The organism is Methylobacterium segetis (genome assembly GCF_004348265.1).
In the GTDB taxonomy this organism is placed as follows: domain Bacteria; phylum Pseudomonadota; class Alphaproteobacteria; order Rhizobiales; family Beijerinckiaceae; genus Methylobacterium; species Methylobacterium segetis.
The window spans coordinates 55744-137193 of the sequence record NZ_SMNT01000001.1; the positions used below are offsets into that span (position 1 = coordinate 55744).

Annotated in this window: 61 protein-coding genes and 3 pseudogenes (1 of these 64 only partly in view); 34 read left to right on the forward strand and 30 right to left on the reverse strand. The window is 68.7% G+C overall.

The features are described from left to right. Both copM and E1J50_RS00275 read left to right on the forward strand, forming a co-directional pair. A protein-coding gene (gene copM, locus E1J50_RS00270; protein ID WP_132249195.1) for a CopM family metallochaperone crosses the window boundary here: on the forward strand, positions 1 to 181 show its 3' end. Its footprint begins 218 nt before the window's first position; the window shows 181 of its 399 coding nt (coding positions 219-399); the start codon falls outside the window, past its left edge; the stop codon is at positions 179 to 181. A 49-nt stretch (positions 182 to 230) separates the two neighbouring features. Then, the gene (locus tag E1J50_RS00275; protein ID WP_132249309.1) at positions 231 to 1670 is read left to right on the forward strand and encodes a YncE family protein; all 1440 of its coding nucleotides are present in this window, start codon (positions 231 to 233) and stop codon (positions 1668 to 1670) included. Positions 1671 to 1836: 166 nt separating this feature from the next. Here the strand turns inward: E1J50_RS00275 and sorB are convergent, their stop codons facing one another. From sorB to E1J50_RS00295, 4 genes are all read right to left on the reverse strand, one after another. After that, positions 1837 to 2157, reverse strand: a complete 321-nt coding sequence (gene sorB, locus E1J50_RS00280; RefSeq protein ID WP_132249197.1) for a SorB family sulfite dehydrogenase c-type cytochrome subunit — start codon at positions 2155 to 2157, stop codon at positions 1837 to 1839. A gap of 13 nt (positions 2158 to 2170) precedes the next feature. Continuing rightward, positions 2171 to 3382 (reverse strand): SorA family sulfite dehydrogenase catalytic subunit, encoded by a 1212-nt coding sequence (gene sorA / locus E1J50_RS00285; RefSeq protein ID WP_132249199.1) that lies wholly within the window; start codon positions 3380 to 3382, stop codon positions 2171 to 2173. 122 nt (positions 3383 to 3504) lie between these two features. Beyond that, on the reverse strand, positions 3505 to 4221 hold the full coding sequence (locus E1J50_RS00290) for an anti-sigma factor family protein (RefSeq protein WP_132249201.1): 717 nt from the start codon (positions 4219 to 4221) through the stop codon (positions 3505 to 3507). Further along, on the reverse strand, positions 4221 to 4709 hold the full coding sequence (locus tag E1J50_RS00295) for an RNA polymerase sigma factor (protein ID WP_132249203.1): 489 nt from the start codon (positions 4707 to 4709) through the stop codon (positions 4221 to 4223). The genes E1J50_RS00290 and E1J50_RS00295 overlap by 1 nt, the downstream gene beginning before the upstream one ends. 381 nt (positions 4710 to 5090) lie before the next feature. Between E1J50_RS00295 and E1J50_RS00300 the strand changes: the two genes are divergently transcribed. The 5 genes and pseudogenes from E1J50_RS00300 to E1J50_RS28280 form a co-directional block, all read left to right on the forward strand. Then, complete coding sequence (locus E1J50_RS00300) at positions 5091 to 5273, forward strand: hypothetical protein (RefSeq protein WP_132249205.1); 183 nt, start codon at positions 5091 to 5093, stop codon at positions 5271 to 5273. Between the two features lie 74 nt (positions 5274 to 5347). Beyond that, positions 5348 to 5929: a hypothetical protein gene (locus tag E1J50_RS27050; RefSeq protein ID WP_165937737.1), complete on the forward strand. Its 582-nt coding sequence runs from the start codon at positions 5348 to 5350 to the stop codon at positions 5927 to 5929. A 128-nt stretch (positions 5930 to 6057) separates the two neighbouring features. Further along, positions 6058 to 7062, forward strand: coding sequence for an ADP-ribosylglycohydrolase family protein (locus E1J50_RS00305; protein WP_245516376.1), 1005 nt, complete (start codon positions 6058 to 6060; stop codon positions 7060 to 7062). Between the two features lie 308 nt (positions 7063 to 7370). Next, complete coding sequence (locus E1J50_RS00310; RefSeq protein WP_132249207.1) at positions 7371 to 8246, forward strand: ArdC family protein; 876 nt, start codon at positions 7371 to 7373, stop codon at positions 8244 to 8246. Further along, a pseudogene (locus E1J50_RS28280) lies at positions 8243 to 8461 on the forward strand (OB-fold nucleic acid binding domain-containing protein); the annotation flags it as partial. The gene E1J50_RS00310 and the pseudogene E1J50_RS28280, both read left to right, overlap by 4 nt. A gap of 33 nt (positions 8462 to 8494) precedes the next feature. Here the strand turns inward: E1J50_RS28280 and E1J50_RS00320 are convergent. The 3 genes from E1J50_RS00320 to E1J50_RS00330 form a co-directional block, all read right to left on the reverse strand. Further along, on the reverse strand, positions 8495 to 9787 hold the full coding sequence (locus tag E1J50_RS00320; protein WP_132249209.1) for an McrC family protein: 1293 nt from the start codon (positions 9785 to 9787) through the stop codon (positions 8495 to 8497). Then, positions 9784 to 12324: an AAA family ATPase gene (locus E1J50_RS00325; protein ID WP_245516366.1), complete on the reverse strand. Its 2541-nt coding sequence runs from the start codon at positions 12322 to 12324 to the stop codon at positions 9784 to 9786. Before E1J50_RS00325 ends, E1J50_RS00320 begins: the two co-directional genes overlap by 4 nt. A 161-nt stretch (positions 12325 to 12485) precedes the next feature. Further along, positions 12486 to 13130, reverse strand: a complete 645-nt coding sequence (locus E1J50_RS00330; protein ID WP_132249211.1) for a hypothetical protein — start codon at positions 13128 to 13130, stop codon at positions 12486 to 12488. A 146-nt stretch (positions 13131 to 13276) separates the two neighbouring features. Between E1J50_RS00330 and E1J50_RS27910 the strand changes: the two are divergent. From E1J50_RS27910 to E1J50_RS27735, 5 genes and pseudogenes are all read left to right on the forward strand, one after another. Further along, positions 13277 to 15532, forward strand: a pseudogene (locus E1J50_RS27910) (ADP-ribosylglycohydrolase family protein). Further along, positions 15529 to 16839 (forward strand): hypothetical protein, encoded by a 1311-nt coding sequence (locus E1J50_RS00340; protein ID WP_132249213.1) that lies wholly within the window; start codon positions 15529 to 15531, stop codon positions 16837 to 16839. The pseudogene E1J50_RS27910 and the gene E1J50_RS00340 overlap by 4 nt, the downstream one beginning before the upstream one ends. Positions 16840 to 17776: 937 nt before the next feature. Beyond that, the gene (locus E1J50_RS00345) at positions 17777 to 19075 is read left to right on the forward strand and encodes a hypothetical protein (RefSeq protein ID WP_132249215.1); all 1299 of its coding nucleotides are present in this window, start codon (positions 17777 to 17779) and stop codon (positions 19073 to 19075) included. Between the two features lie 4 nt (positions 19076 to 19079). Then, positions 19080 to 21050, forward strand: a complete 1971-nt coding sequence (locus E1J50_RS00350; RefSeq protein WP_132249217.1) for a phospholipase D-like domain-containing protein — start codon at positions 19080 to 19082, stop codon at positions 21048 to 21050. A 1-nt stretch (position 21051) separates the two neighbouring features. Next, positions 21052 to 23751: a helicase-related protein gene (locus E1J50_RS27735; protein ID WP_132249219.1), complete on the forward strand. Its 2700-nt coding sequence runs from the start codon at positions 21052 to 21054 to the stop codon at positions 23749 to 23751. Positions 23752 to 23818: 67 nt separating this feature from the next. Here the strand turns inward: E1J50_RS27735 and E1J50_RS00360 are convergent, their stop codons facing one another. After that, positions 23819 to 24178 (reverse strand): hypothetical protein, encoded by a 360-nt coding sequence (locus tag E1J50_RS00360; RefSeq protein WP_132249221.1) that lies wholly within the window; start codon positions 24176 to 24178, stop codon positions 23819 to 23821. Positions 24179 to 24273: 95 nt separating this feature from the next. On the opposite strand from E1J50_RS00360, the gene E1J50_RS00365 reads away from it, so the two are divergent. Next, complete coding sequence (locus E1J50_RS00365) at positions 24274 to 24588, forward strand: HNH endonuclease family protein (RefSeq protein WP_132249223.1); 315 nt, start codon at positions 24274 to 24276, stop codon at positions 24586 to 24588. A gap of 84 nt (positions 24589 to 24672) precedes the next feature. Here the strand turns inward: E1J50_RS00365 and E1J50_RS00370 are convergent, their stop codons facing one another. Further along, complete coding sequence (locus E1J50_RS00370; RefSeq protein WP_132249225.1) at positions 24673 to 25167, reverse strand: hypothetical protein; 495 nt, start codon at positions 25165 to 25167, stop codon at positions 24673 to 24675. 463 nt (positions 25168 to 25630) lie between these two features. Here E1J50_RS00370 and E1J50_RS00375 point away from each other — a divergent pair, with 463 nt between their 5' ends. The 3 genes from E1J50_RS00375 (at position 25631) to E1J50_RS00385 (ending at position 39419) form a co-directional block, all read left to right on the forward strand. After that, positions 25631 to 29095, forward strand: a complete 3465-nt coding sequence (locus tag E1J50_RS00375) for a TM0106 family RecB-like putative nuclease (protein WP_132249227.1) — start codon at positions 25631 to 25633, stop codon at positions 29093 to 29095. Positions 29096 to 29175: 80 nt separating this feature from the next. Beyond that, a complete protein-coding gene (locus E1J50_RS00380; protein ID WP_132249229.1) occupies positions 29176 to 36756 on the forward strand; it encodes a sacsin N-terminal ATP-binding-like domain-containing protein in 7581 nt (2526 codons plus the stop codon). Further along, the gene (locus E1J50_RS00385; protein ID WP_245516367.1) at positions 36753 to 39419 is read left to right on the forward strand and encodes a DEAD/DEAH box helicase; all 2667 of its coding nucleotides are present in this window, start codon (positions 36753 to 36755) and stop codon (positions 39417 to 39419) included. The genes E1J50_RS00380 and E1J50_RS00385 overlap by 4 nt, the downstream gene beginning before the upstream one ends. 149 nt (positions 39420 to 39568) lie before the next feature. Here the strand turns inward: E1J50_RS00385 and E1J50_RS00390 are convergent, their stop codons facing one another. The 8 genes and pseudogenes from E1J50_RS00390 to E1J50_RS00420 form a co-directional block, all read right to left on the reverse strand. After that, on the reverse strand, positions 39569 to 40291 hold the full coding sequence (locus tag E1J50_RS00390) for a M48 family metallopeptidase (RefSeq protein ID WP_132249231.1): 723 nt from the start codon (positions 40289 to 40291) through the stop codon (positions 39569 to 39571). Then, positions 40291 to 43374: a type I restriction endonuclease subunit R gene (locus E1J50_RS00395; protein WP_132249233.1), complete on the reverse strand. Its 3084-nt coding sequence runs from the start codon at positions 43372 to 43374 to the stop codon at positions 40291 to 40293. The genes E1J50_RS00390 and E1J50_RS00395 overlap by 1 nt, the downstream gene beginning before the upstream one ends. After that, positions 43367 to 44665 carry a restriction endonuclease subunit S gene (locus E1J50_RS00400; RefSeq protein ID WP_132249235.1) on the reverse strand — a complete coding sequence of 433 codons (1299 nt, stop codon included), beginning with the start codon at positions 44663 to 44665 and terminating at the stop codon, positions 43367 to 43369. The genes E1J50_RS00395 and E1J50_RS00400 overlap by 8 nt, the downstream gene beginning before the upstream one ends. Then, positions 44656 to 47133 carry a type I restriction-modification system subunit M gene (locus E1J50_RS00405; RefSeq protein ID WP_132249237.1) on the reverse strand — a complete coding sequence of 826 codons (2478 nt, stop codon included), beginning with the start codon at positions 47131 to 47133 and terminating at the stop codon, positions 44656 to 44658. The genes E1J50_RS00400 and E1J50_RS00405 overlap by 10 nt, the downstream gene beginning before the upstream one ends. 937 nt (positions 47134 to 48070) lie before the next feature. Beyond that, a pseudogene (locus tag E1J50_RS27915) lies at positions 48071 to 48340 on the reverse strand (integrase core domain-containing protein); the annotation flags it as partial. 128 nt (positions 48341 to 48468) lie between these two features. Beyond that, a complete protein-coding gene (locus E1J50_RS00410) occupies positions 48469 to 48708 on the reverse strand; it encodes an Lrp/AsnC ligand binding domain-containing protein (RefSeq protein ID WP_132249239.1) in 240 nt (79 codons plus the stop codon). Positions 48709 to 48841: 133 nt separating this feature from the next. Next, positions 48842 to 49825, reverse strand: coding sequence for a SphA family protein (locus tag E1J50_RS00415; RefSeq protein WP_132249241.1), 984 nt, complete (start codon positions 49823 to 49825; stop codon positions 48842 to 48844). Positions 49826 to 49902: 77 nt separating this feature from the next. Continuing rightward, positions 49903 to 50367 (reverse strand): cupin domain-containing protein, encoded by a 465-nt coding sequence (locus tag E1J50_RS00420; RefSeq protein ID WP_132249243.1) that lies wholly within the window; start codon positions 50365 to 50367, stop codon positions 49903 to 49905. A gap of 216 nt (positions 50368 to 50583) precedes the next feature. Between E1J50_RS00420 and E1J50_RS00425 the strand changes: the two genes are divergently transcribed. Beyond that, the gene (locus E1J50_RS00425; RefSeq protein WP_165937741.1) at positions 50584 to 51618 is read left to right on the forward strand and encodes an AraC family transcriptional regulator; all 1035 of its coding nucleotides are present in this window, start codon (positions 50584 to 50586) and stop codon (positions 51616 to 51618) included. Positions 51619 to 51640: 22 nt separating this feature from the next. Here the strand turns inward: E1J50_RS00425 and E1J50_RS00430 are convergent, their stop codons facing one another. The 5 genes from E1J50_RS00430 to E1J50_RS00450 form a co-directional block, all read right to left on the reverse strand. Further along, positions 51641 to 53176: a flavin-containing monooxygenase gene (locus E1J50_RS00430; RefSeq protein ID WP_132249247.1), complete on the reverse strand. Its 1536-nt coding sequence runs from the start codon at positions 53174 to 53176 to the stop codon at positions 51641 to 51643. A 364-nt stretch (positions 53177 to 53540) separates the two neighbouring features. Beyond that, positions 53541 to 54383, reverse strand: a complete 843-nt coding sequence (locus E1J50_RS00435; protein WP_132249249.1) for an alpha/beta hydrolase — start codon at positions 54381 to 54383, stop codon at positions 53541 to 53543. A 4-nt stretch (positions 54384 to 54387) separates the two neighbouring features. Then, on the reverse strand, positions 54388 to 54801 hold the full coding sequence (locus E1J50_RS00440; RefSeq protein ID WP_132249317.1) for a RidA family protein: 414 nt from the start codon (positions 54799 to 54801) through the stop codon (positions 54388 to 54390). A 5-nt stretch (positions 54802 to 54806) separates the two neighbouring features. Further along, a complete protein-coding gene (locus E1J50_RS00445) occupies positions 54807 to 55298 on the reverse strand; it encodes an acyl-CoA thioesterase (RefSeq protein WP_132249251.1) in 492 nt (163 codons plus the stop codon). Then, the gene (locus tag E1J50_RS00450; RefSeq protein ID WP_132249253.1) at positions 55295 to 56992 is read right to left on the reverse strand and encodes a benzoate-CoA ligase family protein; all 1698 of its coding nucleotides are present in this window, start codon (positions 56990 to 56992) and stop codon (positions 55295 to 55297) included. The genes E1J50_RS00445 and E1J50_RS00450 overlap by 4 nt, the downstream gene beginning before the upstream one ends. A gap of 134 nt (positions 56993 to 57126) precedes the next feature. On the opposite strand from E1J50_RS00450, the gene E1J50_RS00455 reads away from it, so the two are divergent. After that, positions 57127 to 59517 (forward strand): bifunctional salicylyl-CoA 5-hydroxylase/oxidoreductase, encoded by a 2391-nt coding sequence (locus E1J50_RS00455; RefSeq protein ID WP_132249319.1) that lies wholly within the window; start codon positions 57127 to 57129, stop codon positions 59515 to 59517. Between the two features lie 86 nt (positions 59518 to 59603). Continuing rightward, a complete protein-coding gene (locus tag E1J50_RS00460; protein ID WP_245516370.1) occupies positions 59604 to 60119 on the forward strand; it encodes a MarR family winged helix-turn-helix transcriptional regulator in 516 nt (171 codons plus the stop codon). 31 nt (positions 60120 to 60150) lie between these two features. Here E1J50_RS00460 and E1J50_RS00465 read toward each other — a convergent pair whose 3' ends face one another. Beyond that, positions 60151 to 60549, reverse strand: a complete 399-nt coding sequence (locus E1J50_RS00465; protein WP_245516371.1) for an acyl-CoA thioesterase — start codon at positions 60547 to 60549, stop codon at positions 60151 to 60153. Positions 60550 to 60725: 176 nt separating this feature from the next. Between E1J50_RS00465 and attM the strand changes: the two genes are divergently transcribed. The 5 genes from attM to E1J50_RS00490 are packed head-to-tail and all read left to right on the forward strand — an operon-like array spanning position 60726 to position 64379. Next, positions 60726 to 61511: an AttM family quorum-quenching N-acyl homoserine lactonase gene (attM, locus tag E1J50_RS00470; protein ID WP_132249255.1), complete on the forward strand. Its 786-nt coding sequence runs from the start codon at positions 60726 to 60728 to the stop codon at positions 61509 to 61511. 21 nt (positions 61512 to 61532) lie between these two features. Beyond that, positions 61533 to 62378 carry a fumarylacetoacetate hydrolase family protein gene (locus E1J50_RS00475; RefSeq protein ID WP_132249257.1) on the forward strand — a complete coding sequence of 282 codons (846 nt, stop codon included), beginning with the start codon at positions 61533 to 61535 and terminating at the stop codon, positions 62376 to 62378. A 1-nt stretch (position 62379) separates the two neighbouring features. After that, entirely contained in the window at positions 62380 to 63165 is a 786-nt protein-coding gene (locus E1J50_RS00480; RefSeq protein WP_132249259.1) for an SDR family NAD(P)-dependent oxidoreductase, read from the forward strand. A 20-nt stretch (positions 63166 to 63185) separates the two neighbouring features. After that, the gene (locus E1J50_RS00485; RefSeq protein ID WP_132249261.1) at positions 63186 to 63614 is read left to right on the forward strand and encodes a cupin domain-containing protein; all 429 of its coding nucleotides are present in this window, start codon (positions 63186 to 63188) and stop codon (positions 63612 to 63614) included. Positions 63615 to 63617: 3 nt separating this feature from the next. Continuing rightward, on the forward strand, positions 63618 to 64379 hold the full coding sequence (locus E1J50_RS00490) for an SDR family NAD(P)-dependent oxidoreductase (protein WP_132249263.1): 762 nt from the start codon (positions 63618 to 63620) through the stop codon (positions 64377 to 64379). Positions 64380 to 64498: 119 nt separating this feature from the next. On the opposite strand, the gene E1J50_RS00495 is transcribed toward E1J50_RS00490, so the two are convergent. After that, positions 64499 to 64720, reverse strand: coding sequence for a hypothetical protein (locus E1J50_RS00495; protein ID WP_132249265.1), 222 nt, complete (start codon positions 64718 to 64720; stop codon positions 64499 to 64501). 440 nt (positions 64721 to 65160) lie between these two features. On the opposite strand from E1J50_RS00495, the gene E1J50_RS00500 reads away from it, so the two are divergent. The 3 genes from E1J50_RS00500 to E1J50_RS00510 all read left to right on the forward strand — a co-directional run bounded on the left by E1J50_RS00500 (position 65161) and on the right by E1J50_RS00510 (position 66627). Beyond that, a complete protein-coding gene (locus E1J50_RS00500; protein ID WP_132249267.1) occupies positions 65161 to 65583 on the forward strand; it encodes a hypothetical protein in 423 nt (140 codons plus the stop codon). Positions 65584 to 65707: 124 nt separating this feature from the next. Continuing rightward, positions 65708 to 66139, forward strand: a complete 432-nt coding sequence (locus tag E1J50_RS00505; RefSeq protein WP_245516372.1) for a phospholipase A2 family protein — start codon at positions 65708 to 65710, stop codon at positions 66137 to 66139. Positions 66140 to 66285: 146 nt separating this feature from the next. Then, on the forward strand, positions 66286 to 66627 hold the full coding sequence (locus E1J50_RS00510; protein ID WP_132249269.1) for a hypothetical protein: 342 nt from the start codon (positions 66286 to 66288) through the stop codon (positions 66625 to 66627). 39 nt (positions 66628 to 66666) lie between these two features. On the opposite strand, the gene E1J50_RS00515 is transcribed toward E1J50_RS00510, so the two are convergent. The 3 genes from E1J50_RS00515 to E1J50_RS00525 all read right to left on the reverse strand — a co-directional run bounded on the left by E1J50_RS00515 (position 66667) and on the right by E1J50_RS00525 (position 68189). Further along, the gene (locus E1J50_RS00515) at positions 66667 to 67203 is read right to left on the reverse strand and encodes a GNAT family N-acetyltransferase (RefSeq protein WP_132249271.1); all 537 of its coding nucleotides are present in this window, start codon (positions 67201 to 67203) and stop codon (positions 66667 to 66669) included. Between the two features lie 79 nt (positions 67204 to 67282). Continuing rightward, the gene (locus E1J50_RS00520) at positions 67283 to 67648 is read right to left on the reverse strand and encodes a PRC-barrel domain containing protein (protein ID WP_245516373.1); all 366 of its coding nucleotides are present in this window, start codon (positions 67646 to 67648) and stop codon (positions 67283 to 67285) included. Positions 67649 to 67808: 160 nt separating this feature from the next. After that, positions 67809 to 68189, reverse strand: a complete 381-nt coding sequence (locus tag E1J50_RS00525) for a hypothetical protein (RefSeq protein ID WP_132249273.1) — start codon at positions 68187 to 68189, stop codon at positions 67809 to 67811. Here E1J50_RS00525 and E1J50_RS00530 point away from each other — a divergent pair. The 6 genes from E1J50_RS00530 to atpC are packed head-to-tail and all read left to right on the forward strand — an operon-like array spanning position 68170 to position 74477. Next, positions 68170 to 69144 (forward strand): phosphate acetyltransferase, encoded by a 975-nt coding sequence (locus E1J50_RS00530; protein ID WP_132249275.1) that lies wholly within the window; start codon positions 68170 to 68172, stop codon positions 69142 to 69144. The genes E1J50_RS00525 and E1J50_RS00530 overlap by 20 nt on opposite strands. A 3-nt stretch (positions 69145 to 69147) precedes the next feature. Further along, positions 69148 to 70353 (forward strand): acetate/propionate family kinase, encoded by a 1206-nt coding sequence (locus E1J50_RS00535; protein WP_132249277.1) that lies wholly within the window; start codon positions 69148 to 69150, stop codon positions 70351 to 70353. A 16-nt stretch (positions 70354 to 70369) separates the two neighbouring features. Beyond that, positions 70370 to 70870 carry a hypothetical protein gene (locus tag E1J50_RS00540; protein ID WP_132249279.1) on the forward strand — a complete coding sequence of 167 codons (501 nt, stop codon included), beginning with the start codon at positions 70370 to 70372 and terminating at the stop codon, positions 70868 to 70870. A 25-nt stretch (positions 70871 to 70895) separates the two neighbouring features. Next, complete coding sequence (locus E1J50_RS00545; protein WP_132249281.1) at positions 70896 to 73253, forward strand: DUF3141 domain-containing protein; 2358 nt, start codon at positions 70896 to 70898, stop codon at positions 73251 to 73253. Continuing rightward, positions 73250 to 74032, forward strand: coding sequence for an enoyl-ACP reductase FabI (gene fabI, locus E1J50_RS00550; RefSeq protein ID WP_132249283.1), 783 nt, complete (start codon positions 73250 to 73252; stop codon positions 74030 to 74032). Before E1J50_RS00545 ends, fabI begins: the two co-directional genes overlap by 4 nt. A gap of 37 nt (positions 74033 to 74069) precedes the next feature. Then, positions 74070 to 74477, forward strand: a complete 408-nt coding sequence (gene atpC / locus E1J50_RS00555; RefSeq protein ID WP_132249285.1) for an ATP synthase F1 subunit epsilon — start codon at positions 74070 to 74072, stop codon at positions 74475 to 74477. Between the two features lie 29 nt (positions 74478 to 74506). Here atpC and ppk2 read toward each other — a convergent pair whose 3' ends face one another. The 3 genes from ppk2 to E1J50_RS00570 are packed head-to-tail and all read right to left on the reverse strand — an operon-like array spanning position 74507 to position 79693. Further along, positions 74507 to 75328, reverse strand: coding sequence for a polyphosphate kinase 2 (ppk2, locus tag E1J50_RS00560; RefSeq protein ID WP_425374897.1), 822 nt, complete (start codon positions 75326 to 75328; stop codon positions 74507 to 74509). A 56-nt stretch (positions 75329 to 75384) separates the two neighbouring features. Further along, entirely contained in the window at positions 75385 to 78570 is a 3186-nt protein-coding gene (locus E1J50_RS00565; protein ID WP_132249289.1) for an efflux RND transporter permease subunit, read from the reverse strand. Between the two features lie 4 nt (positions 78571 to 78574). Next, positions 78575 to 79693 carry an efflux RND transporter periplasmic adaptor subunit gene (locus tag E1J50_RS00570; RefSeq protein ID WP_132249291.1) on the reverse strand — a complete coding sequence of 373 codons (1119 nt, stop codon included), beginning with the start codon at positions 79691 to 79693 and terminating at the stop codon, positions 78575 to 78577. A 632-nt stretch (positions 79694 to 80325) separates the two neighbouring features. On the opposite strand from E1J50_RS00570, the gene E1J50_RS00575 reads away from it, so the two are divergent. Further along, a partial coding sequence (locus E1J50_RS00575; protein WP_207919122.1) for a VCBS domain-containing protein occupies positions 80326 to 81450 on the forward strand: 1125 nt, incomplete at its 3' end.

The following is an 81450-nucleotide window of genomic DNA, read 5'->3' on the forward strand; positions in this document are numbered from 1 at the left end:
GGGCGCGATCGAGATGGCGAAGGCCGAACTGGCCTACGGTCGCGACCCGGTCCTGCGCCGGCTCGCGCAGGGCATCATTGTCGAGCAGACGCAGGAGATCGAGGTCATGCGCCGCGCCCTCGCCGAGCGACCGGTCGCGCAGACCCCACCGACACAGCCGCCGGCCCGCCACCATCACTGAGCGGATCGCCGCCCACCGTTCCGACCATCAGCGCGAAGAGACCTTCATGATGCGACACCTCATTCCGGCGACCCTGCTGCTCGCCCTCCTCGGCGGGACCGCGCTTGCGGGCCAGGCGCCGGGGCCCGCCTCGGCGCCGGACGTGCCGGTCGGCCCCCGCGACCGGTTCTACACCTCGGACCAATTCTCCAACACGGTCTCGGTGATCGACCCGGCCGCCAACACGCTCCTCGGCGTGATCCGTCTCGGCGACACGACGCCCGCGAACCTGAGCCCGCTCTATCGCGGCCAGCTCCTGGTCCACGGCATGGGCTTCTCGCCCGACCGCAAGACCCTGCTCGCCGTCTCGATCGGCTCGAACTCGGTCAGCTTCATCGACACCGCCACCAACACGGTGCGCCGCACAACCTATGTCGGCCGCTCGCCGCACGAGGCGTTCTTCACGCCGGATGGGCGCGAGGTCTGGGTCAGCGTGCGCGGCGAGGACTACGTCGCGATCCTCGACGCGGGGACCGGCAAGGAGACGGGCCGGATCACGGTGCCGAACGGGCCCGGCATGACGATCTTCTCGCCCGACGGGCGTTACGGCTACGTCTGCTCCAGCTTCAGCCCCGAGACGGTAGCCATCGACGTGAGGAGCCGCGAGATCGTCGGGCGGATCAAGCAGGAGAGCCCGTTCTGCCCCGACATCGCGGCGACGCCCGACGGAACGCAAGTGTGGTTCACCCTCAAGGACGTCGGCCGCGTCCAGGTGTTCGAGGCCACGCCGCCGTTCAAGGCGCTCAAGACCATCGAGACGGGACCGATCACCAACCACGTCAACATCGCGCGTACGAAGGCCGGGCAGTTCGCCTACGTGACGGTCGGCGGCCTGAACCAGGTGAAGGTGTTCCGCACCGACGACTTCTCACAGGTTGCGACCGTTCCCACCGGCGTGCTCCCCCACGGCCTCTGGCCCTCGGGCGACGGTTCGCGGATCTATGTCGGCCTGGAGAATGCCGATGCGGTCGCGGTGATCGACACCGGCAGCAACGCGGTGATCGCCACGATCCCGATCGGCCAGGGGCCGCAGGGCGTGGCCTACGTCCCTGAGGCGGTGCCGGAGGGGGCCGGCGCGCCGAACCTTCAGCCGCTGGGCGCGGCGGGCCAGTCGAGCACGCTGACGCTGGCCGGGCCGGACGGCAAGGCGGCCACACAGGTCACGCTGTTCGACCAGGGCGTGCTGCAGACCCTGCAGGCGGCGGTGACGGGCCTCACGCCGAAGAAGCCCTACGTGCTGGCCCTGTCGGCCGATCCGAAGGGCGCCGGGCCGCTGGAGCCGCTCGCCGCCTTCATGACGAACCCGGCGGGCGCGGCCATCGTCAACGCCGTCGGCCCGATCCGGCAGGTGACGCAGAACGCGAACGAGACCGCGCGACGCAGCCTCGTCATCGTCGAGGGCAAGCCCGGCGAGACCGGCGCGCCGGTCCAGACGCAGGCGCCGCGCTGACGAGAGGAGGGGGCGGCCGTCGGACCGCACCCCTGTTGCAAGCCGCGCCTCATACCAATCGGTGATGACAATGGCTCGTCGCCGATTACCCGCGCGACTGCGCGGCGGCGGTCGTCCGCCGGTCGCACGGAACAAGACCATCGGTTCTGTTCCGTGCCGCTTGGTATCAGTAGGTGTCGGCGAGGTAGGCGGAGATGGCCTTGGCCTGCGCCTCGTCGATCGGCGCGTGGTAGACCTTGACCATCTTGGTCACCTCGGACTCCCAGAACGCCGCGCCTTTGCCGGGCGGCTGCATCGCGATGTAGTCCACCGAATGGCAGACGAGGCAGTTCGCTTGGGCCGCCTCGAAGCCCTCCGCGTGCGTGCCGGCCTTCGGCGCCCGCAGCTCCGCGGTCGGCTCTGGCACCGCGTAGGATTTCGGGGCGGCAAGCGCCGCGCCGGTCGCGAGGGCGAGGGCCGCCGCCAGGGCGAGAGTGATGCGGGTCATCGTAATCACTTCCTCAGGCCGCGCGCACGCGGGTGGTCTCGACCACGTTGCGCAGGTACCCGGCCGGGTTCCAGCGCGGCTCAATCGGCTGGCTCGCCCCGTCGTTGGCGATTGCCCGCACCCGGATCGCGTGTGCCCCCGGCGACAGCTCCGCGTCGAGGGTCCAGGGCCGGAAGGCGTAGGAGCCGAGATCCTGCCCGAGCCGTGCCTCCGTCCAGGTCTTGCCGTCGTCGGTCGAGACCGCCACCGACCTGATCCCGGAGCCGCCGTCGAAGGCGATGCCGCGCAAGGGGGTGCGCCCGGCCTTCACCTCCGCCCCGTCGGTCAGGTTGGTCAGGAAGGAGCGCACCGTGAAGCGGTTGATCGGCACGGTTTTGTCCGCGGTCTTGCCGGGCTCGGTGCAGGCGCAGTCGTTGTCGGGGATGCGGTAGGCCTTCTGCATCCAGAAGCCTTCGAAGGGTTTGTCGAGCACGCTGATGCTCTCCAGGTGTTTGACCCAGTAGGTGCCGTAGAAGCCCGGCACGACGAGGCGGACCGGATAGCCGTTGAGCCAAGGCAGATCCTGCCCGTTCATGCCCCAGGCGAGCATCACCTGTCCGTCGCGGGCGTGGTCGAGCTTGAGCGACTTCGCGAAGTCCGGCGTCTCCGGGATCACCGGGCCGTCGAGCCCGGTGAAGGCGACCTCCACGGCGCCCGCCTTCACCCCGGCCTTGTCGAGCACGGCCTTCAGTGGCACGCCGGTCCAGCGGGCGCAGCCCATGGCACCGTTGGCGAGCTGCCCGCCGGCCATGCGCGGCTCGAAGAAGCCGCGAGAATTGCCCGAGCACTGGTTGACCGCGACGATCTCGGTCGTCGGCATCGCCTTCAGGTCGGCGAGCGAGAGCGAGACCTCCCGCTCGACATGGCCCTTGATCGCGACCCGGTAGGTCTCGGGATCGATCTCGGTCGGGATGTCGGCGAGGTGGTAGCGGACGAAGAACGCGTCGTTAGGCGTGATGGCGCCCTCGTCGAACACCGAGAACGGGGTCTCCAGTTGCGGCGGCCGCGCGGTCATCTGGAGCAGCGGGCGTTTGCCCGGATAGGCCACCAGGGGCCGTTCGCCGTTGCCGAAGGGCAGCGTGGCGGTGTCGCCCGCGAGCGCCCGCAAGGACGCGAAGCTGCCGCCGCCGAGGCTCGCCAGGGCGGTGAGGCCCGCCCGCCTGATGAGATCGCGTCTGTCGAGCATCCGATTCCTCCCCGATCCGCGCGTGGCTCATGCCAAGGAGCCCGCGACGTGCCGGAGGAGAAGACGCACGTCGCCCCCGGTCTATTCGCGGCGGGTCGAAATAAATCTGCGGCCCGCGCCGGTCAGCCGGTGCAGGGGCGTTCCGAGAGTCCGGTGGCCCGGTCCAGGGCGAGCCGCAATCGGTCCGTCTCGTTCGGTTCGGTGAGCAGCGCGGCCGCCTCGGCCAGCAGCGCGAACCGCTCGGCCGGCACCGTCTCGGACAGGAGGACGAAGCGGCGGCGCCCGCTGTCCCAGCGTGCCACACGCAGGCCGCCGCTCCCTTGCGCGATCTCAAGGCCGGCCTGCGCACGCGACGGTCCGCTCCAGACGGCCAGCCGGCAGCCGTGACGCCCCTCGTAACCGGCGAGGCGACCGACCGAACTGTTACCCTCGGACACATAGACCAAGCGGAAGCCGGCCGCCCCAAGATCGAGGGGGAAGCCATTCAGGCCGCCCGCGAGCCGCACGTCGTTCGAGGGCGAGCCCGCCGAACTCCAGGCCGTGAAGGCCGCGCGCGCGGGGTCGGTTGGCGCGCGAGACGACAGGGCCAGCCAGCCGGTGCCGACGAGGACGACCAGGGCCGCGGCACACGCCCATCCGAGGGAGGCGCGGGCGATCGGTGCGCGCCGGGGCGGCACGGCCGCAGCCTTCACCTCCCGTTTCACCCCCTGTTTTAGCCGAGTCAGGGTCGCGACCCGCGCGGCCAGGACCGGATCGCGGGCCAGCGTCTCCGCGACCGTGCGCCGGTCCTGCGCATCGAGTTCCCCATCGACGTAGGCATTGAGGGTCTCCCAGAGCATCACGGCCCCTCGCTCCCATCGGACGGCCCGGCGATCCGTTGCAGCATGATCCGCCTCGCCCTGTGCAGACGGCTCATGACCGTGCCGACGGGAATGCCGAGCCGTTCGGCGGTCTCCCGGTAGCTCAGGCCTTCGACGTCCACGCAGCTCACGACCTTTCGGCAGGGTGCATCGAGGGCGGCGAAAGCCTGGCGCACGGCGATGGCCTCGATCAGGCGATCGTCGAACCCTTCGTCGGGCCAATCCACGAGATCGTCCTCGCGGCGGGTCCGGTTCCGGCGGAGCCGGTCGATCCAGGCGTGGCGCACGATCCGGAACAGGTAGGCGCGGGCCGCCCGCGGTTCGCTCGGCGTCGTCCCCGTCGAGAGCGCCTTGAGGGCGCTCTGCTGCATCAGGTCGCGCGCGGCGTCGGGCTCCCGCGTCAGCGTCAGCGCGTAGCGGAACAGGCGCGGCCACGCTTCGACGAGGTGCTGACCGATGGACCGCATCCTGATGTGTCATCCTCCTCGCACTCCATAGCACATCGATGCATGTCCACACAGAGTCGCAACGGTCGTCGATGGTTGTGGATGTCGGGAGGCCTTACACCTCTGCAGCGCTACTCGGAGCGTTGCTGTTGCTGAACAATCGATAGCAAGCTCGTATGTCTGCTTTCAGGCATTGTGAGGATGCGGTTTTAAGACCGGGGTGGGCGCGAAGCTGAATGTCCGGTTCCGGGTATCGAGTTGATGTCCGCTCATGGCGCATTGCAGTAGAGTCGTTCCCGAAAACAGCCAGCAATTCCGGCCTGGACGATCACCCCTTCCGTCGGCCTGAGCGACGGCGAGTTCCTCACGTCCTACACGATCACCGCCACGCGCTCCGACGGCATGCGGCTACGCGCGACCGCGATCATCGACAAGGGCGGCCCGCCCGGGCGGTTCGTGGCGCTCACCATCACCGCGCTGCCGGCGGCCGACGCGAGCCCCAACGACGACGGGACGGCCAGCACGGGGGTGGACGAGACGGATGCGAGCGGGAACGCTCCGACCGCGCCCCCTGCGACACCTTGAAGCCGCAAGTTCTCGGGGCCTCCTTTGAATCTCCCGGACCGGCGCGGCAGGTGCGCCAACCCCCGGAGAGCCCGATGCGCCCCACCGAGCCCGAAACACCATCCGAGATCCCGCCGCCCGGCCTCATCACGCGGCTTAAGGCCCGCTACAGGGCCAACGCCGCCGCGCCCGACGGTGCACGCACCCGGCGGTCCGCCGCGATCGGCAGTCTCGCCGCTCTCATCCTGCTCGGGGGCTACCGCCTGTGGCACCGCGCCGACGGCGGTCCCGCGTCGGCCCCCTCCGCCGCCGAACCGGGCGTCGTGCTGGGCCAACTGCCCGCCTGCGACTCCGCCCTAGCCCAGCGGCTTCTCCGGCAGGCGATCGAGGATCAGGCCACCGCGCTGACCGGGCCGATCCGCGTCCAGGCCATCACCGAGATGACCGACCACACCGAGACCGTCCGCCGGAGCATCGACGAACTGCGCCCGGCTCAAGGCACGCCCCCGGAGCAGTTTGCAGCCACCGTGCGGGGGATGCGCGAGAACGCCGAGGCTACGCGCTCCTGCTCGGCGCGGCTCTACACCTCCCGCGGCGTGCGCCTGTACGGCTACGGCCTGAGCTATACCTCGCCGGCGCGGGACCAGATCTATCTCGAGGCCGTCGCCGCGCAGTAGACGTCTCCGATCTTTCATCGACCGCGGCCATCACGCCGCCTGTCCCCCATCCGGATTTCAGGAGTACGGCCCTGCCACACCCCACCACGCCTTCTTCCGCGACGCTCCCCCCGCCCCTTTCGGACCCCATCCGCGACCGCGCTCGCGGGGCGCTCCTCGGCCTCGCTGTCGGTGACGCGCTGGGCACCACGCTCGAGTTCACGCGCCGCGACACCCAGCCCCGCCACACCGAGATGACCGGCGGCGGCCCGTTCGATCTCGCCCCGGGGCAATGGACGGACGACACGAGCATGGCGCTGGCACTGGCCGAGAGCCTCATCGCTCACCCTGCCTTCGACCCGCGCGACCTGCTGGACCGCTTCGTCGGCTGGTATCGACGCGGGGCGTACTCGTGCACGGGGGCCTGTTTCGATATCGGCATCACCACGCGCCAGGCGCTGGCGCGCTACGAGCGCACGCACGATCCATTCGCCGGCTCGACCGCCCCGGACACGGCGGGCAACGGCTCGCTGATGCGGCTCGCTCCCGTGGCGCTCGTCACCCTCGACGACCCGGGTGAGGCCGAGCGGATTGCGGAGGCGCAGAGCCGCACGACGCATGGCGCACCGCAGGCGGTCGAGGCCTGTGACTACTTCGTGCAGCTGCTGCGCGGAGCGATCCAAGGCGAAGCAGACGTGCTGCGCCCGCGGCCCTGGATCGGCGTCGACACGGAGGGCCTGCGCCCGCGGCTTTGGTCGAGCGGGGCGGACGACGACCTGACGCCGATGGCGCGCGATGGCGATGCGGCGATCGACGCGCTCGCCCGGGGTGAATGGCGGGGCAAGGCGCGCGATGAGATCCGCTCGTCGGGCTACGTGGTGCACACGCTCGAGGCGGCTTTGTGGGCGGTGGGCACGACGGACACGTTCGAGGACGCTCTCGTGCTGGCGGTCAACCTCGCTGACGACGCGGACACGGTCGGTGCCGTCACCGGTCAGCTCGCCGGGGCGCTGTATGGGGCTTCCGCTATTCCCGAGCGCTGGCTGGCACCGTTGGCTTGGCGCGACCGGTTCATCGCGACCGCCGACCAGCTATCTGGGCCGGCCGCGGATTGCGGCCTGCCAGCAGTCGCGCCATCCGATGCCGCGCGGTGATGAGCCCGACAGTTGGAGGCACGATCGCGTCGCGGCCGCCGACAGCCGTCGTGGCACATATCCGGGCGGTGACCGCATCACGTCCGGGCGATGTTCCTTTGTCGGAAACCGAACCTTCGGCTTTCGGCCAAACCCGGTCGTTCGACGTCCTGCGCTGAAGCACCGGTAAGTGGACATGCCGGTCCGATCACCCGCCCTCGTCTATCACTCCAGGTATGTGCGTCCCGAGAGCAACAACCCTGACCCGTCCGTGAACCTCCCTCGTCCGCCGCCGTGCCCCCGCATCGGCGCGCCGCCAACGAGGACCCATGGCCGATCCCCACGCACGCGTAACCGCCGCCATTCTGCGCCAGCTCGAGAGCGCTGACCCCACCACCTGGGTCTGCCCCTGGCACCGCGCCGCGGGCGGCCTACCCCGCAACGCCGTCACCCGGCGAGCCTACCGTGGAATCAACACGCTGGCTCTGTGGTGTGCCGGCCAGGAGCGTGGCTACGCCGACCCGCGCTGGGCGACCTATCGGCAGTGGTCAGAGCAGGGTGCGCAGGTCCGACGCGGCGAGCAGGGCACGGCGGTGCTGTTCTACCGCGACCTGCCCCCCGAGGCCGCGGGAGAGACGAGCACAGAAGAGGCGGACGCGCCCCGCTTCGTTGCGCGCGCCTCCACCGTGTTCAACGCCGCCCAAGTCGACAGTACCCACGAGTCGCCCACGCTCCCCGTCATACCGATCGACCCCATCCCGGCCTTCGATCGGTTCGTCGCCGCCACCGGCGCGGTGATCCGCACGGGTGTCTCTGCCTGCTACCTCCCCGCCCGCGACGAGATCCGCCTGCCGGAGCGCGCGGCCTTCCGCTCGGCCGCGGGCTACTGCGGCACGCTCGCCCACGAACTCGTGCACTGGACCGGGGCGCCCCACCGCCTCGACCGCCGGCTCACCACCCGCTTCGCCACCCGCGCCTACGCCGCCGAGGAGCTGGTGGCCGAACTCGGCGCCGCCTTCGTCCTCGCCGGGCTCGGCCTCGCCCCCGAGCCACACCCGAACCACGCCGCCTACATGGCCGGCTGGCTGCCGCTCGTGCGCGACGAGCCCCGCGCGCTGGCTACCGCCGCCTCGCTCGCCTCGCGGGCCGCGCAGTACCTCGAGGCGTTCGCCCAGCCCGTGGGCGATGCCATGATCGCGGCATGAAGTGCGACGACCCAGACGTGTTCTGCTGCGCGATCCTGAACGCGCAGCCGAGGGGCTTCTACGCCCCGGCGCAGCTGGTGCGCGACGGGCGCGAGCACGGAGTGATCGAGCACCCGTTCTGCGTGAACGCCTCCCAGTGGGATTGCACGCTGGAGCCGGCAGGGGGGCGGTGGCTGGCCGTGCACCTGGGCCTGCGCACGGTGCGGGGCCTGTCGATGGGGACGCCTGTGCCAGTCGCTCTCGGTCCTTCAGCTTGCGATCGCTTGGTCAAGGGGACCGATGATGGTGCATAACTGGTCGCGCACGGTCGCCGGCGCGGTGAGATCGAGGGTCACGACCTGCAGGCAACTTCCATCCAAGTTCGCGATGGCGTGGGCGGTCAGGCTCCCGGCCGGCTGGGGCAGGCCCGCGTGGTGGGGGTAGACCAGCATGAGCTCACGGCAGCCGTAGACCTGCGCATAGGCCATCATTTGGTAGACATCTGCCTGCCCGACACCGCGACGCGGGTCCTCGGTCGAGCTGGTCAGGCGCTTCCACTTCGTGTCGAGAATCATCACGGCACGCCCGGCCCGAGTGACGACGATATCTGGACGTGTGGCGAACAGCGGGCGTCCGAGCGTGAGGTCGTGGAGGGCATGATCGGGCGGCCCCTGCAGAGTGACGCTTGCCCCCGACCCGGCGAGCGCGCGGCGCAGGGAATGTCCAACGAACGCCTCGAACAGTAGGTTCATCTCGAACAGCAGCGCGAAACCGCGCCCATCGCCGGCAGACGTCGTCTGGAAGCGGTCCCCGAGCAAAAGGCGCGCGAAGCCGAGTACTTCGCGCCAACCGGCGTTGGTGCGGTCGAGGGCAACTGCGTGCCAGGGCAGGGCTGCACGCGACGGGAGCGAGACGTCGTCATAGATGAGGAGGAGCTCGTTCAGGCGCCGCCGCGTCTCCGGGGCACGGGCTACCCTTTTAAGGCGCACGAGGGCGGCCTTGAGGATGCGATTGAGGGCGATATCGGCGTCCAGCTCCTCGTAGCGGCAGGCGAGCCGTTGCGGGCTGGCAGCGAGCACTGTGCACTGGCGGACGACGTCGAGGCGTCCGCGCAGCGCCGGCAGATCGTCCTCCCGGCTTACGTAGGCCCGCGGCAGGCCCCGCCGCAGGACAGCGGCGAGCTTGTCGCAGAACAGCCGGATCAGAATCTCGAGGAAGTCGCGCGACTGCCAGCCCAGATCGGTCAGCGGTCCGGCGTCGATTTTGAGGTCATGCACGGCCGCGAGCATGTGCACAAGGCGCGTGCGTGCGCTCGCCGCGTCGCCATCAATCTTGGGCAGGATCTCGAGAGTGACGTCCTCAGCAACCAGCACACCGACGACCTGCTGGGCGCGCAGCCGTCGCCCCCCGTCCACGAGCACGCGTTCCCCGTCCGCCCCGCCGAGCGTCGAGCGCCGGGCCGCGGCGAGCAACCCGTCGGCCTGCGCCCGGGTGACCCCGAGCTCCCCCGCCGCACTCGAGACGGCCAGGTAATCCCACTCGCGCAGCGCCTGGCGGATCATGCCTGCAGCTGTGTGTAGGCGTGCGCGCCGAACGTGTCGTGCACAGCGTAGCGCCAGCGCTCCGGCCCGGCATCTTCAAGACCGGGCGGTGGTTCGAGCCGGACGCGAGCGAGGAAGGCACCCGCGTCGGTGGTCTCGCCCAGGACGAGGCGGATGCGGTCCCAGTCCTCGAAGAAGTACTCGGCCAGTAGTGGGATCACGCGGTCGCGCATCACCGCGTCGATATCGGCGCGCGTCCGGCAGCCCATGAAGAACGCGTGCCCGATGCAGTGCTCGCGATCCACGAGATACTCGATGCGTGCGTTGAGGGTGCGCAGGACCGCGGCGAGATCGACGCCTTCGAGGTTCGTGGGCAGGCATTCGGGTCGAGGAACGAGCTCCCGGAAGGCAAAGCGACGACGCAGGGCGGTGTCGAGTAGGGCTATCGAGCGGTCGGCCGTGTTCATGGTCCCGACGATATGAAGGTTCGCCGGGACGCCGAACGACTTCTTCGAATATGGCAGAACCAGGCGAATCTCGTTCGCCATTCCGATCCGCTTGTCCGGCTCAAGCAGTGTGATCAGCTCGCCGAAGACCTTGGAGATGTTGGCCCGGTTGATCTCGTCGACGATCAGCACGTAGGCCCGCGAAGAGGGACCGGTGCTGGCAGTCTCGGGTCCGCAGACGATCGCCTCCAGGGCATCCCAGTCCACGAGCGACTGATCCAGCTTGTAAAGGGAGTGCCGTCTAAAGACATTAGGGTAGAAGAGCTCGCGCTCGACCCCCTGATCGCTTCGCCACAGCCATGTCACCCGACGGCGATGCGGATGAAATGAGGCGTCCTGGTCGTAAAAATACTCGCCGCTGATCCTCCCGAACGCCCGGACCCGATCACGCCCATCGGACAGGACGACGTAGTCGCCGGTCTGCATGTCGGCGCGCAGCGAGAACGTAATGACAATATTACCGTCGTGACCGCTTGCCTTGGAGTCCTTTCGTGACCGCCATTCGGAGAGGATGTCGTTGTAGCTTTCGAAGCGCTGATCCGACCAGTCGATATCCCCACCCCAGCCGACATGGATCAGCTCGTTCTCCAGACCGTATCGGATTCGGTCCTCCTCGACCCCCCGACGCCCGAGGGCCACCTTGAATACGCGGGCCGATCGGTCGAGGCGTGCGGCGGTGCCGCTGTCGCGTCGGTCGAGGCGCGCGCGCTCGCTGAAGCGCTTGAACACGCCGTCGTGGGGCTTCAACTGAAAGCCGCCCTTTGGATCTGGTTCATCGAACCCATCAACCGCGTCCTCGCCCCTGTCCGGCCGCAGCCCTTCGATAAACTCCTCGTAGGACATAGACTGGTGGAAGGTGATGAACTCGATCCGTCCCTCTGCCACCAGACGCTGATACTCGGCCATCAAGGCGACACGCCGGTCCTGGCCCTCCAGCTGCGCGAAACGCTCCGCGTCTAGGCAGAGCCGGACGGCCTCGAACGCGGTCCGGTATGTCTTTCCGGTGCCGGGCGGTCCGTAGAGGATCAGGTTCGTCGCCGGATGCCCCTCTCCAACTGCCGTCTCTGCCACCGGACCGGCGACCTCCTCGACCTTGAGCCTGAACGTAAAGGTCGTCGTGCTGCTGGGGTTCGGCTCGGTGGCTGTCGGCGCCGGCACCCGGGCGAGTTGCCGAAACTTCTCGCCCCCGAGCGCCTGACACACGTTTGGAAACGCATCCTTGAGCCCCATGGCTGCGGCAAGGTCCCCGGCCCGGATCGCGACCTCGGCGGCCCCCTGCTCGCGGGCCGGTTCGACGAAGTAGTTGAGCGCGCAGAGCCGGATGCGATCGGCATCACGCAGGAGATGCAGGGCAAATTCCGGCGGTGGGACAGGTACATCCCGGTCAGTCACAATGATGAAACCGGCGTTGTGAAGCAGCGCGGCCGCATGGGCTCCTTCGCCCCAGCCATCGCTCAACCCTGCGGTCCCCAGGGCCTCGGACGCAACAGCCCGGGCCGGAAACACGCGGTTGGGGCGTATGCGCGTGGAGCGCACCCAAGAGGCGGGCGGACTGTCCGCTACTTTATCCGGCTGGCCGCCTTCACCTCTGGCGTCGAGCGCATCCATTGCGGCCTCCACCCTCCTACGGTCGATCGTCTCCACTTGCCCGCGCTGCCCCCTCGTGATCACGCCGATGAGCCGGCGAAGTCCGCGATTGTCGTCTATCTTAACGCGCAGGCAGGCCGCCTGCGGAAAGGACCAGGGTCTGTTCAGGCCGGAATGCCGTCCCCCATCCTGCAACCCAGGCACGAACGCCTTACGTTCGCACTCCAAGCCTACCTGCTCCACGGCATCCTGCCATTTGTCGGCGACGAAGATGTTCCGGGCTGCACCTGTCAGCTCCCAGACGACGACCTGCTGACCTTCAGACAGAAACGCGACCATGTACTTGGTGGCATTCCCATTCGGAACGAGGCCGCTGGTCCGGAGGACGTCCAGCAGTTCCCTGCGGCGCGCGTTAGGCCTCTCCAGATCGTTTTCAGCAATGCGAGCTTCGATGTCTGCCCACATTCTTCAAGATTCCGCACGGATCAGAGATGACCGCTCGGCCGCGGGCGGCCTCAAGTCAGCAGCAAAAAGGGCAGCTCCCTCAGGCATCGTCCCCCTATTGCACCTGCAGCATGGAATGCAGGTCACGTCGTTGCCCGCACAGGGCAGATCACTGCTTACACTCAACCTGCCTCCTCCAGACGACCGGCGAGCTTGCGAACGTTTTCGGCGGTCCAGCGCCCGCCGCGCACCGTCCCCACCCTGTCTGCGTTCAGGCGGTCTGCGATAGCCTGCCAGCGGCCCGCCCCCTCGGGCACCGCGGCGAGCGCGCCCCGCAGGCCTGCATAGGCGGAAAGCCGCAACTCGGCCATCGCCGCAGTCTCCCGCTCACGCCAGCCTCCGAAATGCGCGGCCGGATCGAGAGGCACACCGTCCAGTGTGATCGGGTCGGGCGAGAGCGGGACGCGCTCGATGTCGAGCCGACGCAGATGTGCGATCAGGTGGAGGTTGTCGCGCCACGCATGTTCCTCGAAGGCCAAGTGGATGAGCGCGGCGCGGCGTCCACTCGCGATCGCCCCGACGCGGTCGAGCGCCTCGCGCACGGCCTCCGGCGCCCGGTCTGGCCGCACGTCCATGAAGGCGATCTCGCCGAGCAGCCGCCCCTCCAGGCGCCCCTCGACGTCGCGGACGTAGCGGTGCGTCAGCGCCCGCCGATAGCGGATCGTGGTGCTCACCTGCGCTGCCTCCGCCGCATCCTTGGGCAGGTGGCGAAAGCCGATCCGGGGGACCGGCAGCGTCCAGTAGAACCCGATGTACAGCCCCGCCATGCCCCCTCCCAGCGCCTGTTCTGCCAACGTCTCGTCGGTCCGCGCGCCGCCCGGCCTTTGTCGCAGTTCCGGCCCGGACAATTCCGACAGGCGGTCGCAGCAAGGGTCAAGCCCCCTAAGGTTGTCCGGCAACCGAGGAGATCGCAATGACCACGAGCCAGAACGCCCCCCTTCAGATCGCCGAGATCACGGTGGGCCGCTACGACGGGCGCATTGGAATCACCTTCGCCCCGGGTAAGAAGCAGCCGTATGGTCTGACAGGCCCGCACGACCGCGACCTCGGCATCGACCTCGATGCGGTCGCGGCCTGGGGTGCGGGGGCGGTCTTGACGCTGATGGAGGACTACGAGCTCGCGAGCCGCAAGATCGCCGGGATCGGCGCCGCGGTGCAGGCTCGGCACATGGAGTGGCACCACGCCCCCATCGTCGACATGGCGGTGCCGGGTCCCGCCTTCGAGGCTGCCTGGCCCGCCCTATCGGCCCGGCTGCGCGGCCTTACGGCCCGCGGTGGACGTGTTCTCGTGCACTGCCGCGGCGGGCTCGGGCGCGCCGGCATGATTGCCGCGCGTCTCCTCGTCGAGGACGGCATGGACCCAGCGGCGGCGATCGCCGCGGTGCGGGCCGTGCGCCCCGGTGCGATCGAGACCCGCGCCCAGGAGCGCTGGGTGGAAGCCGGGCAGCCGATCCCGCTGCCCGTCCCCGTCACGACACGGGCGGCTAAGCGCGACCGCGCGCTCGGCGCGTTCCTCGGCCTCGCCGTCGGCGACGCGCTCGGCACGACGCTCGAGTTCACGCGAAAGCCCCACCATGCTGTGCTCGACACGATCGTGGGCGGCGGGCCGTTCGGGCTGCGGACCGGGGAATGGACCGACGACACGGCGATGGCGCTGGCACTCGCCGACAGCCTCGCGCACGACCCGGCCCTCGACGCACGCGACCTGATGGACCGCTTCGTTGCGTGGTACCGGCGCGGGGACTATTCCTGCACAGGCGCCTGCTTCGACATCGGGACTACCACCCGCGCGGCCCTCACCCGCTACACGGAGACGGGCGAACCGGTCGCCGGTTCGACCAGCCCCACAAGCGCCGGTAACGGCGCCCTGATGCGGCTTGCCCCCGTGGCGATCCGGCACTGACAGGAGGCCGAGCGGCTCCTGACGGTGTCGGACCGGCAGACGCGCACCACCCACGGGGCGCCTGCGGCGGTCCGCTGCTCGCGCCAGCTCGCCACCCTCATCGCCCAGGCCATCGCCGGCCAGCCGCTGACCGTCCTGCTGGAGGCGGAGGCGGCTGCATCGATCGAGGGGGGCTGGCGCGGGCTGCCCCGGGAGGCAATCGAAGGTTCGGGCCATGTCGTGCGCGCGCTGCAGGCGGCGGTGTGGGCGGTGGCGCGCACCGGCGACTTCCGCTCCGCGGTGCTGCTGGCAGCCAACCTCGGGGACGATGCCGACACCACGGCGGCCATCGCCGGACAGCTCGCCGGCGCGGTCTACGGCTTGTCGGGCATCCCGCAGGACTGGCTCGACGTGCTGGCATGGCGCGAGCGGATCGCGGCCGCGGCCGATCGTCTGTTCGCGGACGGCTACCCGGACGGCAGGATTCAACAGGGCCTGCCCTGTACGAAAGCCGGTTCCGGGATCGTCCGGCCGGGCGGCGGCGAGACGGCGTCGATGGGCGCCGCTCTCGGCCCGAAGGTGGTATCCGCAGACAAGGGAGCCGTGAGCGTGATGAATACAGTCTCTGAAGCGCCCTGGGTGTGCGCAGCTAACGACCTCGTGGCGTTCTGGTCCCGGCTGGGGATGGCGCATGTGCATCCAGACGATGCGGCGCAGGTCTCCGGCTCCGGCTTCGCCCTCGACCTGCACCCAGTGCCCTGGGCAGGGCCCGTACGGACAGCACGGATGTACCTTCTGTTCCTTAATCCCGGTCTCAGCGGGGACGAGGCGGAGGAGGAGGCTAAGCCCGCCTTCGCGCAGGCGCTACGCGCCAATCTCGCAGGCGACCACCCCTATCCCTACCTCCTCGGCATCCACGCCACGCACCCGGGCTACCGGTGGGCGCGGCAGACCTTCGGGGCGGACATCGCCGAGGCCGACGCCCCGGGGATCTGCGTTCTGCAGCTTGTGCCCTACCATTCGCAGAAGGGCGGTGTGGCGCGCAGCGTCGCGCCGACGCTGCCCTCGGCACTGGCCATCCGACGCTTCGTCCACGAGGGGGTGCTGCCGCGGGTGCGGGCGGGGCAGGCCGGACTGGTGGTGGCGCGCTCGGCCAAGCTGTGGGGTAAGACGGCTGAGGAGCCCGGTGTCGTGGTCTACGCCGGCGCCGAACCGCGCCGCGCGTTCCAGACGTCGGCATCCCGCGGCGGCAGGCTGCTGCGGCAGATGCTGAAGCGTCCCCTATGACGACCGGAAACCTGCGGACGCCTTGTAATCCGCTCGCCAATCAACAAGCCTCTTCGATTCAGGGTCACGCCATGCGACAGGACGGTCAGCCGATCTGGGTTTCCGGTGAGAACACCGCTGTTCCACTGGAGCGCGTGACGCTGCTCAAATCCGGGGCTGGGGAGCATGCGTACGATGAGGCGTGGCTGCAGCATCTCCTGCACGCGCAGCCGCAGGTTCTGCCGATCGATCGGATCGAGCCGGGCTTCGGGGCTTTGATCCCGGTCTGCCGCGAGCTGCCCCTAGTGTGCGGCGCCGGCAGATCTGGTGCGCTTGACAACCTTCTCATCACGGCAACCGGCGGTCTGGTGCTCGTCGAGACCAAGCTGTGGCGCAACCCGGAGGCCCGGCGCAGCGTCGTGGCGCAGGCCATGGAGTATGCGGCCGCGGTGTTTCGGATGAGCTATGATCAGCTGCAGACCGCAGTCGATACCGCCCGCAAGGCGGCGGGGGAGCCTGTCATGCCGCTGGCGGCCCTCGCCGCCGGGCCTCAGGAGCCGTCCGACGAGGTGTTCTTCGTCGACAATCTCACCCGCAACCTGAGGCGCGGCCGGGCGATCATCGCGGTGGTCGGTGACGGCATCCGGGAGGACCTCGTCGCCCTGACCAAGCTCCTGCAGTCGCACGCCGGGCACCGCTTCGTCTTCGCGCTGATCGAGCTCGGCATCTACACCGTGCCCGGGACCGATGCGCGGCTGATCAATCCCAGCGTGCTCGCGCAGACGACGCTCATCGAACGGGGTGTGGTGCGGATCGAGGACGGCGGCCCAGGCGTCGTCCGAATCCTCGCACCGGCCGTGCCCCCATCAGCCGGCGCGCCGGTGTCGCCGGCCGGCGTCGGGATCGGGGCGGACGAGTTCTTCGAGATCCTCGATCAGCAGCAGCCGGGGGCGGCGCACATGCTGCAGGGATTTCTCGCCCGCGCGGATGCGCACGGCCTGTATCCCGATTTCCAGGGCGGGCTCAATCTCAAGCATCCCTCCCCGAAGGGCCATCCGCTCAATCTCGGAACGATCAGCAAGACCGGCTTCCTCGATACCAGTCCTGCCACGTGGTGGGATCGCGGCCCGCCCGGCCGCGTCTACAACGAGACACTCGCAGGTCTGATCGGCGGACACGTCAAGGAACAGAAAACCGCGCAGCAGTCCGTGCTGCGCACGGCCGCTGGGAAGACCCCGCGCCTGTCGGATCTCCTCCCCCAGCACGCCGAAGCTTGGCTGGAGGCGGTCGACCGTTACGTCGGCAACTTCCTGACTTCGGACGGCTGAAGGTACTCTCGTCCCGTTCCCTCTGCGGGCCGGAGAGGTCGCAGATCTCTGAATGGGGACGCCCGACCGCCTCCGGTGTCTGCCCACCCACTCGGTCAGTCTAACCCGGACGAACATTGTGCGGTGTTCGGCCCGCCGGGAAGGGCCACACGCCGGGGCGGTCCCCGACGACGCGCGTTCGGAGTTTCTGGACCGGCCACGCGGATCGGCGACCGCCCGATCGAGGGCCGGCCGCCGCCCCCGAGATCGTTGTGCGCGGCCCGCACTGCGCGGACTTCCCAGGATGAGAATCCCCGTGCGGGCTCGCGGCTGTAGCTCCATTCTCGATGCAGCAGGTGGCTCTCATTAAACGCATCCGGCGCTGCCGGCAGAGCGTCCGCAGCCACCACCCAGCCGGCAGCGAGCAGGGCTTCCAACGTCTCGAACCGCGTGCTTAGCCCCCCCTCGATCGTCGTCAGCGAGCTTCCTGGTTCACGGTCCCGATCGCAGTGCCCGTATTGGCGATCGGCGCGGGACGCCCGAAGGCAACCAACACCAGGGCGGTGCAGTCGGAGAAGGAACCGGAGTGGATCTAGTTACTCCCGCCATCGTCAGCGATGATGGCGGTCGCGCACGCGTCGAGCGCTGTCAGACTGAAGGCCGCGGCGTCCCGCTGACCGACGAACTGGAGCATAAGGCGTCCGCCGACGTGGCCGGCCTCCGTCAAGCGACCGATTGCGTCAAGCGCGACCGAGGCCGTGCCGGTTGGGGGACGGCCCGCACTGAGGCCGCCGCTGTCAAACACCTCACATTCCCATCGCACGCACCTCGACGCGGGGGCTATGACCGCTTCTGACGCATCGCCCCGATATTTTCTCAGGCGCAGGGGCAAATTGTCTGATCGGAATCGGTTAGGCGTCGAAAACCCAGATTCATCCTTAGGTTGATGAGGTGGTTGATGGAGTGGGGTCTTCTCGGCGGAGAGATTATTGGCGGGACGCGGCGGACGCGCACCCTCGGCTTGGCCGCAAGCATGCGTCTGTTCAACGAGTTGGCCGTGCCCGGGCTCGGTGGTGTCTGGTACGCCAAGCAGGTTGTGCTCGCCCTTCTCGGCATTCACCACGCAGAGGCAGCGCGACGCGACGGGCGCGGTCTATCCAACATCACGACGGCCAACGCCATCGAAGCCTTGGCCGTGTGGTGGGCATTTCGGCGGCACCGCTGGGCGCGGGACGGGCGGCTGCCCGGGTATCGGAAGCTCCTGCGACACGACCAAGGTCAGGATCCTCCGTTCAAGGTTGCGGCCAGTCGGTCCTTCTACGTCAGCCAACCGATGCGCATCCGCACGCGCGACGCGCTCCTGACGCTGGGGCTCGTCGAGGCGCAGAGCCGTAGCTTCAACGCCTACACCTGCACGGCGCGCGGGCGAGCACTTCTTGAGGCGGCCTGTCCTGAGGCGCGCCGCACGCTCTCGGACTGGGTAGCCGGGGGAGCCCTGCCGTTTCGGTTCGGAGTCACGCGGGATGAACTCGATCCGACTCGGCCGCTTCCCCCGCGAGCCCGCGAGATCCTGCGCGAGGCCCTCGTGGCGGGCGCCGATCCGGATCGGGCGCGCCGACGCTGTGCCCTGAACTGGGTCGACGCCCTTCAGGCGCGCGGCGTCGAGCACACGCATTGGGACCAGAGACCGGCGGAGATCGTCGAGCCGGCACACTGGTCCGACATGCGGGTCGGGGCGGCCTTCAGCCACGTGATGGCCGCGGCGGCGGGCGACTTCGAGGGCGGTTCGGTCCTCGACCGGATCGAGGACCGGATGGCGCGCGCCGGGGTGCGCAAGCTCGCGATCGCGCAAGCCGCCGATGCAGGCCTGCGGCCGGCACTCAGCGAGTTGCGCCGGCGAGCGCAGGCGTTCCTCGCGCTGGAGCACGACCCCACGCCAGAGCGTGCGGCGAGCCGCTTCTGCGAGGAGTGTGCGCTCACCGACGACGGTGCCCTGCTCAGCCGGCTGATCGCCCGCGACGAGCGCATCCTGCGGCTTGCCGACGGCCTCATTCTGGCGGGAGCGGCGTTTCGCGGGGGGCCTCGCGGCGCGACCGCAGAGCCTGCCGACTCAGGGGAGATAGAGGACGAAATGGGCGCTCGCGCGCCCACGGATCCACACGCCCCGCTCCCGGACGGCATCTCGGGGCGTGTGCATAACCTCATCGTCTTGGCGAACGACCTGCGCCTGGCCTCTACCGCCTCGATCGGAGCCTAACGCGATGGACCCGCGCAAGCCGTTCGGCACCGAGGATCCGCCCGCGTTAACCCACCTCTTCGAACCGCCCGACGACCATGTCGGCGTCTTCGGCTGGCTCTGCGGCTACTCCGCCGATGCCCATTTCCTGAATGCCGCGGCCGAACGCTTCACCCGCCGGACCAAACGGCGGCGCGCGGCCGACGGCGTCGTGTCCCTCGCCCTCGTCCTGGATCCGGGCACGCCACGCTTGTCGCCGCTCGACGTGCCGGGCGTGCTGCACCTACCCCTGCCCGCCGCGCGCCCGTTCGCGCTCCTCCACGCCAAAGTCGCTTTACTCGGCTTCCGCCATCTCCAGGACAGCGCGCGCTGGCGATTGCGCCTCGTCGTCGCCACGGGCAATTGGACGCGCGAGACCCTCGAGGAGAGCCTCGATCTGGCCTGGACCGTCGAGGTCGAGGCTGATGCGCTGGCTGAGGCTGACGCCGAGCAGCGGCTGGCCGACCTGGCGGCGGCGTCGAATTTTCTGGGGAGCTTGCGTGCTCGCCTCGGCGCCTCGCCGCTCGATGCCGCCTCGCCACTGACCCGCGAGGCAGTGCGGGCGCTCGATGCGTGGTGCGCAGCCGTGACGAGTCGGGTGCCCGCAGGACTGGTGCCCCGCTTCATTGATACCCGGTCCGCACCGCTCCTATCCCAGATCGTCGCGCGGATCGCGCCAGGGGAGCGCAACTATCTCGCCATGGGATCGGGCTTCTACGAGGGCGGTGAGGGCGCGGACGTGCCACGCGTTCCTGCCGCGGTGGTCGCGGCCCTGCTCCAGGACGATCTGCTGATGCCGGGCGCTGAGATCGACCTATTCGTCAACCCGGACGGGTGCCAAGCTGTGGCGGGCGCGCTTCCGGCGATCGCGTGGGCGGGGTGGACGGTGCGGCGGCCCGGTCAGGGCCCGCTGCGTGGCAGGCCGCGTGGTCTGCACGCGAAGTTCCTCCTCGGCGCTCATTATGACGCCCGCTCGCCGCGCTGCCGCCGCGCGTGGCTCTATCTCGGATCGGGCAACCTGACCCACCCAGGGCTTCTGCGGGCGGGACCTGCCGGCGGCAACCTCGAGGCTGGCGTGGTCCTCGCCCCGGAGGCCCTGTTCTGGGATGACCCGGGGAGCGCTGCGGGTGTCTCGGTCCAAAGAGTTTTGCCGATCGCTTGGGACGCCGCGACCGAACTTCACTCGGACGCCCTGCGGGCGGGGGATGGCATGCCCGAGCGTCCGCCGGCCTACGTTCCACCCCCGATCCCGTACCTGCGCTGGCAGGCCGCTCCGGATGGCAGCGGTCGGCTTGCCCCGCCAGTGTCAGGCGCGGCAGCCCACACCGTGCTCGATGCGGACGGGAACGCCTGCGCCCGAGACGCGATCGGCGCACTCTGGCCGGGGCCTTGTCCGCCCGAAGTCCGGATCACCTGGGGTGAAGCGACCGAACGGCTGACGCAAAGCGTCCCAGTCATCGATGTCCATGGGCGCGTGGCCGGGACAGCGCTGGCGCCCGTCGCCCTGGACGAAGTCTGGGCGATGCTGGCTGATTTTCCGCTGCCGCCAGCCGACGACGTGGATGAACTCGACGACAGTGATGCGGGCCCGGACCGCGCAGGACCCGCCGGCACATCTGTCCCGGGGATCGGAGGCGCACCGGCGGGCCGCTACGCCATCCGGCGGGTGATGGAACTCGTCGAGCGGGTCGCCGATCGGCAAACGGCCGTGCAGGCGGTGGACTGGACGGCGTGGTGCACCCGGCTGGGGCAGGTGCTCGAACAGGCCAAGGATGATCCTGAGATCACGGCGTTTCGAGGTTTGAATCTCAACCCGTTGAGTCCGCTGCGTGCTGGCCCGTTCCGGCCGGACTTCGCCCGCGACCGCGGCACTCCGGCCGGACAGATCTACGAGGATACCCTCGACCGGGTCGAAGCGGCCTGGCAGGTCGCCGCGCTTGAGCCCCTGGAGGCCTGACATGACGTTCGCGGGATGGGCTCGGGTCGCGGAGCGGGTACGGGCGCTAGCCGACGCGCCAGGACCGCAGCTCAACGGCGGCCAGCGTGACAGTTTGTACGCCCTCGCCGAGCGCCTGCCACGGCACGGTCTGGTGATCGCCGACGAGGTCGGCATGGGCAAGACGCGCATCGCGGTCGCGCTCGCCCGGGCGGTCGTCGAGGCAGGGGGGCGGGTCGCGATCCTCATCCCGCCGACCCTCGGCTTCCAGTGGCGAGAGGAGTTGCGGCATGGCGGGGTGCCCGACGTGCCCGATGTCGTGCGCAGCCTCTGGGGGTTCCTCGCAGCGTGGGATCACAGGGCGCCGGCGCGACCGTGGTTCGACCAGCCCGTGGTTCTCGTCGCACATGGCTTTGCCAACTGGCGGCTCGGCGCCTCGACGCAGCGCTGGCGGTTCGAGCTTTTGCCGATGCTCGCCGGCTACGCGCAGCATACCCTGCACGAGGAGTTTCCCCACGGTTTCAAAGCGATGTCCGAGCGTGCGGATTGGTGGGTGCGGGCGGCCGCAGAGGCGATCGCGGCGCAGTGCGCCGAGTCGTCCGACCCCGCTCTGCGTCAACACTACGAGGCGCTCGGGAGCGAGACAGTCTGGCGGGGTGCGAACGCCGCGGCAAATTATGAGCAGGGCGGCGCGCCGCGGCAGATGCTCCAGCGCGCGGTCGGTCTCGGACTCGGTGTCTTCGATCTCGTGATCGTTGACGAGGCGCATAAGAGCCGGGCCGAGGACAGCGGGCTGTCACGCCTTCTCGAGGCGACGCTCGTCGAGGGCGCGGATGCACGTCGGTTGTGTATGACCGCGACGCCGGTCGAACTCGGCGCCCGCGATTGGGACCAAGCCCTGGCGCGGGTGCAGGTCGAACGGGCCGCTCGCGCCGAGATCCGCGGCATCGTCGAGCGCTACGGCGAGGCGGTCCGGCGCGCGCGCCTGGGCTGGCGCAGCAGCGCCGAGGCGCGCGCGGCCTACGTCGTGGCAGCCCATGCCTTCGAGGCCGCCCTCAAGCCCTACGTTCTGAGGCGTGACAAACGCGGCGACGAGGCCGTGATGGCCTACCGGAGCGCCACGCTCGCGCGGGCAGAAGGGGCACAGTCCAACCTCGCCGGCGAGGCTCAGGATCCCGATGCCTATCGCTGGCAGCGCGACCTCGCCGTCGCACCAGCCGGCCTCACGCCCGGGTGGCGGCGCGCCGTGTGCGCGGCCGAGGCGCTGTCCTTCGTCGTGCGGGGGCGCGATGACCCGGCCGCGAAGCGCCTGCGGCTCACCTTCGGCAACGGCCACGGGATCGCGACGCGGCTCGATGCGTCGGCCGCGAGCGCGGAGGATGTGGTCCGGCAGCCGGACGATCCCGCCCCGGATCTTGAGGCGCCAGAGGAGCCTGGCGTCGGGGCGGCCCTGGACCCGGCGCCGGCGGATGAGTGTGAGACCAAGCGCATCGCTCGCGCGGCGTGGTGGCAGCGGATGATCGACCGCGTGGCACGGACCGATGGCGCTCTCTATGACCATCCTGCGATCCTGGCGGCCATCACCGCGATCGAAGCCTACGACACAGGCGGCGAGAAGGTTCTCGTCTTCGGCCGTTTCACCGAACCGATGCGGGCCTTGGTGGCGCTGTTGAACGCGCGCGCGATGCTGCGCGCTCTCGATGCCGGGCGGCCCTGGCCGCAGAGTGTAGTGGCCGCCGAGGACGCGGCCGCGACCGAGGCGGCTCACCAGCAACTCGACCGAGGCGGCGTGTTCGACAAGGCCGCCCTCGACGCCCTGCTCGCGCGGCAATATGCCGGGATCGCGCGACGCCGGGAGGCGCTGCGCGCGTCGCTGTTTGAGCGCGTCGCCGAGGGGCTCTCGCCGGTGGAGCGGGACGCACATGCTCTGGCGGAAGCCGCGCGGGTGGGGCGCGAGGAAGACCGGGTGATCTTGGCGGCCGCGATCGACCAACTCCTCGATTACGGGATCCGATCAGAGACCACGGTGGATACCAGTTCGAGCGGCGCGGGTCCGTCCGCGGAGGCTGTCGCCGAAGCCTTCGTCTCCCTGGTCGCGGCGCTCCGCGAACGCGGTGAGGGGGATGCGGACGGTGACGGCGCCCTCGACGCCAACGAGGCAGGCGCCCTGTGGGCGAGGATCGCCGAGCGTCTCAGGGATGAGTACCGGACCGAGCGTGGCCGATTCGCGCGACTGATGAGCGGTGCGACCGCGCTCCCGACCCGACGCGCTCTGCAACTCGCGTTCAACCGGCGGGAGAGCAACCCGCGCGTCCTCGTCGCGCAGTCTCTGGTCGGCCGAGAGGGGCTCAACCTGCACCAAGCCTGCCGCGTGGTGATCCTCCTCCATCCGGAATGGAACCCAGGCGTCGTCGAGCAGCAGATCGGTCGCGTGGATCGCGTCGGGAGCCGATGGGCGCGGGAGCTGGAGGAGGCTGTGCAGGCGAACGCCACAGCACTGCCGCGCATCGAGATTCGTCCTGTGATCTTTGAGGGGACGTACGACGCCCACCACTGGCGCGTGTTGCACGAGCGCTGGGATGATCTGCGCGCCCAACTGCACGGTGTCGTCGTGCCCTATCGCGCTCGGGCCGGGTGTACGGCGGAGGAACTCGCGCTCATCCGAGAACTCGATAAAGCAGCACCCTCCTTTGAACCGCCGGTGCGCTTGCGAAGAATGTGAGCACATCTGGTTGGGTTGGTGCGGCAGCGTTCACTTGGAACTACCGACGCACTGTCCACCATCCGCGTCAGCCTGAGGCTTTACGGCCGCGCTTGGCCGGAACCAAGGCGGCGACGATGGACGGCTTGAGCGTCAGGATCTGCCGCCCTTCGCCGTCATCGGTGTGAGCGACGAGCACCAACGCATCAGGATCGCTCATCCCGAGTAGTTCGGCCACACGACAGCAGAACCAGCCGAAGTAAAGATCGAGGGTCTGGCGGTCATCCAAGTCGCAGCGTAGCATGGCATATCCGGGCGCCCCGTACAGTCTCCAGAGCGTCTTGAGACCGTAATCGCTCCGTAGCTTGGGGGCTTCGTTGACGCTTTCGATAGCGTGGATAATAACGCCGGGATCGCTTGTGTCGACCGGCGTCTGTTCGTAGCCCATGCTATATTCCCCTATACGGTTGGACGTGCGCTGGTGGACCCACAGAGCGGTCGCGGTGCCGTGGGGATGCAGAACTCGATAGCGCGGGCTTCAGGATGTACGAAAAACTTGCGCTCGGCCTGGACCAGTTTGCCGGGTCAGAGGCACCCAGCGTAACGCGGTCCCGCTTGATCCACACGGTGGGTAATCTCACGCTGCTCACGCAGGTGCTGAATACCGCGATCAGCAATGGCCCCTTTCGCGAGAAACGAGGGCCGATTGCGCTCAACAGCGCGCTGCGATTGAACGCCCGCTTCCAGGATCAAGCGAAGGACAGCTGGGGAGAAGACGACATCCGTGAGCGGGGCGGTGCACTGTTCAGACAGGCTGTCTCGATCTGGGAGCACCCATCGACCGCTACGGCAGGTTAGGCCGAGGCGGCGCGGGGGCGGATGAGCGAGGCACGGCTCAGCGGGGTATTGGTCAGAGGTGATGGGACCGGCCCGCCGAACGCCTCATCCTGCCGTCCCTGGCTGCTCTGTCGCCCAAGCGAAGACGCGCTGCTGTTCCGCCTTCAGGAAGGCGTGCTCGTCGGAGACCACATAGCCCAAGGAGCGCGCGACGGTCACGAACCCCGCAAGACTTTGTGGGTCGAGGTCCCCCGTCGCGACGTTTTCTTTGTTGACCACGATCGCGCTCAGAAGCGGCCAGCCCTGGCGGTTGGCATACTCGCACAGGCGCGTCAGGTGATCGCCGACCTGCCAGTGAACCTGCGCCCAGGCAGCGCCGCTTTCATCCGCGATGTCCTTGTAGCCGATGAAACGGCGCTCCGCCGCTGCGGCTCGGATGGCGCGCAAAGTCGTATCGAAGCTGAGGCCGCGCCCCCTGCGGCGCTCGTGCTCGGCCAGAAGTGTGAGAAAGAGAGGCGCGTCTGTCCGACCGAGACGGCGGTGATTGGCGATCAGATTCTCAATTTCCTGGTCGCTGTACTCCGTCGGTGCTTTCGGCATGAGATTTCCCCCGCAATTGATGTACAGTCGCCTTGGCCTAATATGGGAGTTGTTTCAAGTTCATAGCCGTTCATTCTGCTTTGGAAGATGCGTAGCCTCCGTTGGTCGATCTAGCGAAAAGCGGTAGACGCCAGCTGGTCGTCGTTGCGCATGGCGATCTTTCTTACAATGTGAGCCTCATCTTAGGCTGACCGGATCGCTTGGCGAGGCGCGTGCTGACCGGCTCGCCGTGGTATTGAGGCGATTGCGTGAGAGCCGAGGGCGGCGCCGCGCGGCATCACGCCAGGTCCGGAGGCCGTCCTCGAAGCCGGGCTTCGTCCGGGGGCCGATCCGCGTGTCTCATTCAGCATGATCGGTTGCCGGTCGCGCAGCGGCCGTCCTGTGTCGCCGCGGCCACAATAACCTGTGGTATGTCCCTTCAACACCATCCCATGACCACGCAGTCGGGTGGCACGGAGGGGACATGCGGGCGTCGACGCACGAGATCGGCCGTCTCTCCCCGACCTTCCTGGCCACATTCCTCGGCTGCACCACGTCGGCGGCCTGGACGCTCGAGAAGCGGCGCGGTCTGCGTCCGGGACCCGAGGCGGTCGTGGATGCCCAGGCCGAACTCATCCAGCGCAAGGGGCAGGAGCACGAGGAGAGCTGCCTCGCCGCGCTCGCCGCGCTTCACGGGCCGCCGGTCGCGATCGCGCGCGACACGCCGGAGCGGTGCATGGTGGAGACGTGGGCCGCCATGGACCGCGGCGCACCGCTGATCGCCCAGGCCGCGCTCGCAGACGGGCCCTGGATCGGCTACGCCGACTTCCTCGTGCGCGTCGAGGCCCCCTGCCCGAGCTGGGCGTGGTCCTACGAGCCGTGGGACGCCAAGCTCGCCCACACGGCGCAACCTGCCCACGTCCTGCAGATCGTCCTCTACGGCGACCTTCTGGAGCGCGTGCAGGGGCGGGTGGCCGAGCACGGCGCGCTGATGCTCGGCAGCGGCGATCCGGCCGTACCCCACGTGACCGAGCGCTTCCGGCTCAGCGAGGTGCGCCACTACGTCCGCCGCGCGGCGCGGCGCCTGGAGCGGTTCGCGGTCGACACGCCGGCGGGTCTGGAGGGCGAGCCGTGCGGCTACTGCGGCAAGTGCGAGTGGGGGGCGGCCTGCGACGACGCCTGGGCCGAGGCCGACCATCTCTGCCGGGTCGCCGACATCCGGCGCAGCCAGCGTCAGCGCCTGATGGAGGCCGGCGTCTCGAGGGCGGCGCTGCTTGGGGGGCTCGAGGCGCGGCGCGTGGCCGGGATCGGGGCGGAGGCGCTCGCCCGCCTCGTCCAGCAGGCGCGGTTGCAGCGGCAGAGCGTGGTCGAGAACCGGCCCGTGCACGAGCTCGTCCCGCACGAGCCCGGACAGGGCTTCGACCGCCTGCCTCCGCCCCACCCGGATGACCTGTTCTTCGACTTCGAGGGCGACCCGATGCACCCGGGCGGCCTGGAGTACCTGTGCGGCGTGCTGTGGCGGGCGCGGCCGGGCGGGGAAGAATTAGACGACGCGGGGGGCGAGACGGGGGACAGCGTAGGCCGGCCGGTGCCGGGGCACCCGGGCCTGCGCTTCCTGGCGATCTGGGCGCACGACCGGGCGCAGGAGAAGCGCGCGCTGACCGCGCTGATGGCCTTCCTCACGCGCCGGCTGGCGGCGTCCCCGGGCGCCCACCTCTATCACTACGCACCCTACGAGAAGACGGCCCTGCGCCGGCTCGCCTCGATGCACGCAGTCGCCGAGGCCGCCGTCGACGATCTGCTGAGGGCAAACCGCATGATCGATCTCTACCGCGTCGTGCGCGAGGCCGTGCGGGTGGGCGAACCCGGCTACTCGATCAAGAACCTCGAGCGTTTCTACATGCCGCCGCGCACCACCGAGGTGCTCTCGGGCGGCGATAGTCTTGTACTTTACGACCGCTGGCGCACCGCCGGGGACGAGGCCGCGCTCGGGGCCATCCATGACTACAACCGCGACGATTGCCGCTCGACGCTCGGCCTGCGCGACTGGCTCGTCGAACTGGCGGAGAAGGCAGGCGTCGGGATCGGGCGGGGGGCCGAGGAGACGACGCCAGAGGCGGACGAGAAGCGCGCGGAGCGGGAGGCGCACGAGCGGGCCCAGGCCGACCTCGAGGCCCGCGTCGCGGGCGATCCGGACCTGCCGGGTGCGGCGGAACGCCAGCTCATGGCCGACCTCGTCGGCTTCCACCGGCGCGAGCAGAAGCCCGCGTGGTGGGCCTACTTCGACCGGCAGGAGCGCGGGCCGGAGGAATTACACGAGGACGAGGAGTGTCTGGCCGCCTGCGAGCGGGACGGTGCGGACTGGATCAGCACCGACAAGCAGAGCCTCACCTACCGCTACCGCTACCCCGAGCAGGAGACGAAGCTGCGCGCGGGCAGCGCGGTTTGCCTCGTGCAGGGCGGGGCCTCGGCCGGCACCATCGTCGCCCTCGATGAGGCGAACCGGCTCGTCACGCTCAGGCGCGGCAGGAGGGGCGAGCCGTTCCCCGACAGGCTCAGCCTCATGCCGGGCCAGCCCATCAAGGACAAGGTGCTGCGGCAGGCGGTGTGGACGTCGGCGGCGGACATGGCCACGGGCGGTGCGGAGTTCCCGCACGTCGCAGCGCTCCTGTCCCGCACGCCGCCGCGCCTGATGGGGCGCGCGCCCGGCGCTCCGGTCATCGCCGAGGCCGACCGCGACGATCCCGCCCGGCTGCTCGCGGCCGCGACCCGGGCGGTGCTGGCGCTCGACTGCTCGTGGCTGGTGATCCAGGGCCCGCCCGGCACGGGCAAGACCTACACGACCTCTCACCTCATCGCGGCGCTGATCGCCGAGGGGAAGACGGTCGGCATCGCCTCGAACAGCCACAAGGCGATCGACAACGTGCTGCACGCGGTCGAGGAGCGGCTGCATGAGGCAGGGTGCCCCCTCGAGAAGCTCGGACAGAAGAAGGACAGCGGCGAGGACGGCTTCGCGGGCCGCGGCTACGTCGCCAGCGTCACCGAGAACAAGTATGTCGACCCCGATCTGCCGATCCTGGCCGGCACCGCGTGGCTGTTCGCCCGCGAGGAGCTGCGCGGCAGCCGAGACGTGCTGTTCGTCGACGAGGCGGGGCAGGTCTCGCTCGGCAACCTCGTGGCGATGGCTCAAGCTGCGCGCGCCCTCGTGCTGATCGGCGACCAGATGCAGCTCGCCCAGCCGATCCAGGGTGCGCACCCGCGCGACAGCGGCTGTTCAGTCCTCGACCACCTGCTGGAGGGCCACGCGGTGGTGCCCCCCGAGCGCGGCATCTTCCTCTCGCGCACGTGGCGGATGCACCCGGACCTGTGCGGCTTCGTCTCGGCGGCCGTCTACGACGGGCAGCTCCAGGCGGAGGCTGGCTGCGCCAACCAGAAGCTGGTGCTCGCCCCCGGCGCCCACCCGGCCTTGAAACCCGCGGGGCTCGCCTTCCGCCCCGTGGTCCACACCGGCTGCCGGCAGCGGTCGCAGGCGGAGGTCGACGAGGTGCGCGCGATCCTCGACAGCCTGCTCGGGCAGCGCGTGGTCGACCGGAAGGGACGGGAGCGCAGGATGTCGTTGGACGACGTCCTGGTGGTCGCCCCCTACAACATGCAGGTGAACCTCTTGAAGCGCTGCCTGCCCGAGGGCGCGCGGATCGGCACGGTCGACAAGTTCCAGGGGCAGGAGGCGGAGGTCGTCCTCGTCTCGATGGCCACCTCCGGTGCGGATGACATGCCGCGCGACGCGGCCTTCCTGCTCTCGCGCAACCGGTTCAACGTCGCCATCAGCCGGGCGCGGTGTCTCGCCGTCCTCGTCGCCTCGCCGGGGCTTCTCGATCTTGTTGCGAAGAACGTCGAGGAGATGCGGCTGGCCAACCTGTTCTGCTGGGCCGCGGAGGCCTCCGGGTAGGCTGCGTCTCAGGCCGCCAGCATGAAGGACCCCGCCCGATCCGGCCCCGTCGGATTGCCCCCCACCCGAGAACCGCCCGCATGTCCGCCTACGAGATCGATCACTCCTCGGTCATCCGGTCCATCCGCAACGATCTGCAGGATCGGTACAGGAGTCTGTTCTCGGTTCTGAAAGAACTGATCCAGAACGCGGACGACGCCGAGGCCGGGCGCCTGTCGATCGATCTACGGGAGGGGATCGAAGGTGTTAGAAACCCGCTGCTGGCCGGTCCGGGCCTGCTCGTCGTCAACGATGGAGGCTTTACCGCCGAGAATGAACGGGGCATCCGGCACCACTCGGCCAGCAGCAAGACGGAGGAGGCCGGCTCCGCGGGCCGGTTCGGCCTCGGTCAGAAAGCGGTCTTCCACCTGTGCGACGCCTTCGTGGTGATGCCGGCAAAGTACGGCGACGGCTTCGCGCCCTTCGTCATCAATCCCTTCCACGGCATCGAGACGACCCGCGCGATCACCGGGACGTGGGAGGATGTCGCGGCTGATGCCGCGCGCCTGCAGGCGCATGTGGACTCTGCCGCCTTCCCCGGGCGGCACTTGGCGCTCTGGTTGCCGCTGCGGCGCAGCGACCTGCACCCTGCCCCCGGTATGGCCTTCGTCCAGCAACGCTACGACGACGAGGCCGCACGCCGCAGGCTCATGGACGAACTGCTCGGGCGCGACGCCGACCTGGCGACGATCCTCGCCGCGGCGCGCCATCTCGACCGGATTGACCTCAGGTGGCGCGGCACGGACGCGCTGTCGCTGGTCCGCTCGGGTGGGCGGCTCGCCTACCTGCGCAACGCGCAGGCCGGATCGAGTAGCGACACGACGGGCGAGGCGCGCACGTTCGGCGGCGCGATCACGCTGACCACCCGCGCCGGCCCCCGGGAGGTCCGTTTCGCCGGGATCGAGGTCTTGTCGACGGATGCGGACCTTCGCGCCGTCATGGATGACCCGCACTGGCCCTCCACACTGACGATCGAGGGCGAGACGGTTCGGGAGAAGGCGCTGCCGCACGGCGCGGGGCTGCTGGTGCGCGACGCATCGCCGAAGTCCGGCCTCGCGCTCGACTGGGGGGTGTTCCTACCGACCGGCGAGCGGCCCGCGGCGACGGTCGATCTTGCCGACGCCACGGGGCCCCCCCTTGCGTTGCACCTGTTCCTGCACGGCTACTTCTTCGTCGATCCCGGGCGGCGCGCGATCCTCGGTCTGGCCGAGGACGGCGCGGACGCCGACGGGACGCAGGCCGATCGGGTTCCCGCCAGCTGGAACCGTACGCTGCGCGACCGCGCGGTGCTGGCGCACCTTCCGGACCTGCTCCTGGCCGCGGTCGGGGACACGGTGCTGTCCCCGGACGATCTCGCCAGCCTCGTGCGGGCTCTGGCCGGGAGCCGGTGGTTTGCCGCACATCGGTCCGCGATCGGGGCGCGGTCCATACTCGCCGAGGTGTGGGACGGGCGCCGGACCGCCTGGGCGACGCTCGGATCGGACGCATCCCTTCGCCCGCTTCCGGCCGCCCTCCTCGGCACCCCGGCGGACATGCGCGCGCTCCTGCCCGATCTCGACGCCTTCGCGGGGGAGCGCGGGCTCACGCTCTGCGCAGCCGATGAGGACGGGACGGCGCGCGCCCTCACGGCGGAGGCGCCGGCATGGCGGGCACCGGAACTGGCGGTGCTGCTGGAGATGACGCCGCCCGACGCCCTCCGGCGGCAAAGGCGGGTCGATGCGCTCGTGCGGATCCTCGACCGTGCGGGCGCGGGGTCGGTCGCGCCGGAAGCGGTCGGAGCCGTCCTGCGGCGCAAGCTGCGCGAAGCCATCGCGCAGGACGCGCCACGCTTCCCACCAGACGAGAGTATGCGTGCGCTCGTGCGGCACGTCCCGACCGGCACGGTCGTGTTCCTGCCCGAGCGCGCGACCCACGGCGCCGTCCTGCGCGCGCTCGCGTGTGCGCCTGTCGACGTGCTGGTCGTCAGGGCAGCGTGGCAGGGGTCGGGGGGGCCATCGCGCATGCTGGAGCGCGGCCAACTCGCGGGTTTGCTGCGCGCGCTCGAACCTCTCGCCATCCACGACCGGGAGGAGGCTCGCGCCGAGCGGGCTGTCGCGGCTGCAACGGTGCTGGTGCAGGCGAGCGGCGCGGCGCTCGGCGCCCTAGCCCGCGACCCGGACCTGCGCGACATCCGCCTGTTCCCGGTCACGCAGGAGCCCGGAGGCGCGCGCACGGTGCTGTCGATCCGCGAACTCGCCGACGCCGCGGTTCGCGGGTCGCTCCTCATCAGGTCGGTCGACACCAACACGCATCTCAAGCCGTTGCTCGCCGCGCTCCCGGGCCTCGCGCTGTCGATCATCCCGGCAAATGACAAGGAATCGCTGGCTGGCACGCCCGGCATGGAGGCCTGGAGCGGGAACCTCGATTCGGGCGCCATAGTCCGGTTCGTCAACGTCGCGATGCGGTTCAGCGAGGACGCGGACGCACGCGGGGCGCTCGCGGCGAGAATCCGGGAGAGGGGGACTCAGGATGCCGCTCGGACCACGGCCCTGCGCCGGTTGCTCGCCGGCGTCGCCGAGGCCGGGGAGGCTGGCGCGAAGCTCTACTGTAGCTGCTGGCCCCGCCTCGCGCCGCTTGTCGAGCGCCTCCTGCGAGGCGATGCGGCGTACCTCGCCGCGGACACGATCCTAGACGACATGACGCGGAGCGAGTGCAGCGCGCTCGGCCTGATCCCGCTGGATGCGCCGGAGTTCGAGCGCCGATTGGCCGACGCCCTCGAGCGAGGTCGCTTCGAAGCCTCCGAGGCGGAGGGCCAGCTCCTGCTCGGTTGCGGGCTGTCCGCCGATCTGCTGCGCCGCCTGCCGATCCACGAGCTCGAAACCGGGGGGCGGGTCGCCATCGACGATACGACGTGCCTCGCCACCGATCGGCCTCTCCCCGCCGCGCTCGGGTCCCTCCTGTGGCGCGTGCGCCGGGCGCCGGACGCGCAGACGCTCCGGGTGCAACGCGAACTCCTGCCGGCTCACAATGCGCTCGCTGAACTGAGGGCGGCCTTGCGTGGCCTGCAGGCAAGTTCCGCCGCGCCGGACGCGCTGGAAGGTGTCATCCTCGATGCGCTCTCCGATCTGGGCGCTGAGCCGATGCCGCAGGACGTGCGGGACGGCCTGCGCAGGACGGCTTGGCTCACGCTCGGCGGCCACCCGGTCTCGCCCGACGACGTGCTGGACCTGCCGGAGGCGGTCGGCGCGGCGGCCGCGCGCCTCCTCGGGCGGGGGCGGGCGCTGGCGTTCCACCCGGTGTCGAGCCTGCCCGCAGAAACACAGGCCCGTCCGGGTTTTCGCACGCTGCGCTCGGCCGTTCTGCCGAGCGGGCCGGACTCGTTCAAGGCGCTCGCGCTGCAGATCGCCGAGGCCGGCTCCGTCGGCCTCCCGATGGCTTGGGCCGAAGCGCATCGCCGCGACCTGTCCACGCTCGCGCGGGCGGGCCTCGACCTCGCGCTGCCTGGCTGGCCGCTCGCCGCGGCGCTCGTGGACATCGAGGACGAGAGCGCGGCTTCCTGCCTGCACGCGCTTGCGTCCGCACGCACGGTCGAGGATCTCGGCGCCGTCCTGAATGCGTTCGCCGCGGAGGGGGGCCGCGTCGGCATGCGGGGCGAGGCCGGGCGGCGCCTTTATCGTACGACGTTCGAGGCGGGCATCGGACGCCTCGATGTCGGCGAGCGCCGACGGCTCTTCGCCGCGACGGAGGTCCCGACGCACGACGGGGGCTGGCGACCGGGACGTCAGGTGGCAGCGCACGGTGCGGGGATCGCACCGGCCTGCCTGCTCGATCCGGACCTCGCCGAGTTCCTCGAGCGGTCCGGCGGCGCGTCGGCCCGCGCGAGCCCGAACGCGGCCGGCGCGGCGGCCGAGGGTGAGGACGCCGAACCGGCCGGCGAGGGCCTCTGCGACCTGGACGCGCGCTCGGCGCAGGGTTTCGAGGACTTCCTGAAGGAGCTGCGCGGCCGTCTCCCGGAAGACCTCGCCCTCACCCTGCTCGCGCTCGCCGGACGGTTCCCGGCCATGCGGGCGGTCATGGCACGGTGGCAGGGCAGTGCGACGCGCGGGATCGACGACCACCTGGACGACGTCGACCGGGCGGTCGGCGCCTGCCTGACGGGCGTGACGCTGGCGCAGGAGATCGCGGGGCGACGCCTGATCCTGCAGCGGGTCGTGGACGGCGACGTCTGGGCCGTCGCGCTCAGCGGCGACCGCTTCGTGGCGCGTGGGGATGCCGGGTGCGCGCTCCTGCTCGGCAACGGGCACGAGACCGCCCGACGCGCGGGCCTGCCGGACGGGTGCGCCGTGAACGTCTACGTCCTCCAGATCCGGCCGTCCGTCCTGGCGGGGATGCCGGTCCAGGAGGTCATGGCCGCCGTGCGCAGCCTCACCCGCACGGTCGCCGACCGCTGCCTGTGCCTCCACATGTCGCGTCAGATGCAGGCCGTGGACGGCCTGCGCGGCATGACCGGGGACCTCGCGCAGGACCTCATCGGACGCACGCAGGAGGCCCTGCGCGAGGAGCTGCCGACCGTCCTGAGGCAGTTCAGGCTCAAGGCCGATCGCGTGCTGCGCGGGCTGGTCGAGGCACACGAGCGGGCGACCGATGCCCGGCACGCTCACCCGGCCGCGCGGGAAGACGCCCGCGCGGCCGCGGAGCAAGCGCTGTGGGACGGGCTGATGCGCGATCCGTCGGCTCAGACCGCGCTCCTCGGCCGCGTGCGCGCGCACGCTGAGACGTTCGGCTACGACCCGGCGCGCGTCGTGCTCGAATTGTTCCAGAACGCCGACGACGCCACGGGGCAGCGGGATCGGTCGGAAGGTCCGCGGACCTTCCGGCTGCGGGGCGGGCCGGACGGCTTCGATGCCGTGCACTGGGGGCGCCCGATCAATCACCGCGGATCGAACCGCGAGGCGGGCGAGAGAAAGAACTATCACCGCGACCTTCAGAACATGCTGTTGATGCACGTCTCGGACAAACCCGGCGGGACGCGGACCACGGGCAAGTACGGATTGGGCTTCAAGTCGGTCCACTTGCTCGCCAGCGAAATCCGCATCGCCTCCGATCTCCTGGCCGCGCGGATCGTCGGCGGCATGCTTCCGGACGAGTGGCCCGAGGGGCCGGGCGAGGTAGCGGACGATCGCCTAAACGGCTGCCCAGCCACGCTGGTCCGCGTGCCGTTCGACCTCGACCGCGCCGGGGACGGACAGCGTGCGGTCGGCAGATTCTCCGACTGCGCTCCCTACCTGCCGCTCTTCGCCAAGGCGATCCGGCGCGGGGAGGTGGAGGACGGGAGCGTGTCGCGCCGCTACGAGTTGCGGACGGACCAGCCGCTGGCTGCCGGCGTTGACGAGGTTCGCCTAGCGCGGGTGGAGGGATCAAGGCCCTACGCGGCGCTCCTCGTCGATCTCGACGACGGCTACACCCTCGCGCTCGGGCGCGACGAGATGGGCCCGTGCGCGTTCGAGGGCGTGCCCCGCCTGTGGTGGACGACGCCCCTCGATGTGGCGGTGGACTCGAGCTGGATGCTCGACGGCCCGTTCCCGCTCAGCCCGAACCGAACCGCGCTCGCAAGCGGGGCCGACGTACAGGCCGAGCTGTTCGCGCGCCTGGGCGACGCGCTCGGCCGGCGGCTCGCGGCGCTCTGGCGCGCCGCCTCGCAGGACTGGTCGAGGCTCGCCGCCGCACTCGGGCTCGACCCCGTGGAAGCGCCGTCCGCGAAGTTCTTCGGGCGTCTGTGGGACGTCCTGCGCCGCGACCTCGACGATCCCCTGGCACGACATCTCCACGGCCCGGGTCGCGGGCTCGGCGCTCTGGCCGCGGTGGCGCCGGTCGTGCCGGCGGGCGAGGAGGGGGCCTCCGGCGCACGCATCCGCGCGGGCGAGGCCGTGGGCCAGTTCGGCGGTGCTCTTCGCGATCCGGGGCTGCGGGCAGCGGTCGCGGCCTGGGACGGCTCGGCAGCGCGACAAGGCAGGACGGTCGGGCGCGCGACGGCAAACGATCTGACCCAGCTCGGCTTCGGCGTGCTGCCTACTATCACCGCCGAGAGCCTCCTGCGCCACGAGCTGCGAGCCGTGGATCACCGGGTTTCCCCGGCGATGGCGGCCCGGCTCAACGAGGTGTTCACGAACGACGCCCTCTGGCGCCCTCCGTTATTGGAGGAATGCGTGCCACTGCGCGCGTTGGTCGGCAGCGCCCTGTTCCTGGATCGGGCGGGTGGTTGGCGTCCTGTCAGCGATCTCACCGTACCCCGGCAGGAATCGGACCAGGAGAACCTGCAGGCTCGCTTCGCGCCGCTCGAACGCGTGCTCGCCGACGCCTACGACGCGGCCGGCCGCGCGTTCGTGCTCCTCGCTCGGGCACAGTCGGGATACGGCCCCAATGGGAAGCTGCGTCGCGCCTGGGCAGAGCGCGCCACGACGACGGACGCGCGGAAAGCGGTCTTGCGCTTCCTCGTTACCGAGGACGTCCGTGACGATTTCCTCGGGTGCGTACTGAGCGATCCGCCCGAGTGGATGCGTCCTCTCGCGTCCGCGGCGGACGGCCCTTGGGCGTGCGACTTGGAGCCCGAGGAGCGCAACAAGCTGCGGGCCAAGCTCACCGGCTACGCGCCGCCGGTCCCGATCTTCACACCGGTGTCCGGGCCGGTGGACGACTTGCCGACCCGTTCCGCCGCGGAGGCGCTCGACGCGATCTGGGACTGGTGGACGGTCGAGCGCGAAGGGCTGATCCGCCGGTACGAGGCCGTCGTCTACCCGCCGGACCTGCGTCCCCTCGCCCTGCCGCGGGCGTCGAGCCGTACCGATCTCGAGTCGCGCGCCCCCTGGTTCACCTTCCTGGCGCTAGCCTGCTTCCAGGGGTTCGGCGGCACGCAGGACGGACAGCACCGGACCTTCGTCGAGGCCGCGGCGGCGCAGGGCTGGTGGGCGGAGTTGTCCCGGGCGCCCCCCGACGCCGACCCCGGGGTCTGGCTCGCGCGCCTGCGGGAATGGGCGGGCGACGCGCTGCCCGATCTCGCGTACTGGCGTTGGCGCCGTACGCTGATCGACCTCTACAAGATCGCCCGGTGGCTGCCGCAATACGCCTGGATCGCCACGAACCTGCCGCGCGCGATCGAGTGCGCGCCGACGAGGGTCATCAGCCTGAGCGACGTCCTCGCGCCCTCCTTCTCGCCGGTCTGGCGCGAGGCTGAGATCGAGGCGGCACCGCTCGTGCGGACGTTCGGCCTGGGTGCCAACTGGATGGTGCGCGAGCTCGCGCGGTCGGGCTTCTGGGATGGGCGAGGGCGGACGGTCATGGCGCCCTACGGGTGGGCCTCGACTGCACGCGTCCGCCGCCTCCTCAACGGCCTCGGTGCGGGGCTCGGCGACGAGGGCGCGATGGATATGAGTCCGGCCATCTGGGCGTTTGTCTCGACCCACCTCTCCCATCGGCAGGCGGACCTCCTGCGCGATGGCGACCTACCTTTGCAGTTGATCACGCTGAAGGCTCATGAAACCACCTTCCTGCGCTGTCGCGGCGGCTTGCTGGACGCTAACGCGTCCTGGCTGGAAGAGGATGAGGACGAGGGCAACGACTACGATCTCCCGGACGCCGCCGAATGAGCCGGACTTTCGCGCAGAGCACGGCCGTCGACCACCCGCGCCATGGCGCTGGCCGGGTGGTGATGCAGGCCGGCGACCTCGTCATCGTCGAGTTCGAGGGCGGCCTGCAGCGCGTGCCGGCCGACGAGTTGTCCGCCGCGGCGAGCCTGGCCTCCGCCCTCACTGAGGGCGGGGTCGGCGATCCGGTAGAGGCGGTGCTGCGCGCGCAGGCGCTCGCCATCACCTCGGTCAACGAGCAGTGGGGGGTGTTCTCCCGCTCCCGCGTGCAGATCCTGCCCCATCAGCTGTGGGTTTGCCGCAAGGTGACCGCCGCGTGGCCGTTCCGCTGGCTCGTCGCCGACGACGTGGGCCTGGGTCAGACGATCGAGGCCGGCCTGATCCTGATGCCGCTGCTCGCGGCCAACCGCGTGCGCCGGCTCTTGGTCCTGGCGCCCGCCAAGCTCGTGCCACAGTGGCGCGCGCGCATGAAGACGATGTTCGACATCCGGCTGCAACAATATGTGGCTGATGCCGACTCGGCCCGCAGCAACTTCTGGGATACGGCCGCGATGGCGGTGGCCTCGTTCCACACCCTGCGCGCCGATGGGCGCGGCGCGCGAACCCGTCTTTTGGAGGCCGACCCTTGGGACCTCGTGATCGTCGACGAGGCTCACCACCTCAACCTCGACGAGCGCAGCGGCGACACCCTTGCGTACGCGCTCCTGCGGGAAATGCAGGAGCGGGGCCGCATCGCCTCGCTGCTGCTGTTCAGCGGCACTCCGCACCGAGGCAAGGATTACGGCTTTTTCGGCCTGATGCGGCTTCTACGACCCGACCTGTTCGACGCCGACGCGGACCGGGAGGGTCAGTTCGCCGCCCTGCCTCAGGCGATGATCCGCAACAACAAGGCAACGGTCACGGACCTTAGGGGCGAGCGCCTGTTCCGGCCGGTCGTCACTAAGAGCCGCGACTACGCCTACTCGGAGGCCGAGGAGCTGTTCTACCGCACGCTCAGCGACTTCATCCTGGACGGGCGCGCCTACGCGGACAGCTTGACCGGTCGGGCGCAGACCACCCGCATGTTAGTCCTCATCACCCTGCAGAAGCTCGCTGCGAGCTCGATCGCCGCCATCTCGCATGCCCTGACCCGGCGGCGGGACAAATTGAAGGGGGTGCTGGCCGCGGGGCGCGGACGCGAAGAGCCCCCGGCGCACACGGGGGAGCCCAGCGAGGATGAGGACGCGGGTCCGGATTTTGCTGCCCTGCTGATGGAGAACGAGATCGCCCGGCTCGACGAGCTGATCGCGCTCGCCGCCGCCGCGTCGCCTGAGACCAAAATCGCGCGCCTGCTCGACCTGATCGAAGGCGAGCTCAGACCCGATGAGCCGGTGTTGTTCTTCACCGAGTACAAGGCCACGCAGGCCCTGGTCCTGAACGCACTGCACGCGCGGTTCGGGGCAGACACCGGGACTTTCATCAACGGCGACGAGCGGCTCGACGGTGTGGTCTCGCGGAGCGGATCGCAGACCGTCTCCGTTGGCCGCGAAGCGGCCGCGGACGCCTTCAACGCGGGTAGGGTTCGCTTCCTCATCTCGACGGAGGCCGGGGGCGAGGGCATCGATCTCCAGGAACGCTGCTCGACGCTGATCCACGTCGATATGCCCTGGAACCCGATGCGGCTGCACCAGCGTGTCGGGCGCCTCTCTCGCTACGGTCAGCGCGAGGAGGTGCGCGTTTTCCTGCTGCGCAACCCGGCCACGGTCGAGTCACGGATCTGGGATCTGCTGACCGCGAAGCTCGAGCGCATCCAGGCCGCGCTTTCTAACGCGATGGAGGAGCGGGAGGACATAGCCCGCCTGGTCATCGGCATCGCCGGTGAGAGCTTCTTCAATGACCTCTACGCGGGGGCGGAGGGGCGGCGCGGCGGTCGATTGACCGATTGGTTCGACGAGAAGACAGCGACGCTGGGCGGGCGCGACGTAATCGACACCGCGCGCGACCTTTTCGGCAACGTCGCCCGTTTCGACTTTCAGGAAGTCGGCCGCGACGTGCCGAAGGTCGACCTACCCGCTCTCGAACCGTTCTTCACGGCGGTTCTGCAGTGGCACGGCCGGCGTGTCAGCCGAGGAGAGGACGGCGGCCTGGCCTTCAAGACGCCGTCAGCGTGGCGGGCCAAGTCGTGGAGCGTCGAGGATCGCTATGAGGGCCTCGTTTTCGACCGCACGCTCAAGGGCGAGAACGCAGCCGGCCGCGTTCTCGGTGTTGGTCATCAGCTCATGGATCTTGCCATCCGAGAGACGACCGATCTTCCGGCGCGATTGGCCGCGATCCACGACCTGGATACTCCGCTTTTGATCGTTAGCGTCGAGGATGAAATCACGGGCACAGGCAGCACAGCGCGGCGACTAATTTTTGGAATCAAGCAATCGCAGGGGGATGTGAGCATCTTTCAGGACTGGGACCTCCTCGTGCATCTTGGTGGTTTCACGCGCAGCGTACATCCCGCCGTAGCGACGAGCGAGAACGACGATCGCCAGGATTCTGCAACCGCAGCCGCCGAACTGCTCCTGACGGCTTTCCAGCGAGCCATGCCGCCGACGACGAGGATCTTCCTCCGCCCGACCGCCCGCGCTGAAATGCTATTCATGCCGACCACCGCGCCGATACAGACCACCGTTGGGTGATTGCACGCACACTGGTGTAGCTCTCCCGCTCCCACCGCCTCGCCATTCGCTGGGAACACCGCGCCGACCTACTTTGTGAACTTCAGGAAGCTGTTCTGCGCCCATGTCTACCTCGACCAAAGCCGAGGTTCTTACCCACGATTCTGAGCTTAAGATATGGTTGGCCAGCTTTCCGCCGAGAGCGGCAAATCATTTAGTTCAGAGCGGACAACCCGCCAGTTTGGATACAAACGATTGAGTTGTTCAAAAAAAGCCGGCGTGTGCTTAGGGTGTAGAATGTGCACCATTTCATGCACTATTATATATTCGAGCATATCACGTGGTTTCTTGACCAATTCAGTGTTGATCCTAATCGAAGCGCGGTAGGGGTTGCAACTCCCCCACTTTGTCTTCATTCGTTGCAAAAAATAGCCGTTAACATCCACTCCAATACGAGGCTCCCATTTGCGTATAAGGCCTGGGATTGCTTCATGCAGAAGCTGCAGATGCCATTCGTGTATGATGCGCGCGCGCTGGTCTTGCTGCGTTCCCGGCCGGACCTGAAGGTGGATCGTTCGGTGATCAATCGTGATCAACGGCTTCTCATTCCGCTCTATAACCTCCAAAAGGTGCCGGCGTCCCCAAAGATAATGGGTTTCGCGCCCACGGTATTGGCGAGGTGCCTCGCGCGCTTGCTTCGCGAAACGCTCGCGCTGTTGCCTGATCCAGCCGATGCGCGTGATCGCATAAGCCCTGGCAACATCCAGTCTGGTGGATGTCGGCGCAACAAGTGTGACGCGCCCATCCGGCGGATGGACGGACAAATGGACGTTCTTGACGCCCTTCCGCGTCACACTGATCGCGATGTCACCAAGTTGGATCAGCTCGGCCATCAATACCCCGGTTGGTTCTTGATGATCTCGAACATCGCCAATGTCGCTTCACGATCTCGATCGAAAAGCGGAAACAACACATTCTTGACCTCGCGCTCTCGAACCGCATCGCCTTTCCAGCCAGCGGGAGCGTGCTCGCGCACTGTTCGATCGATTTCCAGCGCCAAATTGGCTTTGTCGGCATCGTCCGGCGGGCAGACGAACCCGCTTCCGGGTATCGTCGCCAGGTTGTTGAAAATGACGCCGGCCTCGCCATTGCCATGAAGCGCAGCCGGAAGATCATCGCCCGGCGTGCGTGCCGCCAAGCGCTTGATCAGATCCTCGGCATTCCGGAGGAATTCTTCGTAGGCCTCCGCGTTCTCGCGGCTTTGCAGGATAAGGTTCTCCAAGAGCCGAGACATTTCATCAAAGAAGCGCGGGTCGGTCAGCTGATCGCGGATAATCGTCTTACGAATGTTGTTGATGATGCCCTCGGCCACGGCATTCTTTGTGAGCTTGCCCTTCTCGTTCAGCTGTTTGGCGATGGCATCATGGATGCCCGTCTCTATGATCGCGTGAGTAAGTGAAATATTTGAGAGGCTCCCGAGAGTCTGCGCCGGGTCGGCCTGGGTGTAGGTATTCAGAAGATGCCGCATGTCGGCCTCGTAAGGCTTGATGTCGAGCTCTTCGCCGGAATGCCTTTTGATCGCCGCGCGGAGGTCGGTGTAAAACTCCACCTCGCGCAGGATCGCGGCCTGGGCGGAGGCATCATATCCGGCTTCGGTCAGGTTCTGGGCGACAGCCGCATAGGCCCGGACGAACGACGCCACCGCCTTGTAGAAGGATATCCGCAGCGCGTCCGTTTCATTGAGCGCATTCGGGTTGGCGGCGTCTCCGCAGAAATAGCGGAGATACTGTTCGACTTCCCTCGGCGGCGGCACCGGATCACACAGATAAACCAACGCCTCGCGCGCGGCATCGAGCCGGGCCTTGCCTTCTTCCAACCACCCTTTGATCTCGACGTTGTTGTCGCCGCCGCTCCCTTGGTCGATGTCGAGCTCGTCCGAGCTGTAGACCGCAATGGCGTGCTGGACGTTGCCGAACAACTCCTTGAAATCGACGATGTGGCCATAGCTCTTGTCGTCGCCGTCGATCCGGTTGGTCCGGCAAATCGCCTGGAAGAGCGTGTGATCACGCAGCTTGTCGTCGATATAGATGTAGGTACAGCTGGGCGCATCAAAGCCTGTAAGCAATTTCGAAACGACGATCAGGAGCTTCGTGTTCGCCGGCTCGTCAATGAAGCGCCGCTTGATCTCTGTTTCGTAGGCGGTTGTGCTCTGCCCACCCTTTAAGACCGACTTGGTATAGGTGTCGTATTTGTATCGCTCGTCACTGTTCGCCGGTTCCCGCGAGATCGCGTTGTGGTTCGGCTCGAAAGAGGTAACGATCCCGACATGCGGGCCGAGCCGCGTGTTCTGAAACTCGCGGAAATACTCGCAGGCGTCGCGGATTGAGGACGCGACGAGAATGGCGGTGCCGCGGTCGTCGCTGAGACGCGGCTTCAGATCGAAGTCGTGAACGATCTCGGCTACGATCCGGCGCTTGCGTTCGGTCGCGCTGAGCAATTCCTCCATGGTGGCCCAGCGTTTGCGAAGCACCGCCTTCTGGAAATTGTTCAGTCCCTTCGTCTTCTTTTCGAACCATGCGTCGATGGCCGCCGGGCTCGTCATACGCTGAGGGACGTCGCGGGCCTCATACTTCAAATCGAGCACGACCTTGTCCCGAACAGCCTCCTGAAATTTGTAGGTATGGATGTACGTGCCGAAAACATCGCGGGTCGTCTGCTTGTCCTTTTTGAGCAGCGGTGTTCCGGTGAAGCCAATGAAGATCGCGTCTTTCAGCCAATCCTTCATCCGCTTGTTCATGTCACCGCCCTGGGTGCGGTGGCACTCGTCAACCAAAACATAGAAGCGTCCAACAACATTGCCCGGAGGTCCCGGGTCAAATTTGTGGATCAGAGCGCAGATCAGCCGGGGTGATGGCGCGCCGAGCCAACTGACAAACTCGTCGCGGCGGGTGACGCGGGGCGACGGCGCTTCCGAGCCGATCACGCCCGCGTTGCGCATCACACCTTCGATCTGCTTGTCGAGCTCGTCGCGGTCGGTGACGATCAGCACGCGCGCGTCGGGCTCGCGTTCCAAAATCCACTTGGCGAGCAACACCATCAGGATGCTCTTGCCGGAACCCTGCGTGTGCCAGATCACGCCGCCCTCGCGCCGGGCCAAGCGCTCCTGCGTCAGCTTCACGCCGGTGAACTGGTGATGCCGCGGCACCTTCTTGATGCCGGCGTCGAAGATCACGAAGTTGCGGATCAGGTCGAGCAGCCGCTCCTTGCGCAGAAGCTGGTCCACCGGCCGGTCAAGAAGCGCGCCGGCCGGAAGTTCGCCGTCGGGCGGATTTTCGTCGCGCCACTCGACGAAAAGGGTTTCGGGCGTTCCGATGGTGCCGTATCGCAGCCCCTGGGCATCGCTGCCGGCGAGGAGAAGCTGCGCAGTGGCGAAGAACGGCGCGTTGAAAATCTCGTCCTGATTGGAAATCAACTGGCGGACGCCATCGCCGATCTCGACCGCCGCGCGCTTCAGTTCGATCACCGCGATGGCGAGGCCGTTGAGATAGATGACGAGATCGGGGCGCCGCTCATGCCCGCCCTTCAGCGTTACCTCTTCCGCAAGGGCGAAGTCGTTCGCCTCTGCGTTCTCCCAGTCGATCAGGTGCACCTTCTTGAAGGGCGCGCTAATCGAGGTTTGAACGTCCACGCCATAACGCAACAGCGTGTAGGTCTTCAAGTTGGCCTGATAGAGCGTCGTGGCGGTGACCTCGATCGCCTGCATCAGGCGGGTGAGCGCGGCATCAATCTCGGCCTTGGAGTAGCCGCGCGCGGTGAGGTTGGTGCGCAAAAGGTCCGGCTCGACGCAGCGATTATTCGCCCGGGCCGACCAATCGCCAAGCGGCCGATAGCTCAGACCGCCCGCTGCTTCCGCCTTGGTGATGAAGGCTGCCAGCCTGTTCTGCGTGACGCGCTCGCTGCGAGGGCGTTCAGACATAAGCGGCCTCCTTCGTCTGGGGCGCCGGATCGCGCGTAACTGGAAGGCGCACGCTCCCGGTGAGAAGCGCCTGCATCATGGCCTGCTTGAGCGCACGGGTCTTATCGAGGCGGGCGTCCAGAACAGAGATTTCAGCGCCCATGTCCGACAACACCCGCGCAATTGCGACCTGCTCGTCGGTTTCAGGAAGCCGAAGCTCGGCGCTAGCTATGTGCTTGCGGTTCGTCGCATAAACCTTTGTCCCAGCAGCCAGACGACGCAGATGAGCGGTGAATGACGGCATAAACTGCAAATAGCATTTATAGCCGTCCACCAGAACGGTCTTGTCGAAACGCGCGGCAATTGTGTGCTGGCCAGAGACCGCTTCGATACCCTGCGCGCCCGTAACTTCGAGAGACTTGCCAACGCCATTCAGGTCCTCGGACGCATCAACAAAAATGATGTCACCGTCTTGCAGACGAGTGAGTCCAGCGGCAGCCCTCAACGGAAGGCGCGGCATCGCGTTCTCGCGCAGATTGAGGGAAATGTCTGCCGAGACATGGATATCGCCGTAGTGGAGATATCGGACTGGATCATCGAGAGTGAGCTGGGCGCGCGATTGGATGCCATTTTTGAGGAAGGTCACATGATCACCCAGCCGCTTCTCCTGCCACGGGGCGGTGAAACCTGGCAGGCGGGCCTGGCCGGTGAGCAGGCGCTGCATCACGCCCTGCCGCAGGTCGCGCTTCTTGGCGATCAGCTGTGACAGCGCCGCGATTGATGCGTCGACATCCGACAGCGCCTCTGCGATGGCTTTCTGTTCGGGTGGCTTGGGTAGGGGAATACGAAAATCAGCAAGCTCGACCCGGTTGATCTTAGGCATGCCGCTTCGCACTGACACCGACTCAGCATACTTTGTGAAACGGTGCGCTAGCAGGTTGTCCAAAATATAACGACCAGAAACCCCCAATTCCGGGCGCAATGGATACATGTCAGCACTGCAAAGTCCGCCAAATTCCGCCAAAATAGCTTTTCGCAGATAAGGTCGAATCTTACTGTAGACAATATCTCCTGCCGAAAACAAGTATTTTCCACTTATAGCATTTTGTTGCCGCGCCGTTCTTGTTTCTAATAGCCTGCCAGTGCCCGACTCGATATGGTCTGGGGCGATCAGTGGCATCTCGTCAAAAGGTGCAACCTTTGGATCCACCTGTCCAGTAGCGATCCTCACCGTGCTCAACAAACCTTGGACATCCCAATCCTCCGGGATTACGCCGATTTCGGTTTCTTTGTACCCCGGCCTCAGTTCCATGTGGCCCCCATCGCCTCAAGGTGGCCAGCGACACGCGCAGCAAGCGCTTCGACATCTTCCTCCAACGTCGGCAGCGGTTTCTCGTAGCGCTCGGCCAGCGCTCGAACTCGCGTCGTTAGGGCATGCGCCACGCGCGCAACTTCCCCGCCGACCCGCGCGTCGATCGTCGCTAACCATTTGTCACCGACGACAAGGGTCTGCACCTCGTCGTCGGTGAACGCGGCATAGCGGGCATGAACCTTGGCGTAGAGCTTTTCCTCCGCCGCCTTGCGCTTCTTCTTAGTCTCGTCGAGATCGTCGATCAGCGCCTGATAAGCGATTAACGCCTTGCGCTCGTCGGCAAGATCGGCGTCGCGCCCGATTTCCTTCAGCCGAGCCTTGATCGCCTTCGCTGTAATCTTCTGCTTTTCGCCTTCGCCCTCGATGACTTCGGTCAGCAGCCCATCCTCTCCCGCGCCGTCTTCCAGCTTCTCGGCCATCTCCCGTTCGAGTTCGGCCATGCGGGCATCGAGCGCGTCGATCGCCGCCTGATCGGCCGGAAAGTAGCGGGCGATGATCAGCCGCGAGGGAACAAGATCGGACGTGAACCGGCGCTTGCCGATCTGATAGTCGCCCGGCTCGGGCCAAACCAGCTTGCCCTCCTTGTTCTTGCGCTTGATGATCTCGCGCGGCGCGGCGCCCGCCGCCCAGCCGACGGCGGCGATCAGATAGGCGTCGTCCTGCATCGTATCGGCCCAATAGTCCATCAGGTGCTGATAGACATTGTAGGGATCGACGAGCGGCGCCTTGCGGAAAGCCGCGAGCAGATCCTCGGAAACCGCTTCGATGAACTCCTTCGGATGGCCATTCACTCCGAAGGCGCGGGCGGCGGCATCGGTGCGGGTGCGCCAGGCGGCGAACACATGGCCGGCGGCTTTCGTGAACGCCTGGAATTCGGCGTGGCCTTCAATCGCCGCCTTCACATCGGCCACGGGCAACGTGAGGGAGAGGTAGCCAGGACGCAGGTCCGCGAAAAGCTGGCCACGCAGCGACGGCATCACCTTCCACCAACGGGCAAGCGCTTCGATATCCCGAGCAGGAATGCCGCCGTTCAAATGCGCGTCGATGTCCTGGATATCTTCGGCCTCTGAGCTGTCGATGTAGCGCGATAGGTTCAGATTATAGGCGTTCTTGGGGTCGGCGATCTCGTCATGCGGAACCTTACGGGCATAGCCGGGCACATCGGCCGCGCGGGTGAAGGTATCGACGATCCGATGGATGTCCTGTTCGCGCAACCTATTCTTGGCGCCATCCTTGCGGAACCCCTTCGAGGCATCGATCATGAAGATGCCGCGGCGGGCTGCGGCATTTTCCTTGTCCAGCACCACGATGCAGGCGGGAATGCCTGTGCCGAAGAACAGGTTCGGCGGCATGCCGATGATGCCCTTTAGGTAGCCCGACTTGATCAGTGCCTCGCGGATTTCGGCTTCGGCATTGCCACGGAATAGCACGCCGTGCGGCAGGATGCAGGCCGCTTTGCCGTTGCTCTTCATTGAGCGGATGATGTGGAGCAGATAGGCGTAGTCGCCCTGCTTTCGCGGCGGTGCGCCCCAGCTGAACCGGGCGTGTGGATCACGGCCGGTGTCGATGCCGTTTGACCACGCCTTGTCCGAAAAGGGTGGATTGGCGACGACATAGTCGTAGGTGCGCAGGCGCTCGCCATCAAGGAACTTCGGGTTAGCGAGCGTATTACCGGCGACGATCCTGGCCGTTGGAAAGTCGTGCAGGATCATGTTCATGCGGGCGAGACCGGCCGTGGTAACGTCCTTCTCCTGCCCTTCAAGCGTGATGCGTTTTCCGGCTTCGGCGGCCACCTTCAGCAGCAATGAGCCAGATCCGCATGTGGGATCGTAGGCGGTCGTGCCTGCCACGGTGTTCTTTGGCGATATACCAATCACCTTGGCGATGATGCGGCTGACCTCGGACGGCGTGTAGAACTGGCCCTTGCTTTTGCCGCTCTCCGTTGCGAAATGACGCATCAGATATTCATAGGCGTCGCCCAGAATGTCGTCGTGATCCGCTCGGTTCTTCGAGAAATCGAGATCCGGGCTTTCGAAGATCGCGATTAGGTTCGTCAGCCGCTCGATCCGATCGTTGCCTTCACCGAGTTTGTTCGGATCGTTGAAGTCGGGAAAGTCGGTGCGGGCGAGGGTTTCGTTGCTGTCGACTAGCGGCTGGATGATCTGTGTGTTGATCAGGTCGCCGATGTTCGGATTGCCCTTCAGGGCGATCATGTCGCCGAAACTTGCGCCTTTCGAAATCGAGATCGGCGGTTCCAGATCGTCGCTGTTAGCGTACTTGTCGGAGACGTACTTGATGAACAGCATGAAAAGGACGTAGTCCTTATACTGGCTGGCATCCATGCCGCCGCGCAGTTCATCGCAAGATGCCCAAAGGGATGAATAGAGGTCAGATTTTTTTACGGCCATTTCGCTGATTCCACGGCGGGATCAGCGCTCGCGATTGTCGTTGACTCCGACACGCATCCCCCTTGAGAGAACCATAGGTGGGGTTCTCGAAAAGGCCAAGCTTCCGGTGCGCTGCGCTCACCGCCTTCACAAGCTGCTCATGCCCGCGGGAGGCGGCAAGTGAGGCATCATCATGCCGTACTGGCGACACTTATCCCTGGCGGCTGTAAGAGCGGCAATCGCCGACGAGGCAGAAGCCCCTGGCTCGTCGCGCGTACCTTCCTGCACGTAGACGCGGCTCGTGCGTGAGCTGGTCCCCGGGCTATCAGGAGGGCCTCATCGACCACCTGCTCAATCTCTGATGCACTGCAGGAGCCTGTTGGCTGTGTCGGCCCCGTGGCCGATCGGCGACATGCGATAGGACGTGAGCGAGCTGATGCGTTTTCATAGACTGTGCAGCCACCTATGAGGCCGCAGACCCCCATACAAAGCGTTGTCGCTGTGATGTTCGCTCTGAACGGATTAAGGTACCTAACTGGGAGGTCGGTGGCTCAATTTGGGTGTCGTGAACGCTGGTCGCGCCGCTCTTGATCACCCCGGTCATCGTCCTAGACGGGTGTCCACAGAGGTGGTACACAGAGGGTATCGCGGGCATCCGCTAAGTCATTGTTGTTGCTCGCCTAACGGCGCTCCGGGGACATTCCCTCCGTCTCCGCCACCAATGCACGGCCCTAGCCAAGGCGTTGGAAACTCACGAATTCCGGGTCGATCTACGACCGATTTCGTCCCTTAACTGGACCGCGGCGCCCACGCAATTTCTGCTCCATGGGCTGGCCCCGATGCACAGCTTCGGGTCCTCGGATCCTGGATAACGCGGTACCCCGCGGGCCGACGCTGGGCGCAGGTGCGCCACCCATGTGCCCGTCAAAATGAACAAATATTGAGAATTGGCGGCTGACTACGTGTGAAGCATCAACAGGTTGTCCTTGGAGGGCCCGAGGCGGCTGATGGGTGTATGGCCTTTGATGCCCCTGTGGGGTCGCTGCGAATTGTGGCGGAAGAGGAAGGCAGGCAGTTCCTGGCTGCGCTATTCGGAGGTGCCGTAGGGGCGGGCATAGGCCCGTTCGCGCAGGGATGTCTGAACGAAGCGCTCGACCTTGCTGTTGGTCTTGGGCGTGCCGGGCCGCGTGCGCTGATGGCAGACGCCGAGCCATCGCAAAGCTACGGCACCAGACCCATCAGCCGTCTCGGGCTCTCTGAGGACAACCCGTTGATGCTCCACAGCGAGGCGCTTGCAGGCACCGCGATGGGGTCCGCCTTTGCTGTCTGTTCGTCTTCGGGCAGAGGGTGACCGCGTTAGAGAAATGCCTTGAAGGCGATGATGGTCTCGGAATCCTTCACGTTCTTGAGGCGCAGCAAGAACTCGTTGACGAAGAGCCCGATATCGATATCGTTGTCGACGTGGAATTTTGCCATGATATCGAAGCGTCCGGCAGTCGAATAAATTTCCGATGCCAGATTCATGGAGAGAAGGCTGTCGGAGACATCGTAGGTCTTGCCAATCTCGCATTTGATCTGCACGAAGAACGTCTTCATTCTTGTCTCGCTGCGTCGATCCGCGGATTCGCGATCCTAGGCGCGCCTCAGGCTCCACGCAAAGGCAGCCACGGTCTCGTCCTCCCGGCAACACGAAGCGCCCGACCAGCGGACCGGACGCTTCCCGTTGTCGTCAGTTGAAGTGGCCGACCCAGCGCATGGTGTAGCGCTGACCCTCGGGACGGTTCTGCGCGCCGAACTCGTAATAGGCGTTGAAGAAGAGGAAATTGTCCTTGTTGATCGCGTAGAGTGCGCCGGGGCCGAGGGCGAAGACGCGCTCCCGCCGGCCTGGGACCGCGACGCCGTTCGCCAGCGTGTCGCTGATCTGCTGCAGCCAATAGCCGTTGACCCCGAGCTTCAGCTCCTTCGTCACGCTGAACTCGCTGGCGAAGTTGGCGTGCAGTGCTTGGCCAGCCCGGGTCGTGAGCGTGGCCGGGCCGAAGCCGACATTCGGGCGGTCGTTCTCAGCGTTCCAGAGGTAGTGAAACCGCGCCGAGACGGTCCAGTCGGGCGTCAGGAACAGGGTGCCGGCGACGTAGGGGTTGAACGAGAAGAAGTTCGAGCCGGGATTGATCGCAGCGGTCCGGTCGTAGCGTCCGGTCGGCAGGATCATCTGCGCCTCGATGCGGCCGATGAACAGCGGTCCCTTCTCGCCCATGATTGGATCGAACTGGATGAACGGGCCGATCAGGAGGTCGCCGATGCCCTGGCGCGCCTTCAGCACGGCACCGCCGAGACCGTCGTCGGCGCTGGAATCGATGATCGCCGGGACGATGATGTCGATGCCGAGCGCCCCCGAGCCAATCTTGATCGGCGAGACGTAGAGGAGCTGGGTCAGGCTGACGAAGGCGGTGACGTTCTCGCGCGGCAGGCCGAGGCTGGCCCCGCGATTGTCGGTGAGGCGCTCGGCCGAATAGACCTGCAGATACTGGGTCGGGTACCAGCCAGGCCCGGACGGCGGCGCGCCGTCGAGGAAGCTGGTGAAGCCCAGGTTCAGGTTCGGCAGGTCGTAGGCCTGCGCCGGGGCCGCGAACCCCACGGCCGCCGCGAGGGCCAGCGCCGCCCGCCGCGCGCGTGCCGCTATCCTTCCCTGCCGTGCCGCCACCCGCTTCGTCATGTGAGCCCCCTCGTTTCGGTTCGTCGTTCGGCGCGCCCGCCCGACGGGCGGGCGCGATGTGCATGGAGTGGGGGCGCTCAGGCGCCCGGCACCGAGCCCGGCGGCAGGAAGTCGACCTCGCAGGCCACGGAGCGGCGCACGACCTCCTCCGGATCGGTCAGATCGTGCAGCTGATCGAACAGCTCCTTGAGCCGCCGGGCCGGGCTGACCCAAAAGATCGCCCGGTTCGGCGTGTCGGTGCGGTTGTAGTAGGCGTGCGGCTTGCCCTTCGGCATGCAGACAAGGTCGCCCGCTGTCGCCTGGAGCCACTGACCGTCGAGGTAGAGGTCGAAGGTCCCCTCCAGGACGTAGATGAACTCGTCCTGGGTCGGGTGGATGTGCGGCGGCACGAAGGTGCCCGGCGGATCGTAGGTCTCGAACGAGAAGGCGCTGTCGCAATTGGCCTTGAACCAGTAGGTGTGGCCGAGAACGTTCCAGGCGGTCCCGTCGACGCCCTCGCCGGCCCTGGTAATGCCGGCCGGAAGCGGTTCGATGTCGCTCATTTTCAACTCGCTTTGCTGATTTTCTGAGCCGTCAATTCTGGATAGCGGCCGCCTGTCTCGGGAAATAGTCAGGTTTCGGCCTCGATCCGGCTATCCCATTCACGAGCTTGCTATCCGGATCGTGCAGGAAAAGACGCCCGTGCCGCATGAGGGCCCTTGTCTCGGTTTCGCGGCCACAGGCACCATCCGCCCATGGGCCTGGACAGCGATAGGACCATGGACGACGACGCGACCCGCGACCCGCGACACCTGCCGGATGTTTCCCGTCCTCTGGCCCGCTACGCGCTCGTCGAGACCCGGGACCCCGACGCGGCGCGCGAGCGGATCGGGCGGATCTTCTGCCCGCACCGGCTGGTCCCGGTGGGCGCGGACGCCGCCGCCCTGTTCGAGGCGCGCCATCACACGGTGGGCTTCGGCGGGCTCACCATCAACTACGTCGCCTACGGCGCCGAGGTGGAGATCGACCCCGGCTTCCTCGACCGGTTCTTCCTGCTGCAGATCCCGCTCGCGGGCTCGGCACTGGTGCGCAGCGGGCGCCACGCGACGACCGCCGATGTCGAGCGGGCGACCCTGCTCTCCCCGATGCTGCCGACCCAGATGGTGTGGGCGGCCGGCTGCGAGAAGCTGATCATCCTCGTGCCGCGCGAGATCGCGGAGGAGCACATCGTGCGCGTCCTCGATCGGATTCCGAGGCCCTTCGGCTTCGATCCTGCGATCGACCTGCGGCGTCCGCGCGGGGCCGCGATCCTGTCCCAGGCGAAGCTCTTGCAGCACCTCGCCGAGAGCCAGACGCAGCCGGGCGCCGGCCCGGCGGTGTTCGAGGGCGAACTCGCCTCCGCCTTCGTCACTCTGCTCGTCGGGCACATGCTGGAGCACGCGGAGGGGAGCGCCTCCCTGCTGCGGCCGCAGCGCGTATCCGTGGCGCCGGTCCATGTGCGCCGGGCCGAGGAGTATATCCGTGCGCATCTCGACTCCGCGTTGACCCTGCCGCAACTGTCGGAGAAGGCGGGAAGCAGCATCCGCTCGCTTCAGGAAGGCTTCCGGCAGTTCCGGGACAGCACGATCTCCGACTTCATCCAGACCCAGCGCCTGGACCGCTGGCGGGCGCTGCTCCTCGCCTCAGATCCCGAGGCGAAGGTCGGCGACCTCGCGCTCGCGGTCGGGCTCAACCATCTCGGGCGGGCCGCTGCCGCCTACCGGGATCGCTTCGGCGAGGTCCCGTCCCAGACGCTGCGCAATCGGCGTCGCTGATCCGGGACGGGGTGCGGACGCATCAGGCGGCCCGCGGCGTCCCGACCGTCCGGAGGCTGACGGACGGGGTGACGGGCTCCGCCCGATAGGCCGGCGCCTGCTTGAGGAGCTCTGCGTAGACCGGCGGGCGCAGTGGCGCGAACGCGGCCGTGACGGGATTGGCCTCGCGGGTCCGCACGCCGATATCGCCGAGTAGGGCCGAGAAGTGGTGGTTGTGGTAAGGCGCGATGCACAAGCCCCCATAGGATTTGGCGGAGGGGCGCTCGGTGCGCCGCCATTCGAGCGAGCGCGCGATGCCTGCTTCCATCTGCGCCCGGCTCGGCTGGCGCGCGAGCTTGCCGTCCATGAACCGCACCAGCCAATTGGCGCCGAGTTCGGCCGAGAGGTTGGTGGCAAAGCTCGAGTTGAAGCCGACGAAGCCGAGATCGGGCAGATCCGGGTTCACGATCATTCGGTAGAGCTTGTACTGCCCGTCCGTATCGATGAGCTTGGCGCGGTCGGCGGCGTCGAGGATCGGGATTTCCTGACGCCAGCCGGTGGCCATCACCACGAGGTCCGCCGGCACGCGTTGGCCTCCGGTGAGGACCGCGCTCTTACCCTCGTAGGAGGCGATGGTACCCTGGATCGTCTTGATCTTGCCCTCGGTGACGAGCTTGTAGAAGCCCGGCGTCTCGACGGCGAGGTTGCAGTGGATGTCGTCCTCGATGCGCGTCTTCGGCAGCAGGCCGTTCTTCTTCAACTTGAACTGGGTCTTCAGCAGCGTCTCCAGCGTGCGCCAGTTCGCCCAGATCAGCGGAGCCGCGAACTTCTGCACGAGGCGGCGGACCGGTCCGGCGTTGAAGGGGAGGAACATCGATTCCGCCGCGCGGCAGTAGAGGATGTTCTTGAAGTTGATCAGCCCGCCGAAGAAGTACGGGATCTTCCAGGCCGGATCGAGGTAGACCAGCGTCACTCCTTGCGCGCCGTGCTTGACGGCGCTCACCGCCACGTCGGTGGCCGATTTCGAGTAGCCGAGCACGATCACCCGCTTGCCGCGCACCGTTTCGGCGTCGGTGTGCTCGCTCGAATGCAGGACCGTCCCGCCCATGGCGCGGAAATCGTCGGCGCCCGGATGGACCGGCTTGTTCTTTTGGCTGAACTGACCGGTGCAGAGGGCGACGAAATCGTACGATTCGGTCTGGCTCGCCCCGTCGGCGCCGGCCACCGTCACGTCCCAGCCGCGATCGGAGCGCTTCTTCAGCGCGCTCACCGACTGCCCGAACCGGATCAGCGGGACGAGGCCGAACCGCTCGGCATAGGCGCGCAGATAGGCGAAGACCTGGCCGCCCGAGGGCCATTCCGGGTAGTCGTCCGGCATCGGCATCTGGCTGAAGGCGTAGATGCCCTTCGGCGTCTGCGTCTTCACGTCGGGATAGGAGCGCGACGGGTCCCAGACGCCACCGAGATCGGGGCCGCGCTCGATCACCGTGACGCTGTGGCCCCGCTCCCTGAACGCCTTGGCGGCGGCGAGCCCGCTGATGCCGGAGCCGATGACGCAGACGTTGCGTTGTGTGACCATGGTCTTGACCCTCCTCGCTGGGCGCCCCTGCGGAGCGTTCCTCATGCGGGAAATGTCACGTCAGCCGGCCCGCCGAGCTATCCCGAAGACGTCGCGATTATCCGGATCGCGCAGCAATGCGCCGAACATTCAAATATTCCATCTTTTCGATAGTAGATTTTCCGGATCCGCCGTTGTTGCAGTGCGCCATGGCTGTGAGCACTTGCAATATATTGGGCAGAGTGCTCGCGCAGAACGCACGCGTTGCCCAAGATTTGACTGCGCTCACATCCGACCGAACACGAAAAACCCGGCCCCATCGAGGGGCCGGGGTTTTCGTGACGGGCGATTCGTGAGCCCTGGATCCTGTTCGCGGCCCCCGACGTCAGCAGAGAGCGGCGACGGCGCGGGCCAGCGTTCCTCCGGGCTCGCGCAGGCTCAGCGCAATATCGAAATGGTTGTAGCCCGCCATCGCGATCCCCCTCCCGACATGGCCGGCGCCGGTCCAGGCCCGGAGGTAGCGCTCGGTCTGGTCCTTGAAGGCGTCGCTTTCCAGCCCGCCGACAGAGGCGAGGAGCTGCGCCCGCGACCGCTCGGGAATCGCGTGGAGCGGGCTGTTGCGGCGGGCGGACTCACGGTCGAGCCGCATCCAGGCGTTGATGTGGGTGTGGATCAGCGGCTCCAGATCCATCAGGCCCGAGAGCAGCAGCCCGGAGGCCACCGCGTCCTCCGGCACGTCGAAAGCACCTTGCCAGCCGCCGGCCAGCAGCATCCCACCGAGATGGCCGCCCGCGGAGGAGCCGCCGACATGGATGCGCCGGCCCTTGATCCCGTAGCGGCCGGCCTCGGCATGGAGCCAAGCCAGCGCCACGCGGGTCTGGCGCACGATCTCGTCGAGATCGACGGCGGGTGCCAGCGCGTAGTTCATCACCGCCACCGAGACGCCGTTCGGCACGAGGCCGAGCGCCGGGAAGGCGTTATCGTCCTTCGACAGGGCACGCCAGTAGCCGCCATGAATCCACAGGAAGAGCGGGCTGCCCGGTCCGGCCGGGTAGAGGTCGAGGGTTTGGCTTGAGGCGGAATCGAAGACGAGGTCGGCCACCCGCTCCAAGCCGGCAACGGCCTCGGCGCTCGCCGCGACGTAGCGGGCATACTCGGTCTCGAAGCTCGGCACGCTCGCCCGCGCGTCGTACTCCCGGTCCAGCCTGTCCCGTTCCTCCGGATTCATCGCCTCACTCCGGAACGACGGCGGTCGCCTCGATCTCGACGAGCGCCGGCGACTCGACGAGGCGCACCACCTGCACGAGCGCCATGGCCGGGAAATGCGCGCCGAACACGTCGCGGTAGACCCCGCCGAGATCGCGGCGGGCTTCGAGATAGGCGTCCATGTCGGTGACATACCATGTCAGCCGCACGAGGTGGTGCGGCTCGGCGCCGGCCTCCGCCAGGATCGCCCGGATGTTGCGCAGGGCCTGAAGAACCTGGGCGACGATCCCCTCGGGAAACCGCTCCTCCCTGTCCCAGCCGACGACGCCACCCGTGACGACGAGCCTGCCGGAAGCGGCCATGCCGTTGGCGTAGCCGCGGGGCGCCGGCCAGCCGGCGGGTTGTAGGATGGCGGCGCCTTGAGGCCGGATGTCTGTCATGATGCTCACGGTGTGTCTCCGGATGCTGTCTGAAGGCTTTGGGCGTCGCGGTAGCGCTCGGCCTCAGCCCGTAGGTCGCCGGGAAGGGGAAGCGCGCGGCGCTCGGCGAGCGACGTGGTGACGATGACGAGGCGGGCGGCGATCACGGGCGCCTCGCCTCGAAACCCGGTCAGCGCGAGGTCGAGCGAGGCGCCGCCGACGCGGGCGACCCGCACGAAGACATCGACGCGGTCGTTCCAGAAGCCGGGGCTGAAAAAGTCGGACTCGGCGTGTCCATAGCCGAGGCCGATGCCGCGCGTCTGGTGAAAGCCCTGGTAATCGAGCCGAAGCGCCTCGGTGAACCAGTCCTCCACCACTCCGTTCAGCAGGTCGAACCAGCGCGGGAAGTAGACGATGCCGGCCGGGTCGCACTGCGAGAAGCGCACGCGCACCGGGGCACTGAACAGGCCGGCCTGATCCGCTCGCATCGGCGGCGCCGTGCGGGCCGTCGCGTTCATAGCGACACCGCAACGGGTTCGGCCTGCGCGACGGCCTGATCGGCGGCGTGGCGGCGCAATTCGAAGCGCTGGATCTTGCCGGAGGCGGTCTTGGGCAGGTTCTCGACGAACGCGACGGCGCGAGGATACTTGTAGGGCGCGATCTCGGCCTTGACGAAGTCCTGCAACACCTTGGCGGAGACGGCAGTGCCGGGGGCACGGACGACGTAGGCCTTCACGATGGTGCCGCGCTCGGGGTCGGGCGCGCCGACCACGCCGCATTCGAGCACGTCGGGATGGCGCAGCAGCGCCGCCTCCACCTCCGGCCCGGAAATGTTATAGCCGGAGGAGACGATCATGTCGTCGCAGCGGGCTTGGTACCAGTAGTAGCCGTCCTCATCCATGACGTAACTGTCGCCGGGATAGTTCCAGCCATCGACGACGTAAGTGCTCTGGCGCGGATCGGCGAGGTAGCGGCAGCCGGTGGGGCCGCGCACGGCCAGCCGACCGACCGTGCCCGGGGGAACCTCGCGGCCGTCCTCGTCCACCACGCGCGCCTCGTAGCCCGGCACCGGGCGGCCGGTGGCGCCGGGGCGCACCTCCTCCTCTGGCGAGGCGAGGTAGATGTGCAGCATCTCGGTGCCGCCGATGCCGTCGAGCAGCGTCCGGCCGGTGGCGGCCTTCCAGGCGTCGAAGGTGGCGCGGCTGAGCAACTCGCCCGCCGAGATGCAGCGGCGCAGCGACGAGAGGTCGTAGGCCGCGAGCTTCGATAGGATCGCCCGGTAGGCGGTCGGCGCGGTGAAGCACACGGTCGCCCGCTCGCGCCCGATCGCCAGCGCCAGATCCTCCGGGCCGGCCCGCTCCAGCACCACCGCCGAGCCGCCGACCCGCATCGGGAACAGGATGATGGCGAGCCCGAAGGTGAAGGCGAAGGGCGCCGACCCGATGAAGCGGTCTTCAGACCCGACCCGCACCACGTGGCGGGCATAGGTGTCGCAGATCGCAAGCATGTCGCGGTGAAAGTGCATCGCCCCCTTCGGCTCCCCGGTCGTGCCGGAGGTGAAGGCGATCAGGCAGACGTCGTCCGAGGCGGTGTCCGCAGCGGTGAAGGCCGGGCTCTCGGCGGCCATCAGGGTTTCGAGCGAATCCGGGCCGCCGCCCCAGTAGACGACGCGCTCCAGCCCCGGTGCGTGGAGGCGGGCGGCCTCCATCTCTTCGCCGATGGTGTGGTCGCAGAGCGCGAGGGCGATGCGCGCCTTGTTGAGCGGATAGGCGATTTCCCGCGCCCGCAGCAGCGGCATGGTGGCGACGACGACGCCCCCGGCCTTCAGCACGGCGAGGTAGGTCGCCACCATCATCGGCGTGTTGCCCGAGCGCAGGAGCACGCGGTTGCCGGGGCGCAGCCCGAGCCGGTTCACCAGCACGTTGGCGATGCGGTTCACCCGCTCGAACAGCTGCCGGTATGTCAGCGATTCGTGCTCGCCGATCAGGCACAGCGCGTGGCCGCGCCCCTCGGCGATCCAGCGGTCGAGAAGTTGCGTCACGCAGTTCAGGCGGCGCGGATAGCGCAGCTCCGGCAGCGCGAAGATCAGGTCGGGCCACGATTCGCGCGGAGGGAGATGGTCGCGGGCGAAGCTGTCGGTAGCGTCGGCCGGCTCGGAGGTCGCATCCACAGTGAGGCCCTCGCGTTCGAGTGCGGGCCGGCCGGACCGCATCGCCCGCCGGAATGATTTAGGCTTAAAGCATCTTGCCGGGCGGCGCAAGATGCTTTAAGCCTGAAACATATTGCGGAAGCCGATCCGCGGGACTGTCTTTCTGGGAGGGTGCGATGGGAGATGTCACCAGCGCGATGGCCGGTTTTTCGGGTCTGCGTCCCGATCGGGCAGGCCAAAATCCCCTCCGCATCGCCGTCGTCGGCGCGGGTCCCGCAGGGCTCTACCTGTCGATCCTGGTCAAGAAGCGGTTTCCTGACGCGGCGATCACCGTCTACGAGCGCAACCGGGCCGACGACACGTTCGGCTTCGGCGTCGTGTTCTCGGATGCAACACTCGACATCTTCGAGCGCTACGACCCCGAGAGCTACGCCCGCATCACCCAGGAATTCGCCTACTGGGACGACATCGCCATCCATGTGAAAGGCGAAGTCCACCGGATCGGCGGCAACGGCTTCTGCGGCTGCGCCCGCGCGACGCTGCTCACCATCCTGCAGGAGCGCGCCCGCGCGCTCGGCGTCGAGATGATCTTCCAGACCGAGGCCGACGCGGAGGATCTCGACGGCCACGACCTCGTGATCGTCGCCGACGGCATCAACAGCGCCTACCGGCAGCGCCATGCCGAGCATTTCGGCACGACCGTCGATCTGCGCCCGAACCGCTTCGTCTGGATGGGCTCGACCCGGCCGCTCGACGCCTTCACCTTCCTGTTCCGCGAGACGGAATGGGGCCCGTTCATCGCCCATGCCTACCAGTACGAGCGCGGGCGCTCGACCTGGGTGTTCGAGACCGATCCCGACACCTTCGAGCGGGCGGGGCTGGGGCAGCTCGACGAGGCGGGCTCGGCCGCCTTCATGAAGCGCGTCTTCGCCGATGTCCTCGGCGAGCACGAGGTGCTCACCAACCGCTCGATCTGGCGGCAATTCCCGATGATCCGCAACGCCCGCTGGGTGCGCGGCAACCGGGTGCTGCTCGGCGACGCCAAGGCCACCGCGCATTTCTCGATCGGCTCCGGCACCAAGCTCGCTATGGAGGACGCCATCGCCCTCTACGAGGCGCTGGTGGCCGAGGTCGAGGTGCCAGCGGCGCTTGCCCGGTTCGAGAAGGGGCGGCGCGAGGAGGTGGAGAAGATCCAGCACGCGGCCGACGTCTCGCTCGTCTGGTTCGAGCACGTGGCGCGCTACCTCGATTTCGAGCCGGTGCAGTTCGCCTTCGGGGCGATGACCCGGGCCAAGGCGATCACCTACGACAACCTGCGCCTGCGCGCGCCCGGCTTCGTCGCGCAGATGGACCGCGCCTTTGCCGAAAGCGTCCGGAAGGACGGGTTCGACGTCTCTCTCGACAAGCCGGCCGCACCGATGTTCCAGCCGCTGCGCTTGCGTGAGATGGTGATCCCCAACCGCGTGGCGATGTCGCCGATGTGCCTATACTCGGCGGAAGATGGCCTGCCGAACGACTTTCACCTCGTCCATTACGGCGCGCGCGCCATCGGCGGGCCCGGCCTGATGTTCACCGAGATGACCTGCGTCTCGCGCGACGCCCGCATCACCCCGGGCTGCGCGGGCCTTTGGAACGACGAACAGGAAGCGGCCTGGGCCCGTATCGTCGATTTCGTCCACGCCAACGCGGCGACCCGATTCTGCCTCCAACTCGGCCATGCCGGGCGAAAGGGCGCCACCAAGCTGATGTGGGAGGGCATCGACCGGCCGCTCGAATCGGACGGCTGGGAGGTGATGTCGGCCTCAGCGATCCCCTACTTCCCCGACAGCACCGTGCCGCGCGAGATGGACCGCGCCGACATGGACGCGGTCGTCACCGACTTCGTCCTGGCGACGCAGCGGGCCGAGCGGGCCGGCTTCGATATGCTGGAGTTGCACTGCGCCCACGGCTACCTGCTGGCGAGCTTCCTCTCGCCGCTGACCAACCACCGCAAGGACGCCTATGGCGGGTGCATCGAGAGCCGCCTGCGCTTTCCCCTCGAGGTCTTTTCCGCGATGCGGGCGGTTTGGCCCGCGCACAAGCCGATGTCGGTGCGCGTCTCGGCGACGGACTGGGCCGAAGGCGGCCTCAGCCCGGAGGATTCGGTGGCGATCGCCAGCGCCTTCCGCGAGGCCGGCGTCGATCTCGTCGACGTCTCCACCGGCCAGACCGCCACGGTCTCGCGCCCGCTCTACGGACGGATGTTCCAGACGCCGTTCGCCGAGCGCATCCGCAACGAGGCCGGCACCGCCACGATGTGCGTGGGCAACATCACGACGCCCGACCAGATCAACACCATCCTGGCGGCGGGCCGGGCGGACATCGTGGCGCTCGGCCGACCGCATCTCACCGATCCCGGCTTCACCCTGCGCGCCGCCGCCTGGTACGGCGCGGACGGCATCCACTGCCCGCCGCAATACGCGCCGGGCAAGGACCAGATCTTCCGCAATTCCGTTCGCGACCGGGCGGACCTGGAGGATCTCAGGCTTCGCGGACGGCCCAAGACCCGCGCGGAGCTGCGGGCGCCCGCCGTGGAGGACATGCGTTGAGCGGAAGCGTGGCCGCCCGCATTTGCGTTGGCCTGCGAAATCGGGCTGATGACGCCCGGGGCGACGCGTGGGCCGGGGTTTGGGATTTGGGCGAGGAGGACAGGGGCGCTCCGGTCGAGGCGGAAGGGCGGGACACGCGCACGGCCGTGCGGGCGTGGCTGCGCCTCCTCACCTGCACGACGCTGATCGAGAACGAGATCCGGTCGCGCCTGCGCGAGCAGTTCGACTTCACCCTGCCGCGCTTCGACCTGCTCGCCCAGCTCGACAAGGCCGAGGACGGGCTCGTCCTCGGCGAGGCCTCGAAGCTGCTGATGGTCTCGGCCGGCAACGTCACGGCGGTGGTCGAGAAGCTGCTCGCCAGCGGCTACATCACCCGCCAGCCCTCGCCGACGGACCGCCGCGTCCAGATCATCCGCCTGACGCATGCGGGCCGCGCCGCCTTCCGCACCATGGCGGAGGCGCATCACGGCTGGGTCGAGGAGCTGTTCGCCGGCCTCTCGGACGACGAGACCACGACGCTGACGGATAGCCTCGCCCGCCTCAAGCGCTCGGCGCAAAGCCGGATCGAGCCGCGCGAGCCCTCTCGGCGCCGGGGCGCCTGAGCCCGGGGAGGCGGAGGCCGTCTTTCAAGCCTCACGCCAGCGGCCGCGAGCGCCCGTCCTCGTCGAGCGCAACGGACACGAACAGGGCCTCCACCACCCGCCGCGGCTGACCGCCCGAGGGCAGCGCGGCGAAGCCGTCGAGCTTGAGCCGCATCGAGCTGCGGCCGACCGACTCGACCTGTCCGTAGATCGAAAACTCCTCCCCCACCTTGAGCGCCGCGACGAAGCGCAGGTTCTCGACGGCGACTGTCGCGCAGGGGCCTTGCGCCCGCCGCATCCCGAGGAGCCCGGCCGCCTTGTCGAGCTCGGCCATGATCCAGCCGCCGAACACGCCGCCGTTGAGATTCGCCTCCGACGGTAGGGTCAAGGTGCGCAGGAGCGGCAGGGACGCCGAGGGCTCCGCCGTGTCGCTCGCCGGTATCTGGCCCATGGTCTCGTCCTCCGCTGCAGGTCCGTCCGCGCCTGCGCCAAAAACCTAGGCGTGGGCCGCGCCGGATACAAGCTTCAAGCTTGAAATTTCTCTTGACAGGTCGAGCGACGGCGCGCCTTATACCGGAAGCTTCAAACTTGAAGCAAAAGACGTATCGAACGTCCGGGGGAGGAACGATGTCCGAGATTCGCCTCCATCTCTTCCAGACCGGCAGCCTCGGCTGCCGCTATCAGGACATCTACCTAAACCAGGGCCTCGGCGAGCCGTTCGAGATCCCGGTGCCCTGGTACCTCGTCACGCATCCGCGCGGGCACGTGGTGATCGACGGCGGCTTTCCGGCGGTCTGCGCCACCGATCCGCGCGGGCATTGGGGGCCGGTCGCCGAGGTGTTCGTGCCGCGGGTCGCGCCGGGGCAGGATTGCGCCGCGCAGATGCGGGCGGCCGGCTTCGACCCGGCGGACGTGCGTACCGTGCTGCTGTCGCACCTCCATCTCGACCATACGGGCGCGATCGGCGTGTTCCCGAACGCGCGGCACGTCGTGCAGCGCGCCGCGCTCGACTATGCGCTGGCACCGGACTGGTTCTGCGCCGGCGCCTTCGTGCGAGCCGATTTCGACCGGCCGGCCCTCGATTGGTGCCTGCTCGACGAGGCGTGGGGCGACTTCTTCGATCTCTACGGCGACGGGGCGATCACCTGCATCCGCTCCCCCGGCCACACGATCGGGCACCAGTCCTTCCTCGTGCGCACCCCGCGCGGCGCGACGCTGCTGGCGATCGATGCCGCCGACACGATGGATCACTGGGAGGACCGGGCGCTGCCCGGCGCCGTCACCTCGGTGACCGAGGCCGTGCGCTCCGTCGCCAAGCTCCGCATGGTGGCCGAGCGGGCGCAGGCCCGCGTGGTGCCGGGGCACGATCCCGCCTTGTGGGCGACGCTCGCTCAAAGCCCCGCCTTCTACTGACCCGCACGCTGGAGACACGGCATGAAGCTGCTGCGATACGGAGAGCCCGGTGCCGAGCGCCCCGGCCTCCTCGATGCGGAGGGCCGCATCCGCGACCTCCGCGACCACGTGCCCGACATCGCCGGCCCCTACCTGTCGGACGAGAGCCTCGCGCGGCTGCGCGCCCTCGATCCCGCGCGCCTGCCCGCTGCGGACGGGACGCCGCGCATCGGTGCCTGCGTCGGTGCGATCGGAAAATTCGTGTGCGTCGGCCTGAACTACGCCGACCACGCCGCCGAGACCGGCAAGGCCCCGCCCGAGGAGCCGGTGCTGTTCCTGAAGGCGACCAGCGCCGTCTGCGGCCCCAACGACGCGGTCGAGATTCCGCGCGGCTCGGAAAAGACCGATTGGGAGGTCGAACTCGGCGTGGTGATCGGTCGCCGCGCCAAGCACGTGACGCGGGCCGAGGCGCTGGATTGCGTCGCCGGCTACTGCGTCGTCAACGACGTGTCGGAGCGCGCCTTCCAGTCGGAGCGCGGCGGCCAGTGGACCAAGGGCAAGAGCGCCGACACCTTCGGCCCGCTCGGCCCCTGGCTGGTGACGCGGGACGAGCTGCCCGATCCGCAGGCGCTCGGCCTATGGCTCGACGTCGACGGCACCCGCCGCCAGACCGGCACCACCGCGCGGATGATCTTCGGGGTCCCCGAGCTCGTCAGCTACATCAGCGCGTTCATGACGCTCCACCCCGGCGACGTCATCGCCACCGGCACGCCCCCCGGCGTCGGCCTCGGCCAGAAGCCGCCGGTCTTCCTGCGCGCCGGCCAGACGATGCGGCTCGGTATCGACGGGCTCGGCGAGCAGCGCCAAGCCGTGATCCAGGGGGAGTGAGATGAGCGCGTTCGCCGATCTGAGGGCCAAGGCCGCCATCGTCACCGGCGGCAGCCGCGGCCAGGGCGCGGCGCAGGCGCGCCTCCTGGCGCAGTCCGGCGTCGCGGTGACGATCTGCGACGTGCTCGCCGATCAGGGCGAGGCCTATGCGGCGGAACTGCGCGACGAGGGGCTGGAGGCCCGCTTCCAGGCCGCCGACGTCACCGCACCGGAGGGATGGGACGCCCTCGTTGCGGGTGCCCTCGGATGGCGCCCCCGTCTCGACATCCTCATCAACAACGCCGGCATCATAAACCGCACCGGCGTGGCGGCGACCGATCTCGCCGCCTGGAACCGGGTGCTCGCGGTCAACCTCACCGGCGCCTTCCTCGGCATCCGCGCGGTCGCGCCCGCGATGCGCGCCTCGGGCGGCGGCAGCATCGTCAACATCGCCTCGAACTCGGCCTTCTCGGGCCATGCCGATCCCGCCTACACCGCCAGCAAATGGGGCCTGCGCGGGCTCACCAAGACGGCGGCGATGGAACTCGTGGCCGATCGCATTCGCGTCAACGCCGTCTGCCCCGGCCTCGTCGTGACCGGCCTGAACGCCGGCTCGCCGCATCTCTCCCCCATGATCGGCATGACGCCCATGGGCCGGCCGGGCGAGCCCGAGGAGGTCGCCCGCCTCGTCCGCTTCCTGGCGAGCGATGAGGCGAGCTTCATCACCGGCGAGGATTTCGTGATCGACGGCGGCTTCACCGCGGGCGCCGCCTATCGCCGCGTCGCCGTCGAGACCGGCCTCCTGTGACCATCCTGAAGGAGCCACCCATGACCCAAGTGAAGCCCATCGTCACCCGCGCCGGCGAGGAGGATATCCGCACCGGGCAGTCCGGCGGCGCCGTGCGCGTCTCCGGCGTCAGCCCGCAGCACACGCCCGCCACGCGGATCTGGTACGGCAAGGTCAGCAACGAGCCGGGCTACCGCTCGCTGCCGCACCATCACGGCGAGGCCGAGACCGGCGGCTACGTGCTGACGGGCAAGGCGCGGATCTATTTCGGCGCGGACTATGCCGAGTACATCGACATGAGCGAGGGCGACTTCGTGTTCGTGCCGCCGTTCATGCCCCATGTGGAGGCGAACATGAGCCCGGACGCCGGCCTCGTCTGGCTGACGGCGCGCACGCCCGAGAACATCGTGGTCAACCTCGACGACGTGCCGGATGCGAGCCTGCCCGGCTACGTCCGGCCCGGAGCCTGAGCCGTGGGTGAGGCCGGCCCCCTTCGCCACGCCGTCATCACAGGCGGTGCCCGCGGCATCGGCCGCGCCATCGCGGCGCGGCTCGTCCGCGAGGGCGCCGCGGTGACGATCCTCGGCCGCAACGCCGAGGCGCTTGAGCGGTCGGTGAGCGAGGGCGCAGCCCACCACTTGCTTGTCGTCGACGTGACGGACGGGCCGGCGGTCGCCCGCGCCTTCGCGGAGATCGACGCGCGCGCGCCGGTCGACATCCTCGTGGCCAATGCCGGTGCGGCCGAATCCGCCCCCTTCGGCCGCAGCGAGCCCGCCCTGTTCCAGCGGATGCTCGACGTGAACCTGTTCGGCACCGTCCACGCGGCGCAGGCGGTGCTGCCGGGCATGACGTCCCGAGGGTTCGGTCGGATCGTCGCGATCGCCTCGACCGCCGGACAGAAGGGCTACCCCTACGTCTCGGCCTATTGCGCGGCCAAACACGCGGTGGTCGGCCTCGTCCGCTCGCTCGCCCAGGAGACCGCCCGCAGCGGCGTCACCGTCAACGCGGTTTGCCCCGGCTTCACCGACACCGACATCGTCGGCGACAGCCTGGAGCGGATCATGGCGACGACCGGCCGGGACCGCGATGCGGCGCTTGCCTCGCTCGTGCGCCATAACCCGCAGGGCCGCCTGGTCCAACCGGACGAGGTCGCCGACGCGGTCGCGTGGCTGTGCGGCGCAGCAGCAGGTGCCATCACCGGACAGGCGATCCCGGTGGCCGGCGGAGAGGTGTAGGCGGGGAGCCTCGGCGATCAACGAATGAGGCGCTCACCCGCCAGTCTTGCGGAGTAACAATCGGCCGCGGCGACGACCTGATCGGGCATGCCGCGGGAGGTCCGCTTTCCAGCAGCAGCTCAATGTCTGAAAATGGCGCCGAGCGGCGTATTGGCAGTTGCGATGGCAACAAACGGCGGCCATGCTCCACCCATGGGCGGCTCCCCCATGAACAAAATCTGCACTTCGGTGCCGGTGTAGGGACGCTCCTCTTCGGCCTCGGTGAGCTGCTTCTTGACCGTCATGTCGTAGAGGGGGTGCTGCTTCGCGCACGCCTCACCTTTGAGCCAATCCCAATACATCTCGAGGCAAACGAGATACTGGGCCTCGCTTGCCCGGGCGAGGTCCGTGCTGCTCGGGAGGTGGCGTCCGAACTGGCGAGGTACTTGCGGGGTGACGCTCTCGATGAAGGGGTAGATCTCGTTGGCTCATCCTGTCGAGCGACAGGCTCAGGGCCCGCGGCTCGTCGAGCTTCGACCGGTCCTTGTTCGTGAGGCCCTTCATGAAGTCAGCGCGGCGGAGCGCGATCGGCGTGGCGCTGACCGGCGGCCCGGCCGCACGTGGCTGACGAGCCCGTGCGAAATCCGGCCGTGTGTCTCGTCGGATCAAGCGGCCCTTGGCGGCGAGCCCTAGTGTCGGAATGGCGCAGGTGTCGAAGCTGAGCCCATCCCGGGGCCGCCCGAACCGGCGGGCTGGTCGCGCCTCATCTCGACACGTCCCCTTCCGGCGAGGAGATGGTCTCATGAAAACGCTGCTCATCGCATCCGTCGCCTTCGGCGCCCTGATCCTCACCAGTGTCGTGGCCGACGCGCGCGGCTTCCGGGGAGGCGGCGGCGGGTTCCGGGGCGGCGGGGGGTTCCACGGGGCCGGCATGCGGGGCGGTGGATTCCGGGGCGGCGGGTTCCGCGGCGGCATGGCCGGCGGTTATCGCGGTGGCATGGCCGGGGGCTATCGTGGTGGCTATCGCGGCGGCGTGGCGGGCGGTTATCGCGGCGGATACGCCCGGGTCGGCCGCTACGGTGGTTACGGCTACCGTCCCTACGGATACGGCCTGGGCGCGGCGGCGGTCGGTGCGGCTGCGGTCGCCGGTTACGGCGCGACCTACGGCGGCTGCGGCCCCTACAGGTACTACGACTCCTATGCCGGGACCTGCCGCCCCTACTGAGCGGCGTCCGGGTGCGCCGGATCTGGGCGCACCCCTCCCCCGGGCGGACAGCCCCGAACCGTTCGCGACCCGCCCGGCCGTTCCCACGGGGGGCCTTGCCCGAAGGCTCGCGAGGTCGCACGCCATGATCCCGAGACTCGCATTCCTTCCGATCGCCGCTTCCTGCCTGATCGTGCCGGCGCTGGCGCAGACGAATGGCGCCCTGCGCCCGCCGGCGGCGCTCATTCACGGCAATTATTGCGGCATGGGCAACAACGCGCCGTTGCCGCCCGTCGACGCGCTCGATCTCGCCTGTGCCCGGCACGACGCCTGCACCCCGAGCGGCGGCCTGCCCTCGCGGGCCTGCAACATGCGCCTGCAGCGGGAGGCCGATGTCATCTCGCGCGACCCGAGGCAGCCGGACGACCTGCGTGCGCTGGCGGGCTTCATCTCCGCAGGAGCCGCGATGCTGCCCTTCGACGCCGGCTCTCCCGTTGTCGTCACCCGCGTGCCGCAGCCTGCGCCGTTCGAGGTGCCGCCGGGCATCCGGGTTCGGCCGGCCTCGAGCGCCTATTAGCGCACCGCCGGGCGGTGCGCATGTCGCGAGGATGATCGCGCGCGAGCCCCGACGCGGCCCTGCCGATGCGTCGGCAGCCTTCCGCGACACCAGGGAGGTCGCCGCACGAAGGAGGCAGGCGGGCCGGCCGAAGCAGGGAGGCAGGAATGTTCGCAGGCGGGATGGCCGGGGCGCTCGATCTGAGGCAGCGGGCCTTCGTGCGGGAGGCATTCTGCGCGCTCGTCGCGGGCGAGGATCGGTCGGTCGCCGCCGGTCTCGGCGGTGCGTGCGGAGAGCGGGCCCTGCTGATGATCTGCGACGCCCTTGCCGATGACCCGAACGTCATGCCCCGCCGCGCGGTCCGGGCGATCAACGGCTTCGTCGATGCCGACCGGCAGGTCGCCTTCGGGTCGTCCTACGGCCAGGGCGCCCGGGTGCTGCGGGACGAGACGCTGCGATGGACGAGCGGCTTCGAGAGGGCGCGGAGCCGCTTCCTGCAGAGCCTGTAGAGAGGTTTGTGCCCTTCGATCCGCCAGGGATGCCGGGGGTCACGGCGGCGCGGCGCCCGGCAGCTGAAGGCTCACATGGATGACGGAGCCTTCGCGCCTTCGCCTCAGCGGCAGGTCGCATCTCTCGAAGAGCTTCAGCATGGGAGCGTTGTCGGGCAGGACCTCGGCGATCAGCTCGCCGAGCCCGCGCCTTCGGGCGATCGCGATCACGTGCCGCATCAGCACCGCGCCGACGCCCCGCCCCTGGAACGCGTCGATGACGGTGAAGGCGACCTCGGCCTGACCGGGCCGGGTCACCACGTAGCGGCCGCCGCCGGCGATCCTGGCCTCGCCCGCTTCGTCGGCCACCGCGACCAGCGCGACCTCGTTCTCGAAATCGACGTTGAGGAAGACGGCGACCTCCGTGTCGCTGAAGTGGCGCCTCGCTCCGAAGAAGCGCCGGTAGAGCGATTGCTCGCTGGCATGGTCGATGGCCCAGAGGAGCCCATCCCGATCCTCCGGCCTCAGGGCGCGGATCTCCAGCAATCCCCCGTCGCGCAGGCGTTCTAGGGCCGAGTAATGCGCGAGGTCGTCCATGGCAGCGCGGCTCTCCGGACCCATCGAAACCGGCGTGGGGCTTCCGGCACCCCCGCCAGAACCCACCGGCACCTGAATCTCAGAGCGGCGGCATCGCCCGGATCGCCGCGCGCGTCCCGCTCATGCTGAGGTCGTTGCCGACCTGCCGAAGCCGGGGCACCGGCACGCCGACCTCGCCCCCGCCGAGCCAGCGCCGTCGCAGCACCACGGCGACGAGGGTGTTGCCGTCCGCGGAGACGCGGACCTCCCGGACGCGGCCGACGACCAGCCCCTCGTCAGCGTAGAGCCAGCGCCCGCGCAGGGTCGGCATCAGCGAGGCGGCGCTCATCTGCATCATCGAATCCGCCCGGTTCACGAGCGGCGTCGGAGCCGCCTGGCCGAGCGCGGCGCCGCTGAGCGTCATGGCGGCGGCGACGCCGGCCGCGCGGAAGACAGGCTTGCGCATCTCACGCTCCCGCACCGCGCCCCGCCGCCCGGGCCGAAGGGGATAGGCCCGAGCGGGCCATCCCTTCGGCGCATCGCCTTCGCATGGCGATCCTCCCGGCGGGGTGCGAGGACCAATGGTTGACGCGCAAGGATGCTGCCGCAAATCGAGTCGATTGCCGTCAACATCCGGCGCTGCCTTTTGTTTGTACGCACGCGACCCAGTGATATTCGGCGTATTCCGAAGTACCGGCCGCCCATGACTGCAGCTCGACCTCGTCTCTGCTTCGAAACATCCGGGCGCGAAGAGGCGCGTCCTGCCGGTACGATCCTGACAACGTGACGCCGCAGATCGGCGGATGGGCCTCCCGTCCCGTTCGATCAAGCCCGTCCAGTCCGAACGCGGCAGACTGAGCCTCGATCGCCAGCGCGGAGCCGCGCGATGCGACCGGGTCCGCCCGCGCGGCGGGGCCGGCCTCGATCGCCCGCGACGCGGGGCGCGCCGGCGAGAGGTCCTTCCTCGACATCCCAGGAGAGACCACCGTGCCGACCTCGACGCTCAAGCGGCCCCCGGCCGAGGCCCGCGGCCACGAGAAGTACGAGCGCCTGATCGCCGCCGCCCAGGCGCTGCCCCGGCTGAAAGTGGCGGTCGTGCATCCCTGCGACGAGGCCGCGCTCGGCGCCGCGCTCGAAGCCGCCGCCCTCGCCATCGCGGAGCCCATCCTGGTCGGGCCGCGGGCGAAGATCGCGGCGGCCGCGGCGGCGCTCGGCGCCGATATCGGCGCGCTGCGCCTCTGCGAGGCCCCGCACAGCCACGCGGCCGCCGAGGCCGCCGTCGCCCTCGTGCGGGCCGGAGAGGCCGAGGCGCTGATGAAGGGCAGCCTGCACACGGACGAGTTGATGGGGGCGGTGGTGGCCCGGGATGCGGGCCTGCGGACCGCGCGGCGCCTCAGCCACTGCTTCGTCATGGACGTGCCGGGCCACCCGACGCCGCTGATCGTCACGGACGCCGCCGTCAACATCGCGCCGTCCCTCGAGGACAAGCGCGACATCGTGCAGAACGCCATCGACCTTGCCCACGCCCTCGGCGTCGGGACCGTGCGGGTCGCCATCCTGTCGGCCATGGAGACCATCAACCCGAAGGTGGTCTCGACGCTCGATGCCGCCGCCCTCTGCAAGATGGCGGACCGGGAGCAGATCACCGGGGCCGTGCTCGACGGGCCGCTCGCCCTCGACAACGCCATCGATCTCGGCGCCGCGCGGATCAAGAAGATCCGCTCGCCCGTCGCGGGCCAGGCGAACGTCCTCGTCGTCCCCGATCTCGCCTCGGGCAACATGCTCGCCAAGAGCCTGACCTTCCTCGCCGGCGCGGACGCGGCCGGGATCGTGCTCGGCGCGCGGGTGCCCATCATCCTGACCAGCCGGGCCGATGCGCGGCTGACCCGCCTCGCCTCCTGCGCGGTCGCCTCCCTCGTCGCCGCGGCCGAGCGCGCGCGGCGGGTCATGCCGGAGGTCTAGGCGATGGTCCCGGTCCTGCTCGTCCTCAATGCCGGCTCGTCGAGCCTGAAGTTCCAGGTCTTCGAGCTCGGCGAGGCCGAGGAGCCGCTGCGCCTCTTCCGGGGCCTGTTCGAGGGGTTGGGCGGGTCCGCGCACCTGCTGATCCGGGACGGGGCCGGGAACGCGGTCGCCGACGAAGCCTTCGAGGGTCCCGGATGGGGCCACGAGGAGGCGCTCCTGCACGTCGCCGCATGGCTGCGCGCGCACGGCAGCGGCCTCCGGCTCGCCGCCGTCGGGCACCGGGTCGTCCATGGCGGCCTCGCCTACGACGCGCCGGTGCACGTGGATGCGGAAGTGCTGGAGAACCTGGAGCGCCTCGTGCCCCTCGCTCCCCTCCATCAGCCGCACAATCTCGAGCCGATCCGCATCCTCAGGCAGCGCTTCCCCGACCTGCCGCAGATCGCCTGTTTCGACACGGCCTTCCACCGCGGCCAGCCGGAGATCGCGCAGCTCTTCGCCCTGCCGCATGCGATGACCGAGAGGGGCGTGCGCCGCTACGGCTTCCACGGCCTGTCCTACGCCTACATCGCCTCGGTGCTCGCGGCCTACGACCCCGCCCTCGCCTCTTCCCGCGTGGTGGTGGCCCATCTCGGCAACGGCGCCAGCCTCTGCGCCCTCGATCGCGGCCGGAGCGTCGCGACCACGATGGGTTTCTCCGCCCTCGACGGCCTGCCGATGGGCACCCGCTGCGGCGCCCTCGATGCGGGAGTCGTGTTCTACATGCTGCGCGAGATGGGGCTCACGCCCGACGAGGCGGAGCAGGTGCTCTACACGCAGTCCGGGCTCCGCGGGGTCTCCGGGCTGTCGAACGACATGCGCAGGCTGCGCTCGCTGGCGGGCGCGGACCCCGATGCGGGGCGCGCGATCGACCTGTTCGTCTACCGGATCGGGCGGGAACTCGGCTCCCTGACGGCGGCGCTCGGCGGCCTCGACGCCGTCGTCTTCACCGGCGGCATCGGCGAGAACGACGCCGCCACGCGCGCCGAGGTCCTGCGCGGCGCGGCCTGGGCCGGATTTGCCCTCGACGAGGCCGCCAACGCGGCGGGCGGCCCGCGCCTGACGCGGGGGCCGGGCCCGGCCGCCTGGGTCATTCCGACGGACGAGGAGTCGATGATCGCGCGCGGCATCCGCGACGCGCTGGATCATGCCCGGCGTCAGCCGGCCCTGTGAGCGAAGGGAGCCCGAGATGGAAGCGCTGAAGACGAAGCCGGCCGAGCACGAACTCGGGGACGAGACCTTCATGTCCGCCGCCGAACTCGGCGCCTACACGGCCCAGTTGAAGGCCGCGAAGGTCATGAAGGATATGCAGGCCCAGGACCGTGCCGGCAAGGCGCGGACCGAACTGATCAAGGCCCTGTCCGAGCCCGTCGAGGTCACGCCCGAGAAGGTGCACGACATCACGAAGTCGCTGCTGCACAAGCTGCGCATCGCCGCCGAGCAGGGCAAGAACGAGCTCCTCGTGATGCGCTTCCCGAACGTGATGTGCAGCGATGCGGGGCGGGCCATCAACAACTCGGAGGCGGAGTGGCCCCAGACCCTGACGGGCCGGCCACGCCAAGCCTTCGAGTTCTGGCAGGACCGCCTGCGGCCCGCCGGCTACGGCCTGAAGGCGATGATCGTCGACTGGCCGGACGGCATGCCGGGCGATGTCGGCTTCTTCCTCACCTGGGAAGGCCGCCGCCAATGAATCCTCACGGTTCGGGACGGCAACCATGACCGATGCCCAGACGATCCCATCCGCCCCGGCAGCCGCGGGCGCCGCGCCGCCGTCGCTCGCCGTGATCCAGACCCGCGTCGCGGAGGTCTACCGCGACCGCTGCGCATCGGCGGCCGAGACCTATCTCGACGCGCTCGGCGCGGCGAACCGCGCTTGGCTCGATGCGGCCCGGCCGCTCACGCCGATGCAGGCCTGGAGCGACGCCGCCGGCTACTGGAGCGACTTCACCCAGCGCTCGCTCCTGTTCTGGGACACGCTCCGGCAGCGCGGCAACAATTGGCTGGAGCACGAGAAGGCGGGCAAGCCCCCGCTCCTCGCCTTCGATTACGAGATGGTGGCGGATGCGCGCACCTTCGCGCGGCCGGTGAATTACGCGCTCGTGCGGATCAAGGCCCCGCCCGGCACGCGGACCGACCCCGACAAGCGCCCCTACGTCATCATCGATCCCCGCGCCGGCCACGGCCCCGGCATCGGCGGCTTCAAGGCGGACTCCGAGGTGGGCGTGTCCCTCAAGGCGGGACACCCCGTCTACGTGGTGATCTTCTTTCCCGACCCGGTCGAGGGGCAGACGCTCTCCGACGTTGCGCAGGCGGAGGCCGAGTTCCTGCGCATCGTCCGCACGCGCCACCGGACCCGCGGCAAGCCGGTCATCGTCGGCAATTGCCAGGGCGGCTGGGCCGCGATGCTGGTCGGCGCCCTCGATCCGGATTGCGCCGGCCCCATCGTCGTGAACGGCGCCCCGATGTCCTACTGGGCCGGCAACGACGCCGAGAACCCGATGCGCTACGCGGGCGGCATGCTCGGCGGAAGCTGGACGGCGCTGCTGGCGAGCGACCTCGGAGGGGGCACCTTCGACGGGGCCTACCTCGTCGAGAATTTCGAGGCCCTGAACCCGGCCAACACCTATTTCGGCAAGAGCTACAATCTCTTCGCGAAGATCGACACCGAGCCCGAGCGCTACCTGGAATTCGAGCGCTGGTGGGGCGGGTACTTCCTGATGAACCGGGACGAGATCCGCTGGATCGTCGACAACCTGTTCGTCGGCAACAAGCTGGCCGGGGGCGACGCGGAATGGTCGGCGGGCCACGCGTTCGACCTGCGGGCCATCCGCTCGCCGATTATCCTGTTCGCCTCGCTCGGCGACAACATCACCCCGCCGCAGCAGGCCTTCAACTGGGTCGCGGATCTCTATCCGACGACCGAGGCGCTGAAGGAGAACGGGCAGGTCATCGTCGGCCTGATGCACCGGAGCATCGGCCATCTCGGCATCTTCGTCTCGGCGAGCGTGGCGCGGAAGGAGCACGCGCAGATCGTCGACCTGCTCGAATACATCGAGCACCTGCCCCCCGGCCTCTACGGGATGAAAGTGGAGGAGCAGCGCACGAACGGCGCGAGCCGCTACGACGTGGTCCTGACCGAGCACCGGGTCGAGGATCTGCAGACGCTCCAGAAATACGCCCGCAAGGACGAGGTCCCCTTCGGCGCGGTGGAGAAGGTCTCGGAGTTCAACGCCTCGCTCTACGAGACCTTCGTCCATCCGGTGCTCGGCGCGCTCGTGCCGCGGGACGCGGCTCCCCTCGCCCGGGCCTGGCACCCGCTCCGGGCGCGCCGCTGGGCGCTCTCGGACCTGAACCCCTGGCTCGCGCCCGTGAAGGGGTGGGCCGACATCGCCCGGGCCCATCGCACGCCGCGCGACGAGGCCGGCCCGAGCGTCGCGGCCGAGCGGCTTGTCGCGGCCGAGGTCACCGCCTCCTGGGATCTCTACCGGCAATTGCGCGACGCCGCGGTCGAGAACCTGTTCTACAATCTCTACGCCCCGATGAGCGTCTCGGCCCTGGCGCAACCGGCCGCCGCCAAGCCCGAGGCGCAGCCCGGCCGCGACACGCCCTTCGTCCGCGAGGCCCTGGACCGGATCGAGGCGGGCGGCTTCACCGAGGCCGCGGTCCGCGCGGCCCTGCTGGCCGCCCGGCAGGGCGGGCACGAGCGCCGGCTCTCGACCTTCAAGCGCATGCGCGAGCTCGTCGGACACGATGTCGGCCTGCTCGACCTGCCGGCCGGCGAGGCGAGCCAGGTCGTGCGGCTGCAGGCTTGCATCGTCGAGCACGCGCCCGAGCGCGCGCTTGAGACGCTGCCGAGGCTCCTCCGGACGGACGAGGAGCGGGGGCGCCTGCTCCGGCTGCTGGAGCGGCTGATGGGCAATATCGACCTCGAGCCGGAGCAGCGGGCGCTGATGCCGGCCTTCCGGCGCCTCCTGGCAGCGGACGCGGTGCCGGAGCTGATGCCGGCGGCCGTGGCAGCACGGTCGCCCCGACGCCAGGCCGGCCACGGCAAGTCGCAGAGGGCTCAGAGATGACGCAGATCCCCGACGGCCACGCCCTCGCCGGCAAGCGCGCCCTCGTCCTCGGCGTCGCCAACGCGCACTCGATCGCCTACGGCTGCGCCCGGGTGTTCCGCCGGCTCGGCGCGGACATCGCCCTGACCTACCTGAACGAGAAGGCGAGGCCCTACGTCGAGCCGCTGGCGCGCGAGCTCGAAGCGCCGCTCTTCCTGCCCTGCGACGTCCAGCGGGAGGGAGATCTCGAGGGCGTGTTCCGACAGATCGCCGAGCGCTGGGGCGGGCTCGACATCGCCCTGCACTCGATCGCCTTCGCGCCCCGGGACGATCTGCAGGGGCGGCTCGTCGACAGCTCGTCCGAGGGCTTCAAGGTGGCGATGGACGTCTCCTGCCACTCCTTCATCCGCATGGCGCGGCTCGCCGCCCCGCTGATGCCGGAGGGCGGCACGCTCCTGACCATGAGCTACCACGGCGCCAACAAGGTCGTGCCGAACTACAACCTGATGGGACCGGTCAAGGCGGCCCTGGAGAGCGCGGTCCGCTATCTCGCCTACGAGCTCGGCAAGCAGGAAATCCGCGTCCACGCGGTCTCGCCCGGCCCCCTCAAGACCCGGGCGGCCTCCGGCCTGAAGGATTTCGACCTGCTCCTGACGGAGGCGGTGCAGCGCGCACCCATCGGCGAGCTCGTCGACATCGACGATGTCGGCCTCACCGCCGCCTACCTGACCACGCCCTACGCCGCCCACCTGACCGGCATGACCGTCTACGTGGATGGCGGCCTCAGCATCATGGCCTGAGGCCTCTCCGCCACCCGAACCCGCAGGGGATTGAGCCATGGCCACGCTCTTTGCCGAGCTCGTATCACCGGGCCGGATCGTCTTCTCGGGGGAGGTCCGGTCCGTCGTGCTGCTGGGCGTCGAGGGCGACATGACGATCCTGCCGGACCACGCCCCGATCCTGACCATGCTGCATCCGGGCATCGTCTTCGCCACGGACGTGACCGGCACGGGACGCCGCGCCTTCGTGAGCGGCGGCTTCGCGGAGATGAGCAACAACCGCCTCACCATCCTCGCCGAACGGGTGCTCCCGATGGAGGAGCTCACCCGCGACCAGCTCGAGGAGGAGATCCTCCACCTGCACACGCAGCGGGACGGGACGATGGACGACGCGATCCGCGCCCAGTTCGACGTCTCGATCGGGCGCCTGGAGGAGTACAAGGCGAGCCTCGATCTCCGGTCCTGATCCGGCCGCAAGCCGGGGCGCGGCCTTCGTCAGTACACCTCCGGGACGAAGCGCCTGTTCCGGAGCGTGTCGTCGTAGGCCTCGTCCTTGGAGCGTTTGGGCAGCGTCACGGGTTCGCGCTTCACCGCCTTGTGCGGGATGAGGTGCAGGAGATGGGCGATGCAGTTGAGGCGCGCCCGCCGCTTGTCGTCGGAGCGGACGACGTGCCAGGGCGCCTCGTCGGTGTCGGTGGCCGCGAACATCTCGTCGCGGGCCTTCGAGTAATCGTACCAGCGGCGATAGGATTCGAGATCCATCGGGCTGAGCTTCCATTGCCGCAGGGGATCCTCGATCCGCGCCTCGAAGCGACGCTTCTGCTCCTGCTTGCCGACTTCGAGCCAGAACTTGATGAGCTGGATCCCGCCATCGATGATGAAGTGCTCGACGCGCGGGCAGAGATCGAGGAAGCGCCGGTACTCGGCCTTGCTGCAGAAGCCCATCACGCGCTCGACGCCGGCACGGTTGTACCAGCTGCGGTCGAAGATCACGATCTCGCCGGCGGCCGGGAAATGCTCGATGTAGCGCTGGAGGAACATCTGCGTCTTCTGCCGGTCGGACGGGGCCGGCAATGCGACGACGCGGAACACGCGCGGGCTGACCCGCTCCGTGATCGCCTTGATCGTGCCGCCCTTGCCGGCGGCGTCCCGTCCCTCGAAGACGACGATGATGCGCGCCCCGTCGCGCTTGACCGCTTCCTGCATGTGGCAGAGCGCGACCTGCAGCTTGCGCAATTCCCGCTCGTAGACCTTCCGCTTCAGCTTGCCCGTGCCTTCGCCCTCGCCCGGATCCGCCTCGGGCCGGTCGGTCAGCATGATCTCACCGGTATCCTGCATCGCCGTGCTCCTTCACGTCCGCCCGGCCGCCCGGCTCATTCGGCCGGGAGGTGTTCCGGTCCGCCCGCCGGCTTCCCGGGTCCGGCCGCCTTCTTCGCGCCCTTGCCGCCCATCACCGCCCAGGCCCGCTCACGCAGGGTCTGGAAGACCACGTAGAGGGGCGGAATCACGAAGATGCCGAGGAAGGAGGCCGCGATCATGCCGCCGAAGACCGGCGTGCCGACGTCGCGCCGCGCGAGCTGCGAGGCGCCGGTCGCGATCACGAGCGGCAGCAGGCCGAGGATGAAGGCGAAGGAGGTCATCATGACGGGGCGGAAGCGCAGGCGCGCGCCCTCGGTCGCCGCCTCGCGGACGGGCACGCCCCGCTCCCGCTGCTCCTTGGCGAACTCGACGATCAGGATGCCGTTCTTGGCGGCCAGCCCGATCAGCACCACCATGCCGATCTGCGCGTAGAGGTCGAGGGTCAGCCGGCCCCACACCATCGCCACGAAGGCGCCGAGGATGCCGACCGTGACCGACAGCAGCACCGGCACCGGGATCGTCCAGCTCTCGTAGAGGCCAACGAGGAACAGGAAGGCGAACAGGATCGCGAAGCTGAGGATGATCGCCGTCTTGCCCTCCGCCCGCTTCTCCTGGAAGGCCGTGTCGGTCCACTCGCCGGCAAATCCCGCCGGCAGCGTGCGGGCGGCGACGCTCTCCATCGCGGCGAGCGCCTGACCGGAGGAGACGCCCGGCGCGGGCGAGCCCTGGATCGTGACGGCGCGCAGGTTGTTGTAGCGGATCAGCGCCGGCGGCCCGACCACGATCCGGACCTCGGCGAGGCTGCGCAGCGGCACCATCTGGCCGTCCTTGTTGCGCACGTTGATGCGGTAGATGTCGTCGATCCGCGCCCGGTCGGCCGCATCGGCCTGGACCTGCACCTGCCAGGTCCGGCCGAACAGGTTGATGTCGTTGACGTAGTAGCCGCCGAGCGACGCCTGCAGCGCCTGGAACACGTTGTTCAGGGGCACGCCGAGGATCTGGACCTTGTTGCGGTCGATATCGAGGTAGACGGACGGGTTCGTCGCCGAGAAGGTGCTGAAGACGCGGTTGAGCTTCGGCTCCTCGTTCGCGGCCACGACGAGGCCGCGCAGCACCTGCGCGAGTTCCTTCGCGTCGCCGCCCCGCAGATCCTCGAGCACGTAGGCGAAGCCGCCGCCGGTGCCGAGGCCGATGATCGGCGGCGGCGCGAGCGGCACCACCACGCCGCCCTGGATCTCCCGGAAGCGCTGGCCGAGGCGCGCGATGATCGCCGCGGCCCCGTCCGCGGCCCCCTTGCGCTCCTCGAAGGGCTTCAGGGTCACGACCATGAAGGCGGCGTTGCCCTGCGAGTAATTGTCGATGAAGTTGAGCCCGATCACCGAGGTGTAGTCCACCACCGCGTGCTCCTGGCGCAGGATCTCCTCGGCGCGGGCCACGATCGCGGAGGTGCGCCCGACCGCGGCGCCTTCGGGCAATTGCACCACGACGAAGAAGGCGCCCTGGTCGTCCTCTGGCAGGAAGCCGGTCGGGGTGATCCGGGCGAGCTGCACCGTCCCGTAGGCCGCCGCGCCGGCCAGCACGAGGCCGATCACCGAGAGGCGCACGATGCGCGCCACGGCCGCGCCGTAGCCGTCCCGGATCCGGTCGATCCCCCGCATCACCCAGCCCATGATGCCCCGGCGGGGGCCGTGATGGGGCCGCAGCAGCACGCCGCACAGGGCCGGCGAGAGGGTCAGCGCATTGATCGCCGAGAGCAGCATCGAGACCGCGACCGCGACCGCGAATTGCCGGAACAATTCGCCCGAGATGCCCGGCACGAAGGCGACGGGGACGAAGACGGAGAGCAGGACGAGCGTGATGGCGATGATCGGCGCCGTGATCTCGGCCATCGCCCGCTTCGTCGCCTCGCGCGGAGTCAGCTCGGGATGCTCCTCCATGACGCGCTCGACGTTCTCGACAACGACGATCGCGTCGTCGACGACGATGCCGATCGCGAGAACCAGGGCGAGGAGCGACACCGAGTTCGCCGAGTAGCCGACCGCCTTCAGGACGATGAAGGTCCCGATCAGGCTCACCGGCACGGCCAGCGTCGGGATCAGCGTGGCGCGCAGGCTGCCGAGGAACAGGAACACCACGATCACCACGAGGATGAAGGCCTCGACGAGCGTCTTCTGGACCTCGTGGACGGTCTCCGTGATGAAGCTCGTGGGATCGTAGGTGACCTTCCAGGCGAGCCCCTCGGGGAAGGTCTTGGCGAGCTCGCCGACCCGCCGCTCGACCTCCTTCAGGGTGGTGATCGCGTTCGCGCCCGGCGATTGGTAGATCGCGATCACGGTCGCCGGGCTGCCGTTCAGCCGCGTCTCGCGGTCGAGATTCGCCGCGCCGAGCTCGATCTGGGCGACGTCGCCGAGGCGCAGCACCGAGCCGTCCGGGTTCGTGCGCAGGACGATGTTGCGGAACTGGTCGGCCGAGGAGAGGCGCCCCTGCGTCTGGATGCTGAGCTGCAGCTGCTGCTCGTTCGAGATCGGGCGGGCGCCGATCCGCCCGACCGGCGCCTGCACGTTCTGGGCCTGGATCGCGCCGATCACGTCGCCGGTGGTCAGGTTGAGCCCGGTGAGCTGGTCCGTGCGCACCCAGGCCCGCATGGCGTAATCCTGCGGCCCCCAGAGCGTGGCGTCGCCGACGCCCGGCGTGCTCTTGATCCGGTCGAGCAGGTTGATCGTGACGTAGTTCGAGATGAAGAGCGGGTCCTGGGTCGCCTTCGGCGAGTAGACTGCCAGCACGCCGAGCAGGGCCGAGGACTTCTTCTTCACCGTGACGCCCTGCTTGCGGACGTCCTCGGGGAGCTTGGCGAGGGCGATCTGGACCCGGTTGTTGACGTTGACGGCGTTGATGTCCGGATCCGTGCCGAGCTCGAACGAGCCCGTGAGCGTGTAGCTGCCGTCGTTGCCGCTGACGCTCTTCATGTAGATCATCTTGTCGACGCCCACGACCTGGGACTCGATCGGCTGCGCAACGGTCGATTCGACCACGTCCGCCGCGGCGCCCGGATAGGTGGTCGTCACGGAGACCTGCGGGGGCACGATGTCCGGGTACTGCGCGACGGGGATGGTCACGAGCGCCAGCAGGCCCGCGATCGAGGTCACGATCGCGATGACGATCGCGAGGCGCGGCCGGTCGACGAAGATGGCGGAGAGCATGGGCTCAGGTCCTGCTCGCGGAGGGGCCGATCGGGCTCGCCCGCACGGGGATCCCGGGCCGCACCCGCTGCAGGCCGTCGACGATGACGAGCTCGCCGCCGGAGAGGCCCTCCTCGATGACCACGTCCGCCCCGGTGCCGCCCTGGCCCGGCTTCACCCGCTTCGTGACCGCCCGCCCGTCCTCCACGGCGAAGACGTAGACGCCGCCCTGGTCGGCGATGAGGGCCGCCTGCGGGATGACGACCTTCTGCTCGGGCGCCCCGATCTGGAGGGCGACCCGGACGAGCTGCCCGTCCCGCAGGGCGCCGGCCGGGTTCGGCATGACGGCGCGGACCACGACGGTGTCGGTCGCGCGGTCGACGCTGATGTTCACGAAGTCGAGGCGGCCGACCTGGCCGTAATCCGAGCCGTCCTGGAACCGAATCCTCACCCCGACCTTGCTGCGGTCGGGCCGGTCGGCGCCCTGCTGGTAGCGCAGGAATTCCCGCTGGCTCACGGGGAAGGTGACGTACATCGGATCCTGGCTGACGATCGAGGTCAGCACGCCGCTGTCGGGGCCGACGACGTTGCCCTTGGTGACGCTCGTGCGGCCGATCCGGCCCGTGATCGGGGCGAGGATCCGCGTGTAGCCGAGGTTGATCTGGGCGGTCTGGAGATTCGCCTCGTCCCCGGTGACCGCGCCCTTGGCCTGGTCGAGGGCGGCGCGGGCTTGGTCGCGGGCCACGACCGTCCCGGAATTCCGGTCGAGGAGTTCCTGCGCCCGGTGCAACTGGATCTCGGCCAGCGTCTGGGCGGCCCTGCTGCGCTCCAGGGCACCCTCCGCCTGCTTGACGGCGGCCACGAACAGGTCCGGCTCGATGCGGTACAGTTCCGCCCCGTCCTTCACCGGCTCGCCCTCCCGGAACAGGACGGCGTCGAGGAACCCGGTGACCCGTGCGCGCACCTCGACCCGGCCGATCGCCTCGACGCGCCCGACGAAGTCGAGCGCCTGATCGATGGCCCTGCGCTCGGCGGCGACCGTCCCGACCGGCAGCGCGGCCGCCGGGTCCGGCTCGGCCCGCGCGGCCGAGACGAGACCGCCGGCCAATCCCAGAGCGCACAGGAGAAGGGAGAATCGGGCCATGATCGTCCCTCGCTTCGCCGCGCCTCGGATGCCCGCGCGGACGCCCGATCTTCGCAGTTCCGGCCGGCGCCGGCTTGATCGGAGGGGACAGGACGAGGGCATTTTCCGGGAACCGCGGATCCGGGAAATCACTCCAACCCCTTGATGAAAGCCCGTTTCTTCGCGCGGACCGGGCTCCACACCGCTCGGAGACGCGCTCGCCCGACGATGCGTGAGCAAAACCGCGCGTGCACTGCTCCGGACGCCGGACACCGTCGACGCGGCGCCGCTGGGGCGCGAGGACGCAACTCTAAATAATGATCGCCCTCTTTCTTCAATCGATAATATTGAAAAGCGTCTATATCAGGAAACGATTCGATATACAGACTTGATCACCCGGATCAGACGTGTTGATCCGCATTCCATACGGTATATGCTGACGCGCCATGCTGCTTTAGAGCGATTGCGGGATCGACCGCGTAGGCCCCGCCGATAAGAGGCCCCGCGGCAAGCAGGCGACACGGGGGATGATCATGCCAAACCTGTTCGTGCGGCCCTGACCGCGCGCGCTCGATGCGCGTGACCGGAACGACATTCCATTTCCATCAGAACAACAATTCGGCGCGTCGCGGGCGCAGCCGAGCGGGGGCGTCATGACCTATTCCAATACGATCCGCATCGATGGTTCGTCGCGCGCCGACACCTTCACCTACAACGCGTCCTCGCAAGCCGGGACCGCCTACCGCTACGACGGCGACGGCGGCTACGACACCCTGCGCCTCCTGCTGACCCGCGAGCAGTGGATGAGCGCCGCCTTCCAGGCCGATCTCGAGCGCCTGAGGGCCTATTTCGCCGAGGGCCGCCTCTCCCGGGATTTCAGCTTCACCGCCTTCCCCCTCAGCATGGAGGACATCGAGGCGATCGACTTCGTCGTCGACGGCGCCGTCCTCTCCCTCGCCGACGATGCCGTCTTCGCGGTCAACGACGCCTATTCGGTGCTGGCGGCTGGGTCGGTCAGCGGCAACGTCACGGCCAACGACCGGGTCGCCGACCTCGTGCGATCCGTCGAGCTCGTCTCGAAGCCCGCCGCCGGAACCCTCGCCCTTCGTCCGGACGGCAGCTTCACCTACCAGGCCGGTCCGGATTTCGCCTATCTCGCCGCCGGCGAGGCGACGCAGGTCTCGTTCAGCTACCGCGTCACCGACGCGGACGGCGACAGCGGAACGGCCACGGTCACCATCACGGTGACGGGCACCAACGAGGGGCCCGTCGTGACGGGCGCGAAGCTCTCGGGCGCGGTGACGGAGGCCGCCCTTCCGGGCGCGGCCCTCACCGATCGCGGCACGATCACCTTCAGCGACGTCGATCTGCGCGACGTGCACACGGCGAGCGCGGCGGCGATCGGTCCGGTGCTGGGCGCCGTCACGGCGCGGGTCGTCACCGACACGACGGGGCGCGGCACGGGCGGCAGCATCGAGTGGGTCTACAGCGTCGAGGCCGGCAAGCTCGAATATCTCGCGGCCGGCGAGATGCGGATCGAGCGCTTCACCGTGACCCTCAGCGACGGCCAGGGCGGAACCGTCTCCCGGTCGGTCGAGGTCACCCTCACAGGCACCAACGACGCTCCGTCCATCACGTCCGCCGTGCAGGCGGCGAGCGTGACGGAAGATGCGCCGGTCCCGGCCACCGGCACCATCAGCTTCGCCGATGTCGATCTGATCGACGGACATACGGCGAGCTTCGTCCCGGCCCCTGGCCAGACCGCGCTTGGCTATTTC

Bases quoted from the DNA above. Each gene is read 5' to 3' on its own strand.
- E1J50_RS00275 (WP_132249309.1), top strand. From the start codon at position 231: ATGCGACACCTCATTCCGGCGACCCTGCTGCTCGCCCTCCTCGGCGGG.
- sorB (WP_132249197.1), bottom strand. From the start codon at position 2,157: ATGACCCGCATCACTCTCGCCCTGGCGGCGGCCCTCGCCCTCGCGACC.
- sorA (WP_132249199.1), bottom strand. From the start codon at position 3,382: ATGCTCGACAGACGCGATCTCATCAGGCGGGCGGGCCTCACCGCCCTG.
- E1J50_RS00290 (WP_132249201.1), bottom strand. From the start codon at position 4,221: ATGCTCTGGGAGACCCTCAATGCCTACGTCGATGGGGAACTCGATGCG.
- E1J50_RS00295 (WP_132249203.1), bottom strand. From the start codon at position 4,709: ATGCGGTCCATCGGTCAGCACCTCGTCGAAGCGTGGCCGCGCCTGTTC.
- E1J50_RS00300 (WP_132249205.1), top strand. From the start codon at position 5,091: ATGCGGCTACGCGCGACCGCGATCATCGACAAGGGCGGCCCGCCCGGG.
- E1J50_RS27050 (WP_165937737.1), top strand. From the start codon at position 5,348: ATGCGCCCCACCGAGCCCGAAACACCATCCGAGATCCCGCCGCCCGGC.
- E1J50_RS00310 (WP_132249207.1), top strand. From the start codon at position 7,371: ATGGCCGATCCCCACGCACGCGTAACCGCCGCCATTCTGCGCCAGCTC.
- E1J50_RS00320 (WP_132249209.1), bottom strand. From the start codon at position 9,787: ATGATCCGCCAGGCGCTGCGCGAGTGGGATTACCTGGCCGTCTCGAGT.
- E1J50_RS00325 (WP_245516366.1), bottom strand. From the start codon at position 12,324: ATGTGGGCAGACATCGAAGCTCGCATTGCTGAAAACGATCTGGAGAGG.
- E1J50_RS00330 (WP_132249211.1), bottom strand. From the start codon at position 13,130: ATGGCGGGGCTGTACATCGGGTTCTACTGGACGCTGCCGGTCCCCCGG.
- E1J50_RS00340 (WP_132249213.1), top strand. From the start codon at position 15,529: ATGACGACCGGAAACCTGCGGACGCCTTGTAATCCGCTCGCCAATCAA.
- E1J50_RS00345 (WP_132249215.1), top strand. From the start codon at position 17,777: ATGGAGTGGGGTCTTCTCGGCGGAGAGATTATTGGCGGGACGCGGCGG.
- E1J50_RS00350 (WP_132249217.1), top strand. From the start codon at position 19,080: ATGGACCCGCGCAAGCCGTTCGGCACCGAGGATCCGCCCGCGTTAACC.
- E1J50_RS27735 (WP_132249219.1), top strand. From the start codon at position 21,052: ATGACGTTCGCGGGATGGGCTCGGGTCGCGGAGCGGGTACGGGCGCTA.
- E1J50_RS00360 (WP_132249221.1), bottom strand. From the start codon at position 24,178: ATGGGCTACGAACAGACGCCGGTCGACACAAGCGATCCCGGCGTTATT.
- E1J50_RS00365 (WP_132249223.1), top strand. From the start codon at position 24,274: ATGTACGAAAAACTTGCGCTCGGCCTGGACCAGTTTGCCGGGTCAGAG.
- E1J50_RS00370 (WP_132249225.1), bottom strand. From the start codon at position 25,167: ATGCCGAAAGCACCGACGGAGTACAGCGACCAGGAAATTGAGAATCTG.
- E1J50_RS00375 (WP_132249227.1), top strand. From the start codon at position 25,631: ATGCGGGCGTCGACGCACGAGATCGGCCGTCTCTCCCCGACCTTCCTG.
- E1J50_RS00380 (WP_132249229.1), top strand. From the start codon at position 29,176: ATGTCCGCCTACGAGATCGATCACTCCTCGGTCATCCGGTCCATCCGC.
- E1J50_RS00385 (WP_245516367.1), top strand. From the start codon at position 36,753: ATGAGCCGGACTTTCGCGCAGAGCACGGCCGTCGACCACCCGCGCCAT.
- E1J50_RS00390 (WP_132249231.1), bottom strand. From the start codon at position 40,291: ATGGCCGAGCTGATCCAACTTGGTGACATCGCGATCAGTGTGACGCGG.
- E1J50_RS00395 (WP_132249233.1), bottom strand. From the start codon at position 43,374: ATGTCTGAACGCCCTCGCAGCGAGCGCGTCACGCAGAACAGGCTGGCA.
- E1J50_RS00400 (WP_132249235.1), bottom strand. From the start codon at position 44,665: ATGGAACTGAGGCCGGGGTACAAAGAAACCGAAATCGGCGTAATCCCG.
- E1J50_RS00405 (WP_132249237.1), bottom strand. From the start codon at position 47,133: ATGGCCGTAAAAAAATCTGACCTCTATTCATCCCTTTGGGCATCTTGC.
- E1J50_RS00410 (WP_132249239.1), bottom strand. From the start codon at position 48,708: ATGAAGACGTTCTTCGTGCAGATCAAATGCGAGATTGGCAAGACCTAC.
- E1J50_RS00415 (WP_132249241.1), bottom strand. From the start codon at position 49,825: ATGACGAAGCGGGTGGCGGCACGGCAGGGAAGGATAGCGGCACGCGCG.
- E1J50_RS00420 (WP_132249243.1), bottom strand. From the start codon at position 50,367: ATGAGCGACATCGAACCGCTTCCGGCCGGCATTACCAGGGCCGGCGAG.
- E1J50_RS00425 (WP_165937741.1), top strand. From the start codon at position 50,584: ATGGACGACGACGCGACCCGCGACCCGCGACACCTGCCGGATGTTTCC.
- E1J50_RS00430 (WP_132249247.1), bottom strand. From the start codon at position 53,176: ATGGTCACACAACGCAACGTCTGCGTCATCGGCTCCGGCATCAGCGGG.
- E1J50_RS00435 (WP_132249249.1), bottom strand. From the start codon at position 54,383: ATGAATCCGGAGGAACGGGACAGGCTGGACCGGGAGTACGACGCGCGG.
- E1J50_RS00440 (WP_132249317.1), bottom strand. From the start codon at position 54,801: ATGACAGACATCCGGCCTCAAGGCGCCGCCATCCTACAACCCGCCGGC.
- E1J50_RS00445 (WP_132249251.1), bottom strand. From the start codon at position 55,298: ATGAACGCGACGGCCCGCACGGCGCCGCCGATGCGAGCGGATCAGGCC.
- E1J50_RS00450 (WP_132249253.1), bottom strand. From the start codon at position 56,992: ATGCGGTCCGGCCGGCCCGCACTCGAACGCGAGGGCCTCACTGTGGAT.
- E1J50_RS00455 (WP_132249319.1), top strand. From the start codon at position 57,127: ATGGCCGGTTTTTCGGGTCTGCGTCCCGATCGGGCAGGCCAAAATCCC.
- E1J50_RS00465 (WP_245516371.1), bottom strand. From the start codon at position 60,549: ATGGGCCAGATACCGGCGAGCGACACGGCGGAGCCCTCGGCGTCCCTG.
- attM (WP_132249255.1), top strand. From the start codon at position 60,726: ATGTCCGAGATTCGCCTCCATCTCTTCCAGACCGGCAGCCTCGGCTGC.
- E1J50_RS00475 (WP_132249257.1), top strand. From the start codon at position 61,533: ATGAAGCTGCTGCGATACGGAGAGCCCGGTGCCGAGCGCCCCGGCCTC.
- E1J50_RS00480 (WP_132249259.1), top strand. From the start codon at position 62,380: ATGAGCGCGTTCGCCGATCTGAGGGCCAAGGCCGCCATCGTCACCGGC.
- E1J50_RS00485 (WP_132249261.1), top strand. From the start codon at position 63,186: ATGACCCAAGTGAAGCCCATCGTCACCCGCGCCGGCGAGGAGGATATC.
- E1J50_RS00495 (WP_132249265.1), bottom strand. From the start codon at position 64,720: ATGTATTGGGATTGGCTCAAAGGTGAGGCGTGCGCGAAGCAGCACCCC.
- E1J50_RS00500 (WP_132249267.1), top strand. From the start codon at position 65,161: ATGAAAACGCTGCTCATCGCATCCGTCGCCTTCGGCGCCCTGATCCTC.
- E1J50_RS00505 (WP_245516372.1), top strand. From the start codon at position 65,708: ATGATCCCGAGACTCGCATTCCTTCCGATCGCCGCTTCCTGCCTGATC.
- E1J50_RS00510 (WP_132249269.1), top strand. From the start codon at position 66,286: ATGTTCGCAGGCGGGATGGCCGGGGCGCTCGATCTGAGGCAGCGGGCC.
- E1J50_RS00515 (WP_132249271.1), bottom strand. From the start codon at position 67,203: ATGGACGACCTCGCGCATTACTCGGCCCTAGAACGCCTGCGCGACGGG.
- E1J50_RS00520 (WP_245516373.1), bottom strand. From the start codon at position 67,648: ATGCGCAAGCCTGTCTTCCGCGCGGCCGGCGTCGCCGCCGCCATGACG.
- E1J50_RS00535 (WP_132249277.1), top strand. From the start codon at position 69,148: ATGGTCCCGGTCCTGCTCGTCCTCAATGCCGGCTCGTCGAGCCTGAAG.
- E1J50_RS00540 (WP_132249279.1), top strand. From the start codon at position 70,370: ATGGAAGCGCTGAAGACGAAGCCGGCCGAGCACGAACTCGGGGACGAG.
- E1J50_RS00545 (WP_132249281.1), top strand. From the start codon at position 70,896: ATGACCGATGCCCAGACGATCCCATCCGCCCCGGCAGCCGCGGGCGCC.
- fabI (WP_132249283.1), top strand. From the start codon at position 73,250: ATGACGCAGATCCCCGACGGCCACGCCCTCGCCGGCAAGCGCGCCCTC.
- atpC (WP_132249285.1), top strand. From the start codon at position 74,070: ATGGCCACGCTCTTTGCCGAGCTCGTATCACCGGGCCGGATCGTCTTC.
- ppk2 (WP_425374897.1), bottom strand. From the start codon at position 75,328: ATGCTGACCGACCGGCCCGAGGCGGATCCGGGCGAGGGCGAAGGCACG.
- E1J50_RS00565 (WP_132249289.1), bottom strand. From the start codon at position 78,570: ATGCTCTCCGCCATCTTCGTCGACCGGCCGCGCCTCGCGATCGTCATC.
- E1J50_RS00570 (WP_132249291.1), bottom strand. From the start codon at position 79,693: ATGGCCCGATTCTCCCTTCTCCTGTGCGCTCTGGGATTGGCCGGCGGT.